Raw genomic sequence first — 115,343 nt, forward strand, 5'->3', positions numbered from 1 at the left:
TCTCGAAGACGCCGTTGAAAAAAGAATATTCAGCGTCGAGGAACTTTACCAGCATCTTTATGATGCGTGGTGCAGCCATGAAAAAGGGTCGCTGTTTTCTCAGGTTGTCGAAAATGCCTGGGATAAATCGCGTTCAAATTCCCTGAGCCGCAGTACGGAAGACCAGTTCTTTATGTATTTGCGGGTCAATACGCTCAATAAACTGGTGCCTTATGCGGCTGCGCGGTTTATCGATAATTTACCCATGATCTTCAGTGGGGAATTTAACCACGCGCTGCTGGAAGATGACAGCAGCTTTAGTCAGTTGCTTGAGTTATATAAAAATGTGGCCGTGCGCCATGTATTCAGCCATCCGGATGTCGAACAGTTAGAGCTGCAGGGATACCGGGTCATCAGCGGTCTGCTGGAAATTTATCGGCCTTTACTGCAATTGTCTGTTGATGAGTTCAGCGAGCTGGTTGAAAAAGAACGCGTGCGCCGCCTGCCCATTGAATCCCGGCTGTATCAAAAACTTTCAACCCGGCATCGTCTGGCTTATGTGGAAGCAATCAGCAAAATTGAGCGGCATGCGGTTCAGTGGCCGGTGATGGAATATTATTACCGTTGTCGCCTTATTCAGGACTATATCAGCGGCATGACCGATTTGTATGCATGGGATGAATACCGCAAGCTCATGGCCGTTGAATAAAGGCGGAGTTTTGTAAAGACGACCAATAAATTTTTACTTTTTCCATAAACTTAATCCCGGAACTAAGCGGTATAAAATGAATCTGAGTTACACAGCAATTTTGCGTTATCAGTAAATCGAGATTGAGAAACATGAAAAAAACCACATTAGCAATGAGTGCACTGGCTCTGAGTTTAGGTTTAGCGCTGTCTCCTCTGACTGCTACTGCAGCCGAGACTGCGTCTTCGGCAGCAACCGCGCAGCAGATGCCAAGCCTGGCACCGATGCTCGAAAAGGTGATGCCATCGGTGGTGAGTATCAACGTTGAGGGTAGCACGACCGTTAATACGCCGCGTATGCCGCGTAACTTCCAGCAGTTCTTTGGCGACAACTCGCCGTTCTGCCAGGACGGTTCACCGTTCCAGAGTTCCCCGTTCTGTCAGGGCGGTGGTGCCGGTGATGACAGCCAGGGCGGTAACGGCGGCCAGCAACAGAAATTCATGGCGCTTGGCTCGGGTGTCATTATCGATGCAGCAAAAGGCTATGTTGTGACCAACAACCACGTTGTGGATAACGCCAGCACCATTAAAGTGCAGCTGAGCGATGGCCGTAAATTTGACGCTAAAGTGGTGGGTAAAGACCCGCGCTCTGATATCGCGCTGATCCAGATCCAGGAACCGAAAAACCTGACGGCGATTAAACTTGCCGACTCTGATGCGCTGCGCGTCGGTGACTACACCGTGGCGATCGGAAACCCGTTCGGCCTGGGCGAAACTGTGACCTCAGGTATCGTCTCTGCGCTGGGTCGTAGCGGCCTGAACGCTGAGAACTACGAAAACTTTATCCAGACGGATGCAGCCATTAACCGCGGTAACTCCGGTGGTGCGCTGGTGAACCTGAACGGCGAACTGATTGGTATCAATACCGCGATTCTGGCACCGGACGGCGGCAACATCGGTATCGGCTTTGCAATCCCAAGTAATATGGTGAAAAACCTGACCGCGCAGATGGTGCAGTACGGCCAGGTGAAACGTGGTGAGCTGGGTATCCTGGGGACGGAGCTGAACTCTGAACTGGCGAAAGCGATGAAAGTGGACGCCCAGCGCGGGGCATTCGTCAGCCAGGTCATGCCGAACTCCTCTGCGGCGAAAGCGGGGATTAAAGCGGGTGATGTGATCACCTCCCTGAACGGTAAACCGATCAGCAGCTTTGCCGCGCTGCGTGCCGAAGTGGGCTCTATGCCGATTGGCAGTAAAGTGACTCTCGGCCTGCTGCGTGAAGGTAAGCCAGTTAATGTGAGCCTGGAACTGCAGCAGAGCAGCCAGAATCAGGTGGATTCCAGCACCATCTTCAGCGGTATTGAAGGCGCTGAGATGAGTAACAAAGGCCAGGACAAAGGTGTGGTGGTGAACAACGTGAAAGCGAATTCGCCTGCTGCCCGTATCGGCCTGAAAAAAGGTGATGTGATCATGGGGGCTAACCAGCAGCCAGTGAAAAACATCGCGGAACTGCGCAAAATTCTCGACAGCAAACCTTCCGTGCTGGCGTTGAATATTCAGCGTGGTGACACCTCGATCTACCTGCTGATGCAGTAATCCCCAGAAGCCCCCGCGTGTTCTGAGCGGGGGTTTTTCTCTTTTCTGTGACCCTTTCCACAAGTCCATATTTATCCCCCTGACTTTGTGCATCTGCACAATGCGACCGTAATGGAACTCTCCTATGCTTGAGCTCTGCTCACAGGAGGGTTACATGGCTGGCTGGCATCTTGATACCAAAATGGCGCAGGATATCGTGGCGCGTACCATGCGCATCATCGATACCAATATCAACGTAATGGATGCCCGCGGGCGCATTATCGGTAGCGGCGATCGGGAACGCATTGGGGAATTGCACGAAGGTGCGCTGCTGGTGCTTTCCCAGGGACGCGTGGTGGACATTGATGATGCGGTCGCAAAACATCTTCACGGTGTACGGCAGGGCATTAACTTACCGCTCCGACTCGACGGTGAAATTGTCGGCGTGATCGGCCTGACCGGGGAGCCGGAATCGCTGCGTAAATACGGTGAACTGGTGTGCATGACGGCAGAAATGATGCTGGAGCAGTCGCGCCTGATGCACCTGCTGGCGCAGGACAGTCGTCTTCGTGAAGAGCTGGTCATGAACCTGATTCAGGCAGAAGAGCATACACCTGCCCTGAGCGAGTGGGCGCAGCGGCTGGGGATCGACCTGAATCAGCCTCGCGTGGTGGCCGTGATTGAGGTGGATAGCGGTCAGCTGGGAGTGGACAGCGCGATGGCAGAGCTCCAGCAACTGCAAAATGCGCTGGCGACGCCGGAACGCGACAACCTGGTGGCGATAGTTTCTCTGACGGAAATGGTGGTGCTCAAACCCGCGCTGAACGCGTTCGGCCGCTGGGATGCGGAAGATCACCGTCGGCGTGTGGAGCAACTGATTTCCCGCATGAAAGAGAACGGCCAGCTCCGTTTTCGCGTTGCGCTGGGAAATTACTTTACCGGACCGGGCAGTATTGCCCGTTCCTGGCGCACGGCACGTACCACCATGATGGTGGGCAAACAGCGTATGCCGGAGAGTCGCAGCTATTTCTATCAGGATCTGATGCTGCCGGTACTGCTCGACAGCCTGCGCGGCGGCTGGCAGGCTAACGAGCTGGCGCGTCCGCTCGTGCGCCTGAAAGCGATGGATAATAACGGACTGCTGCGCCGCACGTTGCAGGCGTGGTTCCGCCATAACGTGCAGCCGCTGGCGACGTCTAAGGCGCTGTTTATCCACCGTAATACGCTGGAATATCGGCTTAACCGGATCTCGGAACTGACGGGGCTGGATTTAGGGAATTTTGACGACCGGCTACTGCTGTATGTGGCGTTGCAGCTGGATGAACAGAGATGATGCTGTTTGCCGGGTGGCGGCTTCGCCTTACCCGGCCTACATGCGTTCGTAGGCCCGGTAAGCGAAGCGCCACCGGGCAATAAAACGGCTCATTTGTTACGCGTCAATTTCTCAAGATCCGCTTCAATTTCGCTGATCTTGTTGGTAACAACGCTTTCCAGATGACGCAAGTCATCAAGGATCTTACGTTTGAGATCGACTTCGGTACGATCGCGCTGGCAGATCTGATCGAGTTCATCGATCACATAGCGCAGGTTAGGGCTGATTTCCTGTACTTCTTTGTATCCCTGACCGACACCGTCAGCAACGACGGTCTTACGCTGGCGCGGGTATTTAAACTTCACGCTCTTGGCGAAAAATTCTCCTTTGTCCTTGTGAAAATAGATTTTCAAAATATCGTTATTGGCTTCCTGACGGAGGCTGTAACGATCAATCTCATCAGGATTGGTAATGCCCAGACTTTTCAGATTATCGTACATAGCGGTACCCTTGATCTCAACATAACCTTTGAATAATTAACGAAAAAATCTATTTTCGCCACCCTCAGATACAAAAAAAGCGGGGTTGCCCCCGCTTTTTGTTATACCCGATTAATCGATGGTGCGCAGCAACTCGTTGATGCCCACTTTGCCGCGGGTTTTCGCATCGACTTTCTTCACGATGACCGCACAGTACAGGCTGTATTTGCCATCTTTAGACGGCAGGTTGCCGGAAACCACAACGGAACCCGCCGGTACGCGACCGTAATGCACTTCACCGGTTTCTCGATCGTAGATACGGGTGCTCTGGCCGATGTAAACGCCCATGGAAATCACGGAACCTTCTTCAACGATCACGCCTTCAACCACTTCGGAGCGTGCGCCGATGAAGCAGTTATCTTCGATGATGGTTGGGTTAGCCTGCAGTGGTTCCAGTACGCCACCGATGCCAACGCCGCCGGAGAGGTGGACGTTTTTACCAATCTGCGCGCAAGAGCCGACGGTCGCCCAGGTATCCACCATGGTACCTTCGTCTACATACGCACCGATGTTCACGTAAGATGGCATCAGCACAGTGTTGCGTGCGATGAATGCGCCCTGACGCACTGCCGCAGGGGGAACCACGCGGAAGCCTTCTTTCTGGAAACGCGCGTCGTCGTAGTCTGCAAATTTCATTGGCACTTTATCAAAGTAGCGGCTTTCTGCTCCGTCGATAACCTGGTTATCGTTGATACGGAAAGAGAGCAGCACGGCTTTCTTCAGCCATTGATGAGTCACCCACTGGCCGTCAATTTTTTCTGCGACACGCAGTGCGCCGGAATCCAGCAGAGAAATCACCTGGTTAACGGCTTCACGGGTAACGGTATCCACATTTGCCGGAGTGATTTCGGCGCGACGCTCAAAAGCGGACTCAATAACGTTCTGTAACTGCTGCATTGTTTACTCTTTCCATTTCAAAAAAACACGTCACCCTTTATCGTTTGGATTGAGGGCTGCTGTCAACCGTTGTTGCACCTCAAGTTGCAGGTCATTATTAAGGGCACGCCGGTCGGCGGTCGCGATTATAAATAAATCTTCTACTCGCTCGCCAATGGTTGTAATTCGGGCACCGTGTAGCGAAATTCCCAGATCGGCAAAAACCTGGCCGACGCGGGCGAGCAGCCCTGGCTGGTCAAGTGCGATAAGCTCAAGGAACGATTTACGATCGGTGTGGGTCGGCAGGAAATTGACCTCAGTATCGACGGTAAAGTGTCGCAATTTCGCCGGTTGACGGCGCGGCTGCGGTGGCTGCCAGCTGCGCTGGGTAATGGCCTGTTCCAGACCGAAGCGTATCCCTTCATGGCGATCCGACGACAGCGGGCTGCCATCCGGTTCCAGCACAATAAAAGTATCCATTGCCATGCCGTCGCGGGTGGTGAAAATTTGCGCGTCATGAACGCTCAGGTTACGCCTGTCCAGCTCGGCGCACACCGCAGCAAACAGATAGGGCCGATCCGGGCTCCAGATGAAAATCTCCGTCCCACCGCGCGTGGCCTGCGGGCTGAGCAGGATCATCGGCTTTGACAGATCGTGCTGGAGCAAATGCCGTGCATGCCAGGCGAGCTGGTTTGGGCTGTGGCGCACAAAGTAGTTAGCACGACAGCGCGCCCAAATCTGGTGCAGTGCCTCTTCATCAATATTATCCATCCGCAGCAGTGCCAGTGCCTGCAACTGGTGGTGGCGCACGCGTTCGCGCATGTCCGGGGTGTTCTGCATCCCGCGACGTAGCTGTTTTTCCGTTGCGAAGTAGAGTTCACGCAGCAGGCTTTGCTTCCAGCTATTCCACAGCGTTTCGTTGGTGGCGCAGATATCGGCCACCGTCAGACACACCAGGTAGCGCAGGCGGTTCTCCGTTTGCACCGCTTCGGCGAACTGCTTGATCACCTCCGGGTCCTGAATATCACGACGCTGTGCAGTCACTGACATCAGCAGGTGATGGCGTACCAGCCAGGCGACCAGCTGCGTTTCACGCGAGTTCAGCCCGTGCAGCTCGGCAAATTTCAGCACGTCCTGGGCACCCAGCACCGAGTGGTCGCCACCGCGGCCTTTGGCGATGTCGTGGAACAGGGCGGCAATCAGGATCAGCTCAGGGCGAGCCAGGCGCGGCCACAGCTCCACGCACAGCGGATGGCGGGATCGCGTCTCTTCTTTCGCAAAACTTTCCAGCTTGAGCATGACGCGGATCGTGTGTTCATCTACCGTGTAGGCGTGGAAAAGATCGAACTGCATCTGCCCGACGATATGCGACCACTGCGGCATATAGGCCCACAGTACGCTGTGGCGGTGCATGGGCAGCAGCCCACGACTGACGGCTCCCGGATGGCGCAGCATGCTCAGAAACAGAGAACGTGCTTCCGGGATATAGCATAGCGGCTGCTTCAGATGGCGGCGGGCATGGCGCAGATGGCGCAGGGTGGTGGAGTAGATCCCGGTGATCGTGCTGTTGCGAACCATAGTGTAAAACATCCGCAGGATCGCTTCCGGCTCGCGGATAAATAATGTTTCGTCGCGCAGGTCGATAAGCGTACCGCGCAGCTGGAATTCGTCATCAATGGGGCGCGGCTTTTCGTCTGCCGTCAGCGCCAGAATCGCTTCGTCGAACAGTTGCAGCAGCATCTGGTTCAGCTCGGTGACGCGACGAGTGACACGGAAGAAATCCTTCATCATGTGCTCGACCGGCTCGTTGCCTTCACCGCTATAGTTGAGGCGCTGGGCCACGCTGAGCTGGCGATCAAACAGCAGGCGGTTATCGTAGCGCGTGACTTCCAGATGAAGGGCAAACCGGATACGCCACAGCAGGTGCAGACACTCGTTTAGCTCGTTGCGTTCGGCCTCAGTTAAGAAGCCAAACCCGACCATCTCATCGAGCGATGTCGCGCCGAAGTGGCGGCGGGCGACCCACTGTAAGGTGTGGATGTCGCGCAGGCCGCCGGGGCTGCTTTTGATATCCGGCTCAAGGTTATAGCTGGTGCCGTGATAGCGCTGATGGCGCTGATTTTGCTCCTCAACCTTTGCGGCGAAGAATTTTTCTGACGGCCAGAAGCCGTCGCTGAAGATATGTTTTTGCAGTTCAAGGAACAGGGCCACGTCGCCAATCAGCAGGCGGGTTTCAATGAGGTTGGTGGCAACGGTCAGGTCAGATAACCCTTCCAGCAGGCACTCTTCCAGGGTGCGCACGCTGTGGCCGACTTCCAGCTTCACGTCCCACAGCAGCGTCAGCAGTTCGCCAATCTTTTGTGCTTGTTCGTCCGGCAGCTTTTTGCGGCTTAAAATCAGCAGATCGATGTCGGAAAGGGGATGAAGCTCGCCGCGACCATAGCCCCCGACGGCGACCAGCGCGATGTCGCCAATCTGCCCGAATCCGTAATCAATCCACAGACGCTGCAGGAGCTGGTCGATAAATTCTGTACGTGCTTCGATCAACTGCTCAGCGGAAATACCGGCATCAAAGGCGCTACCCAGCCAGCGCTGGAAGATATCCATATGCGCTTTGATGTGGGCGCAGGTCAGTTCATGTGGTGGCCAGACGCCTGGGTTGTCGGGCTGATCGGGGAGGGTGGGAAGGGCTGTGTTAGCATACTGTTCGGGTAAAAGATTACTCATCGTGCGCCACCCATAAGAAAAAGCTATCGCCATTAAAAAAGCCGGCATTCGCCGGCTTTTTATCACTCAATGTTCGTCAGTATCGCCGGGATGGTGTCATCCTTGCGCAACGTCATAATTTCGCAGCCGTTGTCTGTTACCACAATAGTATGCTCGTACTGTGCAGACAAGCTCCGGTCTTTGGTTTTCACCGTCCAGCCATCTTTCATGGTGCGGATACGGTAATCACCTGCGTTCACCATTGGTTCGATGGTGAAGGTCATGCCTTTTTGCAGCACCACGCCACCGTCATCCGCATCGTAGTGCAGAACCTGCGGTTCTTCGTGGAAGACGCGGCCAATGCCGTGACCGCAGTATTCACGCACCACGGAGAAACCTTCCGCTTCAACGAATTTCTGAATCGCCGCGCCGAGGGTACGCAGACGGATGCCCGGTTTGACCATTTTCAGCGCCAGATAAAGGCTCTCTTGCGTCACCTTGCACAGACGCTCGCCCAGGATAGTTGGCTTGCCGACGATGAACATCTTTGAGGTGTCACCGTGGTAGTCATCTTTAATGACGGTGACGTCGATGTTGACGATGTCGCCATCTTTCAGCAGTTTTTCGTCGTCCGGAATACCGTGACACACCACTTCATTAATGGAGATGCAGACGGATTTCGGGAAGCCGTGATAGCCGAGGCAGGCGGAAACCGCGTGCTGCTCTTTCACGATATAGTCGTTACAGATGCGATCCAGTTCACCGGTGCTGACGCCCGGTTTCACAAACGGTTCGATCATTTCCAGCACTTCAGCGGCCAGACGACCGGCGACGCGCATCTTTTCAATTTCTTCAGGGGTCTTAATAGAGATAGCCATGTAATCTGTCCATCAGTGTCGATTTTTTCGACAATACTAGTCTAAGTATCGTCAATGGTATCAGTCTGGCGCACCCCGTGCCAAATTGAGAATCATTAACAGCACACACCGCCAACAATTATTGGTTTCTGGCCGTGTTTTGTGGTATAAAGCGCGCCGGACTTCCGATCCATCTCGAATACACAGGCTGGACGGGAGCGACAAATCTCACTTTGTGTAACAACACACACGTATCGGCACATATTCCGGGGTGCCCTTTGGGGTCGGTAATATGGGATACGTGGAGGCATAACCCCAACTTTTACTATAGAGGTTTTAAACATGGCAACTGTTTCCATGCGCGACATGCTCAAGGCTGGTGTTCACTTTGGTCACCAGACCCGTTACTGGAACCCGAAAATGAAGCCTTTCATCTTCGGCGCGCGTAACAAAGTTCACATCATCAACCTTGAGAAAACTGTACCAATGTTCAACGAAGCCCTGGCTGAGCTGAACAAGATCTCTTCCCGTAAAGGTAAGATTCTGTTCGTTGGTACTAAGCGCGCTGCAAGCGAAGCTGTGAAAGATGCTGCTAACAGCTGCGACCAGTTCTTCGTGAACCATCGCTGGTTGGGCGGCATGCTGACCAACTGGAAAACTGTTCGTCAGTCCATCAAGCGCCTGAAAGATCTGGAAACCCAGTCTCAGGACGGTACTTTCGACAAGCTGACTAAGAAAGAAGCGCTGATGCGCACTCGTGAACTGGACAAGCTGGAAAACAGCCTGGGCGGTATCAAAGATATGGGCGGCCTGCCAGACGCGCTGTTCGTTATCGATGCAGACCACGAGCACATCGCTATCAAAGAAGCTAACAACCTGGGTATCCCGGTATTCGCTATCGTTGATACCAACTCCGATCCGGACGGTGTTGACTTCGTTATCCCGGGTAACGACGACGCAATCCGTGCTGTTAGCCTGTACCTGAGCGCTGTAGCTGCTACCGTTCGTGAAGGCCGTTCCCAGGATCTGGCTTCTCAGGCGGAAGAAAGTTTCGTAGAAGCTGAATAATAAGGTATTACCCCTTATTAGTACCGTGTATGAATAGGGGCCCATTATCGGCCCCTTTTTTCAATTTATACTGTTTGGCTTCTGGCCGGGCAGTTCACATCTCCCGAGGATTTAAGAATGGCTGAAATTACCGCATCCCTGGTAAAAGAGCTGCGTGAGCGTACTGGCGCAGGCATGATGGATTGCAAAAAAGCGCTGACTGAAGCGAACGGCGACATCGAGCTGGCAATCGAAAACATGCGTAAATCCGGTGCGATCAAAGCAGCTAAGAAAGCAGGCAACGTTGCTGCTGACGGCGTGATCATCACCAAGATCAACGGCAACTACGGCATCATTCTGGAAGTTAACTGCCAGACTGACTTCGTTGCTAAAGATGCTGGTTTCCAGGCATTTGCGAACAAAGTTCTGGACGCCGCTGTTGCGGGCAAAATCACTGACGTTGAAGTTCTGAAAGCACAGTTCGAAGAAGAACGTGTTGCGCTGGTTGCTAAAATCGGTGAGAACATCAACATCCGTCGCGTATCTTCTCTGGAAGGTGACGTTCTGGGCTCTTACCAGCACGGCGCGCGTATCGGTGTTCTGGTTGCGGCTAAAGGCGCTGACGAAGAGCTGGTTAAACAACTGGCAATGCACATCGCTGCAAGCAAGCCAGAATTCGTTAAGCCAGAAGACGTGTCTGCTGAAGTGGTAGAGAAAGAGTACCAGGTTCAGCTGGACATCGCGATGCAGTCTGGTAAGCCTAAAGAAATCGCAGAGAAAATGGTTGAAGGCCGCATGAAGAAATTCACCGGCGAAGTTTCTCTGACTGGCCAGCCTTTCGTTATGGACCCAAGCAAGTCTGTTGCTCAGCTGCTGAAAGAGCATAACGCTGACGTCACTGGCTTCATCCGCTTCGAAGTGGGCGAAGGCATCGAGAAAGTTGAGACTGACTTCGCAGCTGAAGTTGCTGCAATGTCCAAGCAGTCTTAATGAGTGAAAAGGAGCCGCCTGAGGGCGGCTTCTTTTTGTCACCCATCAGACGAAATCAGACAGGCTCCAGTATCGCTGTGCTGATTTGCGACATATCATGTCGCCAGAATTAACCCCCATCTTAATCGTTGACAGTCTCAGGAAAGAAACATGGCTACCAATGCAAAACCCGTGTACAAACGCATTCTGCTTAAGCTGAGTGGCGAAGCGCTGCAGGGAACGGAAGGCTTCGGTATTGACGCAAGCATCCTTGACCGCATGGCACAGGAAATCAAAGAACTGGTCGAACTGGGTATCCAGGTTGGCGTGGTCATTGGCGGTGGCAACCTTTTCCGTGGTGCTGGTCTGGCGAAAGCGGGGATGAACCGCGTTGTGGGCGACCACATGGGTATGCTGGCAACCGTAATGAATGGCCTGGCCATGCGTGATGCGCTGCATCGTGCCTATGTCAACGCTCGCCTGATGTCCGCTATTCCTCTGAATGGCGTATGCGATAACTACAGCTGGGCAGAGGCCATCAGCCTGCTGCGCAACAACCGCGTGGTGATCCTCTCCGCCGGTACGGGTAACCCGTTCTTTACCACCGATTCCGCTGCCTGCCTGCGCGGTATCGAAATCGAAGCCGACGTGGTGCTGAAAGCGACCAAAGTCGACGGCGTGTTTACGGCCGATCCGGCAAAAGATCCTTCTGCGACCATGTACGATCAGCTGACCTATAGCGAAGTGCTGGATAAAGAGCTGAAAGTGATGGATCTTGCCGCCTTCACGCTGGCTCGTGACCACAAACTGCCGATCCGTGTCTTCAACATGAACAAGCCTGGTGCGCTGCGTCGCGTCGTTATGGGCGAAAAAGAAGGCACTTTGATCACGGAATAATTTCCGTCGGCGATAAATACAGGTAAGATTCCGCTTTATTTTGTAGTGGTATCTTACCCGGACGCGCCTTTGGCGTTGTCATGAATTAAACGCGACTATACTTAGCACACCTGTAGCGCTGTGCTGGCGGATAGTCTGCCTGAGACAAGTTTTCAAGGATTCGTAACGTGATTAACGACATCAGAAAAGATGCTGAAGTACGCATGGAAAAATGCGTAGAAGCGTTCAAAAACCAAATCAGCAAAATCCGTACTGGCCGTGCTTCTCCAAGCCTGCTGGATGGCATCATCGTGGAATACTACGGTACGCCAACACCTCTGCGTCAGCTGGCGAGCGTGACTGTCGAAGATACCCGCACGCTGAAAATCAACGTATTCGATCGCTCCATGAGCCCGGCCGTTGAAAAAGCGATCATGGCGTCTGACCTGGGTCTGAACCCAAGCTCTGCGGGTGCTGACATCCGCGTTCCGCTGCCTCCGCTGACCGAAGAGCGTCGTAAAGATCTCATCAAAGTGGTGCGTGGTGAAGCTGAGCAGGGTCGCGTTTCCGTGCGTAACGTGCGTCGTGATGCGAACGATAAAGTAAAAGCCCTGCTGAAAGAAAAAGAGATCAGTGAAGATGATGACCGTCGTTCTCAGGACGACGTACAGAAAATGACTGACGCTGCGATCAAGAAAATTGACGCGGCGCTGGCAGAGAAAGAAGCGGAACTGATGCAGTTCTGATTTCTGTCGTACACTGATAAAACGCCGTTCAGAAGGACATGATGTCTTACTGGCGGCGTTTTGCTTTTATCGGGTCTAACTTTTTCCGGGCATCTCATGAAGCATTTAACACTCCTTGGCTCAACCGGCTCGATCGGTTGCAGCACCCTCGACGTGGTTCGCCATAATCCTGACAGCTACACCGTGACTGCTCTCGTGGCCGGAAAGAACGTGCAGCGCATGGTTGAGCAATGTCTGGAGTTTACGCCTCGCTTTGCGGTGATGGATGATGAAGTGAGTGCTCGCCAGGTGAAAGCGTTGCTGCAGGAGAAGGGCTGCCGCACCGAGGTAATGAGCGGGCAGCAGGCGGCCTGTGACATGGCGGCACTGGCTGAAGTGGATCAGGTGATGGCGGCCATCGTCGGAGCCGCAGGGCTTCTGCCGACGCTTGCTGCTATTGATGCCGGTAAAACGGTATTACTGGCGAATAAAGAGTCTCTGGTGACCTGCGGACGCCTGTTCATGGACGCGGTCAAACAGCGCGGAGCGCGTCTTTTGCCGGTAGATAGCGAACATAACGCGATTTTTCAGAGTTTACCGCAACCTTTTCAACAGAACCTGGGGTACGCTGACCTGGAGCAGAATGGCGTCGTGTCGATTCTGCTTACCGGGTCTGGTGGCCCGTTCCGTGAAACGCCACTGTCTGAACTGAGCGCAATGACGCCGGATCAGGCGTGCCGTCACCCGAACTGGTCGATGGGGCGTAAGATCTCCGTCGATTCAGCCACCATGATGAACAAAGGTCTGGAATACATTGAAGCGCGCTGGCTGTTTAATGCGTCAGCGAAACAGATGGAAGTGCTGATCCACCCGCAATCGGTGATTCACTCTATGGTGCGCTATCAGGATGGCAGCGTGCTTGCACAACTGGGCGAACCGGATATGCGCACGCCAATCGCGCACGCCATGGCGTGGCCGAATCGCGTAAAATCCGGCGTGAAACCGCTCGATTTTTGCAAGCTGAGTTCACTGACCTTTAGCGAACCTGACTACGACCGTTATCCGTGCCTGAAACTTGCGATGACGGCCTTTGATCAGGGGCAAGCGGCGACGACGGCACTCAATGCGGCCAATGAAATTACCGTTGAGGCATTTCTTCAACAGCAGATCCGCTTCACCGACATCGCTGCGCTGAATCTGTCGGTGCTGGAGATGATGGATTTGCGTGAACCACAAAGTGTGGAAGAGGTGCTGGCGGTGGATAAAGAGGCACGCATTGTTGCGCGGAAACAGGTGACACGTCTCGCAAGCTGGTGATAAAGCAAGCACTAGTGGTCGTGCTATTTGTTAGCGTTGGGCTTCAGTGATATAGTCTGCGCCACCTGATCGCAGGTATTTGACTTTGTGTGGTCAGGTAAGCCGTGGTTTGACACGGCTTTTTTATGTATAGGCTTCAGTATTCCTGAGTACCGTTACATCCTTTTCAGGGACTAAAAACGCGTTATGTTGTCTGCGAATCAACCAATGAGCGAAAACTTGCCAGCACATGGCTGTCGCCATGTAGCAATCATCATGGATGGCAATGGCCGCTGGGCGAAAAGACAAGGGAAGATACGAGCCTTTGGGCATAAAGCTGGGGCGAAATCTGTGCGCCGCGCTGTTTCTTTTGCCGCCAATAACGGCATTGATGCGTTAACGCTCTATGCTTTTAGCAGTGAAAACTGGAATCGACCTGCGCAGGAAGTGACGGCGCTGATGGAACTGTTTGTGTGGGCGCTCGACAGCGAAGTAAAAAGCCTGCACCGCCACAATGTCCGCCTGCGTATTATTGGCGAAACCAGTCGTTTTAACTCACGTTTGCAGGAACGAATTCGTAAAGCAGAAGCGCTGACGGAAAACAACACCGGTCTGACGCTCAATATCGCGGCGAATTACGGCGGACGCTGGGATATTATCCAGGGCGTTCGGCATCTGGCCGAACAGGTTCAGGAAGGGCTGTTGAGACCCGACCAGATTGATGAAGAGGCGCTGAGTCAGCAAATCTGCATGAATGAACTGGCACCTGTGGATTTGGTAATTAGGACAGGGGGAGAACACCGCATAAGTAACTTTTTGCTTTGGCAAATCGCCTACGCCGAACTTTACTTTACTGATGTTCTTTGGCCCGATTTTGATGAACAAGACTTTGAAGGTGCGCTGCATGCCTTTGCCAATCGAGAGCGTCGTTTCGGCGGCACCGAGCCAGGTGGCGACAACGCCTGATGGGGGTAGCTTTTGCTGAAGTATCGCCTGATTTCCGCTTTTGTATTAATACCCATTGTCATAGCGGCGCTGTTTTTACTGCCCCCGGTGGGATTTGCTATCGTTACGCTGGTGGTGTGTATGCTTGCCGCGTGGGAATGGGGACAGCTTAGCGGCTTTACGTCGCGCACACAGCGGGTATGGCTGGCGGTACTCTGTGGCTTTTTACTGGCCCTGATGCTGTTTACCTTGCCTGAATATCACCATGATATTCACCAGCCGTTGGTTGCAGGCTCCTTATGGATCTCGCTGGTCTGGTGGGTTGTCGCGCTTTTGCTGGTGCTTTTTTATCCAGGTTCTGCGGCGATATGGCGTAATTCAAAAGTGTTGCGCCTTATTTTTGGCCTGCTCACAATTGTTCCTTTTTTCTGGGGTATGCTCGCGCTACGCGCCTGGCACTACGACGATAACCATTACAGCGGTGCGTTATGGCTGCTTTATGTGATGATTCTCGTCTGGGGGGCTGACTCAGGGGCCTATATGTTTGGTAAACTGTTCGGCAAACATAAACTGGCACCGAAGGTTTCTCCGGGCAAAACCTGGCAAGGGTTCATTGGTGGCCTGTTTACGGCGGCGATCATCTCCTGGGGCTATGGCGTCTGGGCGAATCTTGAGGTTGCTCCGTCAACGCTGCTGGTATGCTCGATTTTCGCTGCGCTGGCATCGGTACTGGGTGATTTAACCGAGAGTATGTTTAAGCGTGAAGCAGGGATTAAAGACAGTGGTCACCTTATTCCAGGGCACGGCGGAATACTGGATCGCATTGACAGCCTGACAGCGGCTGTTCCAGTGTTTGCTTGTCTGCTTTTACTGGTATTCGGGACGATTTAACGGAAGGTTTTATGCTGAGCATTCTCTGGAATCTGGCGGCGTTCATTGTTGCACTGGGTGTACTGATTACCGTGCATGAATTTGGCCATTTCTGGGTTGCCCGGCGTTGCGGTGTGCGGGTGGAGCGATTTTCCATCGGTTTTGGTAAGTCGCTCTGGACGCGCACCGACAAGCATGGCACCGAGTTTGTCATTGCCCTGATACCGCTGGGCGGCTATGTCAAAATGCTCGATGAGCGCGTCGAGCCAGTCGCCCCGGAACTCCGACACAGTGCGTTTAACAACAAAACGGTTGGACAACGTGCTGCTATCATTGCTGCCGGCCCGGTAGCCAATTTCATTTTCGCTATCTTTGCCTACTGGCTGGTGTTTATCATCGGCGTGCCTGGCGTACGCCCGGTTGTGGGTGAAATTACCCCTGACTCCATCGCGGCAAGTGCGCAAATTACACCGGGAATGGAACTTAAAGCGATTGATGGTATCGAAACCCCTGATTGGGATGCCGTGCGATTGCAACTGGTCGCTAAAATCGGCGATGAGCAGACGACTGTCAGCGTGTCGCCGTTTGGATCTGACCAGCGGCAGGAAAAAGTGCTGGATTTACGTCACTGGAGTTTCGAGCCTGACAAAGAGGACCCTGTTTCTGCACTGGGGATTCGACCGCGCGGTGCGCAGATCGAACCGGTGCTCGCCGAAGTACAGGCAAATTCGGCGGCGAGCAAAGCAGGTTTGCAAGCAGGCGACAGGATCGTTAAAGTCGATGGTCAGCCATTAACACAGTGGATGACCTTTGTTACTCTGGTGCGCGATAATCCGGGTACGTCACTCGCGCTGGAAGTGGAACGGCAGGGGAGCCCGCTCTCGCTGACGCTGATACCGGATACCAAATCGGGCAGCGGCAAGGCGGAAGGGTTTGCAGGTGTAGTGCCGAAAGTGATCCCTCTGCCTGATGAGTACAAGACAATACGCCAGTATGGGCCGTTTAGCGCCATCCTTGAAGCCACGGATAAAACATGGCAACTGATGAAGCTAACGGTCAACATGTTGGGGAAATTGATAACCGGTGATGTGAAACTGAACAACCTCAGTGGGCCTATCTCGATTGCTCAGGGGGCTGGGATGTCAGCGGAATTCGGGGTGATTTACTATCTCATGTTCCTCGCGCTGATTAGCGTGAACCTGGGGATAATCAACCTGTTCCCGCTTCCCGTATTAGACGGGGGCCATCTGCTGTTTTTAGCGATTGAAAAGCTAAAAGGCGGACCGGTATCCGAGCGAGTTCAAGACTTTAGTTATCGCATCGGCTCGATTTTGCTGGTGCTGTTAATGGGGCTTGCACTTTTCAATGATTTCTCTCGGTTGTAAGAGAGTTAGTTAGGAAGAACGCATAATAACGATGGCGATGAAAAAGTTGCTCATAGCGTCGCTGCTGTTTAGCAGCGCCACCGTATACGGTGCTGACGGGTTCGTAGTGAAAGATATTCATTTCGAAGGCCTTCAGCGTGTCGCCGTTGGTGCGGCCCTCCTCAGTATGCCTGTGCGCCCTGGCGATACGGTCAATGATGATGATATCAGTAACACCATCCGCGCTCTGTTTGCCACTGGCAACTTTGAGGACGTCCGCGTCCTGCGCGATGGTGATACGTTGCTGGTTCAGGTAAAAGAACGTCCAACGATCGCCAGTATCACTTTCTCCGGCAACAAGTCGGTGAAAGATGACATGCTCAAGCAGAATCTTGAAGCCTCTGGCGTTCGTGTGGGGGAATCACTGGACCGCACAACCCTTTCAGACATTGAAAAAGGTCTGGAAGACTTCTATTACAGCGTCGGTAAATACAGCGCCAGCGTGAAAGCGGTGGTGACGCCGCTGCCACGTAACCGTGTTGACCTGAAACTGGTCTTCCAGGAAGGTGTTTCTGCGAAGATCCAACAGATCAACATTGTGGGTAACCACGCGTTCAGCACCGACGAACTGATCTCAACCTTCCAGCTTCGTGACGAAGTGCCATGGTGGAACGTTGTCGGCGATCGCAAATATCAGAAGCAGAAGCTGGCAGGCGACCTTGAAACCCTGCGCAGTTACTATCTGGATCGCGGTTACGCTCGCTTTAATATCGATTCAACCCAGGTAAGTCTGACTCCGGACAAGAAAGGGATCTACATTACGATTAACATCACTGAAGGCGATCAGTACAAGCTCTCGGGTGTTGAAGTAAGTGGAAATCTGGCGGGGCACTCTGCTGAGATCGAATCGCTGACAAAAATTCAGCCGGGCGATCTCTATAGCGGCTCTAAAGTGACCAAAATGGAAGACAGCATTAAGAAGCTGCTCGGCCGTTATGGTTATGCGTATCCGCGTGTACAAACTCAGCCGGAAATCAACGATACGGATAAAACCGTTAAGCTGCACGTTAACGTTGATGCGGGCAACCGTTTCTATGTGCGTAAGATTCGCTTCGAAGGTAACGATACCTCTAAAGATTCCGTTCTGCGCCGCGAAATGCGTCAGATGGAAGGGGCGTGGCTGGGTAGTGACCTGGTAGACCAGGGTAAAGAGCGTCTGAACCGTCTGGGCTACTTTGAAACGGTCGATACCGATACACAGCGTGTACCAGGCAGCCCGGATCAGGTTGATGTCGTTTATAAAGTGAAAGAGCGTAATACCGGTAGCTTCAACTTTGGTATAGGTTACGGTACTGAAAGTGGCGTGAGCTTCCAGGTGGGCGTTCAGCAGGATAACTGGCTGGGTACGGGTTACTCCGTTGGTATCAACGGCACGAAAAACGACTACCAGACCTATTCTGAGTTCTCTGTGACTAACCCATACTTCACCGTTGACGGTGTGAGCCTGGGCGGTCGTATCTTCTATAACGACTTTAAAGCAGACGACGCGGATCTGTCCTCCTATACCAACAAGAGCTACGGTGTAGATGGCACGCTCGGCTTCCCGATTAACGAATACAACACCTTGCGTGCGGGCCTGGGTTACGTGCATAACGACCTGTCCAACATGCAACCGCAGGTGGCGATGTGGCGTTATCTGGACTCAATCGGCCAGTCTGCGAGCACGTCCAGCGACAACAACGGTTTCGCTGCGGATGACTTCACCTTCAACTACGGCTGGACGTATAACCGCCTTGACCGTGGCTACTTCCCGACGGAAGGTTCGCGTGTCAACCTGAACGGTAAAGTGACCATTCCGGGTTCCGATAACGAGTTCTACAAGGTGACGCTGGATACCGCGTCCTACTTCCCGATTGATGATGACCATAAGTGGGTTGTTCTGGGTCGTACTCGTTGGGGCTATGGTGATGGGATTGGCAGCAAAGAGTTGCCGTTCTATGAGAACTTCTATGCGGGTGGTTCCAGCACCGTTCGTGGCTTCCAGTCCAATAACATTGGTCCGAAAGCGGTTTATTACGGCGGTAATGACGAAGATAACTGCGCAAGCCGTGATCCAAAACAAGTATGTAGCTCTGATGATGCTGTAGGCGGTAACGCCATGGCCGTGGCGAGCCTGGAGTTCATCACGCCTACGCCGTTTATCAGCGACAAGTATGCGAACTCTGTCCGTACCTCGTTCTTTATGGATGCCGGTACGGTGTGGGATACCAACTGGAGCACCACAGGTATGCCGAGCGATATTCCAGACTACAGCGATCCAGGCAATATTCGCATGTCTGCAGGTATCGCATTACAATGGATGTCACCGCTGGGGCCGTTGGTCTTCTCTTACGCCCAGCCGTTTAAGAAATACGATGGAGACAAAGCGGAGCAGTTCCAGTTTAACATTGGTAAAACCTGGTAATAATCCGCTGCAATGGAATGCGTTGGCAGTGTAGCGCTGACAACCGGCGATCGGTAATACGGTCGCCTTGCCACGCAAAGAACGGTACTTTCGGGTGCCAATGGGATGGTAAGGAGTTAATTGTGAAAAAGTGGTTATTAGCTGCAGGTCTCGGTTTAGCGATGGCAACTTCTGCTCAGGCAGCAGACAAAATTGCAATCGTCAACATGGGTAATTTGTTCCAGCAGGTTGCACAGAAAACCGGTGTTTCTGCGACACTGGAAAACGAATTCAAAGGCCGTGCTGGCGAACTGCAGCGTATGGAAGGTGATCTCCAGACTAAAATGCAGCGTCTGCAGCGTGATGGTTCTACGATGAAAGCGAGCGAGCGCAGCAAACTGGAAAAAGACGTCATGGCTCAGCGCCAGACCTTCTCCCAGAAAGCGCAGGCTTTCGAGCAGGATCGTCAGCGTCGTTCTAACGAAGAGCGCGGTAAACTGGTCACTCGCATTCAGTCTGCTGTTAAAGCAGTCGCTGCCGATCAGAGTATCGATCTGGTTGTTGATGCGAACGCCGTTGCTTTCAACAGCAGCGATGTTAAAGACATCACCGCTGATGTTCTGAAACAGGTTAAATAAGTAATGCCTTCAATTCGACTGGCTGATTTAGCTCAGCAGTTGGATGCAGAATTACACGGTGATGGCGATATCGTCATCACCGCTGTTGCGTCCATGCAATCTGCTAAAGCTGGCAACATTACCTTCATGGTAAGCCCTAAGTACCGTGAACACCTGGCTCAATGCCAGGCGTCTGCCGTTGTGCTGACGCAGGACGATCTTCCGTTTGCCACTAGCGCTGCACTGGTAGTGAAAAATCCCTACCTGACGTATGCACGCATGGCCCAAATTCTTGATACCACGCCGCAGCCCGCGCAGAACATTGCAGCCAGTGCTGCAATCGATCCGACGGCGACGCTGGGTAACAACGTGGCAGTTGGCGCAAACGCCGTTATTGAATCTGGCGTAGCGCTGGGTGACAACGTGGTGATTGGCCCTGGCTGCTTTGTTGGGAAAAATACAAAAATTGGCGCAGGAACCCGTTTGTGGGCCAATGTGTCCGTTTATCATGACGTTGAGATCGGTGAAAATTGCCTCGTGCAGTCCAGCACGGTGATTGGTTCTGACGGGTTTGGTTACGCGCACGATCGTGGAAACTGGGTTAAGATCCCCCAGCTTGGCCGCGTGATCATCGGCGATCGCGTTGAGATCGGTGCCTGTACGACTATCGACCGTGGTGCGCTTGACGACACCATTATTGGTAATGGTGTTATCATCGATAACCAGTGCCAGATTGCACATAACGTTGTGATTGGCGACAATACCGCAGTTGCGGGCGGCGTTATCATGGCAGGCAGCCTGAAAATTGGCCGTTACTGCATGATTGGCGGTGCCAGCGTGATCAATGGCCATATGGAAATATGCGACAAAGTCACGGTAACGGGAATGGGCATGGTGATGCGTCCTATCACCGAGCCGGGCGTCTATTCCTCTGGTATCCCGCTGCAACCGAACAAGGTATGGCGTAAAACAGCTGCTCTGGTGATGAATATTGATGATATGAGCAAGCGACTCAAAGCGATTGAGCGCAAGATCGATCAACAAGACTAAGCGTTCATCCGTTTAACGCTATTTTTCCCGGCCTGTCGGCTTTCTTACAAACCGGCAGGCCGTGTTATTATTGCTATTTAGTACATTTGACAGGAAGAGTATTTTGACTACTGACACTCATACTCTGCATATTGAAGAGATTTTAGAGCTTCTGCCGCACCGCTACCCGTTTTTGCTGGTAGACCGTGTGCTGGATTTTGAAGAAGGTCGTTTTCTGCGCGCAGTGAAAAATGTCTCCGTTAACGAGCCATTCTTCCAGGGACACTTCCCTGGTAAGCCTATCTTCCCTGGTGTATTGATCCTGGAAGCGATGGCACAGGCAACCGGTATTCTTGCGTTTAAAAGCGTGGGTAAACTGGAGCCGGGTGAACTGTATTACTTCGCGGGTATCGATGAAGCGCGTTTCAAGCGCCCGGTCGTACCTGGTGATCAGATGATCATGGAAGTCACTTTTGAAAAAACGCGCCGCGGCCTGACTCGCTTCAAAGGTGTTGCTCTGGTTGACGGTAAAGTTGTTTGCGAAGCGACAATGATGTGTGCTCGTAGCCGGGAGGCCTGATACGTGATTGATAAATCCGCCTTTATTCATCCTACCGCTATTGTGGAAACCGGTGCCATCATTGGTGCCAACGTTCACATTGGCCCGTTTTGTATTGTTGGACCCAATGTCGAAATTGGTGAGGGTACAGTGCTGAAATCTCACGTTGTGGTGAATGGTCACACGACCATTGGCTGCAACAACGAGATCTATCAGTTCGCCTCCATCGGCGAAGTAAACCAGGATCTGAAATATGCTGGTGAGTCGACCCGTGTGGAAATCGGCGATCGTAACCGCATTCGCGAAAGCGTCACCATTCATCGTGGAACAGTACAGGGCGGTGGATTGACAAAGGTGGGGAGCGACAACCTGTTTATGGTTAATGCGCATATCGCGCATGACTGTACCGTCGGTAGCCGCTGTATTCTTGCCAACAACGCAACGCTGGCGGGACACGTATCGGTTGATGATTTCGCAATTATTGGCGGCATGACCGCGGTTCATCAGTTCTGCATCATTGGTGCGCACGTGATGGTCGGCGGCTGCTCCGGTGTGGCACAGGATGTCCCACCGTTTGTGATTGCGCAGGGCAACCATGCCACGCCGTTTGGTGTGAATATCGAAGGACTCAAGCGTCGTGGCTTTAGCCGCGAAGCGATTACAGCGATCCGTAACGCGTACAAACTGCTGTACCGTAGCGGTAAAACGCTGGAAGAGGCGAAGCCGGAAATTGCCGAGCTGGCGAATAAGCACCCTGAGGTGAACGCGTTCATGGAATTCTTTGAACGTTCAACGCGTGGTCTGATTCGTTAATGGTCGACAGTCGTCCGCTTACGATAGCCCTGGTCGCCGGAGAAACCTCCGGCGATATTCTTGGTGCAGGTCTTATCCGTGCGCTTAAGGCCCGTGTACCCAACGCCCGCTTTGTCGGCGTTGCTGGCCCGTTGATGCAGGCCGAAGGCTGTGAAGCCTGGTATGAAATGGAAGAGTTGGCCGTGATGGGCATCGTAGAGGTGTTAGGTCGCCTGCGTCGCTTGCTGCATATTCGTGCCGATCTCACCCGCCGTTTTACCGAACTCAAACCCGATGTCTTTGTCGGCATTGATGCGCCTGATTTCAATATTACCCTTGAAGGGAATCTGAAAAAGCAGGGCATCAAAACGATTCATTACGTCAGTCCGTCCGTCTGGGCGTGGCGACAGAAACGCGTTTTCAAAATCGGACGGTCGACCAATCTGGTGCTGGCTTTCCTGCCTTTCGAAAAAGCGTTTTACGATAAATTCAATGTTCCGTGCCGTTTTATCGGTCATACCATGGCGGATGCCATGCCACTGGACCCGGATAAAAACGCGGCGCGTGATGTGCTGGGCATTCCCCATGATGCACATTGTCTGGCGTTACTGCCAGGCAGTCGTGGTGCGGAAGTCGAAATGCTCAGTGCGGATTTCCTGAAAACGGCGCACATTCTTCGCCAGACTTACCCTGATCTCGAAGTGGTCGTGCCGCTGGTGAATGCCAAACGTCGCGAGCAGTTTGAACGCATCAAAGCGGAAGTGGCACCGGATCTCCATGTCCACCTGCTGGACGGGAAGGGACGTGAGGCGATGGTTGCGAGCGATGCCGCACTGCTGGCCTCCGGTACGGCCGCGCTGGAGTGCATGCTGGCGAAATGCCCGATGGTGGTCGGTTACCGTATGAAGCCGTTCACCTTCTGGCTGGCAAAACGTCTGGTAAAAACGGACTACGTTTCACTGCCAAACCTGCTTGCCGGGCGTGAGCTGGTGAAAGAGCTTCTGCAGGATGAGTGTCAGCCGCAGGCATTGGCCGAAGCGTTGTTGCCGCTGCTGGCAAACGGTAAAACCAGCCACCAGATGCATGATACCTTCCGCGAACTGCATCAGCAGATCCGCTGTAATGCCGATGAGCAAGCGGCGGACGCGGTGCTGGAGCTAGCAAAATGATGGAATTTGTTTATCCCCACACGCATCTCGTGGCGGGAGTGGATGAAGTCGGGCGTGGTCCGCTGGTCGGCGCTGTGGTGACCGCCGCGGTGATCCTCGATCCTGCTCGTCCGATTATTGGTTTGAATGATTCTAAAAAACTGTCTGAAAAGCGCCGACTGGCGCTGTTTGACGAAATTACAGAAAAGGCACTGGCCTGGAGTCTGGGGCGTGCAGAGCCGCATGAAATTGACGAGTTGAACATTCTGCATGCTACCATGCTGGCGATGCAGCGTGCTGTGGCGGGTTTGAAGATTGCGCCTGAGTATGTTTTGATCGACGGCAACCGCTGTCCGGCACTGCCCATGCCTTCTATGGCGGTTGTCAAAGGTGATAGCCGGGTTGCCGAAATCAGTGCGGCATCAATCATTGCCAAAGTGACACGCGATGCCGAAATGGCCGCGTTGGACCTCACTTATCCTGCGTATGGTTTCGCCCAGCACAAGGGATATCCAACGGCTTTCCATCTGGAAAAGCTGGCTGAACATGGCGCAACCGAACATCACCGACGCAGTTTTGGCCCGGTGAAACGCGCGCTGGGACGGGTGTCCTGAATCAATACGCAAGCAATTAAGTAACGCGGAATCTGAAGATGGCTGAACCACGTTTCGTACACCTGCGGGTGCATAGCGACTACTCCATGATCGATGGGCTGGCAAAGACCGGGCCGCTGGTGAAAAAGGCGGCCGCGCTTGGCATGCCTGCGCTGGCGATCACCGATTTTACCAACCTGTGTGGCCTGGTGAAGTTCTACGGAACGGCGCACGGCGCGGGGATAAAACCCATTGTTGGCGCGGATTTTCATGTCCAGAGCGATCTGCTTGGCGATGAATTGGCGCAGATTTCCGTGCTGGCAATGAACAACATCGGCTATCAGAATCTCACTCTGCTGATTTCCAAAGCCTATCAGCGCGGCTATGGTGCGCTGGGGCCATGGATCGATCGCGACTGGCTGGCGGAACTGAATGAAGGTCTGCTGCTGATCTCTGGTGGCCGTATGGGCGATGTCGGTAAAAGCCTGCTGCGTGGTAATAGTGCGCTGGTTGATCAATGCGTGTCGTTCTACGAAGAGCATTTCCCGGATCGTTTTTACCTGGAACTGATCCGCACCGGCCGCGCAGATGAAGAGAGCTATCTGCATGCTGCGGTCGCGCTTGCCGAAGAGCGCGGCCTGCCTGTGGTGGCGACCAATGACGTGCGCTTCCTTGAGTCAGGTGATTTCGATGCACATGAGATCCGCGTAGCAATCCATGACGGCTTCACCCTCGACGATCCGAAACGCCCGCGCAACTACTCATCGCAGCAATATATGCGCAGCGAAGAGGAGATGTGCGAGCTCTTCTCCGACATCCCGGAAGCGCTGGAAAACAGCGTAGAGATTGCCAAGCGCTGTAACGTGACCGTGCGCCTCGGCGAATACTTCTTGCCGCAGTTCCCGACGGGAGATATGACCACGGAAGATTTCCTGGTCATGAAATCGAAAGAAGGTCTGGAAGAGCGTCTGGAATTCCTCTTCCCGGATGAAGCGGTCCGTAAAGAGAAGCGCCCTGAATACGACGAGCGCCTGGATATTGAACTTCAGGTGATCAACCAGATGGGCTTCCCAGGCTACTTCCTGATCGTAATGGAGTTTATCCAGTGGTCGAAGGATAACGGCGTACCTGTAGGTCCGGGCCGTGGCTCCGGTGCCGGCTCACTGGTAGCCTATGCGCTGAAAATCACCGACCTCGACCCGCTGGAATTTGACCTGCTGTTCGAACGTTTCCTTAACCCGGAACGTGTCTCCATGCCCGACTTCGACGTTGACTTCTGTATGGAGAAACGCGACCAGGTTATTGAGCATGTAGCAGACATGTACGGCCGTGATGCGGTATCGCAAATTATTACCTTCGGTACAATGGCGGCGAAAGCGGTAATCCGCGACGTGGGCCGTGTGCTGGGGCATCCATACGGCTTTGTCGACCGCATCTCTAAACTGGTGCCGCCCGATCCCGGCATGACGCTGGCAAAAGCGTTTGAAGCTGAGCCGCAACTGCCGGAGATCTACGAAGCCGACGAAGAAGTTAAAGCGCTGATCGACATGGCGCGCAAGCTGGAAGGCGTGACGCGTAACGCCGGTAAGCATGCGGGGGGCGTGGTTATCGCCCCGACCAAAATTACCGACTTTGCACCGCTTTACTGTGATGAAGCGGGCCAGCACCCGGTCACTCAGTTTGATAAAAACGACGTTGAATATGCCGGGCTGGTGAAGTTCGACTTCCTCGGTCTGCGCACGCTGACCATCATCAACTGGGCGCTGGAGATGATCAACGCCCGCCGCGAGAAGAACGGCGAACCGCCGCTGGATATCGCGGCCATCCCGCTGGATGACAAGAAAAGTTTCGACATGCTGCAGCGCTCGGAGACGACAGCCGTCTTCCAGCTTGAATCCCGCGGCATGAAAGATCTGATTAAACGTCTGCAGCCTGACTGCTTCGAAGATATGATCGCGCTCGTGGCCCTGTTCCGTCCGGGGCCGCTGCAGTCGGGCATGGTTGATAACTTTATCGACCGTAAGCACGGGCGCGAAGAGATTTCTTACCCGGATGTTCAGTGGCAGCATGAAAGCCTGAAACCGGTACTGGAGCCAACCTACGGCATTATCCTGTATCAGGAACAGGTTATGCAGATTGCCCAGGTGCTTTCCGGCTATACGCTTGGCGGCGCGGACATGCTGCGTCGTGCGATGGGTAAGAAAAAGCCGGAAGAGATGGCCAAGCAGCGTTCCATCTTTGAAGACGGGGCGAAGAAAAACGGCGTTGACGGCGAGCTGGCGATGAAAATCTTCGACCTGGTGGAGAAATTCGCCGGTTACGGATTTAACAAATCGCACTCCGCTGCCTATGCTTTGGTGTCATATCAGACGCTGTGGCTGAAAGCGCACTATCCCGCTGAATTCATGGCGGCAGTCATGACCGCCGATATGGATAACACCGAGAAGGTGGTTGGCCTGGTGGATGAGTGCTGGCGCATGGGGCTTAAGATCCTGCCGCCGGATATCAATTCGGGCCTCTATCATTTCCACGTCAACGACGAGGGTGAAATTGTTTACGGCATCGGCGCGATCAAAGGCGTGGGGGAAGGCCCGATCGAGGCGATCATCGAAGCGCGTAACAACGGCGGGTATTTCCGCGAATTGTTTGATCTTTGCGCCCGTACCGATACCAAAAAACTGAACCGTCGCGTGCTCGAAAAACTGATCATGTCCGGCGCGTTCGACAGGCTGGGGCCGCACCGTGCTGCGCTGATGAACTCGCTGGGCGATGCCCTGAAAGCCGCCGATCAGCACGCGAAAGCGGAAGCGATCGGCCAGGCGGATATGTTCGGCGTGCTGGCGGAAGAGCCGGAGCAGATTGAGCAGTCCTACGCCAGCTGCCAGCCGTGGCCTGAACAGGTGGTACTGGATGGTGAGCGCGAAACGTTAGGTTTGTACCTGACGGGCCACCCAATCAACCAGTACATCAAAGAAATTGAGCGCTATGTCGGAGGCTACCGGCTGAAAGACATGCATCCGACAGAACGTGGTAAAATCACCACGGCTGCGGGGCTCGTGATTGCTGCAAGGGTAATGGTCACCAAGCGCGGCAATCGTATCGGCATCTGTACGCTGGATGACCGTTCCGGGCGTCTGGAGGTGATGTTGTTCACCGACGCGCTGGATAAATACCAGCAATTGCTGGAAAAAGACCGCATACTTATCGTCAGCGGACAGGTCAGCTTTGATGACTTCAGCGGCGGGCTTAAAATGACCGCCCGCGAAGTGATGGACATTGACGAAGCCCGTGAAAAATATGCTCGCGGGCTTGCTATCTCGCTGACGGACAGGCAAATTGATGACCAGCTTTTAAACCGACTCCGTCAGTCTCTGGAACCCCACCGCTCGGGGACCATTCCAGTACATCTCTACTATCAGAGGGCGGATGCACGTGCGCGGTTGCGCTTTGGTGCAACGTGGCGTGTCTCTCCGAGCGATCGTTTACTGAACGATCTGCGTGGCCTCATTGGTTCGGAGCAGGTGGAACTGGAGTTTGACTAATACAGGAATACTATGAGTCTGAATTTCCTTGATTTCGAACAGCCGATTGCTGAGCTGGAAGCGAAAATCGATTCTCTGACAGCAGTGAGCCGTCAGGATGAAAAACTGGATATTAACATCGACGAAGAAGTGCATCGTCTGCGTGAAAAAAGCGTAGAACTGACGCGCAAAATCTTTGCCGATCTCGGCGCATGGCAGATCGCCCAGTTGGCGCGTCACCCTCAGCGCCCGTACACCCTGGATTATGTCCGCCTGGCGTTTGATGAATTTGACGAACTGGCAGGCGATCGCGCATACGCTGACGATAAAGCTATCGTGGGCGGTATCGCACGTCTGGACGGACGCCCGGTGATGATCATTGGTCATCAGAAAGGCCGCGAAACCAAAGAGAAAATCCGTCGTAACTTTGGTATGCCTGCACCAGAAGGTTACCGTAAGGCGCTGCGCCTGATGGAGATGGCTGAGCGCTTCAACATGCCCATCATCACCTTTATCGACACCCCAGGTGCTTATCCTGGCGTGGGTGCAGAAGAGCGCGGTCAGTCTGAAGCCATCGCGCGTAACCTGCGTGAGATGTCTCGCCTGAGCGTGCCGGTCATCTGTACCGTTATCGGTGAAGGTGGCTCCGGTGGTGCGCTGGCGATTGGCGTGGGCGATAAAGTGAATATGCTGCAGTACAGCACCTATTCCGTTATCTCTCCGGAAGGTTGTGCGTCTATTCTGTGGAAGAGCGCCGATAAAGCGCCGCTGGCTGCAGAAGCGATGGGCATCATTGCTCCGCGCCTGAAAGAGCTGAAGCTGATCGACACCGTGATCCCGGAACCACTGGGGGGGGCGCATCGTAAGCCAGAAGTGATGGCCGCGTCTCTGAAAGCACAACTGTTGGCAGACCTGGCGGATCTGGACGTGCTGAGCAAAGAAGATTTGCTTAACCGTCGTTACCAGCGCCTGATGACCTACGGTTACGCGTAAGTTTCACAATTATCTGAAAAGCCGCACACTGTTGCGGCTTTTTTTATACCTGCGGTTTAGCCTGGCTATGCTTAGCTAATGTTTTTCAAGGAGGTAACCCGTGAATATTATTGCCATTATGGGGCCACACGGTGTCTTTTATAAAGACGAGCCCATCAAGGAGCTGGAGCAAGCCCTGCAATCCCGTGGATTCCAGCTTATCTGGCCGCACAACAGCGCCGATCTGCTGAAATTCATCGAGCATAACCCGCGTATCTGCGGCGTGATCTTCGACTGGGACGAATACGATCTGGAGCTGTGCAGCGATATTAACAAGCTGAATGAATATCTCCCGCTGTATGCGTTTATCAACACTCACTCGACGATGGATGTCAGCGCCCACGATATGCGTATGGCGCTGTGGTTCTTTGAATACTCCCTCGGCGTGGCGGAAGATATTGCGACCCGTATTCAGCAATACACCGGGGAATATCTTGATAACATCACGCCGCCGTTTACCCGTGCGCTTTTCACCTACGTAAAGGAAGGAAAATATACTTTCTGTACGCCAGGTCATATGGCGGGAACGGCCTATCAGAAAAGCCCGGTGGGTTGCCTGTTTTATGATTTCTTTGGCGGAAACACGCTGAAAGCGGACGTGTCGATTTCGGTGACGGAGCTAGGCTCGTTGCTTGACCATACCGGACCGCATCTGGAAGCCGAAGAGTATATTGCCCGCACCTTCGGTGCCGAGCAGAGTTATATGGTGACCAACGGCACCTCGACCTCAAACAAAATTGTCGGCATGTACGCCGCCCCGGCTGGCAGTACGCTATTGATCGACCGTAACTGCCACAAGTCTCTGGCCCATTTACTGATGATGAGCGATGTTGTACCGCTATGGCTGTCTCCCACGCGTAACGCGCTTGGTATTCTTGGCGGCATTCCACGCCGTGAATTCACGCATGCTGCCATTGAAAACAAAGTTGCGGCGATCCCTGAGGCAAGTTGGCCAATCCATGCGGTGATCACCAACTCTACCTATGACGGGCTGCTGTACAACACGAACTGGATCAAACAGACGCTGGATGTGCCCTCAATCCACTTTGATTCCGCGTGGGTGCCTTACACCAATTTCCATCCGATTTACGAAGGGAAAAGTGGCATGAGCGGCGAGCGCGTGCCGGGCAAAGTGTTCTTCGAAACCCAGTCGACCCACAAGATGCTGGCAGCATTTTCCCAGGCCTCGCTCATTCACATCAAAGGCGAATATGACGAGGACACGTTTAACGAAGCCTTTATGATGCACACCACTACTTCGCCGAGCTATCCCCTGGTGGCATCCATTGAAACGGCGGCGGCAATGCTGCGTGGCAATCCGGGCAAACGTCTGATCAATCGTTCGGTGGAACGGGCGCTGCATTTCCGCAAAGAAGTCCAGCGACTGAAAGATGAAGCCGACGGCTGGTTCTTTGATATCTGGCAGCCGGAAGAGATTGAAGAGGCGGAGTGCTGGTCTGTCGCGCCGGGTGCAAGCTGGCACGGCTTTCGTGATGCCGATGCGGACCATATGTTCCTTGACCCGGTGAAAGTGACGATCCTGACGCCGGGCATGGACGAGCAGGGTGTCATGGGCGATGAAGGGATACCCGCTGCGCTGGTGGCGAAGTTCCTTGATGAACGTGGTGTGGTGGTGGAAAAGACCGGACCCTATAACCTGTTATTCCTGTTCAGCATTGGGATAGACAAAACCCGTGCGATGGGGCTATTGCGTGGCCTGATGGAGTTTAAGCGTGCCTACGATCTAAACCTGCGGGTCAAAAACATGCTTCCTGATCTCTATGCAGAAGATCCTGACTTCTACCGCAACATGCGCATCCAGGATCTGGCGCAGGGTATCCACAAACTGATCCGCCAGCACGATCTGCCGCGCCTGATGCTACAGGCGTTTGACGTGTTGCCGGAGATGAAGCTGACGCCGCACAAGGCGTGGCAGCGTCAGGTGAAAGGCGAGGTGGAGACCATTGAGCTGGAAAACCTGGTCGGGCGCGTCTCAGCCAATATGATCCTGCCTTATCCGCCTGGCGTGCCTCTTCTGATGCCGGGAGAGATGATCACTGAGAAGAGCCGGGCGGTGCTCGATTTTCTGCTGATGCTCTGCTCTGTCGGGCGTCATTATCCGGGCTTTGAGACAGATATCCATGGCGCGAAGCGTGATGAGAACGGCGCGTACTGGGTCCGAGTCCTAAAATAAAGGTGACCGCTTGCCAGGGGCGGGTTGTCGGTTGTAACGTTCAGGCATCATAAAAAGGAGAAGCTATGCTGGGTTTAAAACAGGTTCATCATATTGCGATCATTGCCACCGATTACGCGAAAAGTAAGGCGTTCTACTGCGACATCCTGGGCTTTACGCTGTTAAGCGAGGTATACCGTGAGGAGCGAGATTCCTGGAAAGGTGACCTGGCATTAAACGGGCAATATGTCATTGAGCTGTTCTCCTTTCCCTTCCCGCCTGCGCGTCCATCGCGCCCGGAAGCCTGCGGGCTTCGTCATCTTGCTTTCAGTGTCGATGATCTCGATCGCGCGGTAAAATATCTGGAAGAGCACGGTGTAAAGTGCGAAGCGATTCGTATCGACCCTTTTACCAGCAAGCGTTTTACTTTCTTCAACGATCCGGACGGCCTCCCGCTGGAGCTTTACCAGCAGTAATTCTCATCCTGTGTGATAATGCCCGCTCAGTTCGGGCATTTTTATGTGTAATTTTCTATGACCCTACCCGTTATTGCGCAAGCCGTTTCACCGTACCGCCAACTGCTGGTGGGGTTTAGCGGTGGTCTGGATTCCACCGTTCTGCTCCATCGGCTTAAACGCTGGCGTGACCAGGAGCCTGACGTTCAGTTACGGGCGATGCATATCCATCACGGGCTCAGTCAACATGCCGACGAATGGGTGGCGCACTGTGAAGCGTTATGCGCGCAGTGGTCAATTCCGCTCATTGTTGAGCGGGTAAGCCTCCGGCAGGAAGGTCTGGGCACTGAAGCGCAGGCGCGAAAAGCCCGCTACGCTGCGTTTGCCAGCGCGCTGCAACCCTCAGAAGCGCTGATCACGGCGCAACATCTGGATGACCAGTGCGAGACCTTTTTGCTCGCACTGAAGCGGGGAAGTGGTCCGGCGGGGTTATCCGCCATGCCTGAACGTACTGATTTTGCCGGTACGCATTTAATTCGACCATTGCTGGGTGAAACGCGCGCTTCACTGGAAGCCTGGGCGCGCCAGCATCAATTGAGCTGGATTGAAGATGAGAGCAACCAGGATGCCAGCTATGACCGTAATTTCCTGCGTCTGCACGTCATTCCATTGCTGACTGAGCGCTGGCCCCATTTTGCCGAGGCTACAGCAAGAAGTGCTGCGCTATGCGCCGAACAGGAAACGCTGCTGGATGAGTTGCTGAGCGACGAGCTGACAGCATTGACGTCAGATGATGGGGCGCTGGCGATCGCGCCATTAGACGCGATGAGCGCGGTGCGTCGTGCCGCGTTGTTACGCCGCTGGCTGGCGACGCACAATGCGGTTATGCCATCCCGCACAATGCTAAACCGTATCTGGGATGAAGTGGCCCTGTCGCGCGAGGATGCTTCTCCGTGTGTGCATTTAAACGGCTTTGACGTGAGACGCTATCAGGGGCAACTCTGGTGGATAAAATCTACGCCGTCGCTTGTTGACGTTGTGCTCGACTGGCCGATGCCAGGAGATCCGCTGGTGCTGCCATGTGATGCGGGAGTCGTTTCTCTGGCTAAAATGGGTAACGTGCGCCTGCCTGAGGCTGGTGAGAAGGTTACCGTGCGGTTTAAAGCCAGCGGTATGTTGCATATTGTCGGGCGTAATGGCGGGCGTAAACTGAAGAAGATCTGGCAGGAGAATAATGTCCCCCCCTGGCGGCGAGATACCACTCCGCTGTTGTTTTATGGCGAGACGCTGATTGCGGCTGCGGGCGTATTCGTGACGGAAGAGGGGTGGAGTGAAAAAGGCGTTTGTTTTGAATGGAAAGTGTAACGGGCAGCAAGGCTACCCGTTAGTGATATCAGGACTCGCTCACCACGACGGTGCCGATTTCCGGGTGGCTGAAGCTGGCTATTTTGTCCAGGCGAAGCTCACGCGTCGCACCGGCATTTTCCACTATCAGATATTCCACATTCTTACGTGAAACCAGATCGTTGGCTTTTGCCTTCAATACTTCGCCATCTTTTAGCTCCAGCGTCAGTATTAAATGATGCTGGCAGGCGAGTTCGAGGTTGTCATAGTCATCACAATTGATGGGTTGATAAGTATCATTCATCGACATAATCGCTCACCAGTAAATTCGCAGCAGCATACGCTGCTTTTTCCCTGACCGATTCTGAAAGGCGCTCATCAGAGGCCACTTCATTAAGCACTTTCAATACACAGCCCAACGCGTCCGGGACATACCCCAGATCTCCGCTGGCGATTTCCGCATACCGTTTGCGAATTAACTCACAATAATTATTCACATCCCCTCCCGCCAGCGCACTGACTTACTGTGAGATACCCTTAAGCCTACGAAGATAAACTCGGTTTAGCAAGGTGACTATACCATACTCATTTAAGCAATATCAGCGCCTTGATTGGGGGCGGTTCATCATCTGTAACAGCCTTTTGCTGCGGTTTTCGCTACAATGCGCACCTGATTCGAAAGGAGTTTCCTCATGGCGCTGAAAGCGACAATTTATAAAGCTGTGGTCAATGTAGCGGATCTTGACCGTAACCAGTTTCTGGATGCGTCATTAACGCTGGCGCGTCACCCCTCCGAAACCCAGGAGCGTATGATGCTGCGCTTGCTGGCGTGGGTGAAGTATGCCGACGAGCGTTTGCAGTTTACCCGTGGCTTAAGTGCGGAAGACGAGCCAGAGGCCTGGCTGCGCAACGATCACCTGGGTATCGACCTGTGGATTGAACTCGGCCTGCCGGATGAACGCCGGATTAAAAAGGCGTGCACCCAGTCGGCTGAAGTGGCGTTATTCGCGTATAATCAGCGTGCTGCAGAGATTTGGTGGCAACAAAACAAGAGCAAATGCGGGCAGTTTAAAAATCTTACCGTCTGGTATCTGGATGATGATCAACTGGCGCGCTTGAGTGAATTTGCCGGGCGCACTATGGTTTTGCAGGCAACCATTCAGGACGGCGCAATCTGGCTCTCTGATTCTCAGAATAATCTGGAAATTCACTTAACGGCCTGGCAGCCTGCGTCATGATTGTTCTGTCCCGAAACGTCAGCATCCCTGATAACGAGCTGGAGATTACGGCAATCCGTGCTCAGGGTGCGGGTGGGCAGCATGTTAACAAGGCCTCAACGGCTATCCACTTGCGCTTTGACATTCGGGCCTCCAGCCTGCCAGAGTATTATAAAGAAAGTCTGCTCGCTGCCAGCCATCACCTGATTACCAGCGACGGTGTCATCGTGATCAAAGCACAGGAGTACCGCAGCCAGGAGTTAAACCGGGAGGCGGCACTTTCCAGGCTGGTGGCGGTCATAAAAGAGTTAACTGCAGTGCAAAAAAGCCGTCGGGCAACACGTCCTACTCGCGCCTCGAAAGAGCGCCGGTTGTCGTCGAAGGCACAAAAATCCACAGTGAAAGCACTACGCGGTAAAGTTCGTCACCCATAACGTGGCGAAAGGGAACACACTTTTCATAAGGAATTCATTGTGAAAAAAGCATTATGGTCAGCACTGGCAGTGAGTACACTGTTTGCGCTTTTCGGGTGTAACAACCGTTCAGAAACGCAGGTATTGCAGCCCACGCAGAATGAAGAATTAAAGCCGATGCAGCAGAGCTGGCGCGGCGTATTACCGTGTGCGGATTGTGAAGGTATCGAAACTTCACTGTTCCTGGAAAAAGATGGCACATGGGTGATGAACCAGCGCTATCAGGGTGCTAAAGAACCGTCATCGTTTGCGACTTACGGAACGTGGGCGCGTACGGCTGAGAAGCTGGTATTGACCGATACCACCGGCGATAAAACCTGGTTCCGTCCTAAAGGGGAGAGCATGGAGATGCTCGATCGTGACGGCAACCCGATTGAGTCCCAGTTCAACTACACGCTGGCTCCGGTGAAAGCGGCGCTGCCTGCAACGCCAATGGCGATGCGGGGCATGTATTTCTATATGGCGGATGCGGCGATCTTTACCGACTGCGCCACCGGTAAGAAAGTCAGCGTGGCGAACAATGCTCAGCTGGAGCGCGATTATGCCGTTGCGCGCGGCAATGACAGTAAACCAGTATTGCTGACGGTTGACGGCCACTTTACGCTTGAGCCAAACCCGGACAGCGGCGAGCTGGTGAAAACGCTGGTGGCAGATAAAGACGCGAAGTTTGCTGCGGGGAAAGACTGCGAAAGCAAGTAAGAGTTACCCATTAAAAAACCCCGCACTGGCGGGGTTTTTTGTTTCTTAACCTTTGATGGCTTTCACCAGGTAATCAAGAATGTCGCCAGTCTTGATCATCTGCTTCTCGCCGCTGCGACGGTATTTGTATTCAATCTCGTCGCTATCAAGGTTACGGTCGCCGATGACAATGGTGTGCGGAATACCGATCAGTTCCATATCGGCAAACATCACGCCAGGGCGCTCTTTACGATCGTCCATCAGCACTTCGATACCCTGCGCGCGCAGTTCGGCGTACAGCTTCTCAGCCAGTTCCTGCACACGGTATGACTTGTGCATGTTCATTGGCAGGATTGCGACCTGGAATGGCGCGATATTATCCGGCCAGACGATACCGCGTTCGTCATAGTTCTGCTCGATAGCGGCAGCCACTACACGCGTCACCCCGATACCGTAACAACCCATGGTCAGGATCTGATTACGGCCATCTTCACCCTGTACGGCAGCATTCAGCGCGCGAGAGTATTTATCACCCAGCTGGAAGATATGACCGACTTCGATACCACGTTTGATCATCAGCGTACCCTGGCCGTCCGGGCTTGGATCGCCAGCAACCACGTTACGGATGTCCGCCACTTCTGGCGTCGCCACATCGCGATCCCAGTTGATGCCGAAATAGTGCTTGCCGTCGATGTTCGCGCCAGCGGAGAAGTCGCTCATCGCGGCTACCGTGCGGTCAACGACCACTGGGACTGGCATATTGACTGGACCCAGGGAACCTGGACCTGCGTTAACGACAGCGCGGATTTCCGCTTCCGTAGCGAACGTCAGCGGGCTGGCAACCTGCGGCAGCTTCTCAGCTTTCACTTCGTTCAGTTCGTGATCGCCACGCACCAGCAGGGCAACCAGCGGGTATGTGCTGCCTTCGGTGGATTTCACCAGCAGCGTTTTTACCGTTTTCTCAACCGGCAAATTAAACTGCTCAACCAGCTCAGCGATGGTTTTCGCGTTTGGCGTATCAACCAGTTTCATCTCTTCGGTGGCAGCGGCACGCGGCGCTTTTGGTGCCAACGCTTCAGCAAACTCAATGTTCGCAGCGTAATCAGAGGAGTCAGAGAAGATCACATCGTCTTCACCGCTCTGTGCCAGCACCTGGAATTCATGAGATGCGCTACCGCCGATAGAACCGGTATCCGCCTGTACAGCACGGAAATCCAGACCCATACGGGAGAAGATTTTACTGTAAGCCTCGTACATTTTGTCGTAGGTCTCCTGCAGGGATTCCTGAGAGGTATGGAAAGAGTAAGCATCTTTCATCAGGAATTCACGGGAGCGCATGACGCCAAAGCGTGGACGCACTTCGTCACGGAACTTGGTCTGGATCTGGAAGAAGTTCAGCGGCAGCTGTTTGTAAGAGCTCAGCTCATTACGAATCAGATCGGTGATGACTTCTTCATGCGTTGGGCCGAGAACGAATGGACGCTCGCCGCGGTCGACGAAGCGCAGCAGTTCCGGGCCATACTGCTCCCAGCGACCGCTCTCCTGCCAGAGGTCAGCGGGCTGAACCACAGGCATGGACACCTCGATTGCACCGGCGTTGTTCATCTCTTCGCGCACGATGTTTTCGACTTTTTTCAGGACGCGCACGCCGGTCGGCAGCCAGGTGTATAACCCGGAGGCCAGCTTGCGGATCATCCCGGCGCGTAGCATCAGCTGGTGGCTGATCACTTCGGCGTCGGCAGGTGTCTCCTTCAGGGTGGAGAGCAGATATTGGCTAGTACGCATGTTGTTACGGTTCCATTTCGACGATTGGAACAGGCTGAAACACCAGCCTGATACAAAAAAAGTGGTTTAGTTTACCAGTGTGGCAAAGATGCCAAAAGAGAGGAGAATAAAATTACCTGGGTTCCAGGGCAAAGACTTCAAAACCCGCCTCTGTCACGCGCCAGCGAACGTTAAAATCCAGCAGCCAGACGGCGTACGTTTTCCCGGCTTCCTCTTCTTTACGGTAGGCTGGACGGGGGTCCTGAGCCAGAACGTCAACGATAAAGTCCCGCAAGCGGGGATAACGTTTTTCCAGTTGGCTGATATGTGCTGTTAATTCAGGTGTGAAAGAAACGGGCATATCAGCCGGCGGTGCTTCCTGAGCGTAGCTGGCGCGGGCATCCGGTAGCGCTTCAGCGAAGGGTAAATACGGCTTGATATCGATCACCGGCGTGCCGTCTACCAGGTCAAGGCTACCTAACTCCAGTATCACCTGGTCCTTCTGGCAACGTATGCCTTTCAGCTCGACCAGCGACATACCGATTGGGTTTGGACGGAAGGTTGAGCGGGTCGCGAACACACCCATTCGGGCGTTGCCCCCCAGACGAGGAGGGCGCACGGTTGGTCGCCAGCCGCCTTCCATTGTCTGGTGAAACACAAAGACAACCCACAGGTGGCTGAACGCTTCCAGCCCGCGTACCGCATCGGCCTGATTGTAAGGCGCGATCAAGTGAAGCTCGCCGCCGCCGCTTGTGACCAGGCCAGGCTGGCGCGGGACGGCGAACTTCTCTTTATAAGGGGAGCGGATAACGCCAATCTGCCCGAACTGAAATGAACTCATTTCGCCGTAATGTTAAGCGCAGAACCGATGCAAACCGCCTGACGGTAGCAGCCCGGTGTACCGCTGGTGACTTCGCAGCTGTGCAGCAGTACCGCATTGGCTTTCATTTTTGACGCGTTAATCTGCATACGTTTACGGGCTGTCGGGATGTTCGGTGGGGAGTCCTGATTCGTTGCCTGGCAGGATTCGCCGCTCACTTCACCCAGTTCACGGAATGGTTTGCCCACGAGATCGTCGGCCTTAGTAATAATACGTACCGGCGCAGGACGAGGCGCTTTCGGTTTTGCTGGCTCCGCTTTTGGCGGGGTTGCAGTGCTTTGAACAGGTTCAACAGGAGATCTGCTTAGCATAGAACAGCCGCTCAGCATGAGTGCTAAAAGACAGATCGGTAAAGCACGCATAATAGTTCCTCAGTGGATAATCAAAACGTCAGATATTGAATCAGTTGACTGCACAAATGACAAGACGGGCAGAAGCCCGTCTTGATGATATTACACTGCGGTGAGATTACCAGCCTTTAACAGCGCCGCCGTTAAACACCTTGTTGGCTTCCTGGTACACTTCGTCAGACTGATACGCCTGAACGAATTTTTTCACGTTCTCTGCGTCTTTATTGTCTTCGCGAGTCACGATCAGGTTGACGTACGGGGAGTCTTTGTCTTCAACGAAGATGCCGTCTTTCGCTGGCGTCAGACCAATCTGGCTGGCATAAGTGGTGTTGATAACCGCCAGGGCAATCTGCGCATCGTCAAGAGAACGTGGCAGCTGTGGCGCTTCCAGTTCGACAATTTTCAGATTTTTCGGATTCTCGGTGACGTCCAGAACGGTCGGCAGCAGGCCAACACCCTCTTTCAGTTTGATCAGGCCCACTTTCTGCAGCAGCAGCAGGGAACGGCCGAGGTTGGTTGGATCGTTAGGCACAGCGACCTGAGAGCCCGGCTGCAGTTCGTCCAGCGATTTGATTTTTTTGGAGTAACCGGCAATTGGGTAAACAAAGGTGTTACCCACGCCAACCAGCTTGTAGCCGCGATCTTTGATCTGCTGATCCAGATATGGTTTGTGCTGGAAGGCGTTGGCGTCGATATCGCCTTTGCTCAGCGCTTCGTTCGGCAGAACGTAATCATTGAAAGTGACCAGCTCAACGTCCAGGCCATATTTCTCTTTCGCCACTTTCTGAGCCACTTCAGCAACCTGCTGTTCTGCGCCCACAATAACGCCCACTTTAATGTGGTTTGGATCTTTTTCGTCCTGACCGCAACCCACCAGTGCCAGAGAGCCGATCAGCGCGCCTACCGCTGCAAAGGTCTTTAATTTAAACGCCATGTTATATCCTTAACTCGTCGAGTTTGTGTTGTGTGTAACGTTATTTGTGAGTAACTGCCCGGACGATGCGATCGCCAGAGAACTGGATTAAATAAACCAGAACAACCAGCAATACCAGAACGGTATTCATTACGGTAGCGTTATAACCAATATAGCCGTACTGGTAACCAATCTGCCCTAAACCACCTGCGCCGACCGCACCACCCATTGCGGAATAACCGACCAGAGTAATAAGGGTGATGGTTGCCGCATTCACCAGGCCCGGCAGCGCTTCAGGAAGCAGAACTTTACGCACGATCTGCATCGGCGTGGCACCCATCGCGCGGGAGGCTTCGATCAGACCGGTTGGAATTTCCAGCAGAGCGTTCTCCACCATACGGGCGATAAACGGCGCAGCACCGACGGTCAGCGGAACGATGGCCGCCTGCAAACCAATGGAGGTGCCAACGATCACGCGGGTAAATGGAATCATCCATACCAGCAGAATAATAAACGGGATAGAGCGGAAGATGTTCACCAGCGCAGAGAGCGTGCGATACAGCTTCGCGTTCTCAATGATTTGACCTGGACGCGTTACGTACAGCAGTACGCCGACCGGCAGGCCAATCACGAAACCAAAGAAACCCGATACGAAGGTCATTGCCAGCGTTTCCCATACGCCGCGAACCAGTAGCCACATCATCGGCTCAGACATAACCCAGTACCTCTACTTTTACGTGATGTTCTTGCAGCCAGGCAATCGCCGCCTGGGTTTCTTCTTGTGTGCCGTGCATTTCCGTCAGCATGATGCCGAACTTCACGCCACCGGCGTAATCCATCTGCGCGCTGATGATGTTGTTGTTCACGTTAAAGCGACGCGCGGTTTCGGAAAGCAGCGGTGCGTCGACGGACTGGCCGGTGAACTCCATGCGCAGCATCGGGACGCTGTCTGCTGTCGCTTCTGTTTTCAAACGTTCCAGATAATCTTCCGGAATATCCAGATGCAGCGTGGACTGAATAAACTGCTGTGCCAGCGGGGTCTTCGGGTGCGAGAACACCTCACTTACCGTGTCCTGCTCGATCAGTTCGCCGTTGCTGATCACCGCCACACAATCGCAGATGCGTTTCACCACATCCATTTCATGCGTAATAAGGAGGATGGTCAGGCCCAGGCGACGGTTAATGTCCTTCAGCAATTCCAGAATAGAACGTGTCGTGGCCGGATCTAACGCGCTGGTGGCTTCATCGCACAGCAGCACTTTTGGATTACTGGCCAGCGCACGGGCGATAGCCACACGCTGCTTTTGTCCACCGGACAGATTCGCCGGGTAACTATCATGCTTATCACCCAGACCTACGAGGTCCAGCAATTCAGTTACGCGACGCTTAACTTCTTCTTTAGGCGTGTTGTCCAGCTCCAGCGGTAAGGCGACGTTGCCGAACACGGTGCGGGAAGCCAGCAGGTTAAAGTGCTGGAAGATCATGCCGATCTGGCGACGCGCTTTAGTGAGTTCTTTTTCTGAGAGGGCGGTAAGCTCTTGTCCGCCAACTTCCACGCTACCCTGGGTTGGGCGCTCAAGCAGGTTAACACAACGGATCAGCGTACTTTTACCAGCACCCGATGCGCCAATGACGCCATAAATTTGACCCGCAGGAACATGCAGGCTGACATTGTTCAGCGCCTGAATGGTTCGGTTCCCCTGCTGGAACACTTTGGTGATATTGGAAAGTTTAATCATTAGATTATTTTTATCGTATATAAGTTAGCCGTGGCATTTTCGTCTGCCAGATACGGGGGATGACCGTAAACAAAACGGATGTTAAGGCATCCAGACGTCTAAATCAATCCAACTCTTTACGATGAGCACTTTATTGCGCTGCGATTCATGAGATACTAGCTGAACATGCCTTTTTCAGGAGCAAACCGGTGGCAAAATCAGTACCCGCAATTTTTCTCGATCGTGATGGCACTATTAATGTGGATCACGGTTACGTTCATGAGATTGATGAATTTGAGTTTATCGAAGGCGTAATAGATGCCATGCGCCAGTTGAAAGAGATGGGTTATGCACTGGTGGTTGTGACTAACCAGTCCGGTATTGCGCGTGGCAAGTTCACTGAAGCACAGTTTGAAACCCTGACAGAATGGATGGACTGGTCACTGGCCGATCGTGGTGTTGATCTCGATGGCATCTACTATTGCCCGCATCACCCGCAAGGAACAGTAGAAGAGTATCGTCAGACCTGTGACTGCCGTAAGCCACATCCGGGCATGTTTATTTCTGCGCAGGAGTTCCTGCACATTGATATGGCCGCTTCTTATATGGTGGGTGACAAGCTGGAAGATATGCAGGCGGCAACCGCGGCTGGCGTAGGGACCAAAATACTCGTTCGCACCGGTAAGCCAGTGACGCCAGAAGCAGAGAATGCTGCGGATTGGGTGATTAATAGCCTGGCAGAGCTGCCCCAGGAGATTAAAAAGCACCAAAAATAGCCGCTTTGTCGAAAAGATGAGCGATTGAAATAAAAATGCATTTTTCCGCTTGTCATTCCTCGGCAGCTCCCTATAATGCGCCTCCATCGACACGGCGGATGTGAATCACTTCACAGACAAGCCGGTCGGCTGAAGAGAAAAAATCCTGAAAATCAGGGTTGACTCTGAAAGAGGAAAGCGTAATATACGCCACCTCGCGACAGAGCGCTGAAGCGCGTCGCAACTGCTCTTTAACAATTTATCAGACAATCTGTGTGGGCACTCAAAGTGACATGGATTCTTAATGTCTTCGGACAATAAATGAATACCAAGTCTCTGAGTGAACATACGTAATTCATTACGAAGTTTAATTCACGAGCATCAAACTTAAATTGAAGAGTTTGATCATGGCTCAGATTGAACGCTGGCGGCAGGCCTAACACATGCAAGTCGAGCGGTAACACAGGGAGCTTGCTCCTGGGTGACGAGCGGCGGACGGGTGAGTAATGTCTGGGAAACTGCCTGATGGAGGGGGATAACTACTGGAAACGGTAGCTAATACCGCATAACGTCGCAAGACCAAAGAGGGGGACCTTCGGGCCTCTTGCCATCAGATGTGCCCAGATGGGATTAGCTAGTAGGTGGGGTAACGGCTCACCTAGGCGACGATCCCTAGCTGGTCTGAGAGGATGACCAGCCACACTGGAACTGAGACACGGTCCAGACTCCTACGGGAGGCAGCAGTGGGGAATATTGCACAATGGGCGCAAGCCTGATGCAGCCATGCCGCGTGTATGAAGAAGGCCTTCGGGTTGTAAAGTACTTTCAGCGGGGAGGAAGGTGTTGTGGTTAATAACCACAGCAATTGACGTTACCCGCAGAAGAAGCACCGGCTAACTCCGTGCCAGCAGCCGCGGTAATACGGAGGGTGCAAGCGTTAATCGGAATTACTGGGCGTAAAGCGCACGCAGGCGGTCTGTCAAGTCGGATGTGAAATCCCCGGGCTCAACCTGGGAACTGCATTCGAAACTGGCAGGCTGGAGTCTTGTAGAGGGGGGTAGAATTCCAGGTGTAGCGGTGAAATGCGTAGAGATCTGGAGGAATACCGGTGGCGAAGGCGGCCCCCTGGACAAAGACTGACGCTCAGGTGCGAAAGCGTGGGGAGCAAACAGGATTAGATACCCTGGTAGTCCACGCCGTAAACGATGTCGACTTGGAGGTTGTGCCCTTGAGGCGTGGCTTCCGGAGCTAACGCGTTAAGTCGACCGCCTGGGGAGTACGGCCGCAAGGTTAAAACTCAAATGAATTGACGGGGGCCCGCACAAGCGGTGGAGCATGTGGTTTAATTCGATGCAACGCGAAGAACCTTACCTGGTCTTGACATCCACGGAAGTTTTCAGAGATGAGAATGTGCCTTCGGGAACCGTGAGACAGGTGCTGCATGGCTGTCGTCAGCTCGTGTTGTGAAATGTTGGGTTAAGTCCCGCAACGAGCGCAACCCTTATCCTTTGTTGCCAGCGGTTAGGCCGGGAACTCAAAGGAGACTGCCAGTGATAAACTGGAGGAAGGTGGGGATGACGTCAAGTCATCATGGCCCTTACGACCAGGGCTACACACGTGCTACAATGGCGCATACAAAGAGAAGCGACCCCGCGAGGGCAAGCGGACCTCATAAAGTGCGTCGTAGTCCGGATTGGAGTCTGCAACTCGACTCCATGAAGTCGGAATCGCTAGTAATCGTGGATCAGAATGCCACGGTGAATACGTTCCCGGGCCTTGTACACACCGCCCGTCACACCATGGGAGTGGGTTGCAAAAGAAGTAGGTAGCTTAACCTTCGGGAGGGCGCTTACCACTTTGTGATTCATGACTGGGGTGAAGTCGTAACAAGGTAACCGTAGGGGAACCTGCGGTTGGATCACCTCCTTACCTTAAAGAACCTGCCTTTGTAGTGCTCACACAGATTGTCTGATAAAAAACAGCAGTAAAAATCTCTGCAGGCTTGTAGCTCAGGTGGTTAGAGCGCACCCCTGATAAGGGTGAGGTCGGTGGTTCAAGTCCACTCAGGCCTACCAAATTTTCCCTGATACTGCGTTGCGGCAACGCTCACATACTGATGTATGCTTCGCGTTACCACGCCTTGTCTCAGGAAAAATTACCGGTACAGAGATTGGCAAAACGATGGGGCTATAGCTCAGCTGGGAGAGCGCCTGCTTTGCACGCAGGAGGTCTGCGGTTCGATCCCGCATAGCTCCACCATCTTTACTGCGAACACAAGAAAACTTCAGAGTGAACCTGAAAAGGTGCACTGCGAAGTTTTGCTCTTTAAAAATCTGGATCAAGCTGAAAATTGAAACGACACACAGTTAATGTGTGTTCGAGTCTCTCAAATTTTCGCAATCATGAAGTGAAACATCTTCGGGTTGTGAGGTTAAGCGACTAAGCGTACACGGTGGATGCCCTGGCAGTCAGAGGCGATGAAGGACGTGCTAATCTGCGAAAAGCGCCGGCGAGGTGATATGAACCCTTGACCCGGCGATGTCCGAATGGGGAAACCCAGTGTGATTCGTCACACTATCGTTAACTGAATACATAGGTTAACGAGGCGAACCGGGGGAACTGAAACATCTAAGTACCCCGAGGAAAAGAAATCAACCGAGATTCCCCCAGTAGCGGCGAGCGAACGGGGAGCAGCCCGGAGTCTGAATCAGCGTGTGTGTTAGTGGAACGGTCTGGAAAGTCCGACGGTACAGGGTGATAGTCCCGTACACGAAAATGCACATGCTGTGAACTCGAAGAGTAGGGCGGGACACGTGGTATCCTGTCTGAATATGGGGGGACCATCCTCCAAGGCTAAATACTCCTGACTGACCGATAGTGAACCAGTACCGTGAGGGAAAGGCGAAAAGAACCCCGGCGAGGGGAGTGAAAAAGAACCTGAAACCGTGTACGTACAAGCAGTGGGAGCCTACTTGTTAGGTGACTGCGTACCTTTTGTATAATGGGTCAGCGACTTATATTCTGTAGCAAGGTTAACCGAATAGGGGAGCCGCAGGGAAACCGAGTCTTAACTGGGCGTTAAGTTGCAGGGTATAGACCCGAAACCCGGTGATCTAGCCATGGGCAGGTTGAAGGTTGGGTAACACTAACTGGAGGACCGAACCGACTAATGTTGAAAAATTAGCGGATGACCTGTGGCTGGGGGTGAAAGGCCAATCAAACCGGGAGATAGCTGGTTCTCCCCGAAAGCTATTTAGGTAGCGCCTCGTGAATTCATCTCCGGGGGTAGAGCACTGTTTCGGCTAGGGGGCCATCCCGGCTTACCAACCCGATGCAAACTGCGAATACCGGAGAATGTTATCACGGGAGACACACGGCGGGTGCTAACGTCCGTCGTGAAGAGGGAAACAACCCAGACCGCCAGCTAAGGTCCCAAAGTCATGGTTAAGTGGGAAACGATGTGGGAAGGCACAGACAGCCAGGATGTTGGCTTAGAAGCAGCCATCATTTAAAGAAAGCGTAATAGCTCACTGGTCGAGTCGGCCTGCGCGGAAGATGTAACGGGGCTAAACCATGCACCGAAGCTGCGGCAGCGACACTATGTGTTGTTGGGTAGGGGAGCGTTCTGTAAGCCGTTGAAGGTGGCCTGTGAGGGCTGCTGGAGGTATCAGAAGTGCGAATGCTGACATAAGTAACGATAAAGCGGGTGAAAAGCCCGCTCGCCGGAAGACCAAGGGTTCCTGTCCAACGTTAATCGGGGCAGGGTGAGTCGACCCCTAAGGCGAGGCCGAAAGGCGTAGTCGATGGGAAACAGGTTAATATTCCTGTACTTGGTGTTACTGCGAAGGGGGGACGGAGAAGGCTATGTCGGCCGGGCGACGGTTGTCCCGGTTTAAGCATGTAGGCGGAGGTTCCAGGTAAATCCGGTACCTTTTAACGCTGAGGTGTGATGACGAGGCACTACGGTGCTGAAGTGACAAATGCCCTGCTTCCAGGAAAAGCCTCTAAGCATCAGGTAACATCAAATCGTACCCCAAACCGACACAGGTGGTCAGGTAGAGAATACCAAGGCGCTTGAGAGAACTCGGGTGAAGGAACTAGGCAAAATGGTGCCGTAACTTCGGGAGAAGGCACGCTGATATGTAGGTGAAGCCCCTGCGGGTGGAGCTGAAATCAGTCGAAGATACCAGCTGGCTGCAACTGTTTATTAAAAACACAGCACTGTGCAAACACGAAAGTGGACGTATACGGTGTGACGCCTGCCCGGTGCCGGAAGGTTAATTGATGGGGTCAGCGGCAACGCGAAGCTCTTGATCGAAGCCCCGGTAAACGGCGGCCGTAACTATAACGGTCCTAAGGTAGCGAAATTCCTTGTCGGGTAAGTTCCGACCTGCACGAATGGCGTAATGATGGCCAGGCTGTCTCCACCCGAGACTCAGTGAAATTGAACTCGCTGTGAAGATGCAGTGTACCCGCGGCAAGACGGAAAGACCCCGTGAACCTTTACTATAGCTTGACACTGAACACTGGTCCTTGATGTGTAGGATAGGTGGGAGGCTTTGAAGCGTGGACGCCAGTCTGCGTGGAGCCGCCCTTGAAATACCACCCTTTAATGGCTGGTGTTCTAACGTGGACCCGTTACCCGGGTTGCGGACAGTGTCTGGTGGGTAGTTTGACTGGGGCGGTCTCCTCCCAAAGAGTAACGGAGGAGCACGAAGGTCAGCTAATCCTGGTCGGACATCAGGAGGTTAGTGCAATGGCATAAGCTGGCTTGACTGCGAGCGTGACGGCGCGAGCAGGTGCGAAAGCAGGTCATAGTGATCCGGTGGTTCTGAATGGAAGGGCCATCGCTCAACGGATAAAAGGTACTCCGGGGATAACAGGCTGATACCGCCCAAGAGTTCATATCGACGGCGGTGTTTGGCACCTCGATGTCGGCTCATCACATCCTGGGGCTGAAGTAGGTCCCAAGGGTATGGCTGTTCGCCATTTAAAGTGGTACGCGAGCTGGGTTTAGAACGTCGTGAGACAGTTCGGTCCCTATCTGCCGTGGGCGCTGGAGAACTGAGGGGGGCTGCTCCTAGTACGAGAGGACCGGAGTGGACGCATCACTGGTGTTCGGGTTGTCATGCCAATGGCACTGCCCGGTAGCTAAATGCGGAAGAGATAAGTGCTGAAAGCATCTAAGCACGAAACTTGCCCCGAGATGAGTTCTCCCTGAGACTTAAAGTCTCCTGAAGGAACGTTGAAGACGACGACGTTGATAGGTCGGGTGTGTAAGCGCAGCGATGCGTTGAGCTAACCGATACTAATGAACCGTGAGGCTTAACCTTACAACGCCGAAGATGTTTTGGCGGTGAGAGACGATATTTTCAGCCTGATACAGATAACAGAATTTGCCTGGCGGCTGTAGCGCGGTGGTCCCACCTGACCCCATGCCGAACTCAGAAGTGAAACGCCGTAGCGCCGATGGTAGTGTGGGGTCTCCCCATGCGAGAGTAGGGAACTGCCAGGCATCAAATTACGTAGTAAGCCGGTGCATTAATCCGGTGGTTACAAGCAGTCTTCGGTGGAGCGGTAGTTCAGTCGGTTAGAATACCTGCCTGTCACGCAGGGGGTCGCGGGTTCGAGTCCCGTCCGTTCCGCCACTTATTGAAAGCCCTGAGTTAACGCTCAGGGCTTTTTTCTTGCCCGTCATCTAATTATTGCTAAATAAGCAAAAACCCTCTGCACTTTACGCTCTTTTTCAGCATAAGCGTACCCGCGATAATCTTCCTCAGTTAACAATCATTATGAATAACGAGGATTATATGGCTATCCCTGCATTTGGTCTGGGCACTTTCCGCCTGAAAGACGACATTGTTATCGCATCTGTTAAAACCGCACTTGAGCTTGGCTATCGCGCTGTTGATACGGCACAGATATATGAAAATGAAGCTGCCGTCGGGCAGGCAATCGAAGAGAGCGGTGTACCACGTGACGAACTCTTCGTCACAACCAAAATCTGGATCGAGAACCTTAGCAAAGACAAGCTGATCCCAGGCCTGAAAGAGAGCCTGAAAAAGCTACGCACCGATTACGTGGATCTCACCCTGATCCACTGGCCATCACCAAACGAAGCAGTTTCTGTGGAAGAGTTTATGCAGGCATTGCTCGAAGCAAAAGAGCAGGGTTTAACGCGTGAAATCGGTATTTCCAATTTCACCATCCCGCTGATGCAAAAGGCGATTGCCGCCGTCGGCGCAGAAAACATTGCGACCAACCAGATTGAACTCTCCCCCTATCTGCAAAACCGCAAAGTGGTGGACTGGGCAAAACAGCATGGTATTCACATCACCTCCTATATGACGCTGGCCTATGGTAAGGCTTTGAAAGATGACGTGATTGTTCGTATCGCAGAGAAACATAACGCGACGGCCGCACAGGTGATTCTGGCATGGGCAATGGGTGAAGGTTATGCAGTTATCCCATCCTCAACCAAACGTGAAAATCTGGCCAGCAACCTGTTAGCCAAAGATCTTCAACTGGATGACGAAGACAAAAAAGCGATCGCTGCACTGGATTGTAACGATCGCCTGGTAAGCCCGGAAGGGTTAGCACCAGACTGGGATTAATATTAACCCACCCTCTGTACTCTAAACCCTCACACAGCTCCTTCGGGAGCTGTTTTTACATGCTCGCTAAGGAAGTCGATAAAGGCACGTATGCGCGTACTTACCGCTCTGTCGCTGTAATACACTGCGCTAAAAGGCATCTCAACCGGCAGACGTTTATCCGCCATCAGCTCAACAAGTTCGCCACGCGCAATTTCCTTATCGATCATATAGTCAGATAGACACGCTATCCCATTTCCTTCCAGACATAATTGCTTCAGTGTTTCACCACTGTTAGATGATAACCCACAGCTGATTTCATGAAGCTGACCATCATGGCAAGCGACTGGCCAGGTATTCAGCGAGACGGGTTCCGTAAAGCCCAGACACATATGCTGCTTTAGCTCTTCGACCGTTTCAGGCTTTCCAGACCGCGCGATGTACTGCGGCGAGGCGATGATCTTGCGATAGCTGGTGAAGAGTGGGCGAGCGCGTAAGCTCGAATCTGTTAAGGTTCCCGCCCGAATTGCCACATCAACTTTCCGTTCTATCAGGTTGATGAACGTTTCAGAAGAGACCAGTGAAAGAGTGATCTCAGGATATCGCTCACGAAATGGTTTAATCAGCGGCATCAGGAAGTGCAGCACGACAGGGGTAGCCGCATCAATTCGCAGCAATCCGCGCGGTGTGCTACGTGATTCCATTATCTCCGTCTCTGCTGCAGCCATTTCCTGCAGAACCGACTGTACCCGGCGGAAATACCGCTCGCCTTCTTCTGTCAGACTGAGCTGCCGGGTGGTTCTGTTAAGAAGGCTCACGCCCAGCTTCATCTCCAGTTTTTTCACCGAGCGGCTGATAGCAGAATTAGCCTGTCCCAGTTGTTCGGCAGCGCGGCTAAAACTGCCGCTTTCGACCACGGCGACAAAGATTGTCAGCTCTTCCGACGTCGCTCTCATTGTTGCACCATCCGCAAAATTCTATAAGGATTCTGGCCTTTTTTGTTATTTAAACACGGGTATAAACGTCTGTCATCTTAATCCTCAAGGGGCAGCGTTTTGTGTGCCACTTGCGCTTCTTGCCCTGACGAACGACGTTTTACAATGGGTGTGGCAGAAACGGTTATCGCAGGGTGCTTTCCTGCACTTGCGTTCAAAACTGGAAAGCGGTTTCTCAGAAATTGCGTTGAAAGTGTAACCTAAAATCCCTATAACATTAGAACCAGTCCGCTTTCCGGGGTGGTCAATGTGATAGAGGTTGTTTCCAAAAGTGCGAAAAAATACCTATGCCATGCGTTATGTTGCCGGACTGCCTGCGGAGAGGATCTTGCCTCCGGGGTCGTTTGCGAGCCTTAGCCAGGCATTGCCCGCCGGCACACCTTTAAGCAGTGATGAAAAAATTCGTGTGCTGGTGTGGAATATCTTTAAGCAACAGCGCGCTGAGTGGTTATCGGTGCTGAAGAATTTTGGTAAGGACGCTCATCTTGTTCTGTTGCAGGAGGCGCAAACGACGCCTGAGCTGGTCCGGTTTGCAACCACTAACTATCTTGCCGCCGATCAGGTGCCTGCGTTTGTCTTACCGCAGCATCCTTCTGGTGTGATGACCCTTTCTGCCGCACATCCGGTTTATTGCTGCCCGCTGCGGGAGCGTGAGCCGATCCTGCGTCTCGCAAAATCGGCGCTGGTGACGGTCTATCCGTTGCCGGATACACGTCTGCTTATGGTGGTAAATATCCATGCAGTAAACTTCAGTCTGGGTGTGGATGTTTATAGTAAGCAGTTACTTCCAATTGGTGACCAGATTGCCCATCACAGCGGGCCAATCATTATGGCCGGGGATTTTAATGCCTGGAGCCGTCCGCGCATGAATGCGCTGTATCGTTTTGCGCGTGAAATGTCGCTGCGAGAAGTCCGTTTTAATGATGACCAGCGGAAAAAAGCGTTTGGCCGTCCTCTCGATTTTGTTTTCTATCGTGGTTTAAGTGTGCACGACGCCTCCGTCCTGGTGACGCGCGCCTCCGATCACAATCCGCTACTCGTTGAATTCAGTCCCGGCAAACCTGATAAGTAATGGTATGTCAGGTCTGCCGTGGGGCAGACCTGTGCGGGTGCTGCCCTTTATTATTTAACCAACAAAAGGACAGTACGATGACGACAACAACACATTCCCATCATGACAACGTAGAAAAACAGTTTGGCTCTCAGGCAAGCGCTTATCTGAATAGCGCCGTGCATGCTTCTGGTCGTGACCTGGTTCGCCTCGGCGAGCGTCTGGCTGCCTTCCCACAGGCGCACGTGCTGGATTTAGGCTGTGGTGCCGGGCACGCGAGCTTTACAGCTGCGCAGCAGGTGGCTCAGGTTACTGCGTATGACTTATCCAGCCAGATGCTGGAGGTCGTTGCCGGGGCCGCAAAAGCCAAAGGGCTGACCAATGTCGATACGCGTCAGGGCTATGCCGAATCCTTACCCTTCGGGGATGCATCATTTGACGTTGTCATCAGCCGTTACTCCGCGCACCACTGGCATGATGTCGGCCAGGCATTACGAGAAGTAAAACGCGTGCTGAAGCCTGGCGGGATCGTCATCATCATGGATGTCATGTCTCCTGGCCATCCGGTGCGGGATATCTGGCTGCAGACGGTTGAGGCGCTGCGTGACACCTCACATGTACAAAACTATTCCAGCGGGGCATGGTTAACCTTGATGACCGAGGCGGGCTTGATCTCACGTTCATTAACAACGGATCGCTTGCCGCTGGAGTTCAGCTCATGGATCGCACGTATGCGGACGCCGGATGCGTTAAGCCAGGCCATTCGGATGTATCAGGAAAGCGCTTCTACAGAAGTGAAGGCTTACTTTGAGTTGCAGGAGGATGGTTCATTTACCAGCGACACCATCATGGTTGAAGCGCAAAAAGCAGGGTAAAACAAAAAAGGCACCGGGGGAATCGGTGCCTTTTTATCTTAAGATCGTGTCATCAGGAGTCTGGCGTAGCGCTGTTTTTCACAAACAGTGTTAGCTGGTCGCCTGGTTGCAGATTGTCAGTATCATTATTCCAGCGCATCACATCTTTAATGTTCACGCCGTGACGTTTTGCGATACTGGACAGCGAATCACCTTTACGAACACGATAGGTAATACTATCGCTGTTTCTGGCGAGACGCTGTGCGCTGCTACCCGCACCCACCGTCAAAGTTTGACCCACTTTCAGGCCGGAGCTGCGCAGGTTATTCCACTGCTGCAGATCTTTCGCCGTCACGCCTAGACGCGCAGCAATACCCGAAAGCGTATCACCTGAACGAACCTTATAGCTGCGACTGCTTACTGATGAAGCATCCGCGATCAGTGTTGACTGAACGGCTGCAATCTCACCAGAAGCTAAAGACTCACGTAACTGTTCAGCATGTTTCTGCGGAACCATGACATACTGCGGGCCACTTGCCCCCAGCGTTGAGCCTTTAACGCCTGCATTAAAGGTTTTCAGTTTACTTACCGACATACCCGTCATATCGGCAACCTGTTGAATATCAACCGGGCTGCTGAGGCGAACACGCGCCAGTGCACGACTTTCGTCTGGTGTTGGCAGTTGTACACCGTAACGCTTGCTGTTCTTGAGAATATCACTCAATGCCAGCATCTTCGGTACGTAAACCTTCGTTTCCTGTGGCAGTGAGAGCGACCAGAAGTCGGTGGATTTACCACGCGCTTTATTCGCTTTCATTGCCTTCAGTACACGACCTTCGCCGCTGTTATACGCTGCGACAGTTAACAACCAGTCGCCGTCAAACATCTTGTTAAGACGTTGCATCATGTCGAGAGCGGCTGTCGTGGAAGCGACAACATCACGACGCGCATCATAGCTGCGGGTCTGTTTCAAACCATAATTGCGCCCTGTGCTCGGAATGATCTGCCAAATGCCTGCGGCATTGGCACCAGACGTCGCGTGTGGGTCAAAAGCGCTCTCCACTATGGGTAGTAGTACCAGTTCCATAGGCATGTTACGTTTTTTAACTTGCCCGGCTATCCAGTACATATACGGCTCTGCCCGTAATGTTACATCGTGGAGATAGCTCTTATTTCTCAAATACTTCTGTTTCTGTTCGCGAATCCGGGTATTTTCCGGAATTCCCATCTTTAGCTCGTCGCCAATAGAGGCCCACAAGTCCTGATCCTGCGCGAAAGATGTCCCATCGTCCATCCAGCGTGCCGAACTTGTAAACTTCCCTGCTTCCCCTTGACCAGCTGCAGAAAGGCTCTGTGCATGCTGCGGTACGTTGCTGCCGTTTTGCGACTGGCAACCCACAAGCAGGACAGAGGCGAGTAAGATCGCTTTTGCCTTCATGTGTGTGTCAATAGTTGCTTAAAAGACGAGCGATGATAACGGCGAAATTTTGAAAAGGCAACCCGCATTTATCTGAAGTTATCTTTCTTTGACCTTAACCATGCAAATCGCTCCTCTGGTTGTTGCAAATTTGTTTCTTGGCTAATTTTATTAATTAAATCAGTGTCATCCGTTCGTAAAAATACATTAATTTTACGCTCATTTTTCAGAATTACGGGCAGTGTATTTTGGTTTTTTGCACGTAACTCCTTAACTTTCTGATAATAATCCTGAATCGCCAGATCGTCCGGTAAGAGGCTTGCAGCAAACTTCATATTTCCTAATGTATACTCATGTGCGCAACATATGACGGTATCATCAGGCAATGCATTAATCTTTTGTAAAGATTGGTACATCTGTGCAGGGCTGCCTTCAAAGAGTCTTCCACAGCCGCCTGAGAACAACGTATCGCCGCAAAACAGATAAGGTTTGCTGTAGAAACAAATATGTCCTGAAGTGTGACCTGGCGTAGCAATTACGGAAAATTCGTAACCCAGTATGAAGACATTTTCGCCTTCTTCGACTACTTGCGTTGTACCCTTATTTTGTGTCTCTTTCGGTCCATAAACGACCAGATGCGGGAATTGTGCAAGCAGGTCAGGGACTCCACCTAAATGATCGTTATGATGATGGGTCAAGAGGATGGCTTCCGGCTGCCAGCCATTTTCCTTAATAGCGCGCAGGATCGGTGCAGATTCGCCGGGATCAACAATAATGCATCTGCGATCGTCATCGACTAAAACCCAGATGTAATTGTCCTCAAAGGCAGAAATACTGATAAGATTCATACATTACCTCTTATAGCGTGGCGGGTGTTTTGATGAAACCGGCAAGGATACCTCAGACTGTCGCAGCACCGGAACGTTGGGCAGAATTGCCCTGGGGTGAATACTATCGCGAAGCGTTAGAACAACAGCTTAAACCCTGGCTCGCAAAAATGTATGGGTTTCACCTGCTTAAGATTGGCAATCTCAGCGCGGAAATCAATACCGAAAGCTGCGCTATCTCTCATCAGGTTAATGTCTCTCTCAACGGTTTACCCGTTCAGGTAAAAGCTGACCCACTGCATTTGCCTTTTGCTGAAAAATCCGTTGATGCCTGTCTGCTCGCGCATACTTTGCCCTGGTGCAGCGATCCCCATCGTCTGCTACGCGAGGCCGATCGCGTTCTGATCGATGACGGCTGGCTGGTGCTGAGCGGTTTCAATCCGCTGAGCCTGATGGGGCTGCGCAAGCTGGTGCCAGTGTTGCGCCGCACGCCACCTTACAACAGCCGCATGTTCACGATGATGCGCCAGCTGGACTGGCTTTCACTGCTGAATTTTGAAGTGCTCGGCTACGGTAGTTTCCAGGTGCTGCCCTGGTCGCGGCAGGGCGGCGTCTTGCTGAGTACCCATTTGCCAGCGTTAGGATGTATGCAGTTTATTGTGGCGCGTAAGCGGACGATCCCCCTTACGCTTAACCCAATGAAGCAAAGCAAATCGAAAACGCGGATTCGTCAGACGGTGGGGGCCACCCGGCAGTTCAGAGAACCCTGATCAGGATTCGGGCTGATAGCCAGCATCTTCATGAGTTGGGTTGGACGCAGCCGCACGCGCCAGTTCGTCGCAGCGTTCGTTCTCAGGATGACCAGCGTGACCTTTTACCCATTCCCATTTGATTTCGTGCTGGCCCAGCGCGGCATCCAGACGCTTCCAGAGATCCACATTCTTGACCGGCTTCTTGTCTGCTGTTTTCCAGCCGCGTTTTTTCCAGTTATGTATCCACTGTGTTATGCCCTGGCGCACATACTGGCTGTCGGTGCTTAGCACCACGTCGCAATGCTCTTTTAAGGCTTCCAGCGCCACGATAGCCGCCATCAACTCCATACGGTTATTGGTGGTCAGAAAATAGCCTTCGCTAAAAGTTTTTTCGTGCTGTCTATAGCGCATAATGGCACCATAACCGCCAGGCCCCGGATTGCCGAGACAAGATCCATCGGTGAAAATTTCTACCTGTTTACGCATCTCTGGTAGACTTCCTGTATTTGAAACGTTCAGTTAAACGATAAGTCTGACATAAATGACCGCTATGAGCACTGCAATTACTCGCCAGATTGTTCTTGATACCGAAACCACCGGTATGAACCAGATCGGCGCGCACTACGAAGGGCACAAGATCATTGAGATTGGTGCTGTAGAGGTAGTGAACCGTCGTCTCACGGGGAACAACTTCCACGTTTACCTTAAACCCGATCGGCTGGTGGACCCGGAAGCGTTCGGCGTTCACGGTATTGCGGATGAGTTTTTGCTCGATAAGCCGACCTTTGCGGATGTGGCGGATGAATTCCTTGAATACATCAAAGGTGCAGAGCTTGTCATCCATAACGCGTCGTTCGATATCGGCTTTATGGATTATGAATTCAGCAAACTGAATCGTGATATTCCGAAAACGAATACGTTCTGTAAAGTCACCGATAGCCTGGCGCTGGCAAGGAAGATGTTCCCCGGCAAGCGTAACAGCCTTGATGCACTTTGCTCGCGCTATGAAATAGACAACACCAAGCGAACGCTGCACGGCGCATTGCTCGATGCCCAAATCCTGGCCGATGTTTTCCTGACCATGACCGGCGGTCAAACGTCGATGAAATTCAGTATGGAAAATGAAGCCCAGCAGACGCAGGGTGAAGCGGGAATCCAGCGTATTGTCCGCCAGGCGAGTCGCTTGCGGGTTGTTTTAGCCAGCGATGAAGAATTACTGAACCATGAATCCCGCCTGGATTTAGTGCAGAAGAAGGGCGGAAGTTGCCTGTGGCGTGCTTAAGCGATGCCTGAATGCCTGTAAAATCACCGCTTGGGCGATTTTTGCAGCAAACGATTCAAAACGTAAGAAAAAGCGTTGACGAGTTCAGAGGCAAACCGTAATATGCGCCTCGTTCCCCAACGGGAACAGTGGAGCGGTAGTTCAGTCGGTTAGAATACCTGCCTGTCACGCAGGGGGTCGCGGGTTCGAGTCCCGTCCGTTCCGCCACTATTCAGAAGGCCTGAATCAGAAATGATTCAGGCCTTCGTCGTTTAATCCTTCTCAAAAAAACCTCCTTTTCGTTAACAATAAGTTAATATATGTGGTGCATTTAATTAACAAATGCGCGATTGTAGTGCATTAATTGCACTAAGTTTGTGCATGTCATCACCACAACTAACTCTGTAGCGTTTCTTCTTGTAACAATTATGTAAAAATAATTCACCGAAAATCATTCAGTTACTGTTCATTTTCCAGAAAGTTCCCGAACCAATGATTCATTGGTTCGTTAATTGCTTAATCATTAGCACGGTAAGTTGCACGTCATATCAATAACTTATCGTTAATAAAAATAAAGCAATGATGACAGCGAGCGAACCAATATGGAAAAACCGTCACGGTTTTTGGCAAATTCCAGCACCGCGCTGGAGCAATTGCGCGGGCTAATCAACCAGCACGAGTCAACACCAGGCATTCCGCTGCCCACTGAGCGTGAGCTGTCGGAAACACTCGGCGTAGGGCGACGTGAAGTCCGTCGTGCGCTGGACGTGCTGGAAGAGGAGGGGCGTATCTGGCGTAAACAGGGTAAAGGTACTTTTATTGGTCCCGCAGCCCCCGTGGAGCCGCTGGCCCTTCAGGGATTGGTTCAGCAAACCAATTTGCTGGAAGTCATGGAAGCTCGTCTGCAGCTCGAACCCGGCTTAGCCCGACTTGCGGCACTGCGTGCCACCAGGGAAAACCTCGCGCTCATGCAGCGCATGCTGGAACGCATTGATAAGGTCAGCCCGGATGACCGTGACCTGAATGAACTGTGGGATAGCGCCTTCCACCGCGCGATTGCCGAAGCCGCAGGCAACCGCCTGATGCTCGGGCTTTTTGATGCCATTGACGCCGTCCGGCGCGAACCGGGCTGGCAGCATCTGCGAGAGCTGGCCCGCACGCCTGAACGTGTCGATAGCTACAACGACCATCATCATAAAATCATGTCCGCGATCATCCACCGCCAGCCTAATGAGGCCGCAACTGCCATGCGCGAGCATCTGCTCAGCCTGCAAAACGCCCTGATTCAGGCAATTCACCTTGAGGACGACTCCACGCTATGACGACGATCCCCTTTAAGGATGCCACTCCCGTATTACGGCTGCAAAATCTTAATGTTAAATTTGCGGGCTCACCGGTCAGCGTGCTTGATGGCATCTCGCTGACCGTAAAATCAGGTGAAACGCTGGCGCTGGTAGGAGAGTCCGGCTGCGGGAAAAGCATCACCTCGTTAGCGCTGATGGGCTTACTGCCTACCAGCGCACAGATTGTCAGCGGCGAGATGCAGTTTCGCCGTCACGACCTGCGAAAACTCTCGCCGCGTGAATATGCCGATCTGCGTGGCAGTGAGCTGGCGATGATTTTCCAGGAGCCGATGACTTCGCTGAATCCCGCTTTTACGCTGGGCGATCAACTCAGCGAAGCGGTCATGCGCCACCAGAACGTCTCGCGTACAGAGGCGATGAATGTCGCGCTGCGCATTCTGGAAAAAGTCCAGATCCCGGCGGCTGAGATGCGTCTTAGGGCTTATCCTCACCAGCTTTCCGGGGGGATGCGCCAGCGCGTAATGATTGCAATGGCGCTGATTAACCACCCGCGTTTACTGATTGCCGATGAACCCACTACCGCGCTCGACGTCACCATTCAGGCGCAAATCCTCACTCTGCTCAATACCTTAAAACAAGAAACGGGCACGGCGGTGCTGATGATCACCCACGATTTAGGTGTGGTAGCGGAGGTCGCGCAGCAGGTGGCGGTTATGTATGCCGGGCAGGTGGTAGAGCAGGGAAGCGTAGAGGCGATTTTTGCCGATCCCCAGCACCCATACACTATCGGATTGATGGGCTCAATTCCCTCGCTTGGCGCACGCAAAGGCCAGCTATCCACTATTCCCGGTGCGGTGCCGTTACCGGAATCCATGCCGCAAGGCTGCCGCTTTGCCACCCGTTGTCCCTTCGCACAGACGCGTTGTCACGCTGAAAAACCGCAGCTCAATACGCTTGGCGCAGGGCATCAGGTGGCCTGTTTCCGCGTGCCGCTGGAACAGCACATTGCCCTGGGAGAAATCGCATGACCACGCCGATACTTGAAGCCCGTGACCTGAGCAAACGCTTCCCCGGCCCTAAAAAACTGTTCACTCCGGCACGCTTTGTCACGGCAGTCGATCGCGTTTCCCTTTCCGTTATGCCGGGCGAAACGCTGGCGATTGTGGGTGAATCCGGTTCTGGCAAATCCACGCTCGGCCGTCTGCTCCTGCGTCTGCTGGCGGCCAGCGAAGGGCGCGTATTTTATCAGGGCGAAGAGATAACCCATGCTTCAGGCACACGCCTGAATCAGCTACGCCGTGAACTGCAAATCATCTTTCAGGACCCTTTTGCCTCGCTGAATCCGCGTATGACGGTCGAGCAGATCGTCGGTGAACCGCTGTGGCTGCACCAGAATATGAAAAAGGCCGATCGTCAGTATCGCGTTGCTGAGCTGCTCAAAACCGTGGGCCTGCCTGCGGCCTGGGCCGGTCGTTATCCGCATGAATTTTCCGGCGGGCAGCGCCAGCGCATCGGTATTGCGCGCGCGCTGGCTTCCGGTCCAAAACTGCTGCTGGGCGATGAACCGGTTTCCGCGCTGGACGTTTCCGTCCAGGCGCAGGTAGTAAACCTGCTGGAAAGCCTCAAGCACCAGTTGGGGCTGACGATGGTAATTGTCGCCCACGGTCTGGCGGTTATCCGCCATATGAGCGACCGCGTGGCGGTGATGTATCTCGGGCAAATCGTTGAGCTTGCCACCGTAGACGAGATCTTTGACGCGCCGTTGCACCCATATACCCAGGCGCTGATTGCCTCGGCACCACAGATGCAGCCAGGCGTTGAACGAGATGCACCGCTGTTGCAGGGGGATTTACCGAACCCGGCCAGCCCGCCGTCCGGCTGCCGGTTCCACACCCGTTGCCCGTACGTGACGGATGAATGCCGCCAGGTCGAGCCGATCAACCAGGTGCTCGACGGCGGACGTCAGGTTGCCTGCCACCGCTGGCAGGAGATTAACCGCGATCGCGGTGTTATCCAGATAGCTCCACCATCTGCCGCATTTCTGCGCCGCCGCGCGCTGTTTGAACACGCGGCCTCTCACTCCTCCCTTCCTTCAAGGAACTCATGATAATGACAATGCGTAATTCTCTTTTGACCGTACTGGGAAGTGTTATGTTGCTTGGCGCGGCGCTGCCCGCCCATTCTGAAAGCGTGCTGCGAATCGGTCTGGGGGCTGACCCGGACATGCTCGATCCGCATCTGGCGCGCACTTACTATGGCCGCTTCGTCTTTGCCTCTTTGTGCGACAGGCTGGTGGACGTCGACGAACATCTGAAAGTGGTGCCGGGTCTGGCGAAATCGTGGGCCTGGAGTAACGACGGAAAAACGCTGACCATGGACCTGCGCGAAGGCGTCACCTTCCACGATGGTGAAAAATTCGATGCGGCTGCGGCAAAATACAACCTCGATCGCGCCCTGACCTTAAAAGGCTCGTTGCGTAAAAGCGAGATTTCATCTGTAGAGTCGATTGACGTCACCGGCCCAATGCAGATTGCCCTGCATCTGAAAACGCCAGACGCTGCGTTGCTGATGCAGCTTACCGACCGCGCGGGGGCGATGATGGCCCCGAACGCGGCGAAAAAACCTGATTTTGCCGCCCATCCGGTCTGTTCCGGCCCGTACAAGTTCGACAGCCGCGTTTCGCAGGATCGCATTGTTCTGACGCGTTTCGACAACTACTGGAACAAAGACGCCTACCACTTCGACAAAATTATCTACCTGCCGATCCCGGATGCCTCCGTGCGTCTGGCGAACCTGAGGGCAGGCGATCTCGATTTGACGGAAGGCATTGCCGCAAGCGATGTGAAAACCGTGGAAGCCGACAGCAAGCTGGCGCTGGCGAAGGTGACGGGGCTGGGTTATCAGGGCATCACTTTCAACATCAACAACGGCAAAGTGCCAGCGAACGATCCGTTCAAGGACGCTCGCGTGCGTGAGGCGTTTTCTCAGGCCATTGACCGCGATGCGTTAAACCAGGTTGTTTTTGAAGGGTTATACACCCCGGCAAACCAGGCGTTTTCTACGGTGAGCCCGTATCACGTTAATCTGCCGGTTCCTCCGCGAGATGTGGATAAAGCCAAAGCACTGCTGAAAGCCGCCGGTGTTACCACGCCGCTGACCGTCAACCTGCTGGTGCCAAATAACCCAACCTCGCAGCAGGTCGGCCAGGTGCTGCAGGCGATGGTGGCCGAGGCGGGCTTTAACCTGAACCTGCAAATGACCGAGTTCGCTACGCTGCTGGACCGCCAGCAGAGCGGTGACTATCAGCTGAGCTTCTCTGGCTGGTCGGGTCGCCCCGATCCGGACGGCAGTATCTACGGCTTTATCCACAGCAAAGGTACCCTGAACGACGGGCGTTACAGCAACGCGCAGGTGGATGAATGGCTGACGCAGGCGCGCCAGAGTACCGACCAGACCGCACGCCAGCCGCTGTACGACAACGTGGTGAAACAACTGCAGACCGACATGCCGATTGCCTATCTCTACTTCGAACCGCGCATTTTTGGCCTGAACAAGAGCGTGCAGGGCTTTAAGCCGTACCCGGATGGCATCGTGCGTCTGGCCGGTTTGACGCTGGCGAAATAAACGTCCTGAGGAGAACCCATGCTGGAACTGATTTGCAAACGTCTGCTGCTGGCCATTCCGACGCTATTGCTGGTGAGCATGATGGTGTTCGGGTTGCAAAAGCTGCTGCCCGGCGACCCGCTGATCGCCATGGCCGGAGAGGAGCGCGACCCGGCGGTCATCGCCCAGCTGCGTGCGGAACTGAACCTTGATGCGCCGATCCCCGTACAGTATTTCAACTGGCTGACGCGCGCGTTGCAGGGCGATCTGGGTGTCTCCTTACGCACGCACGAACCGGTGACGCAGCTGATTGCCAGCAAGCTGCCGGTCACGCTGGAGCTGTCGCTGCTGGCGATGATTATCGCGCTGGTGTTTGGCATCAGCATGGGGATACTCGCCGCGGTGAACAAAAACAGTTGGGTCGATCACGGGGCGAATTTTGTGGCGATCTCAGGGATCTCAATACCGCATTTCTGGTTGGGTATCCTGCTGATTCTGGTCTTTTCGGTGAACCTGCAATGGTTACCTGCGTCGGGTTATGTACCGTTCAGCGAAGATCCAATCCAGAATTTGCGTACGCTGCTGCTGCCCGCTTCCGTACTCGGCACCGGTCTGGCGGCGACGCTGATGCGCCATACCCGCGCTTCGATGATTGCGGTACTGAAAGCAGACTACATTCGCACCGCGCGGGCTAAAGGGCTACTGCCAAAAGCTGTGATTTTAAAGCACGCGTTTCGCAATGCGCTGGTGCCGGTGATCACCCTCACCACGCTGCTGTTCGGCGAGCTGCTGGGCGGCGCGGTACTGACTGAGCAGGTCTTCACCATTCCGGGCTTCGGCAAGATGATCGTCGACTCGGTGTTTAACCGTGACTATGCGGTGGTGCAGGGCGTGGTACTGATTGTGGCGATCGGCTTTCTGATGCTGAACCTGCTGGCCGACGTACTTTACGTCCTTATCAACCCGAAAATGCGAGGTTAACGATGGCGGAACTGACGACTCAAACCGTTGCGCCTGCGCTGCCGCGCGCGCAGAACAGGGTACTGAAGAAGTTCCTTGCCAATAAAAGCGCGGTGATTGGCGCGGTGGTGGTGGGCTTCTTTGTGCTGGTGGCCCTGCTGGCACCGTGGATCGCGCCGTTTGATCCGGTGAAAGCCAACTTTCTGGCGGTGCGCAAAGCGCCGTCGGCGATGTACTGGTTCGGCACCGATGAACTGGGACGCGATATCTTGTCCCGCATTATCTGGGGGGCGAGAACCTCGCTGATGGCGGGCTGTATGTCGGTGGTGATCGCCGTCGTCATTGGCGTGCCGCTGGGGCTGGTGGCGGGTTATTTCCAGAAAATGTGGGACGGCGTCATTTCGCGCTTTATTGAAGCGCTGCTTGCCTGCCCATTTCTGATCATGGCGATCGCGCTTGGGGCATTCTTAGGCCCAAGCCTGACCAACGCGATGATCGCCATTGGCCTCTCGGCGATGCCGATCTTCGCCCGCCTGACGCGCGGCCAGGTGATCGCCATTCGTAATGAAGAGTACATTGACGGCGCGCGGGCGATTGGCCTGCCGGATCGCTGGATCATCATCAAATATGTGCTGCCGAACGTCATGTCGCCGATTCTGGTGCAGGCCACGCTGGCGATAGCGTCGGCGATTATCGCGGAAGCCAGCCTCTCGTTTCTGGGTTTAGGGCAACAGCCGCCAAACCCGTCCTGGGGCTCCATGCTCAACACCGCCAAAGGGTTTCTTGAGCAAGCTCCGTGGATGTCTGTTTTCCCCGGCGTGGCGATTTTCCTCGCCGTGCAGGGCTTTAATTTACTCGGTGACGGGCTGCGCGATGCGCTCGATCCGCGCCACGACTAAGGAGTCATGATGACCAAAGCGCTTGATTTTACGTCCGGTTACGCTTCACGACGCCCACCGATGATGGGCCATAACGCTGTTGCCACCTCCCAGCCGCTGGCGGCTCAGGCAGGTATGCGTATGCTGCAACTGGGTGGTAATGCTGTCGATGCGGCGGTTGCCACCGCAATGGCGTTGACGGTTGTTGAGCCTACCGGCAACGGCATTGGCAGCGATGCGTTTGCGATTGTCTGGGATGGTGAAAAACTTCACGGTCTGAATGCGTCCGGCCGCTCACCTGCCAGCTGGCATGCGGATCTGTTTGCCGGTAAAACCGCCGTGCCGGAAATTGGCTGGGATGCGGTGACGGTGCCCGGTGCCGTATCGGGCTGGGTGGCGCTCGCGGAACGTTTTGGCACACTGCCACTGACCACGCTGGCGCAGCCTGCGATTGAGTATGCGCGCAACGGTTTCCCGGTCTCCCCGCTGATTGGTCATCTCTGGCAGCGCGGCTACAACAAGCTGAAAGATCAGCCCGGCTTCAGCGCCTGTTTCGCGCCAGAAGGCCGTGCGCCACGCGTGGGCGAAATCTTCCGTAATCCGGCGCAGGCGAACTCGCTGGAGCTGATTGCCAAAACCAACGGTGAAGCGTTTTACCGTGGCGAGCTGGCGCAGAAAATTGCGGCCTTTGCCAAAGAGCACAGCGCGCATCTGACGGCTGAGGATCTGGCAAACCATCGCGTTGACTGGGTGGAACTGCTGTCGCGTGATTTCGCAGGCGGTTCGGTGCAGGAGCTACCGCCAAACGGCCAGGGGATCGCCACGCTGATTGCGCTCGGTATTCTGGAACAGTGCGGTATTGAGCAGCATCATCCGGACTCCGTGCAGTCCCTGCATTTATCCATAGAAGCGATGAAGCTGGCACTGGCGGATCTCGACCGCTACGTGGCGGATGAAGAACACATGGAGTTCGCGGCAAAAGAGCTGCTGAGCGATCATTATCTGAAGTCACGTGCGGCACTGATCAACCATGATAAAGCCTCTGATTTTGTCTACGGTTCTCCAACGCAGAGCGGCACGGTTTACCTGAGCGCTGCGGATGCCAGCGGGATGATGATCTCCTTTATACAGTCCAACTATATGGGCTTCGGTTCAGGGATCGTGGTGCCGGACACCGGCATCAGCCTGCAAAACCGGGGCTGCGGTTTTGTGCTCGACCCGAAACACCCGAATGCGCTGGCAGGCGGCAAGCGTCCGTTCCACACTATCATTCCGGGCTTTGCGATGGACGGCAACGGTAAGCCGCTGATGTCCTTCGGTGTGATGGGCGGGCCGATGCAGGCGCAAGGGCACATGCAGATGGCACTACGCATTATGCTGCACGGGCAAAACCCGCAGGCGGCGATCGACGCGCCGCGTTGGCGCGTGGTGCAGGGCAGGGAGGTGATCGTCGAATCGACGTTTGATCGCAATATCATTGCCGCACTGCGTGAGCGCGGGCACCAGATCGTGGTGGAAGATCCGTTGCAGGATTACAACTTCGGCGGTGCACAGGTGATCTATCGTATGCCGGAAGGGCACTACGTTGCCGCGACGGAAAGCCGCAAAGACGGGCAGGCGTTGGTGAGTTAATTAACGCCCGGTGGCGCTGCGCTTACCGGGCCTACGTTGTGCTTTTTGTAGGCCGGGTAAGGCGTAGCCGCCACCCGGCTTTTTTCACTCAATGCTAAACGGGTCAGCATCCTGCCATGCCGGAAACTTCTCCCGATACTCCTTCAGTGCCGTTAGCGACAGCTCCGCATCAATCCGCGTCGCCTGATGCGGCTCGGCGGTGGCGATAATCTCTCCCTGCGGGTTTACCACCCGGCTGTCTCCACGATAGTGATGCCCGTTACCGTCCGTTCCCACGCGGTTACAGCCCACCACGTACGCCTGATTCTCAATGGCGCGCGCCACCAGCAGTGCCTGCCAGTGCAGCGAGCGCGGCGCAGGCCAGTTGGCGACGTATAACGCCAGGTCGTAATCGTTGCGGTTGCGTGACCACACCGGGAAGCGCAGGTCATAGCAGACCAGCGGCAGGATGCGCCAGCCGCGCCACTCAAACACCACTCGTTCATTACCCGCTTCATAGTGATGATGCTCATCTGCCATGCGGAAAAGGTGGCGTTTATCGTAGAAATGGACTTTCCCTTCCGGCTCAACCAGCAGGAAGCGGTTAACCGGCCCACGTTCGGTTTGCAGCGCGGCGCTCCCGGCGATCAGCGCGTTGGTCTCCTGCGCTTTGGCGTGCATCCAGGCGACGACTTCATCCTGCGGCATCGACTGTTTAGCGGCCTCCATTGCAAAGCCCGTGGTAAACATCTCCGGCAGGACAATCACATCTCGCCCGGTAATCTCTTCCAGTTGACGATCAAAATGGCGAAGGTTGGCGGGGCCGTCCATCCACACTAAAGGTTGCTGCAAAATAGAAATCTTCAGACCAGGCACGATACAGACTCCTCAAAAGACCGCTTTTTTGACACTGTAGCACGTCATAACAAGAAAATGTGGCAATAAAAAACCCCGCCTGAGGCGGGGTTTGGCAGAGCGAAACGCGTTATGCGGCTTCAGGTTTGCGGACCTTCTCCGGCAGCTTTACCGGCTGTGTCGCCAGCTCATCCGGTTCGAAATCATCCACGTTAATACTGCGCAGACGGCTCTCTTCAGCTTTCACCAGAATAGCGGCTTCATTGTTGTCGATGATCCCGCCCGCCAGCGCCTGTTTCGCCAGTTCATCCAGACGGGTAAACGGCAGGTTTTTGCCCAGCTGTTTACAGATCTTCTGGTGAATCGGGTCGGCGGCCATCACATCCAGCAGAGCCTCTTCCAGCAGACCTACCGGGTTATGCGGCGTTGGGGCCAGATACTGACCACGGCCGATACGGGAGCGGGTTGCACTCGGTATCTGCAGGATCTTCGCTACTTTGTGATCCAGCTTATCGGACGGTGCCAGGTGATGACGTCCGGTCGGGAAGATCACCACGCGCAGGGCACCCGCCACAAAGCGGTTCGGGAAGTTTGCCAGCAGATCGTCAATCGCCTGCTCAGCCTGATACATTGCATCCTGCACGCCCCAGTGCACCAGCGGCAGATCCGCTTCCTGGCGACCTTCGTCGTCGTAACGTTTCAGAACCGCAGAGGCCAGGAAGATCTGGCTCAGCACATCGCCCAGACGGGCAGAGATACGCTCACGACGCTTCAGGCTTCCGCCCAGCACGGCCATGGAAACATCAGACAGCAGAGCCAGGTTCGCGCTCAGACGGTTCAAATGCTGGTAGTAACGTTTGGTTGCATCACCGGTTGGCGTCGCGCTGGTCAGGCCGCGCGTCAGGCCCAGCCAGAAGCTGCGCACCTTGTTGCTGCCCACGTGACCGATATGTTTGAACAGCAGCTTGTCGAAGGCATCCACGTCGTTATTCTGCGCGGCCGCCATCTCTTCCAGCACGTACGGATGGCAACGAATCGCGCCCTGGCCGAAGATCATCATGCTTCGGGTCAGGATATTTGCCCCTTCCACGGTGATGGCAATCGGTGCGCCCTGATAGCCGCGCGCCAGGAAGTTGCCTTCGCCGAGCATAATGCCTTTACCGCCCGCAATATCCATCGCGTCGATGATTGACTGCTGCGCGCGGTGAGTACAGTGGTACTTCACAATCGCGGACAGCACGGCCGGTTTTTCGCCCAGCATAATGCCGTAGGTAATTAACGACGCAGCGGCGTCCATCACATAGGCGTTACCCGCGATACGCGCCAGCGGCTCTTCGATACCTTCCATTTTGCCGATGGAGATTTTGAACTGACGGCGGATATGAGCATAGGCACCAATCCCCATCGCCACCGATTTCAGGCCACCGGTAGAGTTCGACGGCAGGGTAATACCGCGGCCCACCGACAGACATTCCACCAGCATACGCCAGCCCTGACCGGCCATTTTCGGGCCACCGATGATGTAGTCAATCGGTACAAAGATATCCTGACCACGGGTTGGGCCGTTCTGGAACGGTACGTTCAGCGGGAAGTGGCGACGGCCAATTTCAATGCCTGGCGTTGAGGTTGGGATCAGCGCACAGGTAATGCCCAGATCCTCTTCGCCACCCAGCAGTTTTTCCGGGTCGGAGAGTTTAAACGCCAGACCGAGCACGGTGGCGACAGGGGCCAGCGTAATATAACGTTTGTTCCAGGTCAGGCGCATACCCAGCACCTGCTCGCCCTGCCACTCGCCCATACAGACTACGCCGGTATCGGGGATTGCACCTGCGTCAGAGCCCGCTTCCGGGCTGGTCAGTGCGAAACAAGGGATTTCCTGACCACGCGCCAGACGCGGCAGGTAGTGATCTTTCTGCTCTTTGGTCCCGTAATGCTGCAGCAGTTCGCCTGGGCCTAAGGAGTTAGGTACACCAACGGTGATTGCCAGAATACCGGAGACACCCGCCAGCTTTTGCAGCACGCGAGCCTGAGCATAAGCGGAGAATTCCAGGCCGCCGTACTCTTTCTTGATGATCATCGCGAAGAAGCGGTGCTCCTTCAGATATGCCCACAGTTCCGGCGGCAGGTCGGCCATTTCGTGGGTGATGGCAAAATCGTTCGCCATGCGGCACGCTTCTTCCACCGGGCCATCAATAAAGGCCTGTTCTTCTGCTGTCAGACGCGGCTGCGGATAGTTGTGCAGCTTTTTCCAGTCCGGGTTGCCCTGGAACAGATCGCCTTCCCACCAGGTGGTTCCTGCATCGATCGCTTCTTTCTCAGTACGCGACATTGGCGGCATCACTTTGCGGAAGCCTTTGAATACAGGTGCGGAGATCATCGCTTTACGCATCGGCGTAAAGTTAAACGGCAGCAGGATGATAGCCAGCGGAACCAAAAGCCAGATATTCCAGAGACCTGCGACGCCAAGCGCAGCCGTCCAGGCCAGAAGAATCAGGCTGCTCAGGAATAAACTTACACGGTGATAGAACAGCACACCGAGCAGAACAACGGTTGCGATAATGCTCAAAATCATCATAAAGAAAAGCTCCCTTGCTTGTAGGAGGTCTGACCACTTGTGATGATATGGTTGTAGTTGATGTGATTTCCTTTAGCAATGTGTTTACAAAATAATTACAACCTGGTTCACATTGTTCGCGAGTTTGCAGGCACGAAAAATCAAAACGCCGGATGAATCGCATGGCTTTAGCTTCTCGCTTTTATCGCTATCCGGTACACTCCACTGTGTTATTTCATCAATACTGAAGGATTATCCTCATGTACCAGGATCTTATTCGTAACGAACTGAACGAAGCGGCGGAAACGCTGGCTAACTTTCTGAAAGATGATGCCAATATTCACGCTATTCAGCGCGCGGCGGTCCTGCTGGCCGACAGCTTCAAAGCTGGTGGCAAAGTGCTCTCCTGCGGTAACGGTGGCTCCCACTGTGACGCGATGCACTTCGCAGAAGAGCTGACCGGGCGTTATCGCGAGAACCGTCCAGGCTATCCGGCGATTGCGATTTCCGACGTGAGCCACATCTCCTGCGTCAGTAATGACTTCGGTTACGACTATGTTTTCTCCCGTTACGTTGAAGCGGTAGGACGTGAAGGCGACGTGCTGCTGGGTATTTCAACCTCCGGTAACTCCGCTAACGTGATTAAAGCAATTGCCGCAGCGCGTGAAAAAGGGATGAAAGTCATCACCCTGACCGGGAAAGATGGCGGTAAGATGGACGGTACGGCGGACATCGAAATTCGTGTTCCGCACTTCGGTTATGCTGACCGCATTCAGGAAATTCACATCAAAGTGATCCACATCCTGATTCAGTTAATTGAAAAAGAGATGGTTAAGTAAGGCTTCGCTGGGGGGCACCGGTGCCCCCCGCAGTTGTGGAGTGGAGGTGATTTATGTGCGAACTGCTCGGGATGAGCGCCAATGTGCCAACCGATATCTGCTTTAGCTTCACCGGGCTGGTTCAGCGCGGTGGGGGAACCGGGCCGCATAAAGACGGCTGGGGCATTACCTTCTACGAAGGCAAAGGGTGTCGCACGTTTAAAGATCCTCAACCCAGCTTCAATTCACCGATTGCCAGACTGGTGCAGGACTATCCGATAAAGTCCCGCTCGGTGATCGCCCATATCCGCCAGGCGAATCGCGGGGAAGTGGCGCTGGAAAATACCCATCCCTTTACCCGTGAACTGTGGGGCCGTAACTGGACCTATGCCCACAACGGCCAGCTCACCGGCTATAAATCGCTGGAGACCGGGAATTTCCGACCGGTCGGCGAAACGGACAGTGAAAAGGCGTTTTGCTGGTTGCTGCATAAGCTGACCGAGCGCTACCCTCGCACGCCCGGCAACATGGCCGCCGTATTTAAATATATCGCGTCGCTGGCATCTGAGTTACGCGAAAAAGGCGTGTTTAACATGCTGTTGTCTGACGGACGCTACGTGATGGCGTTTTGCTCCACGAATCTGTTCTGGATCACCCGCCGTGCGCCGTTTGGCGTGGCAAAACTGCTCGATCAGGATGTGGAGATAGACTTTCAGAAAGAGACCACACCAAATGATGTGGTCACTGTCATTGCGACGCAGCCGCTGACGGGCAACGAAACCTGGCAAAAGATCATGCCAGGTGAGTGGGTTTTATTTTGCCTCGGGGACCGAGTAGTTTGACGCCAGCTGTGGATGAACCACTTCGTGGCTTAGCGGTTTGCTGACCACGTAACGGCCATCCACAATCGAGACGACCGGCGGCTTATGGGTCTGCTCAAAATAGTCATAACCCGGCTTAAGCTGCTTCCAGAAATCGGCGTAGTAAGAATATTTGTGGCGAGCCATGTTGGCATCGGTCATACGGAACGGGTAGATGCTGATCTGAACGTTTGGCTGACCAAACACCAGCGCACCGGTCACGAACTGGAAGATCTCATCAATGCCGGAGTCGGTCATTGCGTAACAGCCGACAGAGACGCAAGCACCGTGGATCATCAGATACTTACCTTCATAGCCGTGAGCACGGTCGTAGGCATTCGGGAAGCCGATGTTAATCGCTTTATAGAAGCGGCTGTCCGGTTTTAGCTGGCTACGCTGAACGTTGTAAAACCCTTCCGGACTTTTGAAATCGCCCTGACGCTGTTTTGGCCCCAGCCCGCCGGAGTAGTTACAAATTTTGTAGCTATCGAGCAGCTGATATGTCTCGCCCATTTTTACAAACAGATCGAGTGTGCGCTCTTCCTTGAAGATTTGAATATAAACCGGCGATCCCATTAACTGCTGTTTATATTCTTTGCTGACCGGCGTCGTTGAGCTATTACTGCTGAGCAGCCCGGCAAACGACATGCACGGCATCAGAAGCATCGCAATGAATAATGCGATTTTACGCATACTACTGGTTCCTTGATAAAACTATGACCAACTTGCCAGGACGGCAAAAAGAGACCCGAAATCAGATTAATCTGGACAGGAGCGCTCACATTAGCACCGCTATAGATTTTCGCAAGACCCAACCTTTGAGTTTACACATTAGTTTTACTTTATAACCCATTCGAATCGCCTTGACTCCAGGAACTTTGCGCAATAGCTCGCATTTTGGCGCGAGCAAGGGCGGATTTGCTGCCGCCTGCCGAGCTTAAAATGTTACACTTCGTTCCCTCTGGATTGTTGTTCATGGATACCTGCTAACCACATGTTTAGAATAAGAAAAGGACTTGATCTGCCGATCTCCGGCGTGCCTGAACAGCACGTTTCGACAGGTGCCAGCATTCGTCACGTTGCCATTTTGGGCGACGATTACGTGGGGATGCGCCCCGCGATGCTGGTGCAGGAGGGCGATCGCGTCATGAAAGGGCAGGCGCTCTTCGAGGATAAAAAAAATCCCGGCGTTATGTTCACCGCACCCGCCAGCGGCACTGTTGTTGCGATTAACCGCGGGGAACGCCGCGTACTGCAGTCGGTGGTGATCCGCATTGAAGGCAATGAGCAGCGTGATTTTGCCCATTTTGACGCGGCAGATCTCGTGGCTTTACGCCGTGATGTCGTGCAGGCGCAACTGCTGGAATCTGGCCTGTGGACGGCGTTTCGCACGCGCCCGTTCAGTAAATCCCCTGTCCCTGGAACGGTGCCAGCGGCTATCTTTGTCACCGCAATCGACACCAACCCGCTCAGCGCAGATCCGCAGCCCATTATTCTGGCGCAGCGAAAGGCGTTTGATGATGGGCTCACGCTGTTAACGCGCCTGACGCCGGGGAAAGTCCATGTTTGCCAGGCCAGCGGCGGCAAACTCGGTGGACATCCGCAGGGGCAGGTTGCGTTTAATGAATTTGCAGGCCCGCACCCTGCTGGTCTGGCAGGCACCCATATTCACTTCCTTGAGCCGGTGAGCCTGACGAAACAGGTGTGGCATCTTAATTATCAGGACGTCATTGCCATCGGAAAACTGTTTACGACGGGCGAGCTGTGCACGGAACGTGTGGTTGCCATCGGCGGGCCGCAGGCGACCAACCCGCGCCTGGTGCGTACCCTGCTGGGAGCCGATATTAATGAACTGCTCACCGGTGAAACAAAAGCGGGTGAAAACCGGCTCATTTCCGGTTCAGTGCTTAGCGGCAGACAAGCCATCGACACGCAGGCTTACCTGGGGCGTTTTCATCTACAGGTGAGCATCGTTCAGGAGGGGCGTGAGAAAGAGCTGTTTGGCTGGGTGCTGCCAGGAGCAGAAAAGTTCTCTGTGACCCGCACCACGCTCGGCCACTTCCTGCGTCACAAGCTCTTTAACTTCTCCACCAGCACTCACGGTGGTGAGCGTGCGATGGTTCCCATTGGCAACTACGAGCGCGTCATGCCGCTGGATATTCTGCCAACCGTGCTGCTGCGCGATCTGCTCGCCAGAGATTCCGACAGTGCGCAGGCGCTGGGCTGCCTGGAGCTGGACGAAGAAGATCTGGCGCTGTGTACCTATGTGTGTCCGGGTAAATACGAATATGGACCCGTATTGCGCGAGGTGTTAACCCGCATTGAGCAGGAAGGATAACTGATGGGCTTAAAACACCTCTTCGAAAAAATAGAGCCGCACTTTACTGAAGGTAAGCTGAAGAAGTATTACCCGCTGTATGAAGCGACGGCGACCATTTTCTACACGCCGGGGCTGGTGACAAAAGGGGCGGCGCACGTTCGTGACGCCATAGACCTCAAGCGGATGATGATTCTGGTCTGGTTTGCAGTCTTCCCGGCCATGTTCTGGGGCATGTATAACGTCGGGTTGCAGACCCTTCCGGCGCTACATCATTTATACGATGCACCGCAGCTGGCGCAGGTGATTCAGTCTGACTGGCACTACCGTCTGGCGCAGTCGCTGGGCGTGAGCTTTAGCGCAGATGCGGGCTGGATAAGCATGATGACGCTGGGTGCGGTCTTCTTCCTGCCAATCTACATCACCGTCTTTGTCGTGGGCGGCTTCTGGGAAGTGTTGTTTGCCATTATTCGCAAGCATGAGATTAACGAAGGCTTCTTTGTTACCTCTATTTTGTTTGCGCTGATCGTTCCACCAACGCTACCGCTCTGGCAGGCGGCAATGGGGATCAGCTTTGGTGTGGTGATTGCCAAGGAGATCTTCGGTGGCACCGGACGCAACTTCCTCAACCCGGCGCTGGCGGGGCGTGCGTTCCTCTTCTTTGCGTATCCGGCACAAATCTCGGGCGACCTGGTATGGACGGCGGCGGACGGTTTCTCCGGCGCAACGCCGCTCTCTCAGTGGGCTGCACACGGCGGCGAAACGCTGGTTAACAATGCCACCGGACAGCCAGTGACCTGGTTTGATGCCTTTATTGGCAACATTCCAGGCTCTATTGGAGAGGTATCCACGCTGATGATTTTGCTTGGCGGGGCCATCATCCTGTTCGGGCGCGTGGCGTCCTGGCGGATCGTCGCAGGTGTAATGATCGGCATGGTGCTCACTGCCACGATGTTCAACTTCATCGGTTCCACCACCAACCCGATGTTCTCTATGCCCTGGTACTGGCATCTGGTGCTGGGAGGCTTTGCTTTCGGCATGATGTTCATGGCCACCGATCCCGTCTCGGCGTCGTTTACCGACAAAGGGAAGTGGTGCTACGGCGCGCTCATCGGGGTGATGTGTGTATTGATTCGCGTGGTCAACCCGGCCTATCCGGAAGGGATGATGCTGGCCATTCTGTTTGCCAACCTGTTTGCGCCGCTTTTCGACTACCTGGTCGTGCGCGCCAACATTAAGCGGAGGAAGGCGCGTGGCTGAAGTCAAAAATAACGACAGCATCGGCAAAACGCTGCTGGTGGTGCTGGTCCTTTGCCTGGTGTGTTCCATTGTCGTGGCGGGTTCAGCCGTAGGGTTGAAGCCGCTGCAGCAGGAGCAACGAGCGCTGGATAAACAGCGCAATATCCTGGCCGTCGCCGGGCTGATGCAGGAAGGGATGAGTGCAGACGACGTCTCGGCACTCTTTGCCGAGCGCATATCAGCCCGACTGGTGGATTTAAAAACCGGCGAACTGCTGGATAAAGACCCGGCGAAGTTTAATCAGGCCCAGGCGCTAAAAGATCCGCAGATGAGTCTTGTACTTGAGGCATCACAGGACCCGGCCGGTATCAAGCGTCGCAGCAATCTCGCGGAAATCTACCTGGTACGGGATGAGCAAAAACGTGTGCAGGAAATGGTACTGCCAATCTACGGCAACGGTTTGTGGTCAATGATGTATGCCTTCGTAGCGCTCGATACTGATGGGCGCACGGTAAAAGGGATTACGTATTATGACCAGGGCGAAACGCCGGGGCTGGGCGGGGAGGTTGAGAACCCTAACTGGCGTGCACAGTTCGTCGGGAAAAAAGTGCTCGACGACAACGGCCAGCCTGCGCTGAAAGTGATGAAAGGCGCTGCACGTCCGGGGGACGAATATGCTGTTGACGGGCTTTCCGGGGCCACGCTCACCTCTAACGGGGTGCAGCACAGTTTTGATTTCTGGATGGGCGAGCTGGGCTTTGGCCCCTTCCTGAAAAATGTACGTGAAGGAGCGCTGAACAATGGCTGATACCGGTGAACTGAAAGAAGTCAAAAAGGTGCTGATTGGCCCACTGTTAGCCAATAACCCGATTACCCTGCAGGTGTTGGGCGTCTGTTCGGCGCTGGCGGTGACCACCAAACTGGAAACTGCGCTGGTGATGACCGTTGCGGTAACGCTGGTTACGGCGTTCTCCAGCATGTTTATCTCGATGATCCGCCATCACATACCGAACAGCGTGAGGATCATTGTGCAAATGGCGATCATCGCCTCGCTGGTGATCGTGGTCGATCAGCTGCTGCGCGCTTTTGCTTATGAAACCTCAAAACAGCTTTCGGTGTTTGTCGGTCTGATTATCACCAACTGCATCGTGATGGGGCGTGCTGAAGCCTACGCCATGAAAATGCCGCCGCTGGCGAGCTTTATGGACGGCATCGGCAACGGCCTGGGTTACGGCGTGATCCTGATGACGGTCGGATTCCTGCGCGAGCTTATTGGTAGCGGCAAGCTGTTTGGCATCACGGTGCTGGATACGGTGCAGAATGGCGGCTGGTATCTGCCAAACGGACTGTTCCTGCTGGCCCCAAGCGCATTTTTCATTATCGGTTTGCTGATCTGGCTGATTCGTACCCTGAAGCCTGAACAGCAGGAAAAGGAGTAACCGACAATGGCTCATTACCTGAGTTTATTTGTGCGCGCAGTGTTTGTTGAAAACATGGCGCTCGCGTTTTTCCTCGGCATGTGTACGTTCCTTGCTGTTTCTAAAAAGGTGTCGACGGCATTTGGACTGGGGGTGGCGGTTACGGTCGTTCTTGGGCTTTCCGTACCGATTAACAATCTGGTGTTCAACTTCGTGCTGCGGGACGGCGCGCTGGTAGAAGGTGTCGACCTGAGCTTTCTGAACTTCATCACCTTCATCGGTGTGATTGCGGCGCTGGTGCAAATTCTTGAGATGATCCTCGACAGGTATTTCCCGTCGCTCTATAACGCCCTGGGGATTTTTCTGCCGCTGATCGCCGTGAACTGCGCCATCTTCGGCGGCGTGTCGTTTATGGTTCAGCGCGATTACAACTTCAGTGAATCCGTGGTGTATGGCTTTGGTTCCGGTATCGGCTGGATGCTGGCTATTGTCACCATGGCGGGCATCCGTGAAAAAATGAAATATGCCAACGTGCCCGCGGGCTTGCGCGGCTTAGGGATCACCTTTATCACCACCGGGTTGATGGCACTGGGCTTTATGTCCTTCTCCGGTGTGCAGCTATAAGGGAAAGAAGATGGAAATTATTCTTGGCGTGGTGATGTTCACGCTGATTGTTCTGGTGCTGTCGGGTCTGATCCTGGCCGCACGTGCGAAGCTGGTAAATTCCGGTGATGTCATTATTGATATCAACGATGAGCCGCAAAACCAGATCCGCACACCAGCGGGGGACAAGCTGCTTAATACACTCTCCGGCAACGGGATTTTTGTCTCTTCAGCCTGCGGCGGCGGTGGCTCCTGCGGGCAGTGCCGCGTAACGGTGAAAGAGGGGGGCGGGGATATTCTGCCAACCGAGCTGGCGCATATCACTAAACGTGAAGCAAAAGAGGGCTGCCGTCTGGCCTGTCAGGTCGCGGTGCGTCAGAACATGAAGATTGAGCTGCCGGAAGAAATTTTCGGCGTCAAAAAATGGGAGTGTGAGGTTATCTCTAACGATAACAAAGCCACCTTCATTAAAGAGCTTAAACTGCGCGTGCCGGAAGGGGAAAGTGTCCCGTTCCGTGCGGGGGGCTACATCCAGATAGAGTGTCCGGAACATACTGTCGCGTATGCGGACTTTGACGTGCCCGATGAATACCGCGCCGACTGGGATAAATTCAATCTCTTCCGTTTTGTTTCTGACGTCAAAGAGCCCACGTTGCGCGCTTACTCCATGGCGAACTACCCGGAAGAGAAGGGCATTATCATGCTTAACGTGCGTATCGCCACGCCGCCACCCAATGTGCCGGGTGCACCACCGGGCGTGATGTCGTCGTATATCTGGTCCCTCAAGCCAGGCGATAAAGTGACGATTTCCGGTCCGTTCGGTGAGTTCTTTGCTAAAGACACCGACGCAGAAATGGTCTTTATCGGCGGTGGTGCTGGGATGGCACCGATGCGTTCTCATATCTTCGACCAGCTTAAACGGCTTAGCAGCCAGCGCAAAATCAGCTTCTGGTACGGTGCCCGCTCGCTGCGCGAAATGTTTTATGATGATGAGTTTGAACAGCTTGCGCGTGACAACCCTAACTTTACCTTCCATGTGGCGCTTTCCGATCCACAGCCGGAAGATAACTGGACGGGTTATACAGGGTTCATCCATAACGTGCTGTATGAAAACTACCTCAAACAGCATCCGGCACCGGAAGATTGCGAGTTTTATATGTGTGGTCCGCCGATGATGAACGCCGCAGTGATCAAGATGCTTAAAGATCTCGGTGTGGAAGATGAGAACATCTTGCTCGATGACTTTGGAGGCTGACGATGATGACATTTCTGGCAGCTTTCCTGGTCTTTGTGCTGGTGGTGTTCGGTATGTCGTTAGGCTGGATCATTAAGCGTAAAAGTCTCCAGGGCAGTTGCGGTGGCATTTCATCCCTTGGCATGGAAAAAGTCTGCGACTGTCCGGAGCCGTGCGACGCCCGTAAAAAACGGATGGCGCGCGAGGCCCGGCGTATCCTTTAGGGCAAAATCGTCCCACTTCTCAATCCTCACTTATTTACTGTATACTTATCCAGTGATGAGTGAGGGCTTACTATGCGCAAAATAATCCATGTTGATATGGACTGCTTTTTTGCCGCAGTGGAGATGCGTGACAATCCGGCGCTGCGGGATATCCCTATTGCGATTGGCGGCAGCCGCGTCCAGCGTGGGGTAATCAGTACAGCTAACTATCCTGCGCGCAAGTTTGGTGTGCGCAGCGCTATGCCCACGGCGATGGCGCTGAAACTCTGCCCTCATCTTACCCTTCTGCCTGGGCGTTTTGATGCCTATAAAGAAGCGTCTGTCCATATTCGGGAAATATTCTCCCGCTACACTTCGCTGATTGAGCCTCTGTCGCTGGATGAAGCCTATCTGGATGTCACCGACAGTCTGCATTGTCACGGCTCCGCCACACTGATGGCGCAGGAGATCCGCCAGACCATCCATAAAGAACTGGATCTGACCGCCTCCGCGGGCGTCGCGCCGGTGAAGTTTCTTGCCAAAATCGCGTCTGATTTAAATAAGCCCAACGGGCAGTATGTCATCACACCTGAAGAGGTTCCGGCGTTTTTGAAAACCCTGCCGCTTGGCAAAATCCCCGGCGTGGGGAAAGTCTCCGCTGCAAAACTTGAGAGCATGGGACTACGCACCTGTGAAGATGTGCAGCGAAGCGATCTGGCGATGTTGCTTAAGCGTTTCGGGAAGTTTGGCCGCGTGCTCTGGGAGCGCAGTCAGGGAATTGACGAGCGTGACGTGAACAATGAGCGGCTGCGGAAATCCGTCGGCGTTGAGCGCACGCTAAGCGAAGACATTCACGACTGGTCAGCGTGCGAAACCATTATTATCGAACAGCTCTATCCCGAACTTGAGCGGCGGCTAATAAAGGTGAAACCGGATCTGTTGATTGCTCGTCAGGGTATCAAGCTGAAATTCAACGACTTCCAGCAAACGACGCAGGAGCATGTCTGGCCGCGGCTGAATAAAGAGGATCTGATTGCGACCGCAAAGAAAGCCTGGGAGGAGCGGCGGGCAGGGCGTGGGGTTAGGCTGGTGGGGTTGCACGTCACATTGCTGGACCCGCAGTTAGAGCGGCAGCTGGTTCTGGGACTGTAATCGTAGGCCCGGTAAGCGAAGCGCCACCGGGCAACAGACGATAAATTACTTCGCAGGAATCGCCTTCAGCAGCTCGGTCAGCAGCGTCCAGTAGTGACCCACGCTTTCGATATGAACCTGCTCATCCGGGGAGTGTGGCCCGGTGATGGTTGGCCCGATGGAAACCATGTCCATCTCCGGATACGGTTTTTTGAACAGACCGCATTCCAGACCCGCGTGGATCACCTGAATGTTCGGGGTGCTGTTGAACAGACGCTGGTAAGTTTCACGTACCAGTGCCATCACCGGAGAGCTTGCATCCGGCTGCCAGCCTGGGTAGCTGCCTTTCGCTGAGGTTTTCGCGCCTGCCAGTGTGCCGAGAGATTCCAGCATGCTCACGACGTACTCTTTACCGCTGTCGATAAGCGAGCGGATCAGGCAGATGATCTCTGCGCTGTCGTCACCCATGGTCACCACGCCCACGTTCAGCGAGGTTTCCACCACGCCTTTCGCTACGTCGGAGTTGCGGATCACACCGTTTGGCGTCGCGTTCAGCAACTGAACAAAGGTATCGCGGGACTGCGTGGTCAGCGCCGCTTTATCTGTTGAAACGGATTCCAGCACCACGGTCAGGTTTTTCTCTTTCTCAGAGAGTTCGTTTTTCAGGATATCCAGATAAACGCTGGAGAGTTTTTTCAGCTCGTCCGCTTTTGCCGCAGGCACCGCTACGGTGGCGAACGCTTCACGTGGGATCGCGTTGCGCAGCGTACCGCCGTTGAAATCCACCAGACGCAGATCCAGATCAGCCGCGTGGCCTGCCAGGAAACGTGCCAGCAGTTTGTTGGCGTTACCGAGGCCCAGATGAATATCACCACCGGAGTGGCCGCCTTTCAGCCCTTTCAGCGTCAGTCTGAAGGTCTGGAAGCCAGCAGGAACCGCTTCGCGGGACAGCGGCAGGGTAGAGATGAAATCAATCCCGCCCGCGCAGCCCATGTAAATCTCACCTTCTTCTTCGGAGTCGGTGTTGATCAGAATGTCCGCCTGCAGCCAGTTGGCCTGCAGACCGAACGCACCGTCCATGCCCGCTTCTTCGGTCATGGTCAGCAGCACTTCCAGCGGACCATGCTCAACGCTGTCGTCCGCCAGCACGGCCAGTGCAGAGGCCATACCGATACCGTTATCCGCACCCAGCGTGGTGCCGCGCGCTTTTACCCAGTCGCCGTCGATGTACGGCTGGATAGGGTCTTTAGTGAAGTCGTGCACGGTGTCGTTGTTTTTCTGTGGAACCATGTCCAGGTGCGCCTGCAGCACAACGGGTTTACGGTTTTCCATGCCTGCCGTTGCCGGTTTGCGGATCAGAATGTTGCCAACCTGGTCGCGTTCAGCGTGCAGACCTTTTTCCTTCGCCCAGCCCATAATATGTTCGGCCAGTTGTTCTTCATGATAGGACGGGTGCGGAATGGAACAGATTTTGGCAAAAATATCCCACAGCGGCTGTGGAGATAATTGAGACAGTTCAGACACGATAAGTCTCCTTGTCGATGCGCTGCAAACAACGTTGCAGGACACAGGGTTAGCAGGTTAATAGTTACCACAAGACAGGCTTGCGAGATGCAACTGAGAATACCACTTTCTCTGGTCGCTGGTAGCATAAAGCATGTAAAAACTCAGGCTCAGGGCGCTAAACACTGGTTTTTGGTGCGTCAGATCTCTATAATCTCGCGCAACCTGGTTCACCCTTACTTTTTTAAGCCGTATAAAAACAGGCTGGGACACTTCACATGAGCGAAAAATACGTCGTCACCTGGGACATGTTGCAGATTCACGCACGCAAACTGGCGGCGCGTCTGATGCCTTCCGAGCAGTGGAAAGGCATTATTGCCGTCAGCCGTGGCGGTCTTGTACCGGGGGCGCTGCTGGCACGTGAGCTGGGTATTCGTCATGTCGATACCGTATGTATCTCCAGCTATGACCACGACAACCAGCGTGAGCTGAAAGTGCTGAAACGCGCTGAAGGCGACGGTGAAGGCTTCATCGTTATTGACGATCTGGTGGATACCGGTGGTACTGCGGTTGCGATCCGCGAAATGTATCCAAAAGCGCACTTCGTCACTATCTTCGCTAAACCGGCTGGCCGCCCACTGGTTGACGATTACGTGATTGATATCCCGCAGGATACCTGGATTGAGCAGCCATGGGATATGGGTGTGGTCTTTGTACCGCCTATTTTAGGCCGTTAATTTCAGAACGAAACTTTACACGCCCGGCTATGCCGGGCGTTGTTCTTTTTAGCCTGCACCGCGTTACAATGGTCTCCAGATGATGTATCCATGGAGGCAACGCAATGACGCAGGCCAATCTCACCGAGACTCTCTTCAAACCCCGTTTCAAACATCCTGAAACGTCGACGCTGGTGCGTCGTTTTAACCCTGGCACCATGCCTTCAGTGCAGTCTGCGTTAGACGGCAAAAATATCCCTCACTGGTATCGTATGATAAACCGCCTGATGTGGATCTGGCGCGGTATTGATCCGCGTGAAATCCTTGACGTGCAGGCGCGTATCGTCATGAGCGAGGCCGAGCGCACCGACAGCGAACTTTACGACACGGTGGTGGGTTATCGCGGCGGTAACTGGATCTACGAATGGTCTAAACAGGCAATGCTCTGGCAGCAAAAAGCCAGCCAGGAAGAGGATGCCACGCTAAGCGGCAAGCACTGGTTACATGCCGCGAACCTTTACGCCATCGCAGCATACCCGCATCTGAAGGGCGATGAGCTGGCAGAGCAGGCACAGGCACTGGCAAATCGCGCTTATGAAGAAGCTGCTCAGCGCCTGCCTGTCCTGATGCGAGAACTTGAATTCACCATTCCAGGTGGCAGCCCGGTCACCGGGTTTCTGCATATGCCTGAAGGCGAAGGTCCGTTCCCGACCGTATTAATGTGCGGCGGTTTGGACTCGCTGCAGATCGACTATTACAGCCTGTATGAGCGCTACTTCGCACCAAAAGGGATCGCGATGCTGACGCTCGATATGCCCTCAATTGGTTTCTCCTCGAAGTGGAAGCTGACTCAGGATTCAAGCCTGTTGCACCAGCATGCACTGAAAGCACTGGAGAATATTCCCTGGGTCGACCATACACGGGTCGCAGCATTCGGTTTCCGCTTTGGGGCGAACGTCGCGGTACGTCTGGCTTATCTGGAGTCATCCCGCCTGAAAGCAGTTGCCTGCCTTGGCCCGGTGGTTCACGCGCTGCTCAGCGACCCTGCCCGACAGGGTAACGTGCCAGAGATGTATCTCGACGTGCTCGCCAGCCGTCTTGGCATGCATGATGCGTCAGACGAAGCGCTGCGCATTGAGCTCAATCGTTACTCATTAAAAACGCAAGGTTTACTGGGGAGACGTTGCCCCACGCCGATGTTGTCCGGTTTCTGGAAAAACGATCCTTTCAGCCCGGAAGAGGAGTCGCGCTTAATCACGTCGTCATCTGCGGATGGCAAACTGCTTGAGGTGCCGTTCAGCCCGGTGTATCAGAATTTTGACAAGGCACTCAAAGAGATTACCCGCTGGATCACGCAGAGATTGTGTTAAGAGATTGCTAAATTTTGATGGTTTGGTAAAACAGTGGCTTCACAAAAGGAGATCGCAATGACGTTACCGAGTGGACACCCGAAAAGTAGACTGATTAAGAAGTTCATGGCTCTTGGCCCGTATATTCGAGAAGAGCAGTGTGAAGAGAATCGCTTTTTTTTCGACTGCCTGGCTGTTTGCGTCAACGTGAAGCCTGCTCCCGAAAAACGTGAGTTTTGGGGCTGGTGGATGGAAATGGAAGCACAGGAAAAACGCTTTACCTACAGTTACCAGTTTGGCCTGTTCAATAAAGACGGTAACTGGCAGGCAACAACCATTAAGGACCAGGAAGTGATTGACCGCCTGGAGTATACGCTCAAAGAGTTTCACGATAAGGCGCGCAATTTGCTGGCCACGTTGGATCTGAAACTGGAACCTGCTGACGATTTTTCCAGCGAAGCGGTGAAACTTACTGCCTGACGCCACAGCGCCGGGTGGCGGCTTCGCCTTGCCTGGCCTACAAAATGCACTATTCCGTAGGCCTGGTAAGCGCAGCGCCACCGGGCAAAAAAATCCCGGCTTATCTGCCGGGATTTTCTTATTCGGATAATCTTAGAACTGGTAGGTCATACCCAGCGCAACGATGTCATCGCTGCTTACACCCAGTTTGTTATCATCGTCAATCTGGTTGATTTTATAATCAACAAACGCTGACATATTTTTGTTGAAATAATAGGTAGCGCCCACATCAATGTATTTCACGATATCTTCGTCACCAATCCCTTCGATATCTTTGCCTTTAGACTGGACATAGCCAATGGAAGGACGCAGGCCGAAATCAAACTGGTATTGCGCGACCGCTTCAAAGTTTTGCGCTTTATTTGCGAAACCACCGGAAATAGGTGCCATATTACGTGTTTCAGAATAAATAGTCGCCAGGTAAATATCGTTACCGTCATATTTCAGACCGGTCGCCCAGCCTTCCGCTTTTTTACCTTCGCCACGTGCCTGCAGGTTCTGTTCGTTAGTACGATCAGAGTTGGCGTAGGCACCAATGACAGAGAAATCGCTGCCACCGAAGTCATAGCTCAGGGAAGTACCGAAACCGTCACCGTTCTGTTTTTTCACGTCGCGGTTTTCATTTTTACCCTGATATTGCAGGGTCATATCAAGCCCATCAATCATACCGAAGAAATCGGTATTACGGTACGTTGCCAGACCGCTGGCACGTTTGGTCATGAAGTTATCTGTCTGAGCCAGGCCGTCACCGCCGAACTCAGGGAACATATCAGTATATGCTGCAACGTCATACAGCGCCCCCAGGTTACGACCGTAGTCGAAAGAGCCAACGTCTTTCAGCTTAATCCCGGCAAAAGCCAGACGCGTTTTCTGAGAAGAATCGCTCTCTGCTTTGTTGCCAGCAAATTCTGCTTCCCAGCGGCCATACCCGGTCAGTTGATCGTTAATCTGTGTTTCGCCTTTAAAACCAAAACGGACATAAGTCTGGTCACCGTCTTTAGCGTCATCATCACTGATGTAGTGCATTGCTTTAACTTTGCCGTACACGTCCAGTTTATTGCCGTTTTTATTATAAACTTCGGCTGCATGAACTGATGCTGAAGCAATAACGCCCATTACCACTAATGCCAGAGTACTCTTTTTCATTTTCAATCCTGAGTTTTATAAACGCGCTAATATTCGCTGAACGATAAGCTCATGCTTATGTCCCGTGAAAAAACAGGAAGGGTTTTATCGTTTACGGGTGAAACTTTTATGACAAAATAAGAATATGTTTAAAAAAGTATGTTTTAATTTTTCGGTAATAAAGCTGTCAAAATTTGCCGCTACGCTTCCTGATCCCGCGCAATAAAGTGTTCTGCTTTGTGTTAAGGCAGTTGGCAACGGGGCTGAGTCCTGTTAAAACGTTCGTTTGACATCATTTTCCCTTATTGTTGAACGGCAGAGAATCATGAGTGACAGCCAGACGCTGGTGGTAAAACTCGGTACCAGTGTATTAACCGGCGGATCGCGCCGCCTGAATCGCGCCCACATCGTTGAGCTTGTACGTCAGTGTGCTCAACTGCATGCCGCAGGGCATCGTATTGTGATTGTCACCTCCGGGGCGATTGCCGCCGGGCGTGAACACCTTGGCTATCCTGAACTCCCCGCAACGATCGCGTCTAAACAGCTGCTGGCCGCCGTGGGGCAAAGCCGACTCATTCAACTCTGGGAGCAACTGTTCTCTATCTATGGTATCCACGTCGGGCAAATGCTGCTGACGCGCGCGGATATGGAAGACAGAGAGCGCTTCCTGAACGCCCGCGATACGCTGCGTGCGCTGCTGGACAACAATATCGTTCCGGTGATTAACGAGAACGACGCCGTTGCCACCGCTGAAATCAAAGTGGGCGATAACGATAATCTTTCTGCGCTGGCCGCGATTCTGGCCGGTGCCGACAAATTATTGCTGCTCACTGACCAGCAAGGTCTTTTCACCGCCGATCCACGCTCTAACCCGCAAGCCGAACTGATTAAAGACGTTCACGGCATTGACGACGCGTTGCGCGCCATTGCGGGGGACAGTGTCTCTGGTCTCGGAACCGGCGGGATGGGCACCAAACTGCAGGCCGCCGATGTAGCCTGCCGTGCCGGTATCGACACCATTATTGCTGCGGGCAGCCGCCCTGGCGTGATTGGCGACGTAATGGAAGGCATCTCCGTGGGAACGCGCTTCCACGCGCAGGAATCTCCGCTGGAAAACCGTAAGCGCTGGATTTTTGGTGCACCTCCGGCTGGTGAACTTACCGTTGACGAAGGCGCGACCGCGGCAATTCTGGAACGAGGGAGTTCATTACTTCCAAAAGGAATTAAAAGCGTGACAGGTAACTTCTCCCGTGGTGAAGTGATCCGCATCCGTAACCTCGAAGGTCGCGACATCGCCCACGGCGTAAGCCGCTATAACAGCGATGCGTTACGCCGCATTGCGGGACACCATTCGCAACAGATCGACGCCATCCTGGGCTATGAATATGGCCCGGTTGCTGTGCACCGCGATGACATGATTATTCGTTAAGGAGCCTGAATATGCTGGAACAAATGGGCGCAGCCGCGAAGGCCGCCTCTTATAAACTTGCGCTCCTTTCCAGCCGCGAGAAAAACCGCGTGCTGGAAAAAATCGCTGATTATCTGGAATCACAGTCGCAGGAAATATTGCTCGCGAACGAGCAGGATTTGCTGGAAGCGCATCGCAACGGCCTGAGTGAGGCGATGCTTGACCGTCTGGCACTGACTCCGGCGCGCCTGAAAGGGATCGCAGACGATGTTCGTCAGGTCTGCAATCTGGCTGACCCGGTAGGGCAGGTGATTGACGGTGGATTGCTCGACAGCGGTTTACGCCTTGAGCGTCGCCGCGTACCGCTCGGTGTCGTCGGTGTGATTTACGAAGCTCGCCCAAACGTGACGGTTGATGTCGCTTCTCTGTGCCTGAAAACCGGTAATTCCGCTATTTTGCGCGGTGGTAAAGAGACCTGGCGCACCAATGCCGCGACGGTAAAAGTCATCCAGCAGGCGCTGGAAGAGTGCGGCTTACCGGCAGGTGCCGTCCAGGCGATCGAAAGCCCGGACCGCGCGCTGGTGAATGAAATGCTGCGCATGGATAAATACATCGACATGCTGATCCCACGCGGGGGCGCAGGTTTGCACAAGCTGTGTCGTGAGCAATCGACCATTCCGGTGATCACCGGTGGTATCGGCGTTTGCCATATTGTGGTGGATGAAAGTGCCGAGATTGAACCGGCGCTGAAGATTATCGTTAATGCCAAAACCCAGCGCCCTAGCACCTGTAACACGGTGGAAACGCTGCTGGTGCACCAGGGGATTGCGAGCACCTTCCTGCCCGCGTTGAGTAAACAGATGGCGACAAGCGGCGTGACGCTGCATGCGGATGCTAACGCGCTGGGGTTATTGAAAGATGGCCCGGCTACTGTGGTTCCGGTTAAAGCGGAGCAGTACGATGATGAGTTCCTGTCACTGGATCTGAACGTGAAAGTTGTGACGGATCTGGACGACGCGATTACGCACATTCGTGAACATGGCACCCAGCACTCAGACGCGATCCTGACGCGCACCCTGCGCAACGCCGATCGCTTTGTAAACGAGGTAGATTCCTCAGCCGTCTACGTAAATGCCTCAACCCGTTTCACCGATGGTGGCCAGTTCGGCCTGGGCGCGGAAGTGGCTGTCAGCACTCAGAAACTGCACGCGCGTGGCCCGATGGGACTCGAAGCACTGACCACTTATAAGTGGGTTGGCTTCGGCGATGATACAATTCGTGCGTAAATGAATAAGGGTGATGTAAAATTAGCCGTTTGATTCAAAAGGGCATTGACGCATCACCCTGTTAGATCTACTCTTTTGCCCCGTGGTTACGCTCGTAACCGGTCTCTCAGGGCCGATATAGCTCAGTTGGTAGAGCAGCGCATTCGTAATGCGAAGGTCGTAGGTTCGACTCCTATTATCGGCACCATTTCAAACTCTTCCCTGGTCTATCGAAATAAACTCAAAGCCCGTGTACTGTGGTTTCTGGCCCTTAGCTGGACTCAACCGGAATCAAATTACAGTTGGGGCATAAGTGGGGGCATTCTGTGTTCGGTTTAGGGAGATGCCCCAATGAAGCTAAATGCGCGACAGGTAGACGCTGCTAAACCCAGAGAGAAAGCCTATAAGCTGGCAGAGGGGGCTGGTTTGTATCTTGAAGTCGTTCCCTCTGGTTCTCGATACCGGCGGATGAAATATCGATTCAATGGAAAAGAGAAGCGTATGGTTTTTGGTGTCTATCCGGCAATGTCGCTTGCACAAGCAAGAGCACTACGTGATGACGCCAAGAAAAAGCTGGCTGAGGGTATCGATCCATCGTATGCGAAGAAACAAGAAAAGCTGATTCGCGATGTGCAGCTAAATAATATATTTTAAGCTGTGGCGCTTGAATGGCACGGAACGACGGTGAGCCGATGGTCAGAAGGTCATGCCTCGGACATTATCGAAACCTTCAATAAAGATATTTTCCTCTATATCGGCCAGCAGCCGGTGAATGACATCAAGCCTTTGGTTCTGCTTAATATGCTACGTCGAATGGAAAGCCGTGGTGCGACAGAGAAGGTCAGGAAGGTAAGGCAGCGCTGCAGCGAAGTATTTCGTTACTCCATAATTACCGGCCGTGGGAAATACACTCCTGCAGCGGATGTAACCAGCGCGATGCCAGGGTATGAATCGAAGCATTACTCCTTCCTTACCGTTGAGGAATTACCAGACTTCTTTAAAGCCTTATCCAGTTACACCGGCTAGCTTCGAGGTGTTTCCTGGAGTGAGTTTGATCTTGAAAAAGCGGTGTGAGAAATCCCTGCAGAATGTATGAAGATGAAACGGCCTCACCTTGTACCTCTATTTACCCAGGCATTGGAAATTGTACAGCAACTCAAAGTGATGACTGGGCAATATCCACTGGTATTCCCAGGACGAAATGATCCCCGCAAGACGATGAGTGAAGCGAGTATTAATCAGGTGTTTAAGCGGGTTGGATATACGGGGAAGGTAACGGGACATGGTTTTCGCCACACGATGAGTACGATTTTGCATGAGGAAGGATTCAATACAGCGTGGATTGAAACCCAGCTGGCTCACGTTGATAAGAATGCGATTCGTGGGACGTATAACCATGCTCAATATCTGGAGGAGAGGAGGGAAATGAAATTGTGGACCATCAGGTTTCCTGATAGACACTTTCTCGGTTGCGAGTGTAATCTGAATACCCTAGGCACAGAGCCAGAGAGATGGCTCTGTGCCTATAAATTTGTTGTTTATGAGTATGATTGATATCGGAGGAGGGAGAGCTCTCTGTCATATGTTCTGGTAAAATTTGTAGGGGGAAATAATGCTCAGGAGATACAACAATACCACGTATCCAGACTATCATTTCCATGACTGTATTCAGGGACGCGCTGTATCAACCTACGCATAAATGCTTCGGTGCTTATTGTTTCGGCTACTTGATCAATATCGATTACTAGTGATATGACCTGTGATTAAAACAGATATCCTGCCAGTCGAATGGGGACAGTATATACACCAGTTCAGCCTGGTACCGTTGATAATATGCTGTAGCATTAGGACAGCGATTTTTCATTTTGGAATTATCATGATATCTTCAAATGGAAAAACATTTCTGAGTAGCCTTCTTTAGCATTATAACTTAGTATAAATATTGATGTAGTTATTCATTTTGCTATATTATCTATCTTTTTATTTTACGTGGGTATTGATAATGTATTTTTCATCGAGTTACTGCCGATTTGAATAGCAAAAAATAGATTTTCACTAAAGTTTATTCCCAGTTTTAATTTTAAATCTGCCACCGCTTTATTTATCCTATAGCTAGGAACTCTGTTTACTTTATGCAATAAGTTTATATTAACCCCCGCAATCGTGTCGTTGATGATTTTTTTTTGTAATCTTGTTAGGTCAGAATCAAGTAGTCTTACCCTTGATTGTTCATTAATTGATGTAATGAATTTATCTATAGTTAATTCTTTATTGTTATAAATTTGTGGTTTTTTGTTCAGGTTCTTTTTTTTACAAAGTTCAATATTGTTAATTGTTGTGTTAATTGTTCTTTTTAGTTTGTTTTTTGTTATGGGGGATGATAAGAGTGTCATGTGATTAAAGTAATTAGACAAGGTGAAATCTATGGGGTGAAAACCAGGGTGAATACAAATGGAGGGAGTAAAAGGATAATATTTATAAACCCAGAACCAGAGAGTGTGTTGGTATGAAGGGAGGGTATCGAAAAAAATAATAACTTTATCATTTTTTATCAAAGTAAAATGTAATTCTTTAATATTTGTTAGTTTTTTAATTTTTTGATTGGGGAATGTAGATTCCAGTAGCTTCAATACTTCAATGTTCAGATCTTGTCCAAAATAAAAGATACTGTTCATTTTATAACTCATATAGAATGTTAAATACGTCCTAAAAAAATGGGGCGGTAAGCCCCAAACATCAGAGTAGGAACAAAAAATTGACATGTTGAAGAAATAAAATAATAAGTACTCCATAAATTATGAGTGCTAATATGATCTGCTTCTCTTTAACTTTTCAGTAACAAAGATACACAGCGCTAATGCCACCCTCTCTTTTACTTTTGCAGTAGCAAAATCTGCAATATAACTTATGGAAATTATCTGGCTAATGGATGTTTTCCTGATCATTAAACTTCCCATCTGTGTGATAACAAATAAATGAAAAGCGACAATTGCTGCAACAATTATCAGAGAAGGGATTATATTTGCAATTTTCCCTAATCCATAATTTTAGCTCATGATCTTTTTGATTTTTTTCATGTATATTAAAACTTTCGCCTAAAAGCCAGTAGTTTTTATCACAGCATAATGCCATTGCTGCTTTATGTCGATGGTTATATACCATTTTTACCGATATACCAACTAATTTTGCTGTTTCGGTTATTGAGTAACCATTGACAAGATGATCAATAACTTTAAGTGTTTTTTTACTCTTTAATTTATCATATATAGTGATATGAATTTTTTCATTAATCTTCCTGTACTGGTGAGTCCGCTGATTCATAGCCATCATGATAATTGGTTTTTTGGAAGTTGCTCCTCGTTTATACTCTACCCGGCCTGGCATTTTATGCAATAGACGAAAAGGAATCTGTGTATAATTGATACATTCCATATTTTTTATAAATGTACATACTACCGCATCTGAAGCTAAAACTCGTCTACAAACTGCGATTATCCTTCTCTCAAACGAAATACTCCGCAATATGTATAGCAGTAGTATATAATTGCGCGGAGATATATCTAAAAGTATAATTGCTTCAGGATAACGACCTGCCGCCTCTATAAGAGATAATTGGTCATAATATTGATGTACAATAATGTCTTCAGAATATTGTAATGAAAAATATTCTAAGCAATATAGTAACGGCCATGATTCAGCATAAATTAAAATACGCAATCGAGTTCAGCCTTTTTAATTATATCAGTCACCAAGTAAAGAAAATAATTTGTAGCCAACAATACACAAAGATAAAAACCATAATACAATTGCTACTTTAGCCCCGATAGTCATTTTCTTCCACTCAAGGACGTCCTGGTGAGATGTTTTGTTTAAAGTGTTATTATTTTCCATTAAATTACCTTAATATACATTTTAAAAAATGGGTGAAATATTTCTTGTCACGCGGGTTTTTTTATCATTAATAATGAATTGTTAATTTGCAATCAAAATATATAGTGAGAAATATATTATTTATAATTCTGTTATTAATAAATATTTTAACTTAAAGAGAACAGGGGGCTGATACCCCCTGTGATTATGATTACCAGGTGTAGTTGACACCCACAGCGGCTTGCCATGGACGCTCAATATCACTACCTTTGGTATAGTCAAAGCCAGCATAACCGCCAAGGTTCTCGGTTGCCTGAACCTGAATACCAGCACCAACACGTACGGCTGCACCATCAATGCTATTGTCCAGTGCTACGTCATTCAACTTCACAGTGTTACCATCCGCGAACTCGTTTACACCAGCCAGGTGGAAGTATGGTTTAACAAACGCCCCTTTCTGCTGAAGTTCGTGAATATAACCCAAATTAACACCCACTTCCCCTTGAACGGAGTTCATGTCATCGCTGTGAACGGTCATACCATTGCTCAGTGTGTAGTCGGCACCATCAAAGGTCATTGCAGAGACTTTGACATATGGCTCAGCAAAGAAAGAAGATGCATCCAGATAGGTATAACCAACTTTCATTCCTAAACCGAAGCTATTGGTTGCATTGCTGCCAGAGGCAGTCTGACCATCAAGCATGCGCACTTTGGCATCCTGGCTGTAGTGACCGAACTGTGCAGTTGTGTCGACAAACGCACCGTTATCAAAACGACGAGACAGGTATCCTTGAACGGTGTAGCTATCAACATCACCTTTACTCTGCATAGTTGAGAGATCAGAAGATGCAGATGAGAAAGCTACACCCGCCAGCCAGTCACCACCACGAGGTGCAGCAATACGAGTATCAGCACCAACCATTACACCATTGGTGTCAAGGTCATAGCTTGCCCCAGCATTGGTCGTATTTTTATTTTTACCACCAAACCAGGAGGCCCATACACCACCCTGGTCAACTTTACTGGTGCGAGCTGCATTCAGACGCTGATCCAGAGTATCACCATTCAATGTGGCAATATTTACCGGTGCAGCAGCCAGGCCGAGAGCAACAGAAGCGCTGTTGGAAAGACGATCTGAACGTTTGAGCACAGCATTCGTATTCGTACCCGCATTTACAGTAGCCACATCATACTGGTAAACACCCTGTTCGGTTTTTCCAGAGAACGTTGCGGTGGAGCCTTCTGTCTTATAAGAGACAAATGATTGCCCATCAGTGCCTTCGTTACCTGAATCAACAAATTGCAGTTTGTAGTTACCTGCGGCTGTTCCGCTGACACTAACATTGCCCTTCAGAGAACTAAATTTAAGAACTCCGGAGGAAGATCCTGCGTCCTGGGTCAATGTGCCAGCAACGATGTTATGGTCATTAACATTAATAACACTGCCATTCTGATTTTTCAGGTTAGTTAATGTTGAATCACCTGAAACATTCCATACTGAATTAGAGTCAAGAGTTAGATTTAAAGCTGACTTTGCAGTTGACGTAGAATCTAAAGTTGCGCTACCAGTAAACTGACTGTTATCAGTAAATGTGGCATTAAGCACAGCGTCGCCTGACAGATTTGCAGTCTTCGAGACAAACATATTCCCGTTTAACACCGACGAATTATTAAAATTCACATTCGCTGTGTTAGCTACTCCGGAAGTTACATGATTATATACACGGATACCGCCGCTGATAACTGAATTGTCAACATCAACGGCATTTGTCATTGCTGTTTTAAAATTAGTATCGTTACTGGCATCAAAGTAAATAGCCTGGCCACCTGCGTTGATTGATGAATTCAAAATTCGTATTAACGCATTATTGTTTTTATAAACAGCAATACCAGTACCTCCACTCGTCCACGTACTGTTGGAAATAGTCAAGCTAGGCGTCGACAATGATGTTCCTGAAGATTCCAAACCCAGAATCCGCTGTGCTGCTGATACATTAACATTGTCAAAAGTAATTCCTTTGCTCAAGGTGAGATTATTAGCAGCAACCCAACGACCATCACCTGATAAAGTATAGTTATCGTTGGCAATAGCCATCCCATCAGTTAAGGTACCTGTGCTGCCATTTGCAATTTCAGCTGCATAGGCATGGGCACACATTGTAGACATAATCATCAATGACAGTATTTTTTTCTTAAAAATACGCATAAGTTACTCATCCTCTGAAATAGATTAAATTTATGGACTAATATAAGGCATAAGGTAATAACCTTTATGCCACTTATAGATTTACTTTTTATTAGCGCTCATGCAATTAAGTGTATTTATCTAAATGATAAGTTTTTTTGCAAAGATGGACGTGTGTGGAGTCAGGACATTTGCTTGCCCTGTTAATTCCATAACTATCAATGGGTTAGGGTCTTTGTGTATTCGGATTTTTTGTATAGGATTTTTCCTTGCTAAGGCTGTGAGCTTTGAAACGTAATAATTGCAACTTAAAAAATTGAAGCAAGAATGTATACGTTTCTGCTTATAAAGTCACAGGGAAGTAAAGTATAAAATTAAAGTTGATGTTCTCATTATCGTGCTGTTCACAAAGTCTAATTTCCTCGATAATATTCCCTTGGTACAAGTTTAGGTCGATCGAAATGAGGAAGTTTCTAATAAAAGCAATATATTCTTCCCATGTTCCTTTGAAGCTAGTTGTCCAATATTTCTGTTTGACCCTTTCATAATTGTAATTTTTATTGTCATGAAAACCTGATTTTGCCTGAATCTCGACCTCCCAGCTACGTTTACTGTTACACGCTATATTTGAAACAACTACGGCCACCGAATGTTCAGCCAGTATGTTCATTACTTTGTCTAGCCTGAGTTGACTTCCTCGTTTGGCACTGTCAAGCAGAGCTTCCCGGTACTTAAACTCAAAAACGCGTAGACGAAAGCCTTTAGGTTCTGATAAAAATAACTGAACGCTCTGTGTTGTTGAGCTAAATCGCGGTGTTAGCCGTGAACATTGCAGGTACTTCCTGGATCTATATTGCAAAGGCGAACAGCCGAATTCACGCCGGAAAGCACGACTAAATGTTTGCTGTGTACTAAAGTTAAGCTCCATTGCTATGTGGTAAATGCTTTTCTTCGTAAATGTGACTAATATAGCTGCGCGGGTTAATCTACGTTTACGAATGTAATCACCTACGGTTTTGCCCGTAACGTCACTAAATAGCTTTTGTATATGACGCGGGGTATAGCCTGAGCGTTTGCAAACATCCTCAACTGCAGGGGCTTGATCAATATGCTCTTCAATCCAGTTAATCAGCTCACCAATAAGTGCCTCATTTTTACTCATTCTGATACTGAAGCCTTTGGCAATTATCCAGGAATACGTTAAAAATAGCACAGTTGCTGAATGTTAGCGATAATCTGTTCTTTTGATTAGTTTTCTGGCTTCCTGAACATCTTGGGAGGGAATTCTAGATGGCGAGATCAGCTTTTTTTTACCATTTTAGGAAATAGTGAGTCTCTCATCTTTGATGGCGATTAGTATTGATGGTATGTAAAATAAGCTGAGGTGTATTATTGCTTAAATGTTGGTAATGGTGAGGATATGTTGCTAATATTTTTACTTTGCTCGATTGAGGTTAATGAGATGGACCATTATTTACTGCGAATGAAGCTATTCAGATTCCATAAAATAATGGTAGTAAATTAATCAAAGGAGGGGATAGGCTATGAGTATACGATAATATATTATAGTTTATACCAGAGCGCCAACTACTATAAGTCCAATTGATAAGTATATTAATAGTGAGGTTAGTGTTTCATCAATTGAACTTTCAATATAATGAACAATGCCTAAACCTACCATTCCAAATATCACTAACCATATATTCATTTTTAACCCTATTGTGATTGTATCAAATTGAATGCAATGTTTTATTTATTATTTTAAAATTCTCTTGCATACCATTGTATTTCTTAGAATAAAAAAATGCCCGATAACTACTCGGGCAGAAAATACAATGTCTACATAAGAATACTAACTCTACGATGCAAAAGATAACATGTTTCACTAAACTTGAGAACTCTATCTTGATAAAATAAGATAATTTGAAATTTGTCGCTTTTTTTTAAAAAAAAGCCCATCCCATAAAGAATGAGCTTAAGATAACTATATTGGATGTAATAACAAGATATAAACAGTGGCATCACTATAGAATGATATTGCAATTCAGCTATAGTTGCAATATGAACTGCGAAAACTCGGATTTTTTGAATTTTTCTCTGTGTAACCAATTGTATTTGAAGGATATTGTTGGTGTGATGATATTGGTAATATGATCGAGGGTTTTAAGGTTTATTAGAATGATGATAGCTCTATTATAATGCCCTGGTATGTGTTTTATAATAACTATTTTATTGCCCTTCCCCCCTCTCAAAATCAGATAAATTGCAGCAATGTATTTGTTGGTTTTTTTTAGTGAAATGTTTTAATGGTTACAGGCTGTAGATGAAATATATATGTAAGTGAATTGTTAGTTGGCAGGGGGTGTTCTCTGTGTATGGCAACTTGGAAAAGCATTTTGTTCAGTTGTTATAATAAATTCGAAAGGCTGGAAAAGATAAGAGCTCTCAATTTTTTTCGTGAGCTTAAGAGACTTAATTATCCGATAACTTTACGGGGTGTTAATATCTGGGTTGAGAATTGCATTAGCACGGTTAATCATGTTTCAACCGAGGCAGGATAGGAAATAATGTTCTTACTCTATGGTGGTAAATGTAGATTTTTAATGCGGATAAATTTATAAATGATTCTTATTGATACTGCGTAATTCAAGGTGGATGTATAACTTTTAGTCCGGAGGATACAGGAAGTTGAAGTTCTGACAGAAGGAAATCTTATGAGAACATTACTGTTAAGTGCAACAGGTTCTGTATTTGAAGATTAACTTTGCAACATTTTTGAATAATGCCGGCCATGAAGTAGATGTGGTTCATGACATTACCGATGAGAGGAGGCGATGCATACCGCCTCTACTGTGTGATGATCCTCGAATCCTGCCAGCCGACAGTGTACAGATGCTACGGGGATGGCGTAAAAACCATACCCGTTTACCTTTGCTTGCACTGACTGATTCAGACAGCGCGGCAAAGAGAAGTGAACTGCTTGATACAGGAACAGATGATTGTAAAGGGTTACCGGTGAATATAGATGAACTTCTGGCTCGTCTTTGTACTATTATCCGCCGCTGCTGTTATTAACATTCTCGCAGTTATATCAAGGCAGTTTGATGTTTGACACGGCCATTCGCGAGAGCGGCGTCGATGGAGAGTTGATACAACTGACACTACGGAAAATGGCTCTGTTGGAAGTTTTTTTACTGAACAGAAATCAGGTAATGCCGCACCGCTATCTGGAAAACAAACTATTTGCCATACACAGAACCTTCGAGAGTAATATGATAGAGGTGCATATATCGGGTCTACAGAAGAAGCTGGGGAAAAAGATTATCCGTACTATCTTTGGGCCGGGATACCTTCTTGAGGATGTCCTGTGACCGTCTGAACTTATAGCCTATAGACTGTATAATCAGTATGTTTTACCGTTGGTAACATCTGAGGTTTATTGTTGGTAGTCGTTTGAAACCCTGAGCTTATTATACACAACCATATGTTACTGTTATCTCTGCATATTTGTTCGCTTGCCATCCTTCTTGTATCCAGTATCATCTTCTTTTTATTCTGTGATGCTTACTAAAATTCTCGTTCGCTAGATATTAGAATGTCGAATATTGGAGTTCAAAATGTCTTAATTTTTCTTGCGCATCTATACTTGATTTATATTATTTCTTATAATGGCATAATAAATGGGCGGAACAATCAGTAAACTGATGTTCTACATTGTATTCTGACTTCACGCAACCTTATTTCGAATTTTCAGGGTTGCGTTTTTTTTTGAATTTTATAAGGGCGATCACTGCCCCTGACTATCGGAATCGAGCGTTTCAGGCATTGAAACATAGTCGTAGGAAACATCAGTTCCACGAAGAAGGAATTTTGCCTTGCGCTTATTTCTGACCAGCGCCACAGGTTGGTAGCATATATCATTATTGTCAATAATAGGGCTAAATAATTGTGTCTATGAACGCCCTTCATGAATTTTTGGCATCGCCTGTATACCTGAAGACAGGGTGCAGGATTATATAAAGTCAGGAGAGCTTATTCAGATTCTGGAGGACTGGTGTCCGTCTTTCCCCGGATATTATCTTTACTACCCGAGCCGTAAGCAGCATCCACCCGCTTTTGCGCTGATGATCGATGCACTTCGCTACCAGGAATAACGGGTCCCCCATTCGCAGAGGGCCCGTTCGAGTGTTAACGGCCCACGCGAGCCTGATGTTCAGGGGAGTAACGTTCGCCGACGATTTTAATGGTTTCAAGCGCCTGGGTTATCTGCCATGAGTCATCCTGCGAAAGAATGATGTCGGCAGCCCCCAAGTTTTCCTCCAGCCGATGTAGTTTGGTGGTACCTGGGATAGGCACAATCCACGGCTTTTGTGCCAGCAACCACGCCAGCGCGATTTGTGCAGACGTCACGCCTTTCTCTGCCGCCAGTTCACCCAGCAATGAGACCAGCTTTTCATTGGCTTCAATCGCCTGCTCGGCGAAACGCGGTACGGTGCTGCGATAATCATCTTTCCCAAAAGTAGTTCCTGGCTTAATCGAGCCCGTCAGGAAGCCTTTACCTAATGGGCTGAAGGGCACAAAACCAATGCCCAGTTCCTCCAGCAACGGCAGGATCTCCTGTTCAGGCTCGCGCCACCACATGGAGTATTCGCTTTGCAGCGCAGTAACTGGTTGTATGGCATTCGCACGACGAATGGTTTGCGCACCCGCTTCGGACAGACCGAAATGTTTAACTTTGCCTTCAGCGATCAGGTCTTTCACGGTACCCGCAACATCTTCAATCGGGACATCCGGATCGACACGGTGTTGATAGAGCAGGTCAATGACATCAGTCTTAAGACGGCGTAATGATCCATCCACAGCTTCACGGATATGCTCCGGACGGCTGTTTAAAATCTGCTGCTTGTTGTCTTCACCAAAAGTAAAACCAAACTTGGTGGCGATGACCACACGGTCACGAAACGGTTTTAAGGCTTCGCCGACAACCTCTTCATTAAGGAAGGGGCCATACACTTCAGCGGTATCGAAGAATGTGACGCCACGTTCAACCGCAGCGCGAATGAGCCCGATAGCCTGACGAGTATCGGTCGCCGGGCCGTAGCCGTGGCTTAAGCCCATGCAGCCGAGCCCAAGAGCGGAGACTTCGAGTCGGGATTTACCCAGATAACGTTTTTGCATTGATTAATTACCTCTTTTATCGCGTCTTAAACGTCCAGCTTGCGACCGGCCAACCATTCAACTCTGGCAGGATCGCGGTGTGAGAAGAAAGCACTTGTTGCGGTGTCGATAGCAGTAATCTGCAACATATCTTCATAACTCAGTTCGAAATCGAGAACGTTGATGTTCTCTTCCATACGTTCTTTTCGAACTGTTTTTGCCAGCGAAACGATGCCTCGCTGGAAGATCCACCGCAGCACAACCTGGCCCACGGTTTTGCCGTACTTCTGGCCAATCGCCGTTAATATGGGATGCTCAAACAGACCATTTTTTCCTTCTGCAAACGGAGCCCAGGCTTCCGGCTGAATGCCACGGCTTTGATTCCATGGAACGGCATGCAACTGCTGGTTGAAGGGGTTAACTTCAATTTGGTTCACCGCAGGGGCAACTTTGTTGAAGGCGATAAGGTCGGCCAGTCGGTCAGGATGGAAATTGCTGACGCCAATGGCGCGAATTTTGCCTGCCTGTTGCAGTTCTTCCATAGCACGCCATGCCCCATGGACATCACCGTAAGGCTGGTGAATCAGATACAGGTCGACGTAATCCAGCTGCAGCCGATTCAGGGAGCGTTCGAACTGTGCTTTAGCGCCTTCGTAATGGGTATCCTGCAGCCACAGTTTGGTCGTTACAAAGAGTTCATCACGGGCGATACCGGTCTGTTTCAATGCGTTCCCGACCTGGGTTTCATTCTGGTAAGACGCGGCGGTATCGATCAGGCGGTATCCCGTATCGATGGCATCAATAACGGCTCTTTCGCATTCCGCGGCATCCGTCATCTCGAAGACACCAAAGCCCAGCAGGGGCATTTCAATGCCGTTGTTCAGTTTTACAGTTTGCATGACGTTATCCTTCAGCTGTTGTGTTGGAAAAGCATAACGCAAACGGATTTATTCGATTAGGTGGGGTAATTAGCTAGGGTTTATTAGGTGTATTCATCAATTTGGCGATATTAGCTCTGGAAATCATCAACGGAGCATTTACTCCCCATAAGGGATGCAGATATTTTTAGTCCGTATCCCTTATTGATGAACGAGACTGATTCTATTTAGCTCGATGACAGGTGGTCTTGTTTTAAGGCGGTCGCCTTTACTTTATTACTTGAGTAAATGAAGAAAAGTGCGATACCTAAGCAGAGGATAGCACCCAGACGACTCATCGAAAACGAAATGGATTGATTTCCCAACCAGCCAAAGTTATCGATTAACATGCTCATGGTTAACTGTCCGAAGATCACGGCGACTGTGGCAATCGCGGTTCCTATTCGTTGTACGGCTAAAACCATGATAACGATATAGGGTACGCCAAACATGGCACCCAGCAGTTGCCATTTAGGTACATCAATCAGTGTAACCATTTGTTTTGGTTCAAAAAAGAAAATAAGCAAAGCGGTGATAAGTGCGCCTACGGAAAAGGTCAGGAACGCGCTTTTAAATACCCCTACCTGACTACCCAATTGTCCATTAACGGCCGCCTGAATACTCAACATGGAGCCGCCAATAATGGCTAAAACGATCATAATAAATGTCATAGTCTAACTTATCCTCTGGCAACAAGAATTAATGCAGCGATGATAAAAATAAGGGCGATAATTCGCTTGCTGTCTATTTTTCTACGGGGTGTACCGAGTAAACCAAAATGATCTATGATCAAACTCTTAAATACCTGACCGGCTAAGATACCGATCATCGTCATCGCTATCCCAATAACTGGCGTGGCCACGGTCAGAATAACGACATAAACTGGCCCGAGTACGCCACCAAGTAGCTGCCACCCAGGCAAAGTGAAAAATGACGGGCTATTGCGTGGGCTGAAAAAAAGCATCAGCAGGAAAGTCAGTGCAGCGCCTACGCCAAATATGCTGAACGTTGCCCATAAATCACCAACCTCTCCCCCTAGCGGCCCCAGTAAGCCTGCCTCGACTGACAGCCCCATACCGCCAGCGATAACTAACAAAATCAATACAAATTGCATAGCAAACAATCTCCAGATGTGCAGGCGATGGAGATTACGCCTGAACATGAATGAGAAAAATGCCATAATGCAATAAACACCTGTGCAGGAATTGCATTAATGTATGATTTAGGCAATATCAATATCCGAGCGCTCTTCATTTTCATTGCAGTGTATGAAGTGCAGAACTTTTCCATTGTGGCTCGTCGTGAAGGCATTTCTGCCTCTCAGGTTTCACGCGTCATTCATCAGCTAGAAGATGCAGTCGGTCAGCAACTTTTCTATCGCAATACGCGCGCCATTATTCCGACAGAGAACGGTCATATTTTTATCCGTTATGTTCGGGCGGTTACTGGTAGCCTGGACGCTGCCCGACGGGAACTCAATGAAAGGACGCTTGAACCTTCCGGGCTAATACGCATAAATGCTCCCGTTTTTTTTGGGCAAAAGCATGTCGCGCCCAAATTGGTGGGGCTGACGGAACGTTACCCGCGCCTCAGTATTGAGCTGACATTAACTGATGATTACATTGACCCACATAAAGATGCTGCTGATGTCATTTTTCGCATTGGTGAGCTTACTGACTCATCTTTTCATGCACGCATTTTTGGGCAGCAGTGCTATCGCCTGGCAGCATCACCGGCTTATCTTCAAAAGTATGGCGTACCTGATAACCCGGCGGATTTAAGCCGTCATAAGTGTCTCGTTTACCGTGGTTCATCCGGGCCGAATCGCTGGCTGTTGCGTCGAAAAGGTGGAGAGTGGATGCACTATCCTGTCTCTCCGTTGATGTCTTCTAATAATGCCGAGACTTTACTTATTGCAGCATTGGGCGGTATGGGGATAGTCCTTTTTCCGGACTGGTTGATTGGTGAAACGCTACAGAGCGGCGAACTTATTGAATTAATGCCAGATATGGAAACGGCGATTAAGACCGAGCCACAAAATATTGCTGCTATTTATCCTCATGTTCGTCATCCAACGTTAAACGTCAGGGCCGTAATTGATTATTATGTAGAGGTTTTCGGTTCGCCGCTATACTGGCAGCTAAGCGATGATGTTGTTAAGTAATTCTGATGACATGTCTGTAAAAAATGGGTCACCTTAGCGACCCATTTTTTACTCGTGATGATAAAAATAGGATGCAGCAAATAGTATATGACGCGATAATAATAACATTCTATTATCACAATTCATTGTGAGCACGACATCGTGTTACCGTAAATTGTTATGTATATACTAGCTAATTTTAATATCATCGAGGTTGATATCTTCCTCTTCATGATCATTGTTTATAACAACATCACGAGGAACATCTTTTTTGATGACGGCGTAGACAATTCCCGTGACTAATATATTAACTAACAACGCCATAATACCCGCCATGGGATTTGACATTGTTGGGAGCATCAATACACCACCAAAAGGTACAGTTGCATCAGCACCATATACCATGGTGATAGCGCCACCACAAGCGCCGCCGATTGCCGCTGCAGCAATACCGCGGACGATATCATTCATAACTATAGGTATAGATCCTTCAACAATATTCACTACCCCCATAGGAACCGCCGACTTTAACATTTCGATTTCTTCAGTATTATAGATATTTTTGCGAAGAAGTTTAGCGATAAAAAATGCAAGCCCAAAACCGATAGGTGTTGCCGTGTTAACTAGCTGAAGGGCCGTAACTGGTTCATTTATACCCTGCGCCTGGAGAGTTAAGACGAATGCGAAGCAGGTTTTATTGATCGGCCCGCCGAAGTCAACGATACACAACGCCCCAATAACAGCACCTAATAGTAAATTAGATGAGGTTCCCATACTTCTCAGGAACGATGTGAGAGCATCGGTAAAAATACCAATAGGCGTACCGATGATATAGACCATAATCAGGGCACTGAGAATGGATGCAAAAAATGGCACAATCAATGTAGGCATTAAGCCTCGGGCCCAGCCAGGAACCTTCACATTTTTAATGATAGCAAGTGCAATATATCCGGAAATGTAGCCGCCGATCATGCCACCGATAAAACCCGCACCAATAGCGTTAGCTGCCAGACCTACAACAAAACCTGGGGCAATACCGGGCTTACCTGCGATCGAACCGGAAATCCCGATAGCGATAACGACGGGCAATAGTCCGAGCGCCTTAGCCCCCATGGTAGCGAAGGCCTGCCACAGATCAAATTGACCCGATACTAAAGTGTCCTGGACCGTCCCCCCAAAACCCATACCGATGGCAATAATAAACCCAGCACCACAGACAATCGGAATCAAGAATGAGATGGCAGTCAGCAGATGACCTTTAGGGTTTGCTGCTTTCCATATATCTTTTATATTCATAAATTACGCCCTTTAATTTATATAGGATACGCATAGGTAAGTGTTATGAATTTACTAATTCACCGAGTTTTTCGATAAGCTTATTTGGTGATTTAACCGCCATTTCCGTTGGTACTTTGACGACTTTCTTTCCGGCGAACCTTTCTTCACCGGAAACTTTAACATCGGCGGCTAACAGGACGATGTCGGCTTGTGCAATTTCTTCAGCAGTCAAGGCATTCTCGATACCTATAGTGCCTTGTGTTTCAATTTTGACATTGTGCCCGGCTTTTTTTGCTGCTATTTCAATTTTCTTTTGCGCAATATAGGTGTGTGCAATGCCTACAGTGCAAGCTGTAATTCCAACAATATTCATAACTATTCTCCAGGATTTGATTGTTTTCGATACTATGGTAGATATGATAATTAAATTAAGCGCTGGCACCTTCAGCGTTCAAAAGATCAATGATTTTCTGAGGGGAATCTTCCTTCAGTAATTTTTCCACTATCTCTTCATCGGCAAGTGAACCTGAAACTTGTGATAACAATCGGATGTGGGTGGCATTTTGATCTACCAGGCATACGGCAAATAGAATAATACAGCGAACGTCACTACCATCCATAGTTTCCCAGGAGATTTGATGTTGGGTTCGTCCAACGGCCAATGCCGTACGGGCTACTCCTGAGGATTTACCATGCGGGATTGCAATATGATTTTCGAATCCAGTGGAGCCCTGTTCTTCGCGTAGCCAGACATCTTTCAGAAAAACATCTTTATTAATAACAGCCCCATCACGTACTAATAAGTCAGCTAATTCTTCAATTGCTTCTTCTTTACTCTTAGCCGTCATGTTCAATTTGATGTTATTTACATTAAGTACACTCGAAATGTCCATAGGTCACCTTCGTTAATATCAATTAATGATTGATTATCAGTGGGCATGGATACATGCCCACTGATATAAGGGCGTTTATAAAATGCTTTTTGCTTTCGCGACGACATTGTCAACGGTGAAGCCGAACTCTTCGAACAGCAGCTCTGCCGGAGCAGATTCACCGAAGGTGGTCATACCGACGATTGCGCCGTTCAGGCCCACATATTTGAACCAGTAGTCTGCGATACCCGCTTCCACTGCCACACGTGCGGAAACCGCTTTAGGCAGTACGGATTCACGGTAAGCTGCATCCTGCTTGTCGAACGCATCGGTAGACGGCATGGAAACCACGCGCGCTTTCACGCCTTCGGCAGTCAGTTTTTCCCAGGCGGCTACAGCCAGCTCAACTTCAGAACCGGTCGCGATGAAGATCAGCTCAGGCTGGCCTGCGCAATCTTTCAGCACGTAACCACCGCGGGCGATGTTTGCCAGTTGCTCTGGAGTACGCTCCTGCTGCGCCAGGTTCTGACGGGAGAGGATCAGCGCGGTCGGGCCGTCCTGACGCTCAACGCCATATTTCCACGCCACCGCGGATTCAACCTGGTCACATGGACGCCATGTGCTCATGTTCGGGGTCACGCGCAGGGAAGCCACCTGCTCTACCGGCTGGTGAGTCGGGCCGTCTTCGCCCAGACCGATGGAGTCGTGGGTGTAGGCCATCACCTGACGCTGCTTCATCAGCGCAGCCATACGCACGGCGTTACGCGCGTATTCAACGAACATCAGGAAGGTTGAGGTATACGGCAGGAAACCGCCGTGCAGCGAGATACCGTTGGCGATTGCGGTCATACCGAATTCACGTACACCGTAATGGATGTAGTTACCGGCAGTGTCTTCGTTGATCGCTTTAGAACCCGACCACAGGGTCAGGTTAGAAGGTGCCAGGTCAGCGGAGCCGCCGAGGAATTCAGGAAGCAGAGGACCGAACGCTTCGATGGCATTCTGAGACGCTTTACGGCTGGCGATTTTAGACGGGTTCGCCTGCAGCTTCGCGATGAATTCGTTCGCTTTCGCGTCGAAATCAGACGGCATGTCGCCTTTCATACGACGGGTGAATTCAGCCGCTTCCTGAGGGAACGCTTTTGCATAAGCCGCGAACTTCTCGTTCCAGGCCGCTTCTTTCGCCTGGCCGACTTCTTTGGCATCCCACTGGGCGTAGATCTCAGATGGGATTTCGAAAGCAGGGTGTTTCCAGCCAAGCTGCTCACGGGTCAGTGCGATTTCCGCGTCGCCCAGCGGTGCGCCGTGGGAGTCGTGCGTACCCGCTTTGTTCGGAGAACCGAAGCCAATGATGGTCTTGCACATCAGCAGGGACGGCTTATCTGTGACTGCGCGCGCTTCTTCTACCGCACGTTTAATCGAGTCAGCATCGTGGCCATCAACGCCACGCACAACGTGCCAGCCGTAGGCTTCGAAACGTGCTGCGGTGTCGTCAGTGAACCAGCCTTCAACGTGGCCGTCGATGGAGATACCGTTGTCGTCATAGAACGCCACCAGTTTACCCAGCTTCAGGGTACCTGCCAGGGAGCACACTTCGTGAGAAATGCCTTCCATCATGCAGCCATCGCCCATGAACGCATAGGTGAAGTGGTCAACGATGTCGTGACCAGGACGGTTGAACTGTGCCGCCAGGGTCTTCTCAGCAATCGCCATACCCACTGCGTTAGCAATACCCTGACCCAGCGGGCCGGTGGTGGTTTCAACGCCCGCGGTGTAACCCACTTCCGGGTGACCTGGAGTTTTGGAGTGCAGCTGACGGAAGTTTTTCAGCTCTTCGATTGGCAGATCGTAACCAGTGAGGTGCAGCAGGCTGTAGATCAGCATAGAGCCGTGGCCGTTAGACAGTACGAAACGGTCGCGGTCAGCCCATGACGGGTTCTGCGGGTTGTGGTTCAGAAAATCACGCCACAGGACTTCGGCGATATCAGCCATACCCATAGGGGCACCAGGGTGACCGGAATTCGATTTTTGTACACCATCAATAGAAAGTATGCGCAAAGCATTCGCTAGCGTGCGACGAGTCGTCATGAGGGAGCTCCAGATATAAAAGGGTTACAGCGCCCTCAACCGTATAAATCAAGCGCGAGGGCAAAGAGCCAGACCGGTTAAATAGACTCTTCGCCTTGCGCAAGGGCTGAATACGGCTGAGCGCGCTGCAATTTTAGGCAGCGACTTCGCGCTGGTAGATATCGACCATTTTATCCCATGCATCGCTGACATTATCCGCCAGGGAGAACAGGCCCGAGGTTCCCACAATAAAGACGTCAACGCCCGACCGGGAGATAACATTGAAGGTTTTCTCGTTGCAGGAGCCGTCAATCTCGGTCAGATAGTGGTAACCATGCGCTTCGCGCATCGCAATCAGTTGTTTGATTTTGTTAAGTGATTCCGGGATAAACTTCTGGCCTGCGTAGCCTGGGTCAACCGACATGACGGTCACTTTATCCAGCAGGTGCGCATACTCTTTAATAGCATCAGCCGGAGTAGCAGGGTTCAACACCACGCCGCAGCGACGACCCGCATCTTTAATCTGGTTCAACAGACGGAAGATTTTGTTATTCGCCGTCTCCGGATGGAAGCTGATAATATCGGCCCCTGCATCAATGCACATTGGAATAATATCTTCCGGGTGATTCACCATCAGATGCACATCAATCGGCACATCGGTAATTTTCTTCAGGTTCTCGATAAAGAACGGTGATAGCGTAATGTTCTTCACATAGCTACCATCCATAATATCGACGTGATAAAAATCAGCCCGATCGTTCATTGCCGTAATTTGCTCTCTGAACTGTGTTAAATCCATGCACATTAACGAGGGCGAAAATTTAGCTGCCATACCTCACCTCCAAAAGAATTAATTAGTTAAACAGTGACACGACATGCCCAAGAATGATGCCAACAACGCCGAAGTCCGCATCGCCAAAGGTGGTGGATGCAAAGCCCAGGTCGCCCATAAGTGGCAGCAAAATTGCAGGCAAGAATGAAATCAACAGACCGTGAGCGAATGCCCCCACCACCGCGCCGCGACGACCACCGCAGATGTTGCCGTAAACGCCTGCCGTCGCGCCGCAGAAGAAGTGCGGCACCAGACCAGGAACGATGACGCTTAAACCAAACAGTGGGCACAGGAACATGCTCACCAGACCAGCGGCAAAGCTCGACAGGAAACCGACGATCACTGCGTTAGGGGCGAACGGGAAGACGGTGGGGCAGTCGAGCGCTGGTTTGGCGTCTTTTACCAGCTTGTCGGCGATGCCTTTAAAGGCCGGAACAATTTCGGCAATAATCATGCGCACGCCCGCAAGGATGATCCACACGCCTGCTGCGAAGGTGAGCGACTGAATAATGGCGAAGATGATAAAGTTCTGACCACCACTGATGCTGGTCTCGACAAACTCCTTGCCTGCTACCAGCACCAGAATCACAAACAGGATCATCATCGTCAACGAGATGGCGACCGAGGAGTCACGCAGGAAGTTCAGCGATTTCGGCACCTTCAGCTCTTCAATCGATGGGCTGCCTTTACCGACCGCTTTCCCCACTAGCGCTGATAGTAGATAACCGGTTGAACCAAAGTGGCCCAGCGCCAGGTCATCAGTACCTGTTATTTTACGCGTGAAGGGCTGCAGAATGGCCGGGGAGACCACCATCATGATGCCGAGAATTACCGCCCCCACCAGTACTACCCAGAATGGCGACAGACCGCCGACAGAGAGGATGACAGCCAGCATCGCCGACATATACAGCGTGTGGTGGCCTGTCAGGAAGATATATTTCAGCGGCGTAATACGGGCAAGGACAATGTTAAACAACATCCCCAGCACCATGATCATTGCCGTCGCGGTACCGTAGTTTTTCTGCGCCAGTGCCGCCATGGCGTCAGTATTGGGTACAACACCCTGAATATGGAATGAGTGCTCAAACAGCTGGCTAAACGTCGTTAACGTCGTGGCAATAATCGCCGCCCCGGATGTTAATATCACAAAACCCATAATGGTTTTGAGGGTTCCGGAAATAACATCGGAAACTGCTTTTTTCTGCAATAATAAGCCGATCAGGGAAAACAAACCGACCAGTATTGCTGGTGTGCCCAACACATCATGAATAATAAACTGCAGCATAGAATGACTCCGTAAGGCCGCAAATAATTAATCAGAGATTCTCGGAAAGAATTTCTTTGATTTTATTGTTATCCAGCAGGTTAGATAAACCAAAAACCTGTGCAGAATGGCTGGACAGATGCTCAGCAATATCCCTGGCACTAAGAATAATATCGGCTGTTTCGCTTTTGGCTGAAGTCAGATCGGTATGGGAAACCTCTGCTTCTTTATTTAGCTCTTTAATAATTTTTTTCACATTCATTTCAACGATAAAGCTACTACCTAAACCGTTACCGCAAACAATCAGAACCTTTTTCATCTCTACCTCATTATACGTTGATAACGGCTTGAATTGTTTTCATTGATGATGCTTTCAGCAGTGCTGAGAGTCGTTCATCATCGCTAAAAATGTCCGCCAGTGCTGTAATCATATTGATATGCTCATCTCCCGAAAGCGCACACAGCATAATCACGACGTAAATAGGGTCATTATCTTCCGAGTCAAAAGAAACGCCTTTTTTAATATGTAAAAGCGATAACCCGTTTTTAATTGCTCCTTGCTCCGGGCGAGCATGAGGCATCGCCAGACCAGGTGCTAAAACATAATAAGGGCCAAGTTTTTGGTGGCTGTTAAAAATGGCCTGAATATAATCTTCAGTAATTGCCTCTTTCGCCAATAAGGGCTGGGCTGATAACGTAATAGCCTGTTTCCAGTCGCTGACTGAATCCACAATCTGGATATTTTCCGTTGGTAACCAGGTCGTAATCATAAATACCCCGATAGCGTTGAAAGTGAGCCTACTATAGTGGAATGTCTTCGCGGCTTACCGTGATCTGTATCTCAAAGTTAGCGCTAACACAGTGGTGATGTTAAAATTCTTGTTACCGCTAACTTTGTTGCCCATACTTATCATTACTTTGCAGTTGGGCAATGCGCAAAATGCCAAACATCATTTACAATGGCTGCCCAGTCAGGCGAAAGGAGGACATCAGTGCAGACGTTAGAAGCGGACGATAGCGCGAGAGAAAAACGCAGGAAAAACACCGGTAAAATTACGCTCGCTGAAGTGGCAAAACTGGTCGGCGTTAGCACGATGACCGTATCACGCGCGTTACGCATGCCTGAAAAAGTGAATCCTGAACTGCGCACACGCATTGAAGCAGCGGTAAGCGAGCTGGGCTATGTGCCAAATCTGCAGGCCCGCAGCCTTGCCTCTGCTGACTCCAGTCTGGTGATGGGTGTGGTTCCTACTTTTTCCTCTCCGGGCTTTCTTGCTGTCTCCGAAACACTGCAGACCGTGCTCGCGACCCAGGGCTACAGCATGATGTTTATCGAGTCCGGCCAGGGTGGACAGAGTGAAGAAAAAGCGTTTGCGCAGATGCTCGCTTACAACCCGGCTGCTATTGTTCAATTCAATATTGATAACATCAGTAGTTGTTCGCAAATGATAAGTAACACTGGCGTGCCGGTGGTTGAGATTGGTGCCATCAATCGTGATGCAAGCTGGGTCAGCATTGGTGTTGACTATGCTGCTGCCATCAAAAAGTTGGTCACATCGCTTGTACAGGCGGGATATAAAAATATCGGCCTGCTTTGCACTGCCTCCAATAACATCATGTTTCGCCAGGTACTGAGCGGTTGGAACAGTGCCATGATCTCCATTAACCACTCACCACATCGCGTCGTGACCTCTCATCTCCCTGCAGGCATTACAACCGGTTTAAATCTGCTGGGTGATATTCGTATCACCTGGCCTGAGTTGGATGCGCTGATTTGCACATCTGATGAAATTGCCTGCGGCTGCATTATGGCCTGCCATGGTGTGGGGCAAAAAGTGCCCGACTCTCTGGCACTGGCAAGCCTGAGTGGGGGGACTCTTGCCGCCGTTTGCTCACCGGCTCTGACTGCCGTCGAATTCCCCTGGAGTGAAACGGGAACCCTCGCAGGACAAACATTGCTTGAGCTACTGGCGGGTAATTCGACGGATAAATCCATTGAATTGCCATCAACGTTACAAGTTCGCGCCAGCACCAGAAAACAGTAGTGCGGGTAAGATATTTATTGATTTGTTATCCCGCCAAATACGGCAGGATAACTATTGGTCACTGGGCGTCGGCATGAGAGTGCGCCGGGCTGATTCACTCTGTTGATAACATCTCAGCCTACTGCAGATTTTTCTCCTTCAGGAATTTACTCACCAAATCAGCAATCTGCACATTATTTAAATCAGAGAACGGGAAGTGGGTATTCCCTTTGATTCCCACTTCTGGCAGATGCGTCACCGTCATATCCCCGCCATGCTTGTTCACCACATCACGCCACTCGCGAGCCATCGCCAGACGTACGCGCCAGCTGTCCAGCGCAGGCATGGCTACCGGTTTATCCGGAATGTTATCGCCGTAAATAATCAGAATCGGGATTTTGGTCAGTGCCATAAATTGTTCCATTGACACAGGCTCACCCTTCAGCGTGTCAAATGCGCCTGGCATAGGAGCAGGGAGTTCTTTTTCCGGGAAGACAAAGCTGCTTCCTGGCTCGAAGGCGACAATGGCTTTGACCTTGTCATTATTCATCGCCGTGTACCAGCCTGGTCCACCACCCTGAGAGTGGGTGACGAGGATAGCCGGGCCGGATTTATCCATGACGGCTGACATCGCATCAGAGATGACATTGATATCAAACGGCCCGGTATTTGGGGTCATTTGACGGAAAAACTGGTTCAACGCTTCTTTGTCGTGAGAAAACTGAACGCCCTTAAAATACTCTGGCCATACGCCAACGCGGAACTGGTTGAACCACATTTGTTCATCCGGTTCAGGCGTAACAGTACCTTCTACCGTCGTGCGCCCGGCGCTGCTGATCGACAAGATAAGTTGAGAACCCGCGCCGTGCAGCATCACGATAGGGTATTTATCGGATTCTCCGGGATTTGGTAGAACACAGAGGCATGATCGCCATGATAAGTTTGGCCAGCAGAATCCAGCGGCTTTTTCGCGTCAAATGTTCCTGGTGCGGTGATGATGGTGTCACCAGCAGAAAAACTTCCCTGTTCCTGAATGATCAGCGGCTCGGCGTATATCGACTGAACCACCAGACCACCCGCCATCACGCAGATAACCAGCGTTTTTAAGATTGTCTTCAAGATTACATTCTCTGTTATGTTTGCCGTTCAATCATATCTGAGTTGTTAGTGTTAATTATTTAACACCCCTGATTGCCCTTATTTGGCAGACTCATGAATGCGGACGATTAACTGCGCATTGTCTCTAACCAACTGGTGACCGTTTCAGTGGTTCTTCGCTCCTGGTCGCATTCAATGACGAGCGGTTTTTCCCGACGCGCAGTTGGGGCGAGACGGGTAAGGATGTCGTCGCTGTCTCCTTTACCGTAGCCACCGTGAGTCATGAAGGGGATCAGTAATTTGCCCGCAAGGTTGTGGCTGCTGAGAAATGCTCGCACTACAGGCGGCACGCTGGTCCCCCAGATCGGAAAGCCTAAATACACGGTCTCGTAGCGTGAGATATCTGCAACGCTATTTTTTAATGCCGGTTTTACGCCTCGCTCACGCTCATTTTTCGCCTGTTCAACGGTCTGAAAATAGTCTTCCGGATAAGGCGTAGCCGGTTCGATTTCAAACAGATCGGTATTCAGGCTGCGGTGAATGACGCCCGCAATGACTCGTGTATTTCCGCTGCGGGAAAAGTACGCCACCAGAACACGGCTTTTACCCTGCACGTTTACGGTTCCGGTCGCAGCTGATGTCAAAGAAACGTTCGCCAGCGTGAGCCCGGCAAGTGCGGTAATTAACATTCTGCGATTGGGAGCATGCTCCATAATCCACTCCTATTGTTTGCGAGCGCCTGCTGCAGCGCCTTTTCAGCTCGCGTTGCTGCATCACTTTCGCCATGTTCACGCAGAACCTGTGCCAGTTGGCGTAGCTGCGCTGCCGTCAGGCCGACCCGCATGCTGGCTCGCGTATGTGATAGCAGTTGTGGTTCAACACCCGGCGTGGCAGCTAATGCACCAACCGTTGCCAGCTCGCGGCTTTGCCAGTCAAGGTTATCGCGGGCGAAAATGTCGCCGAACAGATGCGTTTGCAGGAATAGGTTAATGACCGGGGCAAAATCAAACAGCAGGCCCAGGACGGGAGTGCCTGAGATTTTTGTCTGGTTTGCGATACCGACACGGCGAAGCTCATCCCCGACAGGGATCGGGGCAACGGGTTCTTTACCCTCAACGTCTTTGATACCACGTTGTTTACGTGCTTCGACGACCTTCATCAGTTCGCTAAGTGCATTCAGGCTACGGGGGAAGCCCGTATAGGCATAAAGCTGGACGAGAATCTCTTTGGTTTCGTTTATCGTGAGTCCTGCGTCAAGACCCTGATTCAGGGCCGCATTCAGCTTATTCATCTGACTGATGAACAGATTGCTAAATTACCTTTTGCCTTGTATCGCCAGGGCTACGAGTACTACTGGAAAACCCACGCCCACCCGAACTCCACGTTTAAATACACCACCAGCAGTCTTCTGGATTTGATGAGCTTTGACGTAACGAACCATATCAATCTCATCAATAAACCGCTGCTGATGATTGCCGGTACAAAAGCGGATACGCTCTATATGACTGAAGATGCGTTTGCGAAAGCCACCGGTACGAAGGACAAAGAACTCTTCCTGATCGATGGCGCTACTCATATCGAGACGTATTGGGTGCCTGAATACGTTGATAAGGCTTTGCAAAAGTTAGACGTCTTCTTCGATAAGAATATTTAAACTTCCGCAGCCATGTTGGCCAGCGCTGAACGCTGGCCAACATGTTGAGAATAACGGATGGTGAGGAGAAGATAACCCGGTCTGAATGGATAGGCTTTATGAATGAAATTCATAGGCCCGCTCAGGATCTTCCAATCCGACTAAAGGAGGGATGGGTCGGACATTAATCTCGCGACAGGTCTATTAACCTTTGTGCTGCCTGTAGATCTGCCAGGGTATCGATATCGTGAGTAATACCGTAATCCGACAGGAAAATATCTTTAGCCTCTTCCCCTTGTCGCGCGCGTCTCACGATTTCTTTTGCTCCCGTATCACCAGAAAGGGCGAGTAATTCAGCACGGTGTTCCTGCCGGAATCCTACCGGATGGCCCGAATAATTCTGGTAGTGAGGCACGACTATTGAAGATTCTTCGAGCTCTGCGGCGACGCGTTGCAATGATGAGGGCTGAATTAAGGGAAGGTCGGCTGGCAGAATTAGCCATCCTGGGGCCTGAAGTGTGGCGTGAACGCCAAGAGAAATAGACTTGCCCATGCCGCAAGTTCCGCCTTCAGGGCAAACCAGATACCATCTTAGATTCGCGGTTTCGACAGCCTGTATCACATGCTCCAGAACCGACTTGCCGTTGAGCAGCGCGGCGAGTTTATGTGTACAGCCTCCGGAGCTGAGAAAGCGCTCCCCACGCCCGGCAGCGAGGATCAGGACGACGGGGGCAGGCATGACGCCTCCTCCTGATGGAGACGTACAGAGGCGACCTCAGCCAGTACGGAGAGTGCCAGAGTATGGGCATCACGGGCTTTGGGGAATATCCCGATAGGCGCGCTGATCCGCTCTGTTTCCTCCTTGCACCACCCCAGCTCGTGGAGCTTTTGCAGACGTAAAGTGTGGGTTCGATAGCTACCCAGCGCGCCGAGATAAAAGGGTTTCGCCTCGCGCGCAGCCTGCAGCACTGGCAGCTCTCGGGTGAGATCATGGCACAGCAAAATGACCGCCGTGTCGGCATCTATCTGCGCGCTGGCTGAGGCCGGAAAAAGGTCGAAGATATGGCTGTCATAGCCTGTTGCCGCCGCAAGGCTGGCGGTCGCCTGTGCTTCAAGAGAGCGCCCGTAAATTATCAGCCTTACGCAAGGTCTGAACCCCACCTCAAAGCCATTGAGATGCCAACCTGTTCGGGTTTGCGCGGGCAGGCACTCAAGCGATTGTGCCTGGGGATCGTAGCGCAGGCCCGCCGGTTTTCTTTGTTCCAGGCGGTTCAGCACGGCAAGAAGGGGCCGTGGTGATCGCAGCTTATGGAGCGCCAGCGTGATCCCGCCACCACAGGGCAGAACAATGTCGAACCACGGTGAACCCTCGCCATAGCGAATTTCGCGATCGCGACCGGATTCCATCACCTCGAGGGCTTCAAAAGCGGTGGCGGCCTCCACGCAACCCCCGGAGACGAAACCGCAGTAGCGGCCATCTTCCCGCACCACCATTTGCGCCCCGAGCTGTCGCGCCGCGCCGCCGCGTATCTCAACCAGCGTCACCAGCACCGCCGCTTTACCGGACATCAGCGCCTCCACCGCGAAACGCAGAATGGCCCGGCGGTCATCGGTAAGAAACGCCTGCTCCGGCTTATGCCAGCGCTTGTCATCGGTGTCAAAAATCGAACAGGACATTGTCCCTCCTTAAACCACATCCGGCAGCTTATCGAGCAGCTTATCCAGGGTGATGGGGTAATCCCGTACCCGGACACCGGTGGCGTTGTAAACCGCATTGGCGATAGCCGCGCCCACGCCGCACAGGCCCAGCTCACCGACACCTTTGGCCTTCATCGGGGAGGAGATGGGGTCGGTATCATCCAGGAAAATCACCTCCTGTTGTGGAATATCCGCATGGACCGGCACCTCATACCCCGCCATATCATGATTAACGAAGTAACCCAAACGGGTATCCACGGCCAGCTCCTCCATCAGTGCTGCGCCTATTCCCATAGTCATTGCGCCAATGACCTGACTGCGGGCGGTTTTCGGATTCAGGATGCGTCCTGCAGCACACACGGCGAGCATACGCCGGACCCGAACTTCTCCCGTCGCGCTATGCACGCCGACCTCTACAAAATGCCCGGCAAAGGTCGACTGCTGGTACTCCTTGCTGAGTGTGTCGAACTCAATGCTCTCTTCCGCCGTCAACCTGCCGCCAGAGGTGGCCTCACGTAGCGTAGCGCTGCGGGTACCGCTGGTAATCTTGCCGTCGGCAAATTGCGACTGCTCAGGATCAAACCCGACTGCCGAGGCAATCATCTCGCGAAGTTTCACACAGGCGGCGTAAACGCCGGAGGTGGAGGTATTCGCGCCCCATTGTCCGCCAGAACCCGCAGAAACCGGGAAACGGGAATCGCCGAGGTGAACCGCAACCTGCTCCAGCGGTATGCCAAGCATTTCCGCCGCTGTCTGGGCGAGAATGGTGTAGCTGCCGGTACCAATGTCGGTCATGTCTGTTTCCACGGTAACGGTACCGTTTTGCTCAAGGTGAACTCGCGCGCCGGATTTTTCGAGCAGATTATTACGAAAGCCCGCCGCGACGCCGACGCCGACCAACCACTCACCATCGCGCACCTGTCCGGGTGTGGCATTGCGCTGCTTCCAGCCAAATTTATCCGCTCCGGTACGTAAGCACTCGATGAGCTGACGGCGCGAGAAGCGGCGTGTCGGATTAGCGGGATCAACCTGAGTGTCATTCAGGATGCGAAACTCGACGGGATCAATGCCTGCTTTTTCCGCCAGCTCATCTATCGCGATTTCAAGCGCCATCAGACCGGGGGCTTCGCCGGGCGCACGCATGGCGTTCCCTTCCGGCAAATCAAGCGTGGCGAGCCGCAGGCCGGTATGACGATTTGCCCCGGCGTAAAGGAATTCGCTTTGCTGCACCGCCGTTTCCGGCGTGCCGCCGGGGAGGTTTCCGGACCAGCTTTCATGTGAGATAGCGGTGATTTTCCCGCTCTGGTCGGCACCGATACGCAGGTGCTGAAGGGTGGCGGGGCGGTGCGTGGTGTTATTGGGAATAGTGGGGCGGGGGAGCATCACTTTCACCGGGCGTTTTACCGCACGGGCGGCGAGGGCCGCCAGCAGTGCATCGCTTCTCAGGAACAGCTTGCCGCCAAACCCTCCGCCGATGTACGGGGAGATAATACGCACATTCTCCACGGGCACTTTTAGCGTTTTCGCCAGATCGGTGCGGCACCAGTCAATCATCTGGTTTGAGGTCCACACCGTGACCTTATTGCCCTCCCAGATGGCCATCGAGGCGTGCGGCTCCATCGCCATATGACTCTGATCGGGGGTGGTGTAGGTGGCATCAATTTTCACCTCTGCAGAGGAAAACGCGCCGTCGAAATCACCGACGTTTTTGTCGGGCGTATCTTCCGGCGGCTGACTGACAGACGGTTTCTCATCCGCAAGTGAGTAAGACCCTCTCTCGCGGCGATAGTGTGTCTGTACCAGCGAGGCCGCCGCCCGCGCCTGTTCGAAGGTCTCTGCCACCACCAGCGCGATGGTCTGATGGTAGTGCTCAATCGTGGGGCCGCCTAACAGGCTGGCGGTGTTTTTGTCGCCTTTTCCAAGTGCCCCGGCGTTATTCGCGGTGATCACTGCCAGCACGCCCGGTGCTTTCTGCGCGGCTTCCGTATCAAGGGCGGTGAGCCGTCCTTTGGCAATGGCAGAGCCGACGATATAGCCATAGGCTGCGTTGGGCGCTTCCTCATGCCATTCGTAGGCGTAGCGTGCCGTACCGGTCGTTTTCAACGCACCATCGATGCGGTCATGGGGACGCCCGATGACCTTCAACTGATCGATCGGGTTTTCCCCTGCAGGTTTATCAAATTTCATGCCTGAGCCCTCGCTTCTGTCAGTACGGAGGCAAGCGTTCGCTTCGCCAGCAGGAGTTTGAAGGTGTTTTCAGCGGTGGGATGGGCGCTGGCGAACAGCGTGTTATACACGGCCTGCGTTCCCTGGGACAGCTGAGCGTCCGCAGCCTCAACGCGCCAGGGCTTATGCGCTACTCCGCCCAGCGCTATGCGCCCGCTGCCGTCTGGCTGGATGATCGCCGCGACCGAAACCAGAGCAAAGGCATAAGAGGCGCGATCGCGCACCTTGTGGTAGATATGTTTCCCGCCGAGCGGCGGAGGTAACGTCACCGCAACGATAAGCTCACCGGGCAGAAGGGCGGTTTCAATGTGTGGCGTTTTCTCCGGCGGCCGATAAAAATCAGCAAGCGTAATACTGCGCGACTTTCCCTCCGGCGTGATGGTTTCCACCATCGCATCCAGCAACCGCATCGCAACCGCCATATCACTTGGATGAGTGGCAATGCAGGCTTCGCTTGTACCTACTACCGCATGCTGCCGGCTAAAGCCTTCAAGCGCCGCGCAGCCGCTGCCGGGCAGGCGTTTATTGCACGGCTGATTGGTATCGTAAAAGTAGGGGCAGCGCGTACGCTGAAGCAGATTACCGGCAGTAGTAGCCTGATTACGTAACTGGCCAGACGCGCCAGCGAGCAGGGCGCGGGAGAGTACACCATAATCGCGGCGCACGCGTTCGTGGGCAGCCAGATCGGTGTTTCGCACCAGCGCGCCAATGCGCAGGCCACCCGCGTCGGTCGCTTCAATCTTGTCCAGTCCGAGCCCGTTCACGTCAATAAGGTGTGTAGGGGTTTCAATTTCTAACTTCATCAGATCCAGCAGGTTGGTGCCACCGGCGATAAATTTTGCGCCTGGAACCTGCTGAGCGCTGAGCGCCGCCTCGGCCGGAGTATTCACTCGTTCATAGGTAAACGCCTTCATGATTTTATCTCCCCCGCAGCGTCTTCGATGGCGGCAAGGATGTTGGCATATGCGCCACAGCGACAGATGTTGCCGCTCATGCGTTCACGGATCTCATCGGCGGTTCTTTTAGGAGGTGAAACCAAATCGACCGTGACGTGACTGGGAATCCCCTCCTCAATCTCTTTCAATACCGCAAGTGAGGAGCAGATTTGCCCGGAGGTACAGTAGCCGCACTGGAAGCCATCATGTTTGATAAAGGCTGCCTGCATGGGGTGAAGATTATCAGGCGAACCCAGACCTTCAATGGTGGTGATCTCCGCCCCCTGATGCATGACGGCAAGCGTAAGACAGGCGTTAAGCCTGCGACCGTTAACCAGCACGGTGCAGGCACCACATTGCCCGTGATCGCAGCCTTTTTTGGTACCGGTCAGATGCAGATTCTCCCGCAGCGCGTCCAGCAGCGTGGTTCGGGTATCCACCTCAAGTTGTTCGCTTTTACCGTTCACCTTGAGTGTCAGGGGCATGATTTCAGGGGCGGGGGTGGCAGCAGGGGGGCCTGCCGCAAATGTAGAATGCGGATAAACGACGGCTGTCGCCGCTGTTGCGGCGCTCACTTTAATCAGATCGCGACGCGTCAGGCTCAAATCGTGCGGTTCGTGATTGCCAGCCCGATTATCCTCGGGGTATTCGCCTTGGTTGCTCATGCCAGGCCTCCGGTATTCGAAAGGGGAAAATAAGAGTTCATTGCGAGAGTGCTGTTGCTTTTTTAAACGTTAAGCATAGTTGGCGAGAGCAGGAGGATTATTCTTAAAACGCGAATGCAGCTATGAGCCCGGCTAATAAATTCATATTCGCCGGGATGTTAGTGATGATGGGAGCTAGT

101 protein-coding genes, 5 tRNA genes, 3 rRNA genes and 8 pseudogenes (1 of these 117 running past the window's edge) are annotated in these 115,343 nt (G+C 52.1%); 69 read left to right on the forward strand and 48 right to left on the reverse strand.

From position 1 onward, the window contains the following. From dgt to cdaR, 3 genes are all read left to right on the forward strand, one after another. Positions 1 to 688, forward strand: partial view of a dGTPase gene (gene dgt, locus EoCCA6_RS16150; protein ID WP_152083508.1) — the end only. Its footprint begins 827 nt before the window's first position; the window shows 688 of its 1,515 coding nt (coding positions 828-1,515); the start codon falls outside the window, past its left edge; the stop codon is at positions 686 to 688. Between the two features lie 131 nt (positions 689 to 819). Next, complete coding sequence (degP, locus tag EoCCA6_RS16155) at positions 820 to 2,262, forward strand: serine endoprotease DegP (RefSeq protein ID WP_152083509.1); 1,443 nt, start codon at positions 820 to 822, stop codon at positions 2,260 to 2,262. 154 nt (positions 2,263 to 2,416) lie between these two features. Further along, the gene (gene cdaR, locus EoCCA6_RS16160; RefSeq protein WP_152083510.1) at positions 2,417 to 3,574 is read left to right on the forward strand and encodes a DNA-binding transcriptional regulator CdaR; all 1,158 of its coding nucleotides are present in this window, start codon (positions 2,417 to 2,419) and stop codon (positions 3,572 to 3,574) included. An 89-nt stretch (positions 3,575 to 3,663) separates the two neighbouring features. Here cdaR and EoCCA6_RS16165 read toward each other — a convergent pair whose 3' ends face one another. From EoCCA6_RS16165 to map, 4 genes are all read right to left on the reverse strand, one after another. After that, complete coding sequence (locus tag EoCCA6_RS16165) at positions 3,664 to 4,053, reverse strand: DUF3461 family protein (RefSeq protein ID WP_008501916.1); 390 nt, start codon at positions 4,051 to 4,053, stop codon at positions 3,664 to 3,666. 111 nt (positions 4,054 to 4,164) lie between these two features. After that, positions 4,165 to 4,989: a 2,3,4,5-tetrahydropyridine-2,6-dicarboxylate N-succinyltransferase gene (gene dapD, locus EoCCA6_RS16170; protein ID WP_152083511.1), complete on the reverse strand. Its 825-nt coding sequence runs from the start codon at positions 4,987 to 4,989 to the stop codon at positions 4,165 to 4,167. A 30-nt stretch (positions 4,990 to 5,019) separates the two neighbouring features. After that, the gene (gene glnD / locus EoCCA6_RS16175; protein WP_152083512.1) at positions 5,020 to 7,695 is read right to left on the reverse strand and encodes a bifunctional uridylyltransferase/uridylyl-removing protein GlnD; all 2,676 of its coding nucleotides are present in this window, start codon (positions 7,693 to 7,695) and stop codon (positions 5,020 to 5,022) included. Positions 7,696 to 7,757: 62 nt separating this feature from the next. Continuing rightward, positions 7,758 to 8,552 carry a type I methionyl aminopeptidase gene (gene map / locus EoCCA6_RS16180; protein WP_152083513.1) on the reverse strand — a complete coding sequence of 265 codons (795 nt, stop codon included), beginning with the start codon at positions 8,550 to 8,552 and terminating at the stop codon, positions 7,758 to 7,760. Positions 8,553 to 8,873: 321 nt separating this feature from the next. Between map and rpsB the strand changes: the two genes are divergently transcribed. The 20 genes from rpsB (at position 8,874) to tilS (ending at position 32,350) form a co-directional block, all read left to right on the forward strand. Further along, a complete protein-coding gene (gene rpsB, locus EoCCA6_RS16185) occupies positions 8,874 to 9,599 on the forward strand; it encodes a 30S ribosomal protein S2 (protein ID WP_003856207.1) in 726 nt (241 codons plus the stop codon). A gap of 117 nt (positions 9,600 to 9,716) precedes the next feature. After that, complete coding sequence (tsf, locus tag EoCCA6_RS16190) at positions 9,717 to 10,568, forward strand: translation elongation factor Ts (protein WP_152083514.1); 852 nt, start codon at positions 9,717 to 9,719, stop codon at positions 10,566 to 10,568. A gap of 150 nt (positions 10,569 to 10,718) precedes the next feature. Then, positions 10,719 to 11,444, forward strand: coding sequence for a UMP kinase (gene pyrH, locus EoCCA6_RS16195; protein ID WP_000224567.1), 726 nt, complete (start codon positions 10,719 to 10,721; stop codon positions 11,442 to 11,444). 167 nt (positions 11,445 to 11,611) lie between these two features. Next, on the forward strand, positions 11,612 to 12,169 hold the full coding sequence (gene frr, locus EoCCA6_RS16200) for a ribosome recycling factor (RefSeq protein ID WP_152083515.1): 558 nt from the start codon (positions 11,612 to 11,614) through the stop codon (positions 12,167 to 12,169). A gap of 96 nt (positions 12,170 to 12,265) precedes the next feature. Next, complete coding sequence (ispC, locus tag EoCCA6_RS16205; protein WP_152083516.1) at positions 12,266 to 13,465, forward strand: 1-deoxy-D-xylulose-5-phosphate reductoisomerase; 1,200 nt, start codon at positions 12,266 to 12,268, stop codon at positions 13,463 to 13,465. A 186-nt stretch (positions 13,466 to 13,651) separates the two neighbouring features. Further along, positions 13,652 to 14,410, forward strand: coding sequence for a (2E,6E)-farnesyl-diphosphate-specific ditrans,polycis-undecaprenyl-diphosphate synthase (ispU, locus tag EoCCA6_RS16210; protein WP_152083517.1), 759 nt, complete (start codon positions 13,652 to 13,654; stop codon positions 14,408 to 14,410). Between the two features lie 12 nt (positions 14,411 to 14,422). Then, on the forward strand, positions 14,423 to 15,280 hold the full coding sequence (cdsA, locus tag EoCCA6_RS16215) for a phosphatidate cytidylyltransferase (RefSeq protein ID WP_152083518.1): 858 nt from the start codon (positions 14,423 to 14,425) through the stop codon (positions 15,278 to 15,280). A gap of 11 nt (positions 15,281 to 15,291) precedes the next feature. Further along, a complete protein-coding gene (gene rseP, locus EoCCA6_RS16220; RefSeq protein WP_152083519.1) occupies positions 15,292 to 16,644 on the forward strand; it encodes a sigma E protease regulator RseP in 1,353 nt (450 codons plus the stop codon). A 31-nt stretch (positions 16,645 to 16,675) separates the two neighbouring features. Continuing rightward, complete coding sequence (gene bamA / locus EoCCA6_RS16225) at positions 16,676 to 19,087, forward strand: outer membrane protein assembly factor BamA (RefSeq protein WP_152083520.1); 2,412 nt, start codon at positions 16,676 to 16,678, stop codon at positions 19,085 to 19,087. Between the two features lie 122 nt (positions 19,088 to 19,209). Further along, positions 19,210 to 19,704 carry a molecular chaperone Skp gene (gene skp, locus EoCCA6_RS16230; protein WP_042319211.1) on the forward strand — a complete coding sequence of 165 codons (495 nt, stop codon included), beginning with the start codon at positions 19,210 to 19,212 and terminating at the stop codon, positions 19,702 to 19,704. A 3-nt stretch (positions 19,705 to 19,707) separates the two neighbouring features. Continuing rightward, positions 19,708 to 20,733: a UDP-3-O-(3-hydroxymyristoyl)glucosamine N-acyltransferase gene (gene lpxD, locus EoCCA6_RS16235; RefSeq protein ID WP_152083521.1), complete on the forward strand. Its 1,026-nt coding sequence runs from the start codon at positions 19,708 to 19,710 to the stop codon at positions 20,731 to 20,733. Between the two features lie 103 nt (positions 20,734 to 20,836). After that, the gene (gene fabZ / locus EoCCA6_RS16240) at positions 20,837 to 21,292 is read left to right on the forward strand and encodes a 3-hydroxyacyl-ACP dehydratase FabZ (RefSeq protein WP_007373234.1); all 456 of its coding nucleotides are present in this window, start codon (positions 20,837 to 20,839) and stop codon (positions 21,290 to 21,292) included. A gap of 3 nt (positions 21,293 to 21,295) precedes the next feature. Continuing rightward, positions 21,296 to 22,084 (forward strand): acyl-ACP--UDP-N-acetylglucosamine O-acyltransferase, encoded by a 789-nt coding sequence (gene lpxA / locus EoCCA6_RS16245; protein WP_152083522.1) that lies wholly within the window; start codon positions 21,296 to 21,298, stop codon positions 22,082 to 22,084. Then, positions 22,084 to 23,232 carry a lipid-A-disaccharide synthase gene (gene lpxB, locus EoCCA6_RS16250; RefSeq protein ID WP_152083523.1) on the forward strand — a complete coding sequence of 383 codons (1,149 nt, stop codon included), beginning with the start codon at positions 22,084 to 22,086 and terminating at the stop codon, positions 23,230 to 23,232. Before lpxA ends, lpxB begins: the two co-directional genes overlap by 1 nt. Continuing rightward, on the forward strand, positions 23,229 to 23,825 hold the full coding sequence (gene rnhB, locus EoCCA6_RS16255) for a ribonuclease HII (RefSeq protein ID WP_152083524.1): 597 nt from the start codon (positions 23,229 to 23,231) through the stop codon (positions 23,823 to 23,825). Before lpxB ends, rnhB begins: the two co-directional genes overlap by 4 nt. Before the next feature lie 38 nt (positions 23,826 to 23,863). Then, the gene (gene dnaE, locus EoCCA6_RS16260; protein ID WP_152083525.1) at positions 23,864 to 27,346 is read left to right on the forward strand and encodes a DNA polymerase III subunit alpha; all 3,483 of its coding nucleotides are present in this window, start codon (positions 23,864 to 23,866) and stop codon (positions 27,344 to 27,346) included. 12 nt (positions 27,347 to 27,358) lie between these two features. Further along, on the forward strand, positions 27,359 to 28,318 hold the full coding sequence (gene accA, locus EoCCA6_RS16265) for an acetyl-CoA carboxylase carboxyl transferase subunit alpha (protein ID WP_006810033.1): 960 nt from the start codon (positions 27,359 to 27,361) through the stop codon (positions 28,316 to 28,318). A gap of 100 nt (positions 28,319 to 28,418) precedes the next feature. Then, positions 28,419 to 30,551, forward strand: coding sequence for a lysine decarboxylase LdcC (locus EoCCA6_RS16270; protein ID WP_152083526.1), 2,133 nt, complete (start codon positions 28,419 to 28,421; stop codon positions 30,549 to 30,551). A 65-nt stretch (positions 30,552 to 30,616) separates the two neighbouring features. Continuing rightward, positions 30,617 to 31,006, forward strand: a complete 390-nt coding sequence (locus tag EoCCA6_RS16275; protein WP_152083527.1) for a VOC family protein — start codon at positions 30,617 to 30,619, stop codon at positions 31,004 to 31,006. 57 nt (positions 31,007 to 31,063) lie between these two features. Beyond that, positions 31,064 to 32,350 carry a tRNA lysidine(34) synthetase TilS gene (tilS, locus tag EoCCA6_RS16280; protein ID WP_152083528.1) on the forward strand — a complete coding sequence of 429 codons (1,287 nt, stop codon included), beginning with the start codon at positions 31,064 to 31,066 and terminating at the stop codon, positions 32,348 to 32,350. Positions 32,351 to 32,378: 28 nt separating this feature from the next. Here the strand turns inward: tilS and rof are convergent, their stop codons facing one another. Together rof and EoCCA6_RS16290 are read right to left on the reverse strand one after the other, a co-directional pair. Further along, complete coding sequence (rof, locus tag EoCCA6_RS16285; RefSeq protein WP_152083529.1) at positions 32,379 to 32,639, reverse strand: Rho-binding antiterminator; 261 nt, start codon at positions 32,637 to 32,639, stop codon at positions 32,379 to 32,381. Beyond that, positions 32,626 to 32,826 carry a YaeP family protein gene (locus EoCCA6_RS16290; RefSeq protein WP_152083530.1) on the reverse strand — a complete coding sequence of 67 codons (201 nt, stop codon included), beginning with the start codon at positions 32,824 to 32,826 and terminating at the stop codon, positions 32,626 to 32,628. The genes rof and EoCCA6_RS16290 overlap by 14 nt, the downstream gene beginning before the upstream one ends. A 195-nt stretch (positions 32,827 to 33,021) precedes the next feature. On the opposite strand from EoCCA6_RS16290, the gene EoCCA6_RS16295 reads away from it, so the two are divergent. Genes EoCCA6_RS16295 through nlpE form a run of 3 tightly spaced genes read left to right on the forward strand, consistent with a single transcriptional unit; the run spans position 33,022 to position 34,718 of the window. Further along, entirely contained in the window at positions 33,022 to 33,567 is a 546-nt protein-coding gene (locus EoCCA6_RS16295) for a YaeQ family protein (protein ID WP_152083531.1), read from the forward strand. After that, on the forward strand, positions 33,564 to 33,980 hold the full coding sequence (arfB, locus tag EoCCA6_RS16300; protein WP_080328763.1) for an alternative ribosome rescue aminoacyl-tRNA hydrolase ArfB: 417 nt from the start codon (positions 33,564 to 33,566) through the stop codon (positions 33,978 to 33,980). The genes EoCCA6_RS16295 and arfB overlap by 4 nt, the downstream gene beginning before the upstream one ends. 39 nt (positions 33,981 to 34,019) lie before the next feature. Continuing rightward, positions 34,020 to 34,718 (forward strand): envelope stress response activation lipoprotein NlpE, encoded by a 699-nt coding sequence (nlpE, locus tag EoCCA6_RS16305; protein ID WP_152083532.1) that lies wholly within the window; start codon positions 34,020 to 34,022, stop codon positions 34,716 to 34,718. Positions 34,719 to 34,763: 45 nt separating this feature from the next. Here the strand turns inward: nlpE and proS are convergent, their stop codons facing one another. The 6 genes from proS to metN form a co-directional block, all read right to left on the reverse strand. Then, a complete protein-coding gene (gene proS, locus EoCCA6_RS16310) occupies positions 34,764 to 36,482 on the reverse strand; it encodes a proline--tRNA ligase (protein WP_152083533.1) in 1,719 nt (572 codons plus the stop codon). Positions 36,483 to 36,594: 112 nt separating this feature from the next. Further along, complete coding sequence (gene tsaA, locus EoCCA6_RS16315) at positions 36,595 to 37,302, reverse strand: tRNA (N6-threonylcarbamoyladenosine(37)-N6)-methyltransferase TrmO (protein WP_152083534.1); 708 nt, start codon at positions 37,300 to 37,302, stop codon at positions 36,595 to 36,597. Then, entirely contained in the window at positions 37,299 to 37,703 is a 405-nt protein-coding gene (gene rcsF / locus EoCCA6_RS16320; RefSeq protein WP_010426664.1) for an Rcs stress response system protein RcsF, read from the reverse strand. The genes tsaA and rcsF overlap by 4 nt, the downstream gene beginning before the upstream one ends. A gap of 106 nt (positions 37,704 to 37,809) precedes the next feature. Continuing rightward, entirely contained in the window at positions 37,810 to 38,625 is an 816-nt protein-coding gene (metQ, locus tag EoCCA6_RS16325) for a methionine ABC transporter substrate-binding lipoprotein MetQ (RefSeq protein WP_152083535.1), read from the reverse strand. Positions 38,626 to 38,665: 40 nt separating this feature from the next. Next, positions 38,666 to 39,319 carry a methionine ABC transporter permease MetI gene (locus EoCCA6_RS16330; RefSeq protein WP_003856130.1) on the reverse strand — a complete coding sequence of 218 codons (654 nt, stop codon included), beginning with the start codon at positions 39,317 to 39,319 and terminating at the stop codon, positions 38,666 to 38,668. Further along, positions 39,312 to 40,343 (reverse strand): methionine ABC transporter ATP-binding protein MetN, encoded by a 1,032-nt coding sequence (metN, locus tag EoCCA6_RS16335; protein WP_028015600.1) that lies wholly within the window; start codon positions 40,341 to 40,343, stop codon positions 39,312 to 39,314. Before metN ends, EoCCA6_RS16330 begins: the two co-directional genes overlap by 8 nt. Positions 40,344 to 40,531: 188 nt before the next feature. On the opposite strand from metN, the gene gmhB reads away from it, so the two are divergent. From gmhB to dkgB, 8 genes are all read left to right on the forward strand, one after another. Continuing rightward, entirely contained in the window at positions 40,532 to 41,098 is a 567-nt protein-coding gene (gene gmhB / locus EoCCA6_RS16340) for a D-glycero-beta-D-manno-heptose 1,7-bisphosphate 7-phosphatase (protein WP_152083536.1), read from the forward strand. A gap of 368 nt (positions 41,099 to 41,466) precedes the next feature. Then, positions 41,467 to 43,006, forward strand: a 16S ribosomal RNA gene (locus EoCCA6_RS16345). Positions 43,007 to 43,075: 69 nt separating this feature from the next. Then, positions 43,076 to 43,152: transfer RNA gene (locus EoCCA6_RS16350), tRNA-Ile, on the forward strand. 108 nt (positions 43,153 to 43,260) lie between these two features. Next, a tRNA-Ala gene (locus tag EoCCA6_RS16355) sits at positions 43,261 to 43,336 on the forward strand. Positions 43,337 to 43,506: 170 nt separating this feature from the next. Further along, a 23S ribosomal RNA gene (locus EoCCA6_RS16360) occupies positions 43,507 to 46,410 on the forward strand. A 66-nt stretch (positions 46,411 to 46,476) separates the two neighbouring features. Then, a 5S ribosomal RNA gene (gene rrf / locus EoCCA6_RS16365) occupies positions 46,477 to 46,592 on the forward strand. Together the 16S, 23S and 5S rRNA genes with 3 tRNA genes alongside form the textbook arrangement of a ribosomal RNA operon. A gap of 56 nt (positions 46,593 to 46,648) precedes the next feature. Continuing rightward, positions 46,649 to 46,725 (forward strand) — tRNA-Asp (locus tag EoCCA6_RS16370). A 162-nt stretch (positions 46,726 to 46,887) separates the two neighbouring features. Further along, complete coding sequence (gene dkgB, locus EoCCA6_RS16375) at positions 46,888 to 47,691, forward strand: 2,5-didehydrogluconate reductase DkgB (RefSeq protein ID WP_152083537.1); 804 nt, start codon at positions 46,888 to 46,890, stop codon at positions 47,689 to 47,691. A 29-nt stretch (positions 47,692 to 47,720) separates the two neighbouring features. Here the strand turns inward: dkgB and yafC are convergent, their stop codons facing one another. Further along, positions 47,721 to 48,626: a DNA-binding transcriptional regulator YafC gene (gene yafC, locus EoCCA6_RS16380; protein WP_152083538.1), complete on the reverse strand. Its 906-nt coding sequence runs from the start codon at positions 48,624 to 48,626 to the stop codon at positions 47,721 to 47,723. 310 nt (positions 48,627 to 48,936) lie between these two features. Here yafC and EoCCA6_RS16385 point away from each other — a divergent pair, with 310 nt between their 5' ends. Beyond that, positions 48,937 to 49,737 (forward strand): endonuclease/exonuclease/phosphatase family protein, encoded by an 801-nt coding sequence (locus tag EoCCA6_RS16385; protein WP_152083539.1) that lies wholly within the window; start codon positions 48,937 to 48,939, stop codon positions 49,735 to 49,737. A 77-nt stretch (positions 49,738 to 49,814) separates the two neighbouring features. Further along, on the forward strand, positions 49,815 to 50,591 hold the full coding sequence (locus EoCCA6_RS16390; protein WP_152083540.1) for a class I SAM-dependent methyltransferase: 777 nt from the start codon (positions 49,815 to 49,817) through the stop codon (positions 50,589 to 50,591). 52 nt (positions 50,592 to 50,643) lie between these two features. Here the strand turns inward: EoCCA6_RS16390 and mltD are convergent, their stop codons facing one another. Both mltD and gloB read right to left on the reverse strand, forming a co-directional pair. After that, positions 50,644 to 52,008: a murein transglycosylase D gene (gene mltD / locus EoCCA6_RS16395; RefSeq protein ID WP_152083541.1), complete on the reverse strand. Its 1,365-nt coding sequence runs from the start codon at positions 52,006 to 52,008 to the stop codon at positions 50,644 to 50,646. A 68-nt stretch (positions 52,009 to 52,076) separates the two neighbouring features. Further along, positions 52,077 to 52,835, reverse strand: a complete 759-nt coding sequence (gene gloB, locus EoCCA6_RS16400; RefSeq protein WP_152083542.1) for a hydroxyacylglutathione hydrolase — start codon at positions 52,833 to 52,835, stop codon at positions 52,077 to 52,079. 32 nt (positions 52,836 to 52,867) lie between these two features. Here gloB and EoCCA6_RS16405 point away from each other — a divergent pair, with 32 nt between their 5' ends. Then, the gene (locus EoCCA6_RS16405) at positions 52,868 to 53,584 is read left to right on the forward strand and encodes a class I SAM-dependent methyltransferase (protein WP_152083543.1); all 717 of its coding nucleotides are present in this window, start codon (positions 52,868 to 52,870) and stop codon (positions 53,582 to 53,584) included. Here the strand turns inward: EoCCA6_RS16405 and rnhA are convergent, their stop codons facing one another. After that, positions 53,585 to 54,052, reverse strand: coding sequence for a ribonuclease HI (rnhA, locus tag EoCCA6_RS16410; protein WP_148420179.1), 468 nt, complete (start codon positions 54,050 to 54,052; stop codon positions 53,585 to 53,587). 64 nt (positions 54,053 to 54,116) lie between these two features. On the opposite strand from rnhA, the gene dnaQ reads away from it, so the two are divergent. The 9 genes from dnaQ (at position 54,117) to EoCCA6_RS16455 (ending at position 63,204) form a co-directional block, all read left to right on the forward strand. Beyond that, positions 54,117 to 54,848: a DNA polymerase III subunit epsilon gene (gene dnaQ, locus EoCCA6_RS16415; RefSeq protein WP_198440043.1), complete on the forward strand. Its 732-nt coding sequence runs from the start codon at positions 54,117 to 54,119 to the stop codon at positions 54,846 to 54,848. A 130-nt stretch (positions 54,849 to 54,978) separates the two neighbouring features. Next, positions 54,979 to 55,055, forward strand: a tRNA-Asp gene (locus EoCCA6_RS16420). Between the two features lie 374 nt (positions 55,056 to 55,429). Beyond that, positions 55,430 to 56,149 carry a FadR/GntR family transcriptional regulator gene (locus EoCCA6_RS16425; RefSeq protein WP_152083545.1) on the forward strand — a complete coding sequence of 240 codons (720 nt, stop codon included), beginning with the start codon at positions 55,430 to 55,432 and terminating at the stop codon, positions 56,147 to 56,149. Then, positions 56,146 to 57,159: an ABC transporter ATP-binding protein gene (locus EoCCA6_RS16430; protein WP_152083546.1), complete on the forward strand. Its 1,014-nt coding sequence runs from the start codon at positions 56,146 to 56,148 to the stop codon at positions 57,157 to 57,159. The genes EoCCA6_RS16425 and EoCCA6_RS16430 overlap by 4 nt, the downstream gene beginning before the upstream one ends. Further along, complete coding sequence (locus EoCCA6_RS16435; protein ID WP_152083547.1) at positions 57,156 to 58,238, forward strand: ABC transporter ATP-binding protein; 1,083 nt, start codon at positions 57,156 to 57,158, stop codon at positions 58,236 to 58,238. The genes EoCCA6_RS16430 and EoCCA6_RS16435 overlap by 4 nt, the downstream gene beginning before the upstream one ends. Positions 58,239 to 58,240: 2 nt before the next feature. After that, positions 58,241 to 59,755: an ABC transporter substrate-binding protein gene (locus tag EoCCA6_RS16440; RefSeq protein ID WP_174779600.1), complete on the forward strand. Its 1,515-nt coding sequence runs from the start codon at positions 58,241 to 58,243 to the stop codon at positions 59,753 to 59,755. 18 nt (positions 59,756 to 59,773) lie between these two features. After that, positions 59,774 to 60,715 carry an ABC transporter permease gene (locus tag EoCCA6_RS16445; RefSeq protein ID WP_022647136.1) on the forward strand — a complete coding sequence of 314 codons (942 nt, stop codon included), beginning with the start codon at positions 59,774 to 59,776 and terminating at the stop codon, positions 60,713 to 60,715. Positions 60,716 to 60,717: 2 nt separating this feature from the next. Continuing rightward, positions 60,718 to 61,593, forward strand: a complete 876-nt coding sequence (locus EoCCA6_RS16450; RefSeq protein ID WP_048957588.1) for an ABC transporter permease — start codon at positions 60,718 to 60,720, stop codon at positions 61,591 to 61,593. Positions 61,594 to 61,602: 9 nt separating this feature from the next. Further along, positions 61,603 to 63,204 carry a gamma-glutamyltransferase family protein gene (locus EoCCA6_RS16455; RefSeq protein WP_152084473.1) on the forward strand — a complete coding sequence of 534 codons (1,602 nt, stop codon included), beginning with the start codon at positions 61,603 to 61,605 and terminating at the stop codon, positions 63,202 to 63,204. Positions 63,205 to 63,288: 84 nt separating this feature from the next. Here EoCCA6_RS16455 and EoCCA6_RS16460 read toward each other — a convergent pair whose 3' ends face one another. Next, positions 63,289 to 64,059 carry an amidohydrolase gene (locus tag EoCCA6_RS16460; protein WP_152083548.1) on the reverse strand — a complete coding sequence of 257 codons (771 nt, stop codon included), beginning with the start codon at positions 64,057 to 64,059 and terminating at the stop codon, positions 63,289 to 63,291. Positions 64,060 to 64,168: 109 nt separating this feature from the next. Further along, the gene (gene fadE, locus EoCCA6_RS16465) at positions 64,169 to 66,613 is read right to left on the reverse strand and encodes an acyl-CoA dehydrogenase FadE (protein WP_152083549.1); all 2,445 of its coding nucleotides are present in this window, start codon (positions 66,611 to 66,613) and stop codon (positions 64,169 to 64,171) included. Between the two features lie 239 nt (positions 66,614 to 66,852). On the opposite strand from fadE, the gene lpcA reads away from it, so the two are divergent. Together lpcA and EoCCA6_RS16475 are read left to right on the forward strand one after the other, a co-directional pair. After that, positions 66,853 to 67,431: a D-sedoheptulose 7-phosphate isomerase gene (lpcA, locus tag EoCCA6_RS16470; RefSeq protein WP_152083550.1), complete on the forward strand. Its 579-nt coding sequence runs from the start codon at positions 66,853 to 66,855 to the stop codon at positions 67,429 to 67,431. 53 nt (positions 67,432 to 67,484) lie between these two features. Continuing rightward, complete coding sequence (locus tag EoCCA6_RS16475; RefSeq protein WP_152083551.1) at positions 67,485 to 68,252, forward strand: class II glutamine amidotransferase; 768 nt, start codon at positions 67,485 to 67,487, stop codon at positions 68,250 to 68,252. On the opposite strand, the gene dpaA is transcribed toward EoCCA6_RS16475, so the two are convergent. After that, entirely contained in the window at positions 68,223 to 68,963 is a 741-nt protein-coding gene (gene dpaA, locus EoCCA6_RS16480; protein ID WP_152083552.1) for a peptidoglycan meso-diaminopimelic acid protein amidase, read from the reverse strand. The genes EoCCA6_RS16475 and dpaA overlap by 30 nt on opposite strands. A 301-nt stretch (positions 68,964 to 69,264) precedes the next feature. Between dpaA and EoCCA6_RS16485 the strand changes: the two genes are divergently transcribed. The 8 genes from EoCCA6_RS16485 to dinB all read left to right on the forward strand — a co-directional run bounded on the left by EoCCA6_RS16485 (position 69,265) and on the right by dinB (position 76,436). After that, on the forward strand, positions 69,265 to 70,608 hold the full coding sequence (locus EoCCA6_RS16485; RefSeq protein ID WP_152083553.1) for a Na(+)-translocating NADH-quinone reductase subunit A: 1,344 nt from the start codon (positions 69,265 to 69,267) through the stop codon (positions 70,606 to 70,608). A gap of 3 nt (positions 70,609 to 70,611) precedes the next feature. Then, positions 70,612 to 71,847 carry an NADH:ubiquinone reductase (Na(+)-transporting) subunit B gene (locus EoCCA6_RS16490; protein WP_152083554.1) on the forward strand — a complete coding sequence of 412 codons (1,236 nt, stop codon included), beginning with the start codon at positions 70,612 to 70,614 and terminating at the stop codon, positions 71,845 to 71,847. Beyond that, positions 71,840 to 72,634, forward strand: a complete 795-nt coding sequence (locus tag EoCCA6_RS16495; protein WP_152083555.1) for a Na(+)-translocating NADH-quinone reductase subunit C — start codon at positions 71,840 to 71,842, stop codon at positions 72,632 to 72,634. The genes EoCCA6_RS16490 and EoCCA6_RS16495 overlap by 8 nt, the downstream gene beginning before the upstream one ends. Beyond that, a complete protein-coding gene (locus tag EoCCA6_RS16500) occupies positions 72,627 to 73,265 on the forward strand; it encodes an NADH:ubiquinone reductase (Na(+)-transporting) subunit D (RefSeq protein ID WP_152083556.1) in 639 nt (212 codons plus the stop codon). Before EoCCA6_RS16495 ends, EoCCA6_RS16500 begins: the two co-directional genes overlap by 8 nt. A gap of 6 nt (positions 73,266 to 73,271) precedes the next feature. After that, positions 73,272 to 73,868, forward strand: coding sequence for an NADH:ubiquinone reductase (Na(+)-transporting) subunit E (nqrE, locus tag EoCCA6_RS16505; protein WP_152083557.1), 597 nt, complete (start codon positions 73,272 to 73,274; stop codon positions 73,866 to 73,868). 10 nt (positions 73,869 to 73,878) lie between these two features. Next, positions 73,879 to 75,102 (forward strand): NADH:ubiquinone reductase (Na(+)-transporting) subunit F, encoded by a 1,224-nt coding sequence (nqrF, locus tag EoCCA6_RS16510; protein ID WP_152083558.1) that lies wholly within the window; start codon positions 73,879 to 73,881, stop codon positions 75,100 to 75,102. 2 nt (positions 75,103 to 75,104) lie between these two features. After that, entirely contained in the window at positions 75,105 to 75,305 is a 201-nt protein-coding gene (nqrM, locus tag EoCCA6_RS16515; protein WP_152083559.1) for a (Na+)-NQR maturation NqrM, read from the forward strand. 72 nt (positions 75,306 to 75,377) lie between these two features. Continuing rightward, positions 75,378 to 76,436, forward strand: coding sequence for a DNA polymerase IV (dinB, locus tag EoCCA6_RS16520; RefSeq protein ID WP_152083560.1), 1,059 nt, complete (start codon positions 75,378 to 75,380; stop codon positions 76,434 to 76,436). A gap of 45 nt (positions 76,437 to 76,481) precedes the next feature. On the opposite strand, the gene pepD is transcribed toward dinB, so the two are convergent. Beyond that, positions 76,482 to 77,939, reverse strand: coding sequence for a cytosol nonspecific dipeptidase (gene pepD, locus EoCCA6_RS16525; protein ID WP_152083561.1), 1,458 nt, complete (start codon positions 77,937 to 77,939; stop codon positions 76,482 to 76,484). A 257-nt stretch (positions 77,940 to 78,196) separates the two neighbouring features. On the opposite strand from pepD, the gene gpt reads away from it, so the two are divergent. From gpt to crl, 3 genes are all read left to right on the forward strand, one after another. Then, positions 78,197 to 78,655, forward strand: a complete 459-nt coding sequence (gene gpt, locus EoCCA6_RS16530; protein ID WP_152083562.1) for a xanthine phosphoribosyltransferase — start codon at positions 78,197 to 78,199, stop codon at positions 78,653 to 78,655. A gap of 104 nt (positions 78,656 to 78,759) precedes the next feature. Beyond that, positions 78,760 to 80,004 (forward strand): esterase FrsA, encoded by a 1,245-nt coding sequence (gene frsA / locus EoCCA6_RS16535; RefSeq protein WP_152083563.1) that lies wholly within the window; start codon positions 78,760 to 78,762, stop codon positions 80,002 to 80,004. A 57-nt stretch (positions 80,005 to 80,061) separates the two neighbouring features. Next, the gene (gene crl, locus EoCCA6_RS16540) at positions 80,062 to 80,463 is read left to right on the forward strand and encodes a sigma factor-binding protein Crl (RefSeq protein ID WP_152083564.1); all 402 of its coding nucleotides are present in this window, start codon (positions 80,062 to 80,064) and stop codon (positions 80,461 to 80,463) included. Between the two features lie 132 nt (positions 80,464 to 80,595). Here crl and phoE read toward each other — a convergent pair whose 3' ends face one another. Further along, positions 80,596 to 81,648, reverse strand: a complete 1,053-nt coding sequence (gene phoE / locus EoCCA6_RS16545; protein WP_152083565.1) for a phosphoporin PhoE — start codon at positions 81,646 to 81,648, stop codon at positions 80,596 to 80,598. Positions 81,649 to 81,952: 304 nt separating this feature from the next. Between phoE and proB the strand changes: the two genes are divergently transcribed. The 4 genes and pseudogenes from proB (at position 81,953) to EoCCA6_RS16565 (ending at position 85,854) form a co-directional block, all read left to right on the forward strand. Beyond that, entirely contained in the window at positions 81,953 to 83,056 is a 1,104-nt protein-coding gene (gene proB / locus EoCCA6_RS16550) for a glutamate 5-kinase (protein WP_152083566.1), read from the forward strand. Between the two features lie 11 nt (positions 83,057 to 83,067). Then, the gene (proA, locus tag EoCCA6_RS16555; protein ID WP_152083567.1) at positions 83,068 to 84,321 is read left to right on the forward strand and encodes a glutamate-5-semialdehyde dehydrogenase; all 1,254 of its coding nucleotides are present in this window, start codon (positions 83,068 to 83,070) and stop codon (positions 84,319 to 84,321) included. Between the two features lie 111 nt (positions 84,322 to 84,432). Next, a tRNA-Thr gene (locus EoCCA6_RS16560) sits at positions 84,433 to 84,508 on the forward strand. 143 nt (positions 84,509 to 84,651) lie between these two features. Further along, positions 84,652 to 85,854: pseudogene (locus EoCCA6_RS16565) on the forward strand (tyrosine-type recombinase/integrase). A 110-nt stretch (positions 85,855 to 85,964) separates the two neighbouring features. On the opposite strand, the pseudogene EoCCA6_RS21685 reads toward EoCCA6_RS16565, so the two are convergent. The 5 genes and pseudogenes from EoCCA6_RS21685 to EoCCA6_RS16585 all read right to left on the reverse strand — a co-directional run. Further along, positions 85,965 to 86,093: pseudogene (locus EoCCA6_RS21685) on the reverse strand (ISNCY family transposase); the annotation flags it as partial. 192 nt (positions 86,094 to 86,285) lie between these two features. Beyond that, on the reverse strand, positions 86,286 to 86,975 hold the full coding sequence (locus tag EoCCA6_RS16570) for a hypothetical protein (RefSeq protein ID WP_152083568.1): 690 nt from the start codon (positions 86,973 to 86,975) through the stop codon (positions 86,286 to 86,288). A 247-nt stretch (positions 86,976 to 87,222) separates the two neighbouring features. Further along, positions 87,223 to 88,017, reverse strand: coding sequence for a helix-turn-helix domain-containing protein (locus EoCCA6_RS16575; RefSeq protein WP_152083569.1), 795 nt, complete (start codon positions 88,015 to 88,017; stop codon positions 87,223 to 87,225). A gap of 364 nt (positions 88,018 to 88,381) precedes the next feature. Next, on the reverse strand, positions 88,382 to 90,376 hold the full coding sequence (locus EoCCA6_RS16580) for an autotransporter outer membrane beta-barrel domain-containing protein (RefSeq protein WP_152083570.1): 1,995 nt from the start codon (positions 90,374 to 90,376) through the stop codon (positions 88,382 to 88,384). Positions 90,377 to 90,698: 322 nt separating this feature from the next. Then, complete coding sequence (locus EoCCA6_RS16585; protein ID WP_152083571.1) at positions 90,699 to 91,517, reverse strand: helix-turn-helix domain-containing protein; 819 nt, start codon at positions 91,515 to 91,517, stop codon at positions 90,699 to 90,701. Positions 91,518 to 93,106: 1,589 nt separating this feature from the next. Between EoCCA6_RS16585 and EoCCA6_RS16590 the strand changes: the two genes are divergently transcribed. Both EoCCA6_RS16590 and EoCCA6_RS16595 read left to right on the forward strand, forming a co-directional pair. After that, positions 93,107 to 93,430 (forward strand): response regulator transcription factor, encoded by a 324-nt coding sequence (locus EoCCA6_RS16590; protein ID WP_152083572.1) that lies wholly within the window; start codon positions 93,107 to 93,109, stop codon positions 93,428 to 93,430. Between the two features lie 29 nt (positions 93,431 to 93,459). Then, complete coding sequence (locus EoCCA6_RS16595; protein WP_152083573.1) at positions 93,460 to 93,726, forward strand: winged helix-turn-helix domain-containing protein; 267 nt, start codon at positions 93,460 to 93,462, stop codon at positions 93,724 to 93,726. A gap of 440 nt (positions 93,727 to 94,166) precedes the next feature. Here the strand turns inward: EoCCA6_RS16595 and EoCCA6_RS21775 are convergent. Further along, positions 94,167 to 94,265 (reverse strand): annotated as a pseudogene (locus EoCCA6_RS21775) (SDR family oxidoreductase); the annotation flags it as partial. Positions 94,266 to 94,329: 64 nt separating this feature from the next. On the opposite strand from EoCCA6_RS21775, the pseudogene EoCCA6_RS16605 reads away from it, so the two are divergent. Beyond that, positions 94,330 to 94,509: pseudogene (locus EoCCA6_RS16605) on the forward strand (LysR substrate-binding domain-containing protein); the annotation flags it as partial. 34 nt (positions 94,510 to 94,543) lie between these two features. Here EoCCA6_RS16605 and EoCCA6_RS16610 read toward each other — a convergent pair. The 4 genes from EoCCA6_RS16610 to EoCCA6_RS16625 form a co-directional block, all read right to left on the reverse strand. Next, complete coding sequence (locus tag EoCCA6_RS16610; protein WP_152083574.1) at positions 94,544 to 95,533, reverse strand: aldo/keto reductase; 990 nt, start codon at positions 95,531 to 95,533, stop codon at positions 94,544 to 94,546. A gap of 26 nt (positions 95,534 to 95,559) precedes the next feature. After that, positions 95,560 to 96,411, reverse strand: coding sequence for an aldo/keto reductase (locus EoCCA6_RS16615; RefSeq protein WP_152083575.1), 852 nt, complete (start codon positions 96,409 to 96,411; stop codon positions 95,560 to 95,562). Positions 96,412 to 96,617: 206 nt separating this feature from the next. Beyond that, positions 96,618 to 97,100, reverse strand: a complete 483-nt coding sequence (locus tag EoCCA6_RS16620; RefSeq protein ID WP_152083576.1) for a DMT family transporter — start codon at positions 97,098 to 97,100, stop codon at positions 96,618 to 96,620. Positions 97,101 to 97,108: 8 nt separating this feature from the next. After that, a complete protein-coding gene (locus EoCCA6_RS16625; protein ID WP_152083577.1) occupies positions 97,109 to 97,543 on the reverse strand; it encodes a DMT family transporter in 435 nt (144 codons plus the stop codon). A gap of 99 nt (positions 97,544 to 97,642) precedes the next feature. Between EoCCA6_RS16625 and EoCCA6_RS16630 the strand changes: the two genes are divergently transcribed. After that, on the forward strand, positions 97,643 to 98,593 hold the full coding sequence (locus tag EoCCA6_RS16630; RefSeq protein WP_152083578.1) for a LysR family transcriptional regulator: 951 nt from the start codon (positions 97,643 to 97,645) through the stop codon (positions 98,591 to 98,593). 168 nt (positions 98,594 to 98,761) lie between these two features. Here EoCCA6_RS16630 and EoCCA6_RS16635 read toward each other — a convergent pair whose 3' ends face one another. The 8 genes from EoCCA6_RS16635 to EoCCA6_RS16670 all read right to left on the reverse strand — a co-directional run bounded on the left by EoCCA6_RS16635 (position 98,762) and on the right by EoCCA6_RS16670 (position 105,655). Beyond that, positions 98,762 to 99,868, reverse strand: a complete 1,107-nt coding sequence (locus EoCCA6_RS16635; protein WP_152083579.1) for a PTS fructose transporter subunit IIC — start codon at positions 99,866 to 99,868, stop codon at positions 98,762 to 98,764. A 43-nt stretch (positions 99,869 to 99,911) separates the two neighbouring features. After that, a complete protein-coding gene (locus EoCCA6_RS16640; RefSeq protein ID WP_001028229.1) occupies positions 99,912 to 100,223 on the reverse strand; it encodes a PTS fructose transporter subunit IIB in 312 nt (103 codons plus the stop codon). Between the two features lie 55 nt (positions 100,224 to 100,278). Then, positions 100,279 to 100,743 (reverse strand): PTS sugar transporter subunit IIA, encoded by a 465-nt coding sequence (locus EoCCA6_RS16645; protein ID WP_152083580.1) that lies wholly within the window; start codon positions 100,741 to 100,743, stop codon positions 100,279 to 100,281. Positions 100,744 to 100,818: 75 nt separating this feature from the next. Further along, complete coding sequence (gene tkt, locus EoCCA6_RS16650; protein ID WP_152083581.1) at positions 100,819 to 102,810, reverse strand: transketolase; 1,992 nt, start codon at positions 102,808 to 102,810, stop codon at positions 100,819 to 100,821. Positions 102,811 to 102,943: 133 nt separating this feature from the next. After that, positions 102,944 to 103,621, reverse strand: coding sequence for a D-allulose 6-phosphate 3-epimerase (alsE, locus tag EoCCA6_RS16655; RefSeq protein ID WP_152083582.1), 678 nt, complete (start codon positions 103,619 to 103,621; stop codon positions 102,944 to 102,946). Positions 103,622 to 103,643: 22 nt separating this feature from the next. After that, positions 103,644 to 104,906 (reverse strand): PTS ascorbate transporter subunit IIC, encoded by a 1,263-nt coding sequence (locus tag EoCCA6_RS16660; RefSeq protein WP_152083583.1) that lies wholly within the window; start codon positions 104,904 to 104,906, stop codon positions 103,644 to 103,646. Between the two features lie 31 nt (positions 104,907 to 104,937). Continuing rightward, the gene (locus tag EoCCA6_RS16665) at positions 104,938 to 105,204 is read right to left on the reverse strand and encodes a PTS sugar transporter subunit IIB (protein WP_087859397.1); all 267 of its coding nucleotides are present in this window, start codon (positions 105,202 to 105,204) and stop codon (positions 104,938 to 104,940) included. Positions 105,205 to 105,214: 10 nt separating this feature from the next. After that, a complete protein-coding gene (locus EoCCA6_RS16670) occupies positions 105,215 to 105,655 on the reverse strand; it encodes a PTS sugar transporter subunit IIA (RefSeq protein ID WP_152083584.1) in 441 nt (146 codons plus the stop codon). 222 nt (positions 105,656 to 105,877) lie between these two features. Here EoCCA6_RS16670 and EoCCA6_RS16675 point away from each other — a divergent pair, with 222 nt between their 5' ends. Next, positions 105,878 to 106,930, forward strand: a complete 1,053-nt coding sequence (locus EoCCA6_RS16675) for a LacI family DNA-binding transcriptional regulator (protein WP_152083585.1) — start codon at positions 105,878 to 105,880, stop codon at positions 106,928 to 106,930. Between the two features lie 118 nt (positions 106,931 to 107,048). Here EoCCA6_RS16675 and EoCCA6_RS16680 read toward each other — a convergent pair. From EoCCA6_RS16680 to EoCCA6_RS16690, 4 genes and pseudogenes are all read right to left on the reverse strand, one after another. Beyond that, positions 107,049 to 107,744 (reverse strand): annotated as a pseudogene (locus EoCCA6_RS16680) (alpha/beta hydrolase); the annotation flags it as partial. 24 nt (positions 107,745 to 107,768) lie between these two features. Continuing rightward, positions 107,769 to 108,028 (reverse strand): annotated as a pseudogene (locus tag EoCCA6_RS21780) (alpha/beta hydrolase); the annotation flags it as partial. 107 nt (positions 108,029 to 108,135) lie between these two features. Then, positions 108,136 to 108,720, reverse strand: coding sequence for a flavodoxin (locus tag EoCCA6_RS16685; protein ID WP_152083586.1), 585 nt, complete (start codon positions 108,718 to 108,720; stop codon positions 108,136 to 108,138). Continuing rightward, a pseudogene (locus EoCCA6_RS16690) lies at positions 108,690 to 109,304 on the reverse strand (carboxymuconolactone decarboxylase family protein); the annotation flags it as partial. The pseudogene EoCCA6_RS16690 and the gene EoCCA6_RS16685, both read right to left, overlap by 31 nt. On the opposite strand from EoCCA6_RS16690, the pseudogene EoCCA6_RS16695 reads away from it, so the two are divergent. Next, positions 109,296 to 109,661 (forward strand): annotated as a pseudogene (locus EoCCA6_RS16695) (alpha/beta hydrolase); the annotation flags it as partial. The pseudogenes EoCCA6_RS16690 and EoCCA6_RS16695 sit on opposite strands and share 9 nt — an antisense overlap. A 163-nt stretch (positions 109,662 to 109,824) precedes the next feature. Here EoCCA6_RS16695 and EoCCA6_RS16700 read toward each other — a convergent pair. From EoCCA6_RS16700 to paoA, 5 genes are read right to left on the reverse strand one after another with little or no spacing between them, the layout of a single operon-like run. Then, positions 109,825 to 110,379: a nucleotidyltransferase family protein gene (locus tag EoCCA6_RS16700; protein WP_152083587.1), complete on the reverse strand. Its 555-nt coding sequence runs from the start codon at positions 110,377 to 110,379 to the stop codon at positions 109,825 to 109,827. Further along, a complete protein-coding gene (locus EoCCA6_RS16705) occupies positions 110,358 to 111,317 on the reverse strand; it encodes an XdhC family protein (RefSeq protein WP_152083588.1) in 960 nt (319 codons plus the stop codon). Before EoCCA6_RS16705 ends, EoCCA6_RS16700 begins: the two co-directional genes overlap by 22 nt. Before the next feature lie 9 nt (positions 111,318 to 111,326). Further along, on the reverse strand, positions 111,327 to 113,525 hold the full coding sequence (paoC, locus tag EoCCA6_RS16710) for an aldehyde oxidoreductase molybdenum-binding subunit PaoC (protein ID WP_152083589.1): 2,199 nt from the start codon (positions 113,523 to 113,525) through the stop codon (positions 111,327 to 111,329). Then, the gene (gene paoB / locus EoCCA6_RS16715) at positions 113,522 to 114,478 is read right to left on the reverse strand and encodes an aldehyde oxidoreductase FAD-binding subunit PaoB (protein ID WP_152083590.1); all 957 of its coding nucleotides are present in this window, start codon (positions 114,476 to 114,478) and stop codon (positions 113,522 to 113,524) included. The genes paoC and paoB overlap by 4 nt, the downstream gene beginning before the upstream one ends. After that, positions 114,475 to 115,164, reverse strand: coding sequence for an aldehyde dehydrogenase iron-sulfur subunit PaoA (gene paoA / locus EoCCA6_RS16720; RefSeq protein ID WP_152083591.1), 690 nt, complete (start codon positions 115,162 to 115,164; stop codon positions 114,475 to 114,477). Before paoA ends, paoB begins: the two co-directional genes overlap by 4 nt. Between the last annotated feature and the right edge of the window lie 179 nt (positions 115,165 to 115,343).

The organism is Enterobacter oligotrophicus (genome assembly GCF_009176645.1).
GTDB classification, from domain to species: domain Bacteria; phylum Pseudomonadota; class Gammaproteobacteria; order Enterobacterales; family Enterobacteriaceae; genus Enterobacter; species Enterobacter oligotrophicus.

What these genes read in the sequence shown, in the direction of transcription:
- tkt (WP_152083581.1), bottom strand. Translation starts at nt 102,810, where the DNA reads ATGACGACTCGTCGCACGCTAGCGAATGCTTTGCGCATACTTTCTATT.
- EoCCA6_RS16615 (WP_152083575.1), bottom strand. Translation starts at nt 96,411, where the DNA reads ATGCAAACTGTAAAACTGAACAACGGCATTGAAATGCCCCTGCTGGGC.
- arfB (WP_080328763.1), top strand. Translation starts at nt 33,564, where the DNA reads ATGATTGTTCTGTCCCGAAACGTCAGCATCCCTGATAACGAGCTGGAG.
- EoCCA6_RS16445 (WP_022647136.1), top strand. Translation starts at nt 59,774, where the DNA reads ATGCTGGAACTGATTTGCAAACGTCTGCTGCTGGCCATTCCGACGCTA.
- EoCCA6_RS16685 (WP_152083586.1), bottom strand. Translation starts at nt 108,720, where the DNA reads ATGGAGCATGCTCCCAATCGCAGAATGTTAATTACCGCACTTGCCGGG.
- alsE (WP_152083582.1), bottom strand. Translation starts at nt 103,621, where the DNA reads ATGGCAGCTAAATTTTCGCCCTCGTTAATGTGCATGGATTTAACACAG.
- proB (WP_152083566.1), top strand. Translation starts at nt 81,953, where the DNA reads ATGAGTGACAGCCAGACGCTGGTGGTAAAACTCGGTACCAGTGTATTA.
- proS (WP_152083533.1), bottom strand. Translation starts at nt 36,482, where the DNA reads ATGCGTACTAGCCAATATCTGCTCTCCACCCTGAAGGAGACACCTGCC.
- EoCCA6_RS16430 (WP_152083546.1), top strand. Translation starts at nt 56,146, where the DNA reads ATGACGACGATCCCCTTTAAGGATGCCACTCCCGTATTACGGCTGCAA.
- phoE (WP_152083565.1), bottom strand. Translation starts at nt 81,648, where the DNA reads ATGAAAAAGAGTACTCTGGCATTAGTGGTAATGGGCGTTATTGCTTCA.
- EoCCA6_RS16570 (WP_152083568.1), bottom strand. Translation starts at nt 86,975, where the DNA reads ATGAACAGTATCTTTTATTTTGGACAAGATCTGAACATTGAAGTATTG.
- EoCCA6_RS16665 (WP_087859397.1), bottom strand. Translation starts at nt 105,204, where the DNA reads ATGAAAAAGGTTCTGATTGTTTGCGGTAACGGTTTAGGTAGTAGCTTT.
- gloB (WP_152083542.1), bottom strand. Translation starts at nt 52,835, where the DNA reads ATGAATCTTATCAGTATTTCTGCCTTTGAGGACAATTACATCTGGGTT.
- tsf (WP_152083514.1), top strand. Translation starts at nt 9,717, where the DNA reads ATGGCTGAAATTACCGCATCCCTGGTAAAAGAGCTGCGTGAGCGTACT.
- EoCCA6_RS16440 (WP_174779600.1), top strand. Translation starts at nt 58,241, where the DNA reads ATGACAATGCGTAATTCTCTTTTGACCGTACTGGGAAGTGTTATGTTG.
- nqrE (WP_152083557.1), top strand. Translation starts at nt 73,272, where the DNA reads ATGGCTCATTACCTGAGTTTATTTGTGCGCGCAGTGTTTGTTGAAAAC.
- EoCCA6_RS16455 (WP_152084473.1), top strand. Translation starts at nt 61,603, where the DNA reads ATGACCAAAGCGCTTGATTTTACGTCCGGTTACGCTTCACGACGCCCA.
- pyrH (WP_000224567.1), top strand. Translation starts at nt 10,719, where the DNA reads ATGGCTACCAATGCAAAACCCGTGTACAAACGCATTCTGCTTAAGCTG.
- EoCCA6_RS16490 (WP_152083554.1), top strand. Translation starts at nt 70,612, where the DNA reads ATGGGCTTAAAACACCTCTTCGAAAAAATAGAGCCGCACTTTACTGAA.
- map (WP_152083513.1), bottom strand. Translation starts at nt 8,552, where the DNA reads ATGGCTATCTCTATTAAGACCCCTGAAGAAATTGAAAAGATGCGCGTC.
- ispC (WP_152083516.1), top strand. Translation starts at nt 12,266, where the DNA reads ATGAAGCATTTAACACTCCTTGGCTCAACCGGCTCGATCGGTTGCAGC.
- EoCCA6_RS16475 (WP_152083551.1), top strand. Translation starts at nt 67,485, where the DNA reads ATGTGCGAACTGCTCGGGATGAGCGCCAATGTGCCAACCGATATCTGC.
- EoCCA6_RS16435 (WP_152083547.1), top strand. Translation starts at nt 57,156, where the DNA reads ATGACCACGCCGATACTTGAAGCCCGTGACCTGAGCAAACGCTTCCCC.
- lpxB (WP_152083523.1), top strand. Translation starts at nt 22,084, where the DNA reads ATGGTCGACAGTCGTCCGCTTACGATAGCCCTGGTCGCCGGAGAAACC.
- EoCCA6_RS16635 (WP_152083579.1), bottom strand. Translation starts at nt 99,868, where the DNA reads ATGAATATAAAAGATATATGGAAAGCAGCAAACCCTAAAGGTCATCTG.
- mltD (WP_152083541.1), bottom strand. Translation starts at nt 52,008, where the DNA reads ATGAAGGCAAAAGCGATCTTACTCGCCTCTGTCCTGCTTGTGGGTTGC.
- paoB (WP_152083590.1), bottom strand. Translation starts at nt 114,478, where the DNA reads ATGAAGGCGTTTACCTATGAACGAGTGAATACTCCGGCCGAGGCGGCG.
- EoCCA6_RS16165 (WP_008501916.1), bottom strand. Translation starts at nt 4,053, where the DNA reads ATGTACGATAATCTGAAAAGTCTGGGCATTACCAATCCTGATGAGATT.
- dnaQ (WP_198440043.1), top strand. Translation starts at nt 54,117, where the DNA reads ATGAGCACTGCAATTACTCGCCAGATTGTTCTTGATACCGAAACCACC.
- EoCCA6_RS16620 (WP_152083576.1), bottom strand. Translation starts at nt 97,100, where the DNA reads ATGACATTTATTATGATCGTTTTAGCCATTATTGGCGGCTCCATGTTG.
- dinB (WP_152083560.1), top strand. Translation starts at nt 75,378, where the DNA reads ATGCGCAAAATAATCCATGTTGATATGGACTGCTTTTTTGCCGCAGTG.
- rof (WP_152083529.1), bottom strand. Translation starts at nt 32,639, where the DNA reads ATGTCGATGAATGATACTTATCAACCCATCAATTGTGATGACTATGAC.
- EoCCA6_RS16330 (WP_003856130.1), bottom strand. Translation starts at nt 39,319, where the DNA reads ATGTCTGAGCCGATGATGTGGCTACTGGTTCGCGGCGTATGGGAAACG.
- nqrF (WP_152083558.1), top strand. Translation starts at nt 73,879, where the DNA reads ATGGAAATTATTCTTGGCGTGGTGATGTTCACGCTGATTGTTCTGGTG.
- dkgB (WP_152083537.1), top strand. Translation starts at nt 46,888, where the DNA reads ATGGCTATCCCTGCATTTGGTCTGGGCACTTTCCGCCTGAAAGACGAC.
- metQ (WP_152083535.1), bottom strand. Translation starts at nt 38,625, where the DNA reads ATGGCGTTTAAATTAAAGACCTTTGCAGCGGTAGGCGCGCTGATCGGC.
- crl (WP_152083564.1), top strand. Translation starts at nt 80,062, where the DNA reads ATGACGTTACCGAGTGGACACCCGAAAAGTAGACTGATTAAGAAGTTC.
- EoCCA6_RS16630 (WP_152083578.1), top strand. Translation starts at nt 97,643, where the DNA reads ATGTATGATTTAGGCAATATCAATATCCGAGCGCTCTTCATTTTCATT.
- EoCCA6_RS16450 (WP_048957588.1), top strand. Translation starts at nt 60,718, where the DNA reads ATGGCGGAACTGACGACTCAAACCGTTGCGCCTGCGCTGCCGCGCGCG.
- EoCCA6_RS16610 (WP_152083574.1), bottom strand. Translation starts at nt 95,533, where the DNA reads ATGCAAAAACGTTATCTGGGTAAATCCCGACTCGAAGTCTCCGCTCTT.
- dpaA (WP_152083552.1), bottom strand. Translation starts at nt 68,963, where the DNA reads ATGCGTAAAATCGCATTATTCATTGCGATGCTTCTGATGCCGTGCATG.
- metN (WP_028015600.1), bottom strand. Translation starts at nt 40,343, where the DNA reads ATGATTAAACTTTCCAATATCACCAAAGTGTTCCAGCAGGGGAACCGA.
- EoCCA6_RS16500 (WP_152083556.1), top strand. Translation starts at nt 72,627, where the DNA reads ATGGCTGATACCGGTGAACTGAAAGAAGTCAAAAAGGTGCTGATTGGC.
- EoCCA6_RS16645 (WP_152083580.1), bottom strand. Translation starts at nt 100,743, where the DNA reads ATGGACATTTCGAGTGTACTTAATGTAAATAACATCAAATTGAACATG.
- paoA (WP_152083591.1), bottom strand. Translation starts at nt 115,164, where the DNA reads ATGAGCAACCAAGGCGAATACCCCGAGGATAATCGGGCTGGCAATCAC.
- tilS (WP_152083528.1), top strand. Translation starts at nt 31,064, where the DNA reads ATGACCCTACCCGTTATTGCGCAAGCCGTTTCACCGTACCGCCAACTG.
- EoCCA6_RS16660 (WP_152083583.1), bottom strand. Translation starts at nt 104,906, where the DNA reads ATGCTGCAGTTTATTATTCATGATGTGTTGGGCACACCAGCAATACTG.
- rnhB (WP_152083524.1), top strand. Translation starts at nt 23,229, where the DNA reads ATGATGGAATTTGTTTATCCCCACACGCATCTCGTGGCGGGAGTGGAT.
- rcsF (WP_010426664.1), bottom strand. Translation starts at nt 37,703, where the DNA reads ATGCGTGCTTTACCGATCTGTCTTTTAGCACTCATGCTGAGCGGCTGT.
- degP (WP_152083509.1), top strand. Translation starts at nt 820, where the DNA reads ATGAAAAAAACCACATTAGCAATGAGTGCACTGGCTCTGAGTTTAGGT.
- rnhA (WP_148420179.1), bottom strand. Translation starts at nt 54,052, where the DNA reads ATGCGTAAACAGGTAGAAATTTTCACCGATGGATCTTGTCTCGGCAAT.
- dapD (WP_152083511.1), bottom strand. Translation starts at nt 4,989, where the DNA reads ATGCAGCAGTTACAGAACGTTATTGAGTCCGCTTTTGAGCGTCGCGCC.
- EoCCA6_RS16390 (WP_152083540.1), top strand. Translation starts at nt 49,815, where the DNA reads ATGACGACAACAACACATTCCCATCATGACAACGTAGAAAAACAGTTT.
- EoCCA6_RS16485 (WP_152083553.1), top strand. Translation starts at nt 69,265, where the DNA reads ATGTTTAGAATAAGAAAAGGACTTGATCTGCCGATCTCCGGCGTGCCT.
- EoCCA6_RS16580 (WP_152083570.1), bottom strand. Translation starts at nt 90,376, where the DNA reads ATGCGTATTTTTAAGAAAAAAATACTGTCATTGATGATTATGTCTACA.
- tsaA (WP_152083534.1), bottom strand. Translation starts at nt 37,302, where the DNA reads ATGAGTTCATTTCAGTTCGGGCAGATTGGCGTTATCCGCTCCCCTTAT.
- EoCCA6_RS16275 (WP_152083527.1), top strand. Translation starts at nt 30,617, where the DNA reads ATGCTGGGTTTAAAACAGGTTCATCATATTGCGATCATTGCCACCGAT.
- accA (WP_006810033.1), top strand. Translation starts at nt 27,359, where the DNA reads ATGAGTCTGAATTTCCTTGATTTCGAACAGCCGATTGCTGAGCTGGAA.
- EoCCA6_RS16595 (WP_152083573.1), top strand. Translation starts at nt 93,460, where the DNA reads ATGTTTGACACGGCCATTCGCGAGAGCGGCGTCGATGGAGAGTTGATA.
- EoCCA6_RS16405 (WP_152083543.1), top strand. Translation starts at nt 52,868, where the DNA reads ATGAAACCGGCAAGGATACCTCAGACTGTCGCAGCACCGGAACGTTGG.
- glnD (WP_152083512.1), bottom strand. Translation starts at nt 7,695, where the DNA reads ATGAGTAATCTTTTACCCGAACAGTATGCTAACACAGCCCTTCCCACC.
- paoC (WP_152083589.1), bottom strand. Translation starts at nt 113,525, where the DNA reads ATGAAATTTGATAAACCTGCAGGGGAAAACCCGATCGATCAGTTGAAG.
- cdaR (WP_152083510.1), top strand. Translation starts at nt 2,417, where the DNA reads ATGGCTGGCTGGCATCTTGATACCAAAATGGCGCAGGATATCGTGGCG.
- lpxD (WP_152083521.1), top strand. Translation starts at nt 19,708, where the DNA reads ATGCCTTCAATTCGACTGGCTGATTTAGCTCAGCAGTTGGATGCAGAA.
- fadE (WP_152083549.1), bottom strand. Translation starts at nt 66,613, where the DNA reads ATGATGATTTTGAGCATTATCGCAACCGTTGTTCTGCTCGGTGTGCTG.
- EoCCA6_RS16705 (WP_152083588.1), bottom strand. Translation starts at nt 111,317, where the DNA reads ATGTCCTGTTCGATTTTTGACACCGATGACAAGCGCTGGCATAAGCCG.
- proA (WP_152083567.1), top strand. Translation starts at nt 83,068, where the DNA reads ATGCTGGAACAAATGGGCGCAGCCGCGAAGGCCGCCTCTTATAAACTT.
- frsA (WP_152083563.1), top strand. Translation starts at nt 78,760, where the DNA reads ATGACGCAGGCCAATCTCACCGAGACTCTCTTCAAACCCCGTTTCAAA.
- EoCCA6_RS16670 (WP_152083584.1), bottom strand. Translation starts at nt 105,655, where the DNA reads ATGATTACGACCTGGTTACCAACGGAAAATATCCAGATTGTGGATTCA.
- ispU (WP_152083517.1), top strand. Translation starts at nt 13,652, where the DNA reads ATGTTGTCTGCGAATCAACCAATGAGCGAAAACTTGCCAGCACATGGC.
- dnaE (WP_152083525.1), top strand. Translation starts at nt 23,864, where the DNA reads ATGGCTGAACCACGTTTCGTACACCTGCGGGTGCATAGCGACTACTCC.
- gpt (WP_152083562.1), top strand. Translation starts at nt 78,197, where the DNA reads ATGAGCGAAAAATACGTCGTCACCTGGGACATGTTGCAGATTCACGCA.
- EoCCA6_RS16640 (WP_001028229.1), bottom strand. Translation starts at nt 100,223, where the DNA reads ATGAATATTGTTGGAATTACAGCTTGCACTGTAGGCATTGCACACACC.
- bamA (WP_152083520.1), top strand. Translation starts at nt 16,676, where the DNA reads ATGGCGATGAAAAAGTTGCTCATAGCGTCGCTGCTGTTTAGCAGCGCC.
- EoCCA6_RS16295 (WP_152083531.1), top strand. Translation starts at nt 33,022, where the DNA reads ATGGCGCTGAAAGCGACAATTTATAAAGCTGTGGTCAATGTAGCGGAT.
- rseP (WP_152083519.1), top strand. Translation starts at nt 15,292, where the DNA reads ATGCTGAGCATTCTCTGGAATCTGGCGGCGTTCATTGTTGCACTGGGT.
- rpsB (WP_003856207.1), top strand. Translation starts at nt 8,874, where the DNA reads ATGGCAACTGTTTCCATGCGCGACATGCTCAAGGCTGGTGTTCACTTT.
- lpcA (WP_152083550.1), top strand. Translation starts at nt 66,853, where the DNA reads ATGTACCAGGATCTTATTCGTAACGAACTGAACGAAGCGGCGGAAACG.
- EoCCA6_RS16585 (WP_152083571.1), bottom strand. Translation starts at nt 91,517, where the DNA reads ATGAGTAAAAATGAGGCACTTATTGGTGAGCTGATTAACTGGATTGAA.
- EoCCA6_RS16425 (WP_152083545.1), top strand. Translation starts at nt 55,430, where the DNA reads ATGGAAAAACCGTCACGGTTTTTGGCAAATTCCAGCACCGCGCTGGAG.
- nqrM (WP_152083559.1), top strand. Translation starts at nt 75,105, where the DNA reads ATGATGACATTTCTGGCAGCTTTCCTGGTCTTTGTGCTGGTGGTGTTC.
- EoCCA6_RS16625 (WP_152083577.1), bottom strand. Translation starts at nt 97,543, where the DNA reads ATGCAATTTGTATTGATTTTGTTAGTTATCGCTGGCGGTATGGGGCTG.
- EoCCA6_RS16700 (WP_152083587.1), bottom strand. Translation starts at nt 110,379, where the DNA reads ATGCCTGCCCCCGTCGTCCTGATCCTCGCTGCCGGGCGTGGGGAGCGC.
- yafC (WP_152083538.1), bottom strand. Translation starts at nt 48,626, where the DNA reads ATGAGAGCGACGTCGGAAGAGCTGACAATCTTTGTCGCCGTGGTCGAA.